Annotated in this window: 92 protein-coding genes, 4 tRNA genes, 2 rRNA genes, 1 other RNA gene, 1 pseudogene and 1 other annotated feature (1 of these 101 running past the window's edge); of the genes and pseudogenes, 35 read left to right on the top strand and 65 right to left on the bottom strand. The window is 45.6% G+C overall.

Features of this window, described 5'->3' with window-relative positions; all coding sequences use genetic code 11:
• Positions 1 to 1115: the 3' portion of an outer membrane channel protein TolC gene (tolC, locus tag ELS82_RS10590; protein ID WP_134835449.1), read on the top strand. Its footprint begins 190 nt before the window's first position; only the last 1115 of its 1305 coding nucleotides appear in the window; its start codon lies off the left edge, out of view; the stop codon is at positions 1113 to 1115.
• Between the two features lie 85 nt (positions 1116 to 1200).
• Here tolC and ELS82_RS10585 read toward each other — a convergent pair whose 3' ends face one another.
• The 4 genes from ELS82_RS10585 to mnmL form a co-directional block, all read right to left on the bottom strand.
• On the bottom strand, positions 1201 to 1647 hold the full coding sequence (locus ELS82_RS10585; RefSeq protein WP_134835448.1) for a hypothetical protein: 447 nt from the start codon (positions 1645 to 1647) through the stop codon (positions 1201 to 1203).
• 1 nt (position 1648) lies between these two features.
• Entirely contained in the window at positions 1649 to 4000 is a 2352-nt protein-coding gene (gene arcB, locus ELS82_RS10580; protein ID WP_134835447.1) for an aerobic respiration two-component sensor histidine kinase ArcB, read from the bottom strand.
• Between the two features lie 82 nt (positions 4001 to 4082).
• A complete protein-coding gene (locus tag ELS82_RS10575; RefSeq protein WP_134835446.1) occupies positions 4083 to 5831 on the bottom strand; it encodes a diguanylate cyclase domain-containing protein in 1749 nt (582 codons plus the stop codon).
• 64 nt (positions 5832 to 5895) lie between these two features.
• On the bottom strand, positions 5896 to 6840 hold the full coding sequence (mnmL, locus tag ELS82_RS10570; RefSeq protein WP_134835445.1) for a tRNA modification radical SAM protein MnmL/YtqA: 945 nt from the start codon (positions 6838 to 6840) through the stop codon (positions 5896 to 5898).
• A gap of 534 nt (positions 6841 to 7374) precedes the next feature.
• Between mnmL and gltB (ELS82_RS10565) the strand changes: the two genes are divergently transcribed.
• The 5 genes from gltB (ELS82_RS10565) (at position 7375) to ELS82_RS10545 (ending at position 20250) form a co-directional block, all read left to right on the top strand.
• Positions 7375 to 11922, top strand: coding sequence for a glutamate synthase large subunit (gene gltB / locus ELS82_RS10565; RefSeq protein ID WP_134835444.1), 4548 nt, complete (start codon positions 7375 to 7377; stop codon positions 11920 to 11922).
• Positions 11922 to 13391, top strand: a complete 1470-nt coding sequence (locus tag ELS82_RS10560) for a glutamate synthase subunit beta (RefSeq protein WP_134835443.1) — start codon at positions 11922 to 11924, stop codon at positions 13389 to 13391. Before gltB (ELS82_RS10565) ends, ELS82_RS10560 begins: the two co-directional genes overlap by 1 nt.
• A gap of 429 nt (positions 13392 to 13820) precedes the next feature.
• On the top strand, positions 13821 to 18284 hold the full coding sequence (gene gltB, locus ELS82_RS10555; RefSeq protein ID WP_134835442.1) for a glutamate synthase large subunit: 4464 nt from the start codon (positions 13821 to 13823) through the stop codon (positions 18282 to 18284).
• A 21-nt stretch (positions 18285 to 18305) separates the two neighbouring features.
• Positions 18306 to 19718, top strand: a complete 1413-nt coding sequence (locus ELS82_RS10550; RefSeq protein WP_134835441.1) for an FAD-dependent oxidoreductase — start codon at positions 18306 to 18308, stop codon at positions 19716 to 19718.
• A gap of 103 nt (positions 19719 to 19821) precedes the next feature.
• The gene (locus ELS82_RS10545; RefSeq protein ID WP_134835440.1) at positions 19822 to 20250 is read left to right on the top strand and encodes a DUF1499 domain-containing protein; all 429 of its coding nucleotides are present in this window, start codon (positions 19822 to 19824) and stop codon (positions 20248 to 20250) included.
• Between the two features lie 68 nt (positions 20251 to 20318).
• Here ELS82_RS10545 and truB read toward each other — a convergent pair whose 3' ends face one another.
• The 10 genes from truB to ubiT form a co-directional block, all read right to left on the bottom strand.
• Positions 20319 to 21269, bottom strand: coding sequence for a tRNA pseudouridine(55) synthase TruB (gene truB, locus ELS82_RS10540; protein WP_134835439.1), 951 nt, complete (start codon positions 21267 to 21269; stop codon positions 20319 to 20321).
• Positions 21269 to 21676 (bottom strand): 30S ribosome-binding factor RbfA, encoded by a 408-nt coding sequence (gene rbfA, locus ELS82_RS10535; protein WP_053440172.1) that lies wholly within the window; start codon positions 21674 to 21676, stop codon positions 21269 to 21271. The genes truB and rbfA overlap by 1 nt, the downstream gene beginning before the upstream one ends.
• A gap of 114 nt (positions 21677 to 21790) precedes the next feature.
• A complete protein-coding gene (gene infB, locus ELS82_RS10530) occupies positions 21791 to 24478 on the bottom strand; it encodes a translation initiation factor IF-2 (protein ID WP_134835438.1) in 2688 nt (895 codons plus the stop codon).
• Positions 24479 to 24500: 22 nt separating this feature from the next.
• The gene (gene nusA / locus ELS82_RS10525) at positions 24501 to 25988 is read right to left on the bottom strand and encodes a transcription termination factor NusA (RefSeq protein WP_134835437.1); all 1488 of its coding nucleotides are present in this window, start codon (positions 25986 to 25988) and stop codon (positions 24501 to 24503) included.
• Positions 25989 to 26012: 24 nt separating this feature from the next.
• Complete coding sequence (gene rimP / locus ELS82_RS10520) at positions 26013 to 26468, bottom strand: ribosome maturation factor RimP (RefSeq protein WP_134835436.1); 456 nt, start codon at positions 26466 to 26468, stop codon at positions 26013 to 26015.
• Positions 26469 to 26690: 222 nt separating this feature from the next.
• Positions 26691 to 26767: transfer RNA gene (locus ELS82_RS10515), tRNA-Met, on the bottom strand.
• A 56-nt stretch (positions 26768 to 26823) separates the two neighbouring features.
• A tRNA-Leu gene (locus ELS82_RS10510) sits at positions 26824 to 26907 on the bottom strand.
• A 29-nt stretch (positions 26908 to 26936) separates the two neighbouring features.
• Positions 26937 to 27269, bottom strand: coding sequence for a preprotein translocase subunit SecG (secG, locus tag ELS82_RS10505; protein WP_134835435.1), 333 nt, complete (start codon positions 27267 to 27269; stop codon positions 26937 to 26939).
• 223 nt (positions 27270 to 27492) lie between these two features.
• The gene (locus ELS82_RS10500; RefSeq protein ID WP_134835434.1) at positions 27493 to 27996 is read right to left on the bottom strand and encodes a GNAT family N-acetyltransferase; all 504 of its coding nucleotides are present in this window, start codon (positions 27994 to 27996) and stop codon (positions 27493 to 27495) included.
• Positions 27980 to 28507, bottom strand: coding sequence for a ubiquinone anaerobic biosynthesis accessory factor UbiT (ubiT, locus tag ELS82_RS10495; RefSeq protein ID WP_134835433.1), 528 nt, complete (start codon positions 28505 to 28507; stop codon positions 27980 to 27982). Before ubiT ends, ELS82_RS10500 begins: the two co-directional genes overlap by 17 nt.
• Before the next feature lie 196 nt (positions 28508 to 28703).
• Between ubiT and ELS82_RS10490 the strand changes: the two genes are divergently transcribed.
• The 3 genes from ELS82_RS10490 (at position 28704) to ELS82_RS10480 (ending at position 32772) form a co-directional block, all read left to right on the top strand.
• The gene (locus tag ELS82_RS10490; protein WP_134835432.1) at positions 28704 to 30743 is read left to right on the top strand and encodes a sensor domain-containing protein; all 2040 of its coding nucleotides are present in this window, start codon (positions 28704 to 28706) and stop codon (positions 30741 to 30743) included.
• Positions 30744 to 30860: 117 nt separating this feature from the next.
• Complete coding sequence (ubiU, locus tag ELS82_RS10485) at positions 30861 to 31874, top strand: ubiquinone anaerobic biosynthesis protein UbiU (protein ID WP_134835431.1); 1014 nt, start codon at positions 30861 to 30863, stop codon at positions 31872 to 31874.
• Between the two features lie 19 nt (positions 31875 to 31893).
• Complete coding sequence (locus ELS82_RS10480) at positions 31894 to 32772, top strand: U32 family peptidase (RefSeq protein ID WP_167489294.1); 879 nt, start codon at positions 31894 to 31896, stop codon at positions 32770 to 32772.
• Positions 32773 to 32827: 55 nt separating this feature from the next.
• Here the strand turns inward: ELS82_RS10480 and ELS82_RS10475 are convergent, their stop codons facing one another.
• The 5 genes from ELS82_RS10475 to rpsO all read right to left on the bottom strand — a co-directional run bounded on the left by ELS82_RS10475 (position 32828) and on the right by rpsO (position 38493).
• Entirely contained in the window at positions 32828 to 34165 is a 1338-nt protein-coding gene (locus ELS82_RS10475; RefSeq protein WP_134835429.1) for an MATE family efflux transporter, read from the bottom strand.
• A gap of 42 nt (positions 34166 to 34207) precedes the next feature.
• A complete protein-coding gene (locus tag ELS82_RS10470; protein WP_134835428.1) occupies positions 34208 to 34621 on the bottom strand; it encodes a MarR family winged helix-turn-helix transcriptional regulator in 414 nt (137 codons plus the stop codon).
• 104 nt (positions 34622 to 34725) lie between these two features.
• Positions 34726 to 35643, bottom strand: coding sequence for a lipoprotein NlpI (gene nlpI, locus ELS82_RS10465; protein ID WP_134835427.1), 918 nt, complete (start codon positions 35641 to 35643; stop codon positions 34726 to 34728).
• Positions 35644 to 35769: 126 nt separating this feature from the next.
• Positions 35770 to 37902, bottom strand: coding sequence for a polyribonucleotide nucleotidyltransferase (gene pnp / locus ELS82_RS10460; protein WP_134835426.1), 2133 nt, complete (start codon positions 37900 to 37902; stop codon positions 35770 to 35772).
• 321 nt (positions 37903 to 38223) lie between these two features.
• Positions 38224 to 38493, bottom strand: a complete 270-nt coding sequence (gene rpsO, locus ELS82_RS10455) for a 30S ribosomal protein S15 (protein WP_134835425.1) — start codon at positions 38491 to 38493, stop codon at positions 38224 to 38226.
• Positions 38494 to 38769: 276 nt separating this feature from the next.
• Here rpsO and mtnN point away from each other — a divergent pair, with 276 nt between their 5' ends.
• The 4 genes from mtnN to ELS82_RS10435 all read left to right on the top strand — a co-directional run bounded on the left by mtnN (position 38770) and on the right by ELS82_RS10435 (position 41961).
• Positions 38770 to 39465 (top strand): 5'-methylthioadenosine/S-adenosylhomocysteine nucleosidase, encoded by a 696-nt coding sequence (mtnN, locus tag ELS82_RS10450; RefSeq protein WP_134835424.1) that lies wholly within the window; start codon positions 38770 to 38772, stop codon positions 39463 to 39465.
• A gap of 27 nt (positions 39466 to 39492) precedes the next feature.
• The gene (locus ELS82_RS10445) at positions 39493 to 40446 is read left to right on the top strand and encodes a cobalamin biosynthesis family protein (RefSeq protein ID WP_134835423.1); all 954 of its coding nucleotides are present in this window, start codon (positions 39493 to 39495) and stop codon (positions 40444 to 40446) included.
• Positions 40447 to 41268 carry a vitamin B12 ABC transporter substrate-binding protein BtuF gene (btuF, locus tag ELS82_RS10440; RefSeq protein WP_134835422.1) on the top strand — a complete coding sequence of 274 codons (822 nt, stop codon included), beginning with the start codon at positions 40447 to 40449 and terminating at the stop codon, positions 41266 to 41268.
• 72 nt (positions 41269 to 41340) lie between these two features.
• Complete coding sequence (locus ELS82_RS10435) at positions 41341 to 41961, top strand: TRIC cation channel family protein (RefSeq protein ID WP_134835421.1); 621 nt, start codon at positions 41341 to 41343, stop codon at positions 41959 to 41961.
• A 224-nt stretch (positions 41962 to 42185) separates the two neighbouring features.
• On the opposite strand, the gene thrC is transcribed toward ELS82_RS10435, so the two are convergent.
• Genes thrC through thrA form a run of 3 tightly spaced genes read right to left on the bottom strand, consistent with a single transcriptional unit; the run spans position 42186 to position 46898 of the window.
• Positions 42186 to 43469 (bottom strand): threonine synthase, encoded by a 1284-nt coding sequence (thrC, locus tag ELS82_RS10430; RefSeq protein WP_134835420.1) that lies wholly within the window; start codon positions 43467 to 43469, stop codon positions 42186 to 42188.
• A complete protein-coding gene (thrB, locus tag ELS82_RS10425; RefSeq protein ID WP_134835458.1) occupies positions 43466 to 44422 on the bottom strand; it encodes a homoserine kinase in 957 nt (318 codons plus the stop codon). The genes thrC and thrB overlap by 4 nt, the downstream gene beginning before the upstream one ends.
• Positions 44423 to 44438: 16 nt before the next feature.
• Complete coding sequence (thrA, locus tag ELS82_RS10420) at positions 44439 to 46898, bottom strand: bifunctional aspartate kinase/homoserine dehydrogenase I (RefSeq protein WP_134835419.1); 2460 nt, start codon at positions 46896 to 46898, stop codon at positions 44439 to 44441.
• Between the two features lie 29 nt (positions 46899 to 46927).
• Positions 46928 to 47046: a sequence feature (Thr leader region), on the bottom strand.
• Between the two features lie 278 nt (positions 47047 to 47324).
• On the opposite strand from thrA, the gene ELS82_RS10415 reads away from it, so the two are divergent.
• Positions 47325 to 47786: a hypothetical protein gene (locus ELS82_RS10415; protein ID WP_134835418.1), complete on the top strand. Its 462-nt coding sequence runs from the start codon at positions 47325 to 47327 to the stop codon at positions 47784 to 47786.
• Here ELS82_RS10415 and ELS82_RS10410 read toward each other — a convergent pair.
• On the bottom strand, positions 47783 to 48268 hold the full coding sequence (locus ELS82_RS10410; RefSeq protein ID WP_134835417.1) for a putative 4-hydroxy-4-methyl-2-oxoglutarate aldolase: 486 nt from the start codon (positions 48266 to 48268) through the stop codon (positions 47783 to 47785). The two genes, ELS82_RS10415 and ELS82_RS10410, sit on opposite strands and share 4 nt — an antisense overlap.
• Before the next feature lie 27 nt (positions 48269 to 48295).
• Positions 48296 to 48682 carry a DUF3293 domain-containing protein gene (locus tag ELS82_RS10405; protein ID WP_134835416.1) on the bottom strand — a complete coding sequence of 129 codons (387 nt, stop codon included), beginning with the start codon at positions 48680 to 48682 and terminating at the stop codon, positions 48296 to 48298.
• A 327-nt stretch (positions 48683 to 49009) separates the two neighbouring features.
• On the opposite strand from ELS82_RS10405, the gene arcA reads away from it, so the two are divergent.
• The gene (gene arcA / locus ELS82_RS10400; RefSeq protein ID WP_004415571.1) at positions 49010 to 49726 is read left to right on the top strand and encodes a two-component system response regulator ArcA; all 717 of its coding nucleotides are present in this window, start codon (positions 49010 to 49012) and stop codon (positions 49724 to 49726) included.
• A gap of 123 nt (positions 49727 to 49849) precedes the next feature.
• Here the strand turns inward: arcA and hldE are convergent, their stop codons facing one another.
• The 3 genes from hldE to ELS82_RS10385 form a co-directional block, all read right to left on the bottom strand.
• A complete protein-coding gene (hldE, locus tag ELS82_RS10395) occupies positions 49850 to 51280 on the bottom strand; it encodes a bifunctional D-glycero-beta-D-manno-heptose-7-phosphate kinase/D-glycero-beta-D-manno-heptose 1-phosphate adenylyltransferase HldE (RefSeq protein WP_134835415.1) in 1431 nt (476 codons plus the stop codon).
• Between the two features lie 52 nt (positions 51281 to 51332).
• Positions 51333 to 54173: a bifunctional [glutamate--ammonia ligase]-adenylyl-L-tyrosine phosphorylase/[glutamate--ammonia-ligase] adenylyltransferase gene (glnE, locus tag ELS82_RS10390; protein WP_134835414.1), complete on the bottom strand. Its 2841-nt coding sequence runs from the start codon at positions 54171 to 54173 to the stop codon at positions 51333 to 51335.
• Positions 54174 to 54291: 118 nt separating this feature from the next.
• Positions 54292 to 55548, bottom strand: a complete 1257-nt coding sequence (locus ELS82_RS10385) for a methyl-accepting chemotaxis protein (RefSeq protein ID WP_134835413.1) — start codon at positions 55546 to 55548, stop codon at positions 54292 to 54294.
• 109 nt (positions 55549 to 55657) lie between these two features.
• Between ELS82_RS10385 and ELS82_RS10380 the strand changes: the two genes are divergently transcribed.
• Positions 55658 to 56428, top strand: coding sequence for a potassium channel family protein (locus ELS82_RS10380; protein WP_134835412.1), 771 nt, complete (start codon positions 55658 to 55660; stop codon positions 56426 to 56428).
• A gap of 25 nt (positions 56429 to 56453) precedes the next feature.
• Here the strand turns inward: ELS82_RS10380 and ELS82_RS10375 are convergent, their stop codons facing one another.
• The gene (locus ELS82_RS10375; RefSeq protein WP_134835411.1) at positions 56454 to 57971 is read right to left on the bottom strand and encodes a CYTH and CHAD domain-containing protein; all 1518 of its coding nucleotides are present in this window, start codon (positions 57969 to 57971) and stop codon (positions 56454 to 56456) included.
• Positions 57972 to 58177: 206 nt separating this feature from the next.
• On the opposite strand from ELS82_RS10375, the gene ELS82_RS10370 reads away from it, so the two are divergent.
• The 3 genes from ELS82_RS10370 to ELS82_RS10360 all read left to right on the top strand — a co-directional run bounded on the left by ELS82_RS10370 (position 58178) and on the right by ELS82_RS10360 (position 61042).
• Complete coding sequence (locus ELS82_RS10370; RefSeq protein ID WP_167489292.1) at positions 58178 to 58858, top strand: TIGR00153 family protein; 681 nt, start codon at positions 58178 to 58180, stop codon at positions 58856 to 58858.
• Between the two features lie 132 nt (positions 58859 to 58990).
• A complete protein-coding gene (locus ELS82_RS10365) occupies positions 58991 to 60250 on the top strand; it encodes an inorganic phosphate transporter (RefSeq protein WP_134835457.1) in 1260 nt (419 codons plus the stop codon).
• Between the two features lie 180 nt (positions 60251 to 60430).
• Positions 60431 to 61042: a TIGR04211 family SH3 domain-containing protein gene (locus tag ELS82_RS10360; RefSeq protein WP_134835409.1), complete on the top strand. Its 612-nt coding sequence runs from the start codon at positions 60431 to 60433 to the stop codon at positions 61040 to 61042.
• 79 nt (positions 61043 to 61121) lie between these two features.
• On the opposite strand, the gene ELS82_RS10355 is transcribed toward ELS82_RS10360, so the two are convergent.
• Entirely contained in the window at positions 61122 to 61880 is a 759-nt protein-coding gene (locus ELS82_RS10355; RefSeq protein WP_134835408.1) for a general secretion pathway protein GspB, read from the bottom strand.
• Entirely contained in the window at positions 61873 to 63495 is a 1623-nt protein-coding gene (locus ELS82_RS10350; RefSeq protein WP_134835407.1) for an ExeA family protein, read from the bottom strand. Before ELS82_RS10350 ends, ELS82_RS10355 begins: the two co-directional genes overlap by 8 nt.
• Positions 63496 to 63583: 88 nt before the next feature.
• Here ELS82_RS10350 and ELS82_RS10345 point away from each other — a divergent pair, with 88 nt between their 5' ends.
• The gene (locus ELS82_RS10345; RefSeq protein ID WP_134835406.1) at positions 63584 to 64795 is read left to right on the top strand and encodes a multifunctional CCA addition/repair protein; all 1212 of its coding nucleotides are present in this window, start codon (positions 63584 to 63586) and stop codon (positions 64793 to 64795) included.
• A 442-nt stretch (positions 64796 to 65237) separates the two neighbouring features.
• Here ELS82_RS10345 and eno read toward each other — a convergent pair whose 3' ends face one another.
• The 5 genes from eno to rlmD form a co-directional block, all read right to left on the bottom strand.
• Complete coding sequence (eno, locus tag ELS82_RS10340) at positions 65238 to 66536, bottom strand: phosphopyruvate hydratase (protein WP_004415590.1); 1299 nt, start codon at positions 66534 to 66536, stop codon at positions 65238 to 65240.
• A gap of 77 nt (positions 66537 to 66613) precedes the next feature.
• Positions 66614 to 68254: a CTP synthase gene (pyrG, locus tag ELS82_RS10335; RefSeq protein WP_134835405.1), complete on the bottom strand. Its 1641-nt coding sequence runs from the start codon at positions 68252 to 68254 to the stop codon at positions 66614 to 66616.
• Positions 68255 to 68400: 146 nt separating this feature from the next.
• Positions 68401 to 69213 (bottom strand): nucleoside triphosphate pyrophosphohydrolase, encoded by an 813-nt coding sequence (mazG, locus tag ELS82_RS10330; protein ID WP_134835404.1) that lies wholly within the window; start codon positions 69211 to 69213, stop codon positions 68401 to 68403.
• 220 nt (positions 69214 to 69433) lie between these two features.
• A complete protein-coding gene (gene relA / locus ELS82_RS10325) occupies positions 69434 to 71653 on the bottom strand; it encodes a GTP diphosphokinase (RefSeq protein ID WP_134835403.1) in 2220 nt (739 codons plus the stop codon).
• Between the two features lie 73 nt (positions 71654 to 71726).
• Entirely contained in the window at positions 71727 to 73046 is a 1320-nt protein-coding gene (gene rlmD, locus ELS82_RS10320) for a 23S rRNA (uracil(1939)-C(5))-methyltransferase RlmD (protein ID WP_134835402.1), read from the bottom strand.
• A gap of 161 nt (positions 73047 to 73207) precedes the next feature.
• Here rlmD and barA point away from each other — a divergent pair, with 161 nt between their 5' ends.
• On the top strand, positions 73208 to 75997 hold the full coding sequence (barA, locus tag ELS82_RS10315) for a two-component sensor histidine kinase BarA (protein ID WP_134835401.1): 2790 nt from the start codon (positions 73208 to 73210) through the stop codon (positions 75995 to 75997).
• A 3-nt stretch (positions 75998 to 76000) separates the two neighbouring features.
• Here the strand turns inward: barA and ELS82_RS10310 are convergent, their stop codons facing one another.
• From ELS82_RS10310 to rpoE, 15 genes are all read right to left on the bottom strand, one after another.
• Positions 76001 to 77203: a GGDEF domain-containing protein gene (locus tag ELS82_RS10310; RefSeq protein ID WP_244230776.1), complete on the bottom strand. Its 1203-nt coding sequence runs from the start codon at positions 77201 to 77203 to the stop codon at positions 76001 to 76003.
• 28 nt (positions 77204 to 77231) lie between these two features.
• Positions 77232 to 77408, bottom strand: coding sequence for a hypothetical protein (locus ELS82_RS27430; protein ID WP_341867181.1), 177 nt, complete (start codon positions 77406 to 77408; stop codon positions 77232 to 77234).
• Positions 77383 to 77643 (bottom strand): hypothetical protein, encoded by a 261-nt coding sequence (locus tag ELS82_RS27425; RefSeq protein ID WP_341867180.1) that lies wholly within the window; start codon positions 77641 to 77643, stop codon positions 77383 to 77385. Before ELS82_RS27425 ends, ELS82_RS27430 begins: the two co-directional genes overlap by 26 nt.
• 131 nt (positions 77644 to 77774) lie before the next feature.
• Positions 77775 to 78920, bottom strand: coding sequence for a hypothetical protein (locus tag ELS82_RS10300; protein ID WP_244230775.1), 1146 nt, complete (start codon positions 78918 to 78920; stop codon positions 77775 to 77777).
• 160 nt (positions 78921 to 79080) lie between these two features.
• Positions 79081 to 79461 (bottom strand): holo-ACP synthase, encoded by a 381-nt coding sequence (gene acpS / locus ELS82_RS10295; protein ID WP_134835399.1) that lies wholly within the window; start codon positions 79459 to 79461, stop codon positions 79081 to 79083.
• Positions 79462 to 79466: 5 nt separating this feature from the next.
• Positions 79467 to 80198: a pyridoxine 5'-phosphate synthase gene (pdxJ, locus tag ELS82_RS10290; protein WP_134835398.1), complete on the bottom strand. Its 732-nt coding sequence runs from the start codon at positions 80196 to 80198 to the stop codon at positions 79467 to 79469.
• Positions 80195 to 80920, bottom strand: coding sequence for a DNA repair protein RecO (gene recO / locus ELS82_RS10285; protein WP_038211178.1), 726 nt, complete (start codon positions 80918 to 80920; stop codon positions 80195 to 80197). Before recO ends, pdxJ begins: the two co-directional genes overlap by 4 nt.
• A 152-nt stretch (positions 80921 to 81072) precedes the next feature.
• Positions 81073 to 82050, bottom strand: a complete 978-nt coding sequence (gene era / locus ELS82_RS10280; protein ID WP_134835397.1) for a GTPase Era — start codon at positions 82048 to 82050, stop codon at positions 81073 to 81075.
• Positions 82043 to 82720, bottom strand: coding sequence for a ribonuclease III (gene rnc / locus ELS82_RS10275; protein ID WP_134835396.1), 678 nt, complete (start codon positions 82718 to 82720; stop codon positions 82043 to 82045). Before rnc ends, era begins: the two co-directional genes overlap by 8 nt.
• A gap of 148 nt (positions 82721 to 82868) precedes the next feature.
• Positions 82869 to 83765: a signal peptidase I gene (gene lepB, locus ELS82_RS10270; protein WP_134835395.1), complete on the bottom strand. Its 897-nt coding sequence runs from the start codon at positions 83763 to 83765 to the stop codon at positions 82869 to 82871.
• 217 nt (positions 83766 to 83982) lie between these two features.
• A complete protein-coding gene (gene lepA, locus ELS82_RS10265) occupies positions 83983 to 85776 on the bottom strand; it encodes a translation elongation factor 4 (RefSeq protein WP_134835394.1) in 1794 nt (597 codons plus the stop codon).
• A gap of 126 nt (positions 85777 to 85902) precedes the next feature.
• On the bottom strand, positions 85903 to 86373 hold the full coding sequence (locus tag ELS82_RS10260; protein WP_134835393.1) for a SoxR reducing system RseC family protein: 471 nt from the start codon (positions 86371 to 86373) through the stop codon (positions 85903 to 85905).
• A complete protein-coding gene (gene rseB, locus ELS82_RS10255) occupies positions 86370 to 87335 on the bottom strand; it encodes a sigma-E factor regulatory protein RseB (RefSeq protein ID WP_134835392.1) in 966 nt (321 codons plus the stop codon). Before rseB ends, ELS82_RS10260 begins: the two co-directional genes overlap by 4 nt.
• Positions 87332 to 87946 carry an RseA family anti-sigma factor gene (locus ELS82_RS10250; protein ID WP_167489290.1) on the bottom strand — a complete coding sequence of 205 codons (615 nt, stop codon included), beginning with the start codon at positions 87944 to 87946 and terminating at the stop codon, positions 87332 to 87334. Before ELS82_RS10250 ends, rseB begins: the two co-directional genes overlap by 4 nt.
• 25 nt (positions 87947 to 87971) lie before the next feature.
• Positions 87972 to 88550: an RNA polymerase sigma factor RpoE gene (rpoE, locus tag ELS82_RS10245; protein WP_004415624.1), complete on the bottom strand. Its 579-nt coding sequence runs from the start codon at positions 88548 to 88550 to the stop codon at positions 87972 to 87974.
• 406 nt (positions 88551 to 88956) lie between these two features.
• On the opposite strand from rpoE, the gene nadB reads away from it, so the two are divergent.
• Positions 88957 to 90570: an L-aspartate oxidase gene (gene nadB, locus ELS82_RS10240; RefSeq protein WP_134835390.1), complete on the top strand. Its 1614-nt coding sequence runs from the start codon at positions 88957 to 88959 to the stop codon at positions 90568 to 90570.
• A 28-nt stretch (positions 90571 to 90598) separates the two neighbouring features.
• Here the strand turns inward: nadB and ELS82_RS26905 are convergent, their stop codons facing one another.
• Both ELS82_RS26905 and ELS82_RS10230 read right to left on the bottom strand, forming a co-directional pair.
• Positions 90599 to 90997: a protein YgfX gene (locus ELS82_RS26905; protein ID WP_244230774.1), complete on the bottom strand. Its 399-nt coding sequence runs from the start codon at positions 90995 to 90997 to the stop codon at positions 90599 to 90601.
• Positions 90966 to 91226, bottom strand: a complete 261-nt coding sequence (locus tag ELS82_RS10230) for an FAD assembly factor SdhE (RefSeq protein ID WP_004415630.1) — start codon at positions 91224 to 91226, stop codon at positions 90966 to 90968. Before ELS82_RS10230 ends, ELS82_RS26905 begins: the two co-directional genes overlap by 32 nt.
• Positions 91227 to 91427: 201 nt before the next feature.
• On the opposite strand from ELS82_RS10230, the gene ygfZ reads away from it, so the two are divergent.
• The 3 genes from ygfZ to ELS82_RS10215 all read left to right on the top strand — a co-directional run bounded on the left by ygfZ (position 91428) and on the right by ELS82_RS10215 (position 93709).
• Positions 91428 to 92396, top strand: coding sequence for a tRNA-modifying protein YgfZ (ygfZ, locus tag ELS82_RS10225; protein WP_134835389.1), 969 nt, complete (start codon positions 91428 to 91430; stop codon positions 92394 to 92396).
• The gene (locus tag ELS82_RS10220; protein WP_134835388.1) at positions 92389 to 92865 is read left to right on the top strand and encodes an aminoacyl-tRNA deacylase; all 477 of its coding nucleotides are present in this window, start codon (positions 92389 to 92391) and stop codon (positions 92863 to 92865) included. Before ygfZ ends, ELS82_RS10220 begins: the two co-directional genes overlap by 8 nt.
• 637 nt (positions 92866 to 93502) lie before the next feature.
• Positions 93503 to 93709: a DUF1107 domain-containing protein gene (locus ELS82_RS10215; protein ID WP_004415633.1), complete on the top strand. Its 207-nt coding sequence runs from the start codon at positions 93503 to 93505 to the stop codon at positions 93707 to 93709.
• A gap of 55 nt (positions 93710 to 93764) precedes the next feature.
• Here ELS82_RS10215 and ELS82_RS10210 read toward each other — a convergent pair whose 3' ends face one another.
• From ELS82_RS10210 to ELS82_RS10200, 3 genes are read right to left on the bottom strand one after another with little or no spacing between them, the layout of a single operon-like run.
• Positions 93765 to 94988 (bottom strand): FAD-dependent 2-octaprenylphenol hydroxylase, encoded by a 1224-nt coding sequence (locus tag ELS82_RS10210; protein ID WP_134835387.1) that lies wholly within the window; start codon positions 94986 to 94988, stop codon positions 93765 to 93767.
• Between the two features lie 24 nt (positions 94989 to 95012).
• Positions 95013 to 96188, bottom strand: coding sequence for a 2-octaprenyl-6-methoxyphenyl hydroxylase (ubiH, locus tag ELS82_RS10205; RefSeq protein ID WP_134835386.1), 1176 nt, complete (start codon positions 96186 to 96188; stop codon positions 95013 to 95015).
• Positions 96189 to 96200: 12 nt separating this feature from the next.
• Positions 96201 to 96776 carry a YecA/YgfB family protein gene (locus ELS82_RS10200; protein WP_134835385.1) on the bottom strand — a complete coding sequence of 192 codons (576 nt, stop codon included), beginning with the start codon at positions 96774 to 96776 and terminating at the stop codon, positions 96201 to 96203.
• 237 nt (positions 96777 to 97013) lie between these two features.
• On the opposite strand from ELS82_RS10200, the gene ELS82_RS10195 reads away from it, so the two are divergent.
• The 5 genes from ELS82_RS10195 to serA all read left to right on the top strand — a co-directional run bounded on the left by ELS82_RS10195 (position 97014) and on the right by serA (position 100392).
• On the top strand, positions 97014 to 97322 hold the full coding sequence (locus ELS82_RS10195) for a cell division protein ZapA (protein ID WP_134835384.1): 309 nt from the start codon (positions 97014 to 97016) through the stop codon (positions 97320 to 97322).
• A 21-nt stretch (positions 97323 to 97343) separates the two neighbouring features.
• Positions 97344 to 97527: non-coding RNA, 6S RNA (gene ssrS / locus ELS82_RS10190), on the top strand.
• Positions 97528 to 97559: 32 nt separating this feature from the next.
• A complete protein-coding gene (locus ELS82_RS10185; RefSeq protein ID WP_134835383.1) occupies positions 97560 to 98144 on the top strand; it encodes a 5-formyltetrahydrofolate cyclo-ligase in 585 nt (194 codons plus the stop codon).
• Between the two features lie 91 nt (positions 98145 to 98235).
• Positions 98236 to 98892 carry a ribose-5-phosphate isomerase RpiA gene (gene rpiA / locus ELS82_RS10180; protein WP_004415642.1) on the top strand — a complete coding sequence of 219 codons (657 nt, stop codon included), beginning with the start codon at positions 98236 to 98238 and terminating at the stop codon, positions 98890 to 98892.
• 270 nt (positions 98893 to 99162) lie between these two features.
• The gene (gene serA / locus ELS82_RS10175) at positions 99163 to 100392 is read left to right on the top strand and encodes a phosphoglycerate dehydrogenase (RefSeq protein WP_134835382.1); all 1230 of its coding nucleotides are present in this window, start codon (positions 99163 to 99165) and stop codon (positions 100390 to 100392) included.
• Positions 100393 to 100456: 64 nt separating this feature from the next.
• On the opposite strand, the gene ilvN is transcribed toward serA, so the two are convergent.
• The 6 genes and pseudogenes from ilvN to ELS82_RS10145 all read right to left on the bottom strand — a co-directional run bounded on the left by ilvN (position 100457) and on the right by ELS82_RS10145 (position 107928).
• Positions 100457 to 100951: an acetolactate synthase small subunit gene (gene ilvN / locus ELS82_RS10170; protein WP_134835381.1), complete on the bottom strand. Its 495-nt coding sequence runs from the start codon at positions 100949 to 100951 to the stop codon at positions 100457 to 100459.
• A gap of 1 nt (position 100952) precedes the next feature.
• Complete coding sequence (locus ELS82_RS10165; RefSeq protein WP_134835380.1) at positions 100953 to 102677, bottom strand: acetolactate synthase 3 large subunit; 1725 nt, start codon at positions 102675 to 102677, stop codon at positions 100953 to 100955.
• A 437-nt stretch (positions 102678 to 103114) separates the two neighbouring features.
• Entirely contained in the window at positions 103115 to 104923 is a 1809-nt protein-coding gene (locus tag ELS82_RS10160; RefSeq protein ID WP_134835379.1) for an AMP-dependent synthetase/ligase, read from the bottom strand.
• A 166-nt stretch (positions 104924 to 105089) separates the two neighbouring features.
• The gene (gene leuO, locus ELS82_RS10155) at positions 105090 to 106049 is read right to left on the bottom strand and encodes a transcriptional regulator LeuO (protein WP_134835378.1); all 960 of its coding nucleotides are present in this window, start codon (positions 106047 to 106049) and stop codon (positions 105090 to 105092) included.
• Between the two features lie 387 nt (positions 106050 to 106436).
• Positions 106437 to 107397 (bottom strand): annotated as a pseudogene (locus tag ELS82_RS10150) (MJ1255/VC2487 family glycosyltransferase).
• Positions 107398 to 107928, bottom strand: a complete 531-nt coding sequence (locus ELS82_RS10145) for a phosphatase PAP2 family protein (RefSeq protein WP_134835377.1) — start codon at positions 107926 to 107928, stop codon at positions 107398 to 107400.
• Positions 107929 to 108466: 538 nt separating this feature from the next.
• On the opposite strand from ELS82_RS10145, the gene leuA reads away from it, so the two are divergent.
• The 5 genes from leuA (at position 108467) to ELS82_RS10120 (ending at position 114276) form a co-directional block, all read left to right on the top strand.
• Complete coding sequence (gene leuA / locus ELS82_RS10140; protein ID WP_053440236.1) at positions 108467 to 110014, top strand: 2-isopropylmalate synthase; 1548 nt, start codon at positions 108467 to 108469, stop codon at positions 110012 to 110014.
• Positions 110015 to 110070: 56 nt separating this feature from the next.
• Positions 110071 to 111162 (top strand): 3-isopropylmalate dehydrogenase, encoded by a 1092-nt coding sequence (leuB, locus tag ELS82_RS10135; protein WP_134835376.1) that lies wholly within the window; start codon positions 110071 to 110073, stop codon positions 111160 to 111162.
• Positions 111163 to 111359: 197 nt separating this feature from the next.
• A complete protein-coding gene (gene leuC, locus ELS82_RS10130; RefSeq protein ID WP_134835375.1) occupies positions 111360 to 112760 on the top strand; it encodes a 3-isopropylmalate dehydratase large subunit in 1401 nt (466 codons plus the stop codon).
• Positions 112761 to 112771: 11 nt separating this feature from the next.
• Positions 112772 to 113374, top strand: coding sequence for a 3-isopropylmalate dehydratase small subunit (leuD, locus tag ELS82_RS10125; protein ID WP_134835374.1), 603 nt, complete (start codon positions 112772 to 112774; stop codon positions 113372 to 113374).
• A 122-nt stretch (positions 113375 to 113496) separates the two neighbouring features.
• On the top strand, positions 113497 to 114276 hold the full coding sequence (locus ELS82_RS10120) for a DUF547 domain-containing protein (protein WP_134835373.1): 780 nt from the start codon (positions 113497 to 113499) through the stop codon (positions 114274 to 114276).
• Between the two features lie 465 nt (positions 114277 to 114741).
• Here the strand turns inward: ELS82_RS10120 and ELS82_RS10115 are convergent.
• The 4 genes from ELS82_RS10115 to rrf (ELS82_RS10100) form a co-directional block, all read right to left on the bottom strand.
• Positions 114742 to 114818 (bottom strand) — tRNA-Asp (locus ELS82_RS10115).
• Between the two features lie 31 nt (positions 114819 to 114849).
• Positions 114850 to 114965: ribosomal RNA gene (gene rrf / locus ELS82_RS10110) — 5S ribosomal RNA — on the bottom strand.
• 57 nt (positions 114966 to 115022) lie between these two features.
• Positions 115023 to 115098 (bottom strand) — tRNA-Thr (locus ELS82_RS10105).
• 99 nt (positions 115099 to 115197) lie between these two features.
• Positions 115198 to 115313 (bottom strand): 5S ribosomal RNA (rrf, locus tag ELS82_RS10100).
• Positions 115314 to 115343: the final 30 nt, after the last annotated feature.

The following is a 115343-nucleotide window of genomic DNA, read 5'->3' as shown; positions in this document are numbered from 1 at the left end:
TTAACTTAACTGCGGGTTACAACATCAACCGAAGTGATGTTGATCAAAGAGAAAGTGATAAGCTCACAGCAGGAATTAACTTCTCTCAAGAACTTTACCAACGTTCAAGCTGGCTGACTTTGGATATCTCTGAAAAGAGTGCTCGCCAAGCAGACGCTTCTTACGCTGCAAACCAACAAGCATTGATTCTACGAGTTTCAACGGCATACTTCGATGTACTGCGTGCTCAAGACAACCTTGAATTTGTTCAAGCAGAAAAAGCGGCAGTTGGCCGTCAGCTAGAACAAACTAAGCAACGTTTTGAAGTGGGTCTATCGGCAATCACCGACGTACATGATGCGCAAGCACAATACGATGCAGTACTCGCTGATGAAGTATTAGCGCAAAATGACCTAGTGAACAGCTATGAAGGTCTACGTGAGATTACTGGTCAAGAACACTCGAACTTAGATGTGCTTGATACTAAACGTTTCTCTGCAAGCAAAACTTCGACAGCAATCGACGCGCTAGTCGATGAAGCTCAGCAGAAAAACCTAAGCCTACTGTCTGCGCGTATCGCTCAAGACGTAGCGAAAGATAACATTTCACTGGCAAGTTCAGGCCACTTACCATCTCTAACCTTAGATGGTGGCTACAACTACGGCGATGAAAGCAATGATAACGCAGGCTTTGTAGGTGACTACAACGACTTCAACGTTGGCGTGAACCTAGTGGTTCCACTATACACTGGTGGTAACATTAGCTCACAAACCAAACAAGCTGAATTCAGCTATGTTGCAGCAAGCCAAGATCTAGAAGCAACATACCGCAGTGTAGTTAAAGATGTTCGTGCATTTAATAACAACATCAACGCTTCAATCGGTGCACTACGTGCGTATGAGCAAACGGTAGTTTCAGCTCAATCAGCACTAGAAGCGACAGAAGCAGGCTTCGATGTAGGTACACGTACTATCGTTGACGTACTTGATTCGACTCGTCGCCTTTACGATGCGAACAAGAGCCTATCAAACGCGCGTTACGACTACATCCTAAGTGTCCTACAGCTACGTCAAGCAGTAGGTACACTAAGCGAGCAAGATATCCTAGATATCAACGCTGGTCTTAAGAAAAGCTAATCAGTAATTCTATTGGCTTTACGTGAAAAAGGCTGACTCCGTATGGGGTCAGCCTTTTTTAACATCGAAGATGTTTTATCAACGATCAGTAAACAGTATCAATCTGAACGTTGTTCTCAACTAGCCACTCAACTTTGTCGTTGTTATTAAGCAGCAAAGCAACGTTAACAGGTTGGTTAGGGTCGACTGGGAATTGCCAAACAAACACCACTTCCCACTGATTCGGGCTATGGGTGCGCATCTCAAGCAAATCGCCATCAATTACCCAAGTCTCATCACCTTGCTGAATCGAAATATTCTCGACATCTAACTCAGCAGGTAACGTTGAGTCTGACTCTAAATAGAGTGCGCCATGCAAGGTATTATCTTGCACTTCGCCGATGGTCGGCATTTTGTTCAACCAAAGGTTACTCTTAAGCGTTACTGTTGACTCCGCAATCACTGCTTGATTATCTTGCTCCCAGCCCACTTGCTGAGTCGCACAACCGGCCAACAAAGCGACACCGAGCGAAACTAATGCTACTTTTTTCATTTTATTTACCTGTGTTGTTATTGAGCCATTCTTTGAGTATTTGAATATCATTTTCATACTCATTCTTCATTTCTTCAACCCAATCATCGATATTTTCCCACCAAGCAGGTAAATCCGGCGATTGCGCTTTCTGGGCCACTCTTTGAATATGTTTCAAACCAATTGAACCCGCAGCACCTTTAATTTTGTGCGCTTCAGAGACAATCCCTTCTTGGTGTCTTGCGACCATATTAGAATCAAGCACTTGTAGATAGTCAGGCATCATATCTTCAAACATTTGAATACTATCTAGCACTGGTTGCGAACCAACAATACTGACGTAAGATTCAAGCATTTCTAGATCAAGTAATCGGGCGTATATCGAGCCGCCTTCAGGGACAGTTTCAGCCACCTCAGCCTGCGCTATGACCGCTTCTGTTTCACCCTGAGTAAACTTGGCTAATACATCCTGCACTGCTGTCACTGAGAGCGGCTTACTGATGGCGTCATCCATACCTCTTTCAAGATATTCTTGCTTATTCTTCAATACATTTGCCGTCAGTGCCACCAGCGGCGGAAGATCTGAGTAAGTGCGGCGGAAGTACTCGGCAATATCAAAACCGGTCATATCAGGCAATTGGATATCAAGGAACACCAAATCGTAGATTTCAGGATCAAACATCTCCATTGCTTCAGCGCCATTCATCGCGACTGACACTTCATGACCCATGCTCTCCAGTAACGAACGAGCCACAGTGATGTTGAGTTCAATATCTTCAACCATAAAGATGTTCAGTTCTTGCGATTGCAGTGAAGCCACCGATTGAGGCAATTCAACTTCAGCCAATGGCACACGAATAGTCACGGTAAAGGTACTACCAAAACCTTCTTCGCTCGAAACGGTAATATCACCATCCATCATGTTGATCAGTTGCTTAGATACCGCTAAGCCAATGCCGGTGCCCACTGCATGCAAGTTGTCTTTGCCAGATTTCACTTGGTAGTACATGGCGAAGATCTTATCCAGCTCAGCTTCTGGAATACCAATACCGCTGTCTTCGATTTCCATAATGATATGAGCATGTTCATCAATCACTTCAGAGCTGACGGTCATGACCACCCCGCCCTCTTTAGTAAACTTCATCGCATTGCTGATAAGGTTCCAAAGCACCTGACGTAAGCGTGTTGCATCAACCTCAATTCCGCTTGGCAGTTCGCTCAATCTTTCGAGATCAAAACGCAACCCCTTCTGTGACGCCATCAGCGCGGAAATGCTCTCCATCTCTGCGACAAACTCTCCAAAATTGAGCGCTGACGGGAAAAGCTCCAGTTTACGGCGGTCAAATTTATCCATATCGATGATATCGTTAAAGATATTGCCAAGCGTAATCGCACTGACGTTGATGGTTTGCATGTGGCTACGCTGCTCTTGAGTCATTTGCGTATCCAGCAGCATACGGCTTAAACCGACGATACCGTTTAACGGCGTTCGCAGTTCATGGCTAATAGTCGAGATGAAAGTGGTTTTATCGCGGCTGGCTTTTTCTAGTGACTCTTCATGGCGCTTACGCTCGGTAATGTCACGGCCAAAGCCAACTAAGCCCAGGTGGCGGCCATCTTTGCTGTAGAAAGGCACCTTACGCAGTTCAAAGTAATTGCGGCGTCCATCAGGGTACTCCAACCATTGCTCATAAGTTAATGCTTGGTTGTCTGAGAATACTTTTTGGTCGGTATCAACAATTTGCTGGGCGACTTCTTTGCTATAGACATCCCAAGGCGTTAGACCAACCAATTGGCTTTCTTTCTTACCCGTCAGCTCTTCCATCGCTCTGTTACAGCCAGAGAAGACACCTTCGGCATTGCGGTAATAGATCAAATCCGGTGAAGCATCGATAAAAGAACGCAGCAAGGCGGTACGCTCCGCGAGTTCTACCTGGGTTTTTTCGCGCTGATAGACCTCATTTTCCAAATCTTTCATCGCTTCTTCGCGCGCTTCTTCAGCCTTGATACGCTCTTCAATCTCTTGATTGAGCTTGGCAATGTTCTGCTGCAATTGGTTATTCAGTTCTTGGTCGCGCGAACGCATATCCTTGAGTTTTGAAACCAATTTAGAAAGACGCTGACGGGACTCTTCCAACTGATCGACAACCACCGAAAGAAAATAGACTGCCCAAGGGGTGATAAGTAGGCCAAAGAAGACAGAGCGGACAATATCGATATCATCCACATGACCATTGAGAACAAGCGTGATACCCACTTGAACAACGACCGCAAGCGCAACCAAAGCCAAAGCAAGTAAGATGGAGAAACGCAGAATACCCAATTTAACCAAAAGGTCGACATAATACTGGGCGAGATTTTTTATCGGTTTCATTGAAAGCTCCGCGAAAAAACGATAGATAAATTCTACCTGTTTTACCTAGCGACAGCTAAAAGAATCCTTAACGAACAAAACGTTAATTCTCTGATGTGTGATGCATACAGGTTTGGTTGCGCCCATTCGCTTTGGCCTGATAGAGCGCACTGTCTGCCAAGGCAACGATGGACTCACTATTATCAAGAGGCTGAGGAACAATAGAAACAAGACCAATACTGGCCGTGACGATGTCGGAGACTTTAGAAGTATTATGCGCCAGCGCTAACTCAGCGACACCTTGGTGGATACGCTCAGCCACTTTCTTCGCCCCTTCCGAGGTAGTGTTAGGCAAAATAAAAGCAAACTCCTCACCACCATAACGAGCAACACTGTCGCTTGAGCGAGGCAGTACCTTTTTGAACACCTCTGCTACTTTGATCAACGCTTCATCACCGCGTTGGTGGCCATAAAAATCATTGAAACCTTTGAAGTAGTCGATGTCACAAAGCATCACCGTCATTGGTTTCTGCTCGCGAATATGGATATGCCACAATGTATCGAGCTGCTCATCAAAACGGCGGCGATTGGCAATTTGTGTCAGGCTATCGATGAAACTGAGTCTTTCTAGCTCTTGGTTGGCTTCTTCAAGTTTCTGCTCCGCTAGGTATCGCTCCGATACATCACGGGCCATCACCAGCACCCCATTTGTCCCCGATGCAGGGTCTCTAAATGGAGATTTAACCACATCGTACCAAATGAACTGGCCATTACTGTTTACCACGCGGTCGATATAACGCAGGGATTTGCCTTCATGTAGGACCTTGTTATCGGTTTCGGATAAGCGGCTGTATGACTCATTAGGGATCACGTCTTGCAAACGCTTACCAATAAGATCATCCACTTCAGCAATGCCAAGCGCTTTAACAAAAGGCTGATTACACGCTTGGTAAACCATATTCTCGTTAAAGATACCAATAGAGTCAGGGCTAGATTCTAAGATGTTTTGTAAAATCGTATCACGCTGAGCCAGTGCTACCTCAGTATCCTTACGCTTTTCCATCTCATCACGCAGACTCTTTTGCATATCATGCCAATCGGTCACATCATGACTAATACCCAGCGTACCGATTTTCTCGCCATTAGCCGAGATCAGTGCGCTTTGGTAACTCTCAAGCAGACAACTTCGGCCATCCGGCGTGACGGTCCAACGTCGTTTACTGGCACGCCCCTTAATCACCCCTTCAATATCGGCAACGCCCTCATCTTCGCGATTATGCCAAAAGCGCTGGAAAGCTCGGTTACTTGAAATAATCTGACCATCTTTATCTTTAATAAAAATCAGTTCAGATAAATTGTCGAAGGCACTCTTTACTATCGATAAAGAGTTCACTTGATTCTTTAATTCTGCATCCGTTTCCTGGTGGGTAGAAAAGTAGAGCAGCCAAGCACTTCGACGGCGGAAAATTGTCTTACGCCCAACCACATCCAACTCAATTCTACGGCTTTTTGATAGCGGCCAACTGATGGTGTGAGCTGAGAAAAAGCGTCCAGTGAATGGTGATACAGACGTCAGTAAAAACTGCGGGGTAACAAGGTCAGGTAACATGAAATTATTGCCAACCCGACGAACGCCAAGTACTTGGCTCGCGACCGAGTTGGCCAGCAGCAATTCACCGCTCTTGCTATCGATAAGAAGTAAAGCATTGGGGGTGGTGACCAAAAGCTCAACTAAATGAGCTTGGTTACGAGCGTAGATCGCTGCAGTAGTAATAATTGCGAGTAAGATGATAACAAGATCAAAACCATGCCCGTGGGTCGTATCCCACAACCAAACTAATACCTGCTCCATCCCAACACTCAAACTCTATGACATACCCATTGTAAGGGTACAAAAGATATCAGCTTATTGCTTACTATTCAGCCTTTAATATTGGTTTTGTATATATAAACGCTTGATTGATTAGTGTCCCCTGAGCCCCATCACGGTTCAAAGCGCGGCCAATCTCAGTCATAGCTAACCAGCGATTTTCACACCATAATGGCGCAAGTAACGTTGGCCTTCTCGCCGCTGAGGAGACACGGTGATAAACCACCTCTGGTGGCGTCATGCGGATCATTTCACTGGCAATTGAGACATACTCGTCAAGCTCAGGTGCTTCCAGTCGCCCTGCTTTCCAAGCCTTGGCCATGGTACTGCCTTCAACAATGTGTAAGCCATGCAACTTAATACCATCGGTCCCGACCGCCACTACTTGCTCCATCGTAGCGACGTTATCTTCTCGCGTCTCTTTGGGTAAACCGACAATTAAATGTGTACAAACCTTGATCCCTAACGCGCGAGCTCGCTGGGTAATCTCGGCATAGCATTTAAAGTCATGACCACGGTTAATACGTTTCAGCGTCTGATTATTTGCAGTCTGCAGCCCTAATTCCAACCAAATCTCGTATCCCTGCTCGACATAGCCAGATAATAGATCTAGCACCGCATCAGGCACGCAATCGGGACGAGTACCGACACATAAACCAACGATGTCCGCCGCTTTTAATGCTTCCTCATACATGTTCTTCAGAACTTGAACTTCTGCATATGTGCTGGTGTAGGCTTGAAAGTAAGCGAGATATTTCTTCGCTCGATCAATCTCACCTGCGCGATCAATCAACTGATCATGAATGCTTTTTACTTGAGCCTCTTCGTCTGCAAATGACGCTACATTGCAAAACGTACAACCGCCGCGACCTATGGTGCCATCGCGATTGGGACAGCTAAAACCGCCGTGCAAAGTCAGCTTGTGGACCTTTTCTCCGTAACGACGTTGTAAGTCTTGCCCAATAGTGTTGACCAGCTCATGAAGTTGCATATTAACTCTTACCCGTAGATCGAAATGAATATCATTAAGATTAATGTAATTTAATTACAGTTTTGAAAAATAATCGAGCGTGGAATGTAACGATTTCAAACAGGCGATAAGTTAAGCAAAGTCAATAAACATGCAGAAATAACGTGCCCCAGGCCAATTGTTACGCAAAAGTTAAACATATTATTCATTTAAACGACGAAAAAAGTGGGCAACAGAGTCGAGTTTTGATTGCATTTCCGCCTAACTAAATTGTAGGATACTTACAGATTTTGCTGTTTTATGTATTTTAAATTACATAGAAAGTCGGCGAAACATCGGTGTTTTCCAACTCCTACCTATATAAATCACTAGATTGTGATACAAAAAAATGGATTACACCAAGGATTGTTTTTCTCGCAATATTTTTCCTGCGAGATACGGAATGGAATCAAAGTCACCAACCTAGGCGACTTCGAATCATAAAAATAAAGGACAGGACGTAGAACTAGTTTCGACTAGCCCAATTGCGCCTATTTGAACTGGAAGGATGTATCCATGGTAGATAGAGAGCAAAGTTCACAAGGTCTATATACTCCAGAACTGGAGCATGACGCTTGTGGTATCGGTTTTGTTGCTCACCTTAAAAACCGCAAATCGCACGAAGTAGTGACGCAAGCATTGGATATGCTTGCACGTATGGAACACCGTGGCGGTCAAGGGTGTGACCCTTGCTCTGGTGACGGTGCCGGTATCTTGCTACAAAAACCTCACGAATTTCTTTTAGAAGAAGCCGTTAAGCTTGGTATTAAGCTGCCTTCATTTGAGAAATACGGTGTAGGTGTCGTACTTTTCCCTAAAGACGAACACAAACGCGCACAATGTCGCGACATTCTAGAACGTAATGCTAAACGCCTTGAACTAGACGTGATTGGTTACCGTGTTCTACCAACTGACAACTCAATGATTGGTGCTGACCCACTAAGCACTGAGCCTCAGTTTGAGCATGTGTTTATCTCTGGTGGTCCTAGTATCACTCCTGAAGAGTTAGAACGTAAACTATACGTACTACGTAACTACACTGTACGCGTATGTTTAGAAAGCGTGTCGAACATTGGTGACGACTTCTACATCAACTCAATGTCTTACAAGACCGTGGTGTACAAAGGTCAGCTAACCACAGAGCAAGTACCTCAGTACTTCTTAGATTTACAGAATCCAACGATGGTGAGTGCACTAGCACTGGTTCACTCTCGTTTTTCTACCAATACATTCCCACGCTGGCGTCTTGCTCAGCCTTTCCGTTACATTGCTCACAATGGTGAAATCAACACAGTTCGCGGTAACCTGAACTGGATGAAAGCCCGTGAAGCAATCATCGAATCTGACTTGTTTACTCAAGCAGAGATCGACATGCTACTGCCTATCTGTCAGGAAGGCAGCTCAGATTCATCAAACTTCGATATGGCGCTAGAGCTCCTAGTTCTATCTGGTCGTAGCCTGCCACATGCGCTAATGATGATGATCCCTGAAGCATGGCAAGAAAACAAAAACATGGATCCAACTCGCCGCGCGTTCTACCAATACCACGCGAATGTTATGGAACCATGGGATGGCCCAGCATCGGTGTGTTTCACTGACGGTGTTCAAGTAGGTGCAACCCTTGACCGTAACGGTCTACGCCCTTCTCGCTACACAGTGACTAAAGATGACTTCCTAGTGATGGCTTCTGAGTCTGGCGTTGTTGAGATTGAACCAGAGAACGTAGAGTTCCGCGGTCGTCTACAACCAGGTCGTATCTTCGTTGCTGACCTAGAGCAAGGTCGCATCATTTCTGACGAAGAAGTGAAAGATGACATTGCATCAGCGCAACCATACGAAAAGTGGGTTGAAGAGAACCTTCTGAGCCTGAAGAAACTGCCAGATGCGAGCAACGAATTCAGCCAGCCTTCACCTGAGAAGCTACTGCACAAGCAGCAAGCGTTCGGTGTTAGCTCTGAAGAAGTGAACGAAATCATCGTACCTATGGCGAAAGATGGCAAAGAGCCGCTTTCTGCAATGGGTGCCGACTGGCCACTAGCGATTCTTTCGCACCAGTCACAACATCTATCAAACTACTTTAAACAGCTATTTGCTCAGGTAACCAACCCGCCAATCGACCCGATTCGTGAGCGTATGGTTATGTCTCTGAACACTTACCTAGGTAAAGATCAGAACCTGCTTGCTGAGTCTCCAGAACACTGCCAGAAAGTAGAGCTTGAGTCGCCAGTTCTGTCTAACTCAGAGCTAGAGAAGCTACGTGCTATCGATAACGAGCACCTTCAAGCGAAGACACTAGACATCGTGTTCCAAGCAAGTGAAGACGAAGGCAAATTAGAGCGAGCGCTGAAGCGTATCTGTCAGTATGCCGAAGACGCAGTAATCGATGGTTACTCAATCATCCTACTGACTGACCGTGCTGTTAACTCTAACCATGCCGCGATTCCAGCAATGCTGGCGGTTGGCGCAGTTCACCACCACCTAATCCGTAAAGGTTTACGTGCGAAGTGTGACATTGTGGTAGAGACCGGTGATGCGCGTGAGACGCACCACTTCGCAACACTAATCGGTTACGGCGCAAACGCAGTCAACCCATACCTAGTTATCGAAACTATGGTTGAACTGCAACGCACCAAGAAGCTTGATCCTGAAACCAATATTCGTGAGCTATTTGAGAACTACCGTCAATCTATCAACGGCGGCCTACTGAAGATCTTCTCGAAGATGGGTATCTCTACGCTGCAGTCTTACCACGGTGCACAGATCTTTGAAGCGCTGGGTATCAGCAAGTCTGTTGTTGATAAATACTTCACGGGTACCGTTTCACGTATCCAAGGTCTCACGATTGATGACATCGCTAAGGAAGTCCTAGTACGTCACCGTATCGGTTACCCAACTCGTGAAATCCCAGTACAAGTTCTTGATGTGGGTGGTGTTTACCAGTGGAAACAGCGTGGTGAAAAGCACCTGTTTAACCCTGAAACTATCTCACTACTGCAAGAGTCAACTCGTAACAAAGACTACGCTCAGTTTAAGAAATACGCGAAAGCGGTGGATGACCAAGGCGATAACGCAGCAACGCTACGTAGCCAACTCGACTTTGTTAAGAACCCAGCAGGTTCGATCCCGCTAGAAGAAGTAGAGCCAATCGAAAACATCCTTAAGCGTTTCGCGACAGGTGCAATGTCATTCGGTTCTATCTCTTACGAAGCGCACTCAACACTGGCTGTTGCGATGAACCGTATTGGCGCGAAATCTAACTCTGGTGAAGGTGGTGAAGACCCAACGCGTTTCGAACGTAAAGAAAACGGTGATTGGGAACGCTCTGCAATCAAACAGGTTGCATCAGGTCGCTTTGGTGTAACGTCTTACTACCTAACTAACGCTGATGAACTACAGATCAAGATGGCTCAAGGTGCGAAACCAGGTGAAGGTGGTCAGCTACCAGGTGATAAGGTTGATGACTGGATCGGTGCAACGCGTCACTCGACTCCAGGCGTAGGTCTAATCTCGCCACCGCCACACCACGATATCTACTCGATCGAAGATTTGGCTCAGCTAATCTACGACTTGAAAAACGCTAACCGCGCTGGCCGTGTCAACGTGAAGCTAGTATCGGAAGCGGGCGTTGGTACGATCGCCTCTGGTGTAGCGAAAGCGAAAGCTGACGTTGTTCTTATTGCAGGTTTTGATGGTGGTACAGGTGCATCCCCGATGTCATCTATCCGTCACACAGGTCTACCTTGGGAACTGGGTCTAGCGGAAACGCACCAAACGCTTCTAAAGAACGGCCTACGTAACCGTATTGTGGTTCAGTCTGATGGTCAGATGAAAACCCCTCGCGACCTAGCAGTAGCAACCCTACTTGGCGCTGAAGAATGGGGCGTGGCAACGGCCGCATTGGTTGTTGAAGGCTGTATCATGATGCGTAAGTGTCATAAGAACACCTGTCCAGTTGGTATCGCAACGCAGAACAAGACACTACGTGAGCGCTTCGATGGCCGCGTAGAAGATGTCGTAACCTTCTTCCAGTACATGGCTGAAGGCCTACGTGAAGTGATGGCTGAGCTTGGCTACCGCACTATCGAAGAGATGGTTGGTCAATCACACAAACTGAAAGTTCGTGATGATATCGGCCACTGGAAGTACAAGAACTTAGATCTAACGCCTGTTCTACATATTGAGCAAGCGCGTGAAGACGATGGCGTTTATAACCAAACGCAGCAAAACCACAACCTAGAAGACGTTCTCGACCGTAAGTTGATTCAAGCGGCTATTCCTGCGCTTGAGAAAGGTGAAGCAGTCAACGCTGAATTCCCTATCATCAACACGGACCGCTCTGTGGGTACCATGCTGTCAAACGAAATCTCTAAGGTTTACAAAGACGCAGGCCTACCTCAGCCAATGAACGTTAAGTTCAACGGCAGTGCGGGTCAGTCATTCGGTGCTTTCCTTGCTAAGGGCGTGAAGTTCGAAGTGGAAGGTGATGCAAATGACTACTGGGGTAAAGGTCTATCTGGCGGTACGCTAGTGCTTTACCCAGACGCGAAATCAACCATTGTCGCTGAAGACAACATCGTCGTTGGTAACGTATGTTTCTACGGTGCAACTTCAGGTGAGTCTTACATTCGCGGTATGGCTGGTGAACGTTTCTGTGTTCGTAACTCAGGTGCGAAAGTCGTTGTTGAAGGCGTCGGTGACCATGGTTGTGAATACATGACTGGTGGTGTTGCAGTAATCCTTGGCTCAACAGGTCGCAACTTTGCGGCAGGTATGAGTGGCGGTGTAGCTTACGTTTGGGACAAGTCTGGTGACTTTGAAACTAAGCTCAACCCAGAGCTGGTTGACCTAGACCCAATCGAAGCAGAAGATCGCGAACTACTGAAAGAGATGCTAACCAAGCAAGTTCAATTCACAGGAAGTGAAGTTGCTCAGTCTTTCCTTGATAACTTTGAAGCAAGCCTAGCCTCTATGGTTAAGGTAATGCCGCGTGACTACAAAGCGGTACTTCTAAAGCGTAAGGCTGAAGCAGAGCAAGCACAAACGGAACAAGTGGAGGCAGTATAATGGGTAAGCCTACTGGATTTTTAGAACATGGTCGCGAGCTTCCTCAGAAGATCGATCCATCAGTTCGTATTGAAAACAACAAAGAATTCGTTCTTAACGAAGAGTTTGGTGACAAGATCAATACTCAGGCTTCTCGTTGTATGGACTGTGGTGTTCCTTTCTGTCACAACGGTTGTCCGATTGGTAACATCATCCCTGAGTTCAACGACGCGGTTTACCGTGATAGCTGGGAAGAAGCGTGGAACATCCTAAGTTCAACCAACAACTTCCCTGAGTTCACGGGTCGAGTATGTCCTGCTCCATGTGAAAGTGCTTGTGTATTAGGTATCAACCAAGACCCAATCACTATCTGTAATATCGAAAAAACCATTGTAGAAACTGCGTACCGTGAAGGGTACGCAAAACCTAAAACGCCTCGCTCACGCACAGGTAAAACCATCGCTATTATCGGTTCAGGCCCAGCGGGCCTTGCCGCAGCTGAACAGCTGAACAGTGCTGGTCATTCGGTGACAGTATTTGAGCGTGATGAAAAAGTCGGTGGTCTACTGCGTTTCGGCATTCCAGATTTCAAACTAGGCATGGATGTGATTGATCGCAAGGTCAATCTTATGGCTGAAGCTGGTGTTGAGTTCAAAGTGAACCAACACATTGGTGTTGATGTGAATGCGCAGCAACTACGTCAAGAATTTGATGTGGTACTACTGACTGGTGGCTCAACGGTTCCTCGTGACCTTCCAGTACCAGGACGTCAACTTAAAGGTGTTCACTTTGCGATGGAATTCCTAGGCCAAAACAACCGCCGTGCAAACGGCATGGACCTGAAAACTGAAGAAATTCACGCAAAAGGTAAGCATGTTGTGGTTATCGGCGGTGGTGATACCGGCTCTGACTGTGTTGGTACGTCTAATCGTCATAAAGCAGCAAGCGTCACTCAAGTTGAAATCATGCCGATTCCACCAGAAAAGCGCCCAGCGAATATGCCTTGGCCTCAGTACCCAATGATTCTTCGCACATCCACTTCACATGAAGAAGGTGTCGATCGTCATTGGAACATTCTGACTAAAGAGTTTGTCGGTAATGATAAAGGCGAAGTAACCGGTCTACGTCTTGCTGACATCGTATGGCAAGATGCAAAACCAGGTGAGCGTCCAAGCTTCAAAGAAGTAGAAGGTAGCGAACGTGTTATCCCGTGTGATATGGCATTCCTAGCGATGGGCTTTTTACACCCAGAACCAACGGGCGTACTTGCTCAGCTAGATATCAAGCTTGATGAGCGCGGTAACGTCGCTACTGAAGGTTTTGCGACTAACCAAAAAGGTGTCTTTGCCGCAGGTGATATGCGTACTGGCCAGTCTTTGGTTGTACGTTGTATCAACGAAGGCCGTGAATGTGCTATCGCCGTTGATGATTACCTAATGGGTAATTCAAACCTAGAAGCAAAAGCAGACTCATTGATGCTATCTGCATAATCTCTAGCCACCCGAGCTACTTCCTTAGTAGATTCTGGGTGGTAAAGATTAAATGAACAATCCTTCCAAACTTTATGATTTGACCAGTACATTGTGCTGGTCTTTTTTATTTCCCCGAAACAGATAATGTTGCAAAATTGTAACATTAGAAACCTTAAGCTTCTGAATTATATAGACTATTACAGCGTATTAAGTGGTAAATCGCACATTAGCATGATTTTCCACCAAGAACTTGACCTTTTTCATAATAACCTATACGTTGTGAAGTCGATGAAAATTATTTCCTCAATATTTGTTAATAGTTCTAACGGAATTTAGTGCATATTTATACAAATAATAACAATTAGAACGAATAGTTAGTCATATATACCAACCCTTTTAATGTTGGTAGTTCTGTCGGGAGACAGGTGAAGCAAAGGGAGAATTGCAATGGCTCTATATGATCCTAATCTTGAAAAAGATAACTGTGGATTTGGCTTGATTGCACACATGGAAGGTGAACCAAGCCACAAATTGGTACGTACCGCTATTTCAGCACTTGATCGCATGACTCACCGCGGCGGTATCGCAGCAGATGGAAAAACCGGTGATGGTTGTGGCCTATTGCTACAAAAACCGGACTCTTACCTACGTTTAATCGCTGAAGAAAATGGCTTTAACCTTGGCAAGCAATATGCTGTCGGTATGATTTTCTTCAACCAAGACCCAGCTAAAGCACAGTCAGCTAAAGACGTTATAAACCAAGAGCTTGCGCAAGAAACCTTGACCGTTTCAGGTTGGCGTGAAGTCCCGACTAACTCAGCTGTGCTTGGCCCAATTGCAGCAGATTCGCTGCCAAATATTCAGCAAGTTTTTATTTCTGCTCCAGCAGGTTGGCGCGAACGCGATATTGAACGTCGCCTCTATATTGCTCGCCGACGTATTGAGAAGCAGATCACTGATGATAGTGACTTCTATATCTGTAGTTTGTCGACTCAAGTTATGGTCTACAAAGGGCTATGTATGCCTGCGGATCTGCCACGCTTCTACTTGGATCTCGCTGATCTTCGTATGGAGTCAGCGATCTGTCTGTTCCACCAGCGCTTCTCAACCAACACTCAACCACGCTGGCCACTTGCTCAGCCATTCCGCTACTTAGCGCACAATGGCGAAATCAATACTATTGAAGGTAACCGCCAATGGGCGCGTGCGCGTGCCTACAAGTTTTCGTCGCCGCTGTTGCCGGATCTCAAGACCGCTGCGCCATTCGTGAATGAAACAGGGTCGGACTCTTCAAGTCTCGATAATATGTTAGATCTGTTCTTAGCCGGCGGTATGGATATCTTCCGTGCGATGCGCATGCTGGTTCCGCCAGCATGGCAAAACCACCCAGATATGGACCCTGAACTGCGCGCCTTCTACGACTTTAACTCCAAACATATGGAACCTTGGGATGGCCCTGCTGGTATTGTTCTATCTGACGGTCGCTACGCAGCATGTAACTTAGACCGTAACGGCCTGCGGCCTGCCCGCTATGTCATTACTAAAGACAAACTCATCACCCTCGCTTCTGAAGTCGGCATTTGGGATTACGCACCAGATGAAGTTGCCGAGAAGGGCCGCGTCGGTCCAGGTGAACTTCTGGTTGTGGATACTCGCCGCGGTAAACTATGGCAATCGAGCGAAATTGATAATGACCTTAAAGGCCGCCACCCTTATCGAGAATGGATGGACAACAACGTCCACAAGCTGACCCCATTCTCCGAATTACCGGATGATAAAGTGGGTGAACGCAGCTTCGCCGATGACCAGCTTAAGACTTACCAGAAACAGTTTGCGATGAGCAACGAGGAAGTCGATCAAGTGCTACGCGTACTTGGTGATATGGGCCAAGAAGCTGTCGGTTCAATGGGTGATGATACCCCTATGGCGGTGCTTTCTTCTAAAGAGCGTTTAGTCACTGACTATTTCCGCCAGAAGTTTGCTCAGGTGACTAACCCGCCAATCGACCCGCTACGTGAAAAGCATGTTATGTCTCTGGCAACCAGTATTGGCCAAGAGATGAATGTCTTCTGTGAAACGGATGGACACGCCCACCGCGTGACATTTGGCTCACCAGTTCTGCTCTACTCTGATATGCAGCAGTTGCTCGAACTGAATGACGAGCATTACCGCAGCACAATCTTAGATATTAATTACGATCCTGAAGAGAAAGGTCTAGAGAAGGCGATTCAGGACCTGTGTGACCAAGCGGTCGAAGTGGTCCAAGATGGCACTGTTCTAGTTGTTTTATCAGACCGTAACCTGAAAAAAGGCTTGCTACCTATTCCAGCAGCGATGGCGGTCGGCGCTGTGCAAAGCCGCCTTATTGACGCCAACCTCCGCTGCGATGCCAACATCATTGCTGAAACTGGTACGGTACGTGACCCTCACCAATTTGCCGTTTTACTTGGTTTTGGCGCGACTGCCGTCTACCCATACCTAGCCTACGAGGCGCTGGGTAAAGTGATCGACGACGGTGGTATTGATAAGAGCTACCGTGAAGTGATGCAGAACTACCAGTACGGCATCAACAAGGGTCTGTATAAGATCATGTCGAAGATGGGTATCTCGACGGTTGCTTCTTACCGCTGCTCACAACTGTTTGAAGCGGTTGGTCTAAGCCAAGATGTGGTTAACTTGTGCTTTAAGGGTGTTACGACTCGTATTCAAGGTGCCAACTTCGAGGATTTCGAGCAAGACATCTACAACTTATCTCGCAAAGCATGGGCTAAACGTAAACCGATTGAACATGGTGGGTTACTCAAATACGTTCACGGCGGCGAGTATCATGCTTACAACCCTGATGTGGTCGGCACTCTGCAACAAGCGGTCAAATCTGGCGAGTCATCAGACTATAAGAGCTTTGCTAAGCAGGTAAATGAACGCCCGACTGCGATGTTGCGTGACTTAATGCAATTGAAAAAGACTGATGCACCTCTTCCGCTTGAGAAGATAGAACCAAGTACCGAATTGTTTAAGCGTTTCGACTCGGCGGCAATGTCTATTGGTGCACTCAGCCCAGAAGCACACGAAGCACTTGCCACTGCAATGAACCGCTTAGGTGGCTACTCGAACTCAGGTGAAGGTGGTGAAGACCCACGTCGCTTTGGCACTGAACGTAACTCGCGCATTAAGCAGATTGCTTCTGGCCGCTTTGGCGTTACACCGCACTACCTAACCAACGCCGATGTGCTGCAAATTAAAGTGGCGCAAGGTGCAAAACCTGGTGAAGGTGGTCAGCTACCGGGTCATAAAGTAACCGCTGAAATCGCTAAACTTCGTTACTCAGTACAGGGCGTGACACTAATTTCACCGCCACCTCACCACGACATTTACTCAATTGAAGACTTGGCCCAGCTGATCTTCGATCTTAAGCAAGTAAACCCGAAAGCTCTGGTTTCGGTAAAACTGGTCTCTGAGCCAGGCGTTGGTACTATCGCCACTGGTGTAGCCAAAGCTTATGCCGACCTTATCACCATCTCCGGCTATGACGGTGGTACTGCGGCGAGCCCACTGACCTCAGTAAAATACGCAGGTAGCCCATGGGAACTAGGTCTAGCTGAAACTCAGCAAGCACTAGTCGTAAATGGCCTGCGCCATAAGATCCGCCTTCAAGTCGATGGTGGCTTAAAAACAGGTCTTGATGTAGTGAAGGCCGCTATCTTAGGTGCTGAGAGCTTTGGCTTTGGTACCGCGCCTATGGTGGCAATGGGCTGTAAGTTCTTACGTATCTGTCACCTAAATAACTGTGCGACCGGTGTTGCAACCCAAGATGACACCCTACGTAGAGAGTATTTCAAAGGCCTACCTGAAATGGTGATGAACTACTTTGTCGGCCTAGCTGATGAGGTGCGTGAGCTGCTGGCTGAGCTTGGTGTTGAGAAACTGACTGACTTAATTGGCCGTACCGACCTACTGGAAGCAGTAGAAGGGATGACAGCCAAGCAGAGCAAACTCGACCTTTCAAATATCTTGGAAGCGCCAGTGTCACCGCAAGGACACCCTGTTTACTGGACGGAGCCTAACGCGCCGTTTGATAAAGCAGAGCTCAACCAACAGATTATTGAAGACGCATTAGCCGCTGTGGAAGCGAAGCAATCCGCAGACTTCTTCTATAACGTCATCAATACCGACCGTTCAATTGGTGCGCGCCTATCTGGTGAAATCGCCAAGCGTTATGGCAACCAAGGCATGGCTGCCAAGCCAATCAAGCTCCACCTTGATGGTACAGCTGGACAGTCTTTCGGCGTATGGAATGCTGGCGGCGTTGAGCTTTATCTAACCGGTGATGCCAACGACTACGTTGGTAAAGGTATGGCAGGCGGCAAGATCGTCATCAAACCCCACCAAGGTACGGCGTTTAAGTGTAATGAAGCGACCATCATTGGTAATACCTGCCTATACGGTGCAACCGGAGGTAAGTTATTTGCCGCTGGTACCGCTGGTGAGCGTTTCGGCGTACGTAACTCAGGCACGATTGCTGTGATTGAAGGCGCTGGCGACAATGCGTGTGAATACATGACAGGTGGCATTGTCGCGATACTTGGCGCTACAGGTGTTAACTTCGGCGCAGGTATGACAGGTGGTTTTGCTTACGTCTTGGATAAGAATGAGGACTTCCAAGGCCGCGTAAATGAAGAGTCCGTTGAGGCAGTTGCCCTATCTGACTTACACATTCACCAAGAACATCTACGTGGTCTAATCGCGGAGCACCTAGAAGAAACCGGCTCCGTGCATGCTGAAGATATTTTGGCGAACTTTGATGAATGGATTCCAAAGTTCTACTTGGTGAAACCAAAAGCGGCAGATCTTAACACTCTGCTTGGTCACCAAAGTCGCAGCGCTGCAGAACTGCGCGTTCAAGCCCAGTAAGTCATGGAGGATGTATAGATCATGAGCCAGAACGTATACCAATTTATCGACGTACAACGTGTAGATCCTGCGAAAAAGCCAATTAAAATTCGTAAGATTGAATTCGTCGAAATCTACGAACCGTTTACTAAGCAGCAAGCGACAGCTCAAGCCGATCGCTGTTTAGATTGTGGTAACCCTTACTGTGAATGGAAGTGCCCAGTTCACAACTATATCCCTCAGTGGCTAAAGCTGGCCAATGAGGGACGCATTATCGAAGCGGTAGAATTGTCCCACCAAACCAATAGCCTACCTGAGGTGTGTGGCCGAGTATGTCCACAAGACCGACTGTGTGAAGGCTCTTGTACTCTTAATGATGATTTTGGTGCCGTAACGATCGGTAATATTGAAAAGTACATTACTGATAAAGCTTTTGAGATGGGCTGGAAACCAGACATGTCGAAAGTCGAATGGACTGATAAGAAAGTCGCAATTATTGGCGCTGGCCCTGCAGGTCTCGCGGCGGCTGACATTCTAGTTCGTAATGGTGTTAAGCCTGTCGTGTTTGACCGTTACCCAGAAGTTGGCGGGCTACTCACTTTCGGTATCCCGTCATTTAAGCTCGAAAAAGGGGTGATGGAAAACCGCCGCAAAGTCTTTAGCGAAATGGGCGTTGAGTTCCGCCTTAATACTGAAGTCGGTCAAGACATCCAAATGCAGCAGCTGATTGATGACTACGATGCAGTATTCCTTGGCGTGGGTACTTACAAGAATATGCGCGCAGGTCTTGAGAACGAAGATGCACCAGGTGTGTACGACGCGCTGCCGTTCCTGATTTCTAATACCTATAAGGTAATGGATTTAGAGGACGATAAACCATTCATTGATATGAAAGGTAAGAAAGTCGTGGTGCTTGGTGGTGGTGATACCGCTATGGACTGTGTTCGTACTTCTATTCGCCAAAATGCAGACCATGTCATCTGTGCTTACCGCCGAGATGAAGCCAATATGCCAGGCTCGCGCCGTGAGGTGAAAAACGCCAAAGAAGAAGGGGTTAACTTTATGTTCAACCTGCAACCTCTTGGCCTTGAGCTAGACAGCTCAGGAAAAGTCTCTGGTGTTAAGGTAGTTAAGACTGCACTTGGTGAGCCAGATGAAGCTGGACGTCGTCGTCCAGAGCCCGTTGAAGGCAGTGAACATATACTTGAAGCTGATGCAGTCATTATGGCATTCGGTTTCCAGCCGCATAAAATGGCTTGGCTTGAACCTTATGGCGTTGAACTCGATCAATGGGGACGCATCCAAGCTCCAGCGGAACAAGAGTTTATGTTCCAAACCAGCAACAAAAAGATCTTTGCCGGTGGCGATGCCGTTCGCGGCTCGGATCTGGTCGTAACCGCAATTGATGAAGGGCGAAAAGCAGCCGAAGGTATTCTCGACTACCTAGACGTCTAATTCGATTTTTAGCTCTATCAACATCACAAAAGGATCCTACAATTGGATCCTTTTTTCTTGCGCTACATATAATTAAGCCAAAAATAACCAACAGGAATTCAACATGAAGAAAGCAGCTCTCCTTTCCATCGCTATGTTGGGTTTAACCGCTTGCAGCCAAGGAGTTCAAACCATGACGGATCGTACTGCTTCACCATGTGGTGACAAACCTAACTGTGTCTCGACCCAAGACAATCGCGAGAAATATCAGCTTGCTCCCTTTACTCTGACAGCAAATGCGAGTCTCGACAACATCGAGGAAGTAGCCCTTAAACTACCCGGGGCGAAAACCGCGGTCAAAGAAGGGGGTTACTTACGTATCGAGTGCACCTCGAGAATCATGCGCTTTGTTGATGACCTAGAGTTGAAAATAGACGGTCGCACACTGGTGGTACGTTCGGAGTCACGTGTTGGCTATTCAGATTTTGGCGTCAACCGTAAACGCGCCGATCAGCTACGCGAACAACTAAAACAAAGCGGCCTTATCGAGTAGCTATTTAGTGGCTAGAGACAAAAAACCGAAGCACTAGACTTCGGTTTTTTAATTAGCGGGAAAGCAAATTACTGCTCAGCTTCATCACGGAAAACAACAAGACGCTTAGGCGCAACCTTACCGTCACCATTGACTTCTGCCACACCAATAAAGAGCTTCTCTTCACCAGAAGTCATACGCAGAGGCGTTCCTTCTGGCGCGCCTAATACTTGTACTGGCATACCGTGCTGCACTAAGTTGGTTAACTCAGCATTCAAATTCACCTCTGGTAAATCTTCAACTGCGGTATCCATTGGCAATAACAGCGGATCAAGCAGCTCTTTTGGTGCCACTTCATCACGGTGTGCTTGCTCAAGTAGTTCATTGAGCTGCTCAAGCGTCACCATCTTCTCGTAAGGGTATTTGGCAACACCAGTGCGACGAAGCATGGTCACATGAGCACCACAACCAAGCATTTCACCCAAGTCATCCACGATAGTGCGAATGTAAGTGCCCTTAGAGCAGTGAACTTCCATCTCGACTTCATCACCTTCAAAGCGATGCAGCGCAATTTCATATACCGTAATCTTGCGAGATTCACGTGGAACTTCAATGCCTTTACGAGCATATTCGTACAGTGGCTTACCTTGATACTTCAATGCCGAAAACATTGAAGGTACTTGGTCAGACTCACCGCGGAACTTATCGATAGATGCTTCTAGCTTCTCTAGCGACACATCGACTGGTCGAGTCTCAACAACCTCACCATCAGAATCTGATGTATCAGTGCGCTCACCTAGCTTAGCAATCACTCGGTAACGCTTATCTGAATCGAGCAAGAATTGAGAAAACTTGGTTGCTTCACCAAGACAAATGGGCAGCATACCTGTCGCTAGGGGATCCAGAGCACCGGTATGACCTGCTTTTTCTGCAAAATAAACACGCTTTACTTTTTGCAGTGCATCATTAGATGAAATGCCTGTTGGTTTATCCAGAAGGATAACGCCATTAATTGGACGACCTTTACGACGACGAGCCATTACTCTTCACCTGCCTGATCTTCTTCACGACCTGAATCTTGCTGCTTGCGCTTATCTTCGCTTACCACTTCAGACACAAGGTTCGACATACGCATACCCTCAACAAGAGTATTGTCGTAGTAGAAACGAACTTCAGGTGTTAGACGTAGACGAATGCGCTTACCTAGCATCATACGAATGTGCACTTCGTGCTCACGCAGTGCTTCTAGGCAAGATTCTGGCGTTTGCTCGCCAACGCATAGGAAAGTAACGAATACTTTTGCGTAAGCTAGGTCACGTGACACTTCTACATCAGAGATGGTCACCATACCTAGGCGAGAATCACGAACTTCGCGCTGAAGGATCATCGCAAGTTCTTTTTGCAGCTGCTGTGCAACACGCTGCGTGCGGCTAAATTCTTTTGACATATCTTTTCTCTTATTAGAAAGAATGGGGGGATGGATAAATTCCAGCCCCCCATGGCGTATTCAACAACCAATTACTGCTTATTCATCAAAGAGTAAGCCAGTAATCATAGTCAATTAGTCTAAAGTACGTTTAACTTCAACGATTTCGAATACTTCGATTTGGTCGCCAACGCGAACATCGTTGTAGTTCTTAACGCCGATACCACATTCGTAGCCGTTCTTAACTTCTTGAACGTCGTCTTTGAAACGGCGTAGTGACTCTAGTTCACCTTCGTAGATAACAACGTTTTCACGTAGTACACGGATTGGGTTGCTACGCTTGATGGTGCCTTCTGTAACCATACAACCAGCGATTGCGCCCAGCTTAGGTGACTTAAATACGTCACGAACTTCAGCAAGACCAATGATCTCTTGCTTGAATTCTGGAGCTAGCATACCGCCCATTGCTTGTTTAACTTCATCAATCAATTGATAAATGATTGAGTAGTAACGTAGGTCAACGTTAGCTGATTCGATTGCACGACGCGCTGAAGCATCTGCACGAACGTTAAAGCCAAGGATGATAGCGTTTGAAGCTTCAGCAAGAACTGCATCAGTTTCAGTAATACCACCAACACCAGAACCTACGATGTTCACTTTAACTTCATCAGTTGACAGTTTCAGTAGCGAGTCTGCGATTGCTTCAACAGAACCTTGAACGTCAGCTTTTAGCACAACGTTCAGTTCAGCAACTTCACCAGCGGTCATGTTAGAGAACATGTTCTCTAGTTTAGATTTCTGCTGACGAGCAAGTTTCACGTCACGGAATTTACCTTGACGGTAGTTTGCAACTTCACGAGCTTTACGCTCATCACGAACTACAGTTGCTTCGTCACCTGAAGATGGCACACCAGATAGACCGATGATTTCGACAGGGATAGAAGGACCAGCTGAAGTAATTTCTTTACCATTTTCATCGCGCATTGCACGAACACGGCCATATTCTTGACCACAAAGTAAGATATCACCTTTGTTTAGAGTACCAGACTGGACAAGTACTGTTGCAACTGGACCACGACCTTTATCTAGACGAGATTCAACAACAACACCAGACGCCATGCCTTCTTCAACCGCTGTCAGTTCAAGAACTTCAGATTGTAGAAGGATAGTTTCTAGAAGACCTTCGATGTTTGTACCCTGTTTCGCAGAGATGTGAACGAACATGTTCTCACCGCCCCACTCTTCAGGAATAACGTCGTATTGAGCTAGCTCGTTCTTAACGTTATCTGGATTCGCGTCTTCTTTATCGATCTTGTTCACAGCAACAATCAGAGGAACACCTGCCGCTTTCGCGTGCTGGATTGCTTCGATTGTTTGTGGCATTACGCCATCATCGGCTGCTACTACTAGAACAACGATATCTGTCGCTTGAGCACCACGAGCACGCATTGCTGTAAACGCAGCGTGTCCAGGAGTATCAAGGAAGGTAATCATGCCGTTATCAGTTTCAACGTGGTATGCACCGATGTGCTGTGTGATACCGCCCGCTTCACCTGAAGCAACGTGTGCTTTACGGATGTAGTCAAGTGTAGAAGTCTTACCATGGTCTACGTGACCCATGATAGTTACTACTGGAGCACGAGGCACTGCTTCTGCGCTGTTATCACGATCTGATAGTACCGCTTCTTCTAGCTCGTTCTCTTTACGTAGGATTACCTTGTGACCCATTTCCTCAGCAACAAGCGCTGCTGTTTCTTGGTCGATCACTTGGTTGATAGTCGCCATTGCGCCCATCTTCATCATTACTTTGATAACTTCTGTGCCTTTAACAGACATCTTGTTAGCAAGTTCTGAAACAACGATCGTTTCGCCGATAGCAACGTCAGCTTTCGCTACTGTTGCTGTCTTATCGAAGCCTTGTTGCATTGAAGTTGGTTTAGCTAGCTTACCTTTGTTGCGGTTTCTGCCGCCACGCTGGTTACGGCCACCACGACCTTGGTCATCGTTGTTAGAAGCTTTTTTCTTCTTCTTACGACGGCCGCCTTCTTCTTTACGGTCAGCTGCATCTTCAGCTTCACGAGCGTAAGTAGAAGTCGTTACGTGGTAGTCAGAGTTCTCTAACTCTTTCTTCTTCTTCTCTTCTTCAGTCCAGCGCGCTTCGTTTTCTTCAGCTAGCTTACGAGCTTCTTCAACAAGCTTCGCAGCTTCTTGCTCTGCTTTGCGCTGTGCTTCTTCTTCCTGACGACGCTTAAGTTCGTCAGCTTCTTTCTTCGCTTGAGTATTCACTTCTGCATTTTTTGCATTCATGTCTTTCTTAGCCTTATCAGCTTGTACGCGTTGTGCCTTCTCTTCAGCGTCACGTTTTGCATCCGCTTCTCGTTTCGCTTTCTCTTCGGCCTCGCGTTGTGCTTTGTCTGCAGCTTCACGTTTTGCAAGCTCTTCAGCTTCACGTTTCGCAAGCTCTTCGGCTTCACGCTTTGCTGCTTCCTCAGCTTCACGTTTTGCTTCGTCTTCGATAGTGCTGCGCTTCACGTAAGTGCGCTTCTTACGCACTTCTACTTGAACATCCTTACTCTTGCCGCCACCTGCATTTACGCTCAGTGTGCTGCGAGTTTTACGCTGTAGAGTTAAGCGAGTAGGCTCAGTTTCACCTGAAGTGTCACCGTGCTCTTTCTTAAGGTGAGTCAAAAGCTTCTGCTTCTCGTCGTCAGAAACTTGATCACTACTCGCTTTCTTCATACCAGCGTCAGCAAGTTGTTCTAATAAGCGGTCCACTGGAGTTCCAATTTCTTCACTCAGTGCTTTAACAGTAATTTGTGTCATGCCGCTTCCTCCTTGCTGAAAATTATGCGTCTTCGCCGAACCAACAAATGTTACGAGCTGCCATGATTAGCTCACCCGCACGTTCTTCGGTTAGACCTTCGATACCTTCAATATCGTCGATACCCTGATCAGCAAGGTCTTCTAGTGTTGCTACACCTTTTGCTGCCAGTTTAAATGCCATCTCACGCTCTAGACCTTCTAGGCCTAGTAGGTCTTCTGCCGGCTCAACACCTTCGAAAGACTCTTCTTGTGCAAGCGCAAGAGTGGTTAGTGCATTCTTAGCACGACTACGTAGTTCTTCTACTAGGTCTTCGTCTAGACCATCAACTTCAAGAAGCTCGTTTACAGGAACGTAAGCAACTTCTTCTAGCGTTGAGAAACCTTCTTCAACAAGTAGTTGAGCGAAGTCTTCTTCGATGTCGAGGTGCTTCATGAAGTTTTCGATTGCAGCTTGAGATTCTTCAGCGTGTTTCTTGTGAAGATCTTCAACTGTCATTACGTTTAGTTCCCAACCAGTCAGTTGAGACGCTAGGCGTACGTTTTGACCGTTACGGCCGATAGCTTGCGCTAGGTTGTCTGCTTCAACAGCGATGTCCATTGCGTTTGCATCTTCATCAACAATGATAGAAGCAACATCAGCAGGAGCCATTGCGTTGATAACAAATTGAGCTGGGTTATCGTCCCAAAGTACGATATCGATACGCTCACCACCAAGTTCGCCAGATACAGCTTGTACACGTGCACCACGCATACCAACACACGCACCTACAGGGTCGATACGCTTGTCGTTAGTTTTAACTGCGATTTTAGCGCGAGAACCTGGATCACGAGCCGCACCTTTAAGTTCGATGATTTCTTCAGCGATTTCTGGTACTTCAACACGGAATAGCTCAGCTAGCATTTCTGACTTAGAACGTGTGATGAACAGCTGGAAGCCACGAGCTTCTGGAGCAACTTTGTACAGAAGACCACGAACACGGTCACCTGGACGGAAGTTTTCACGAGGAAGTTGGTCGTCGCGTAGGATAACCGCTTCAGCGTTGTTACCTAGGTCAAGAACAACCGTTTCACGGTTTACTTTCTTAACAACACCAGTAACTAGCTCACCTTCGTTGTCGATGAACTGTTCTACGATTTGAGCACGCTCAGCTTCACGTACTTTCTGTACGATAACTTGCTTAGCCGTTTGAGTCGTAATACGGTCAAACGTTACTGACTCAATATCATCTTCAACAAAGTCACCAACATTTAGTTCTGGATCTTCGTATTGAGCTGCTTCTAAAGAGATCTCTTTAGTTGGGCTTTCTACAACTTCTACTACTTCCCAGCGACGGAAAGTTTCAAATTCACCAGTTTTACGGTCGATCTCAACACGAACGTCAATTTCCATTTCGTGTTTTTTCTTAGTTGATGTTGCTAGAGCAATTTCAAGGGCTTCAAAGATGCGTTCACGAGGTACCGCTTTTTCGTTCGATACCGCCTCTACTACCGCTAAAATTTCTTTACTCATTTTAAATAGCCTCTAAGACTTTAATTAAAATTTAGGGATCAGGTTAGCTTTTGAGATGTTGCTTAGAGCAAACTCTTCTTCGTTACCTTCAACAGTAACAGAGATTGTCTCACCATCGACGGCGTGGATTACACCTTTCCACTTACGACGGTTGCCAACAGCCATCTTCAAAACGATGCTTACCTCGTGACCAATAAATTGTTCATAGTGTGCAGCTTTGAAAAGAGGTCTTTCTAAACCTGGTGAAGACACTTCAAGGTTGTAAGCCACAGTGATTGGATCTTCAACGTCCATAACCGCACTTACTTGGCGGCTAACTTCAGCACAATCTTCGACATTAATGCCGTTCTCGTGATCGATGAAAATACGTAACGTTGAATGCTCGCCTGCGCGAATAAATTCTAATCCAACTAACTCATAACCTGATGCTGCTACAGGAGCTTCAAGCATTTCAGTAAGTTGTCTTTCTAAACCAGTCATTTTAACCACTCCAGAAACAAAAAAAGGGCTCAGAGCCCAATTTAAATTCCAAGCAAAGCTCCAAACATCCAATTAAGGAAATTTAGATAACAAAAAACCCCGAAAAGTCGGGGTTTTTGTTGCTGGACCCTGATATGTTAAACGATATCTATGCCGTTTAACTCGTAGTATTGCTACTACGCAAACTTGTCCTAATCCACTATCTATAAAAGAAAAGGGATTTGGTTGCGGGGGCCGGATTTGAACCGACGACCTTCGGGTTATGAGCCCGACGAGCTACCAAGCTGCTCCACCCCGCGTCCGACTTGTCGAGCATTATACGCTCTCCAAGGTGTTTTACAAGTTTGTAAATCAATGGTGCCGAGAGAGGGACTCGAACCCTCACACCTAAGGCACCAGCACCTCATGCTGGCGTGTCTACCAATTTCACCATCTCGGCAGCTAAATCTATCTAAAAGCTAGAATAGCTTATTGAGGAATTTCTTCGCCTTGAGGGGCTGGAATTTCACTCGCATCGTCAGCTTGCTGGATAACCTGACCTTGAGTCGGGTCTATCCACTGTGACTCAGTCTTATGTGTAGACATATTACCAAGTACTAAGCTAAGGATAAAAAATACTGTTGCAAAAATTGCAGTCATTCGGGTTAGGAAGTTACCTGAGCCGCTTGCGCCAAACACTGTGTTTGATGCGCCTGCACCGAATGAGGCTCCCATATCTGCGCCTTTACCTTGTTGAATCAACACTAGGCCGATTACACCAACCGCTGCCAACAGGTAAATCACAAGTAGAACTGTAAACATAATTTCCACCTATGTTCCAAATTGTTGAGCCAGCGCCGCTCGAAAACGCTTTTTATCGTGTTTTTGAACAAGGCTAGCGACCTCCTTTTCGAAGGCCGAGCAATACTAGCGAAACACGATTACGCTGACAAGTAGATTTTTTCAAAAAAGCACGCACTTAGACTTAAGCGGTCAAAAAAAGGACAAAAGTATAACTTTTCCTTCATCCCTCTATTATTGCGTTCTAAATTCCTGAAAATTCAGGGCTGTACTCGATTAGGCCAGAATGGCCATCCAGTTCACCTTCTGCCAATGCTACAACTTGGAAGGCACCTTCCGGCACATCCCATTGGCAATGCATATTGAACTTAGCACTATTTTCAAAACCAAAGCGAGCGTAATAAGCAGGATCGCCAAGTACCACACAAGCTGGGTAACCAAACTCAAGTAAAGAAGAGAAACCCTCTTTTACTAGTTCAGCAGCAATACCTTGGTTACGATAATCTTGATGTACCGCTAGAGGTGCCAACCCCTGCCAATTAAGATCACTACCATCAATGGTTACTGGACTAAACAGCACATAACCAACGACTTCGCCTTCATCGCTACAGGCAACAAGGGAAAGTGTACGACGACCATTTTCTCTCAGCTTCATCACCAAGTTGGCTTCGGCCTCGGTCTCAAACGTAGACTTTATCAATCTATCGATAGCCAGTATATCCGCTGGCGCTTCAGTTCGAATAAGCATTTACAACCTCTTTTTGTGTTGTTGGCGATTGTAAGCCTTTTTGCACAAAATCGGCTAGTTGATTTAGAAGAGTTTGTAATGCTTTTGGTAAAGATTCGAGGTCAACACTGTCCATGAGGTTTTTAACTTCAAGCCCTAGCTCAGTATCACCTTCAATTTTTAAGCGGCGTTGGAAGAACAAAGTATCTGGGTCTTCTTTACGTCCAGCAATCAAAACAAGGTCATTGAGGTTGCCGCTAAATAGCACATCTTCTTTGACTTCGTGATCTGCCACGATAATTTGTTCATTTTCATAGCTAATCAACCAACTTAGCTGCATATCTTTTACTTCTACTTTTAGCCACTTACCTTCAAGAAACTCAAAGTCACCATCTTCTAACGCTTCTTTAAACACGGTTTTCAGCCCTTCAAGCAAGGCTTTTTTTTGTACAGTTTGAGGCAATAAGTGGACTGGAGATCGCAAAATTGATGCGGCATTTTGAACTAGTTGGGTGCGAATCTTGTTAATCACGCGAATTATCCGTTACTTTGTTAGCTAAGTCCCCCATCATAGAGTATGTTTTACTGCCAATTCCTGTTATTTATCAAAAAATAGGTGCTCTGGTTTAACTCTTTAAACTAGGCGCTAGGACAGTTATAGTAATTACATCACTCAGATTCACTTATACTGTGAATATATAGCTCGTCGGAGAGTCGGAACAAACTTGATGCTATCGCAACAATTACAGCACTGGTTTACAAAAATAACGGCCAATAGTCCGTTTTTTTTCGCCATTCTGGATAACCAGCATAATTATGCCATGGTTAACGGGCGCTATTGTGATATTGCAGGTTTAACCTCAACCGAATTAGCCGGTATGAATGACAGCCAGATCATGGGTCAGCAGTTCTATGATCACCTCAAGCCTTACTATGCGAGAGCCTTCAAAGGCGAATCCATTGAAGCAGAAATGACCATTGGTGATCTCGGCCTTGAGACTAGCCTGCATTTCAATCTCTCTCCTATCGATAATGATGGCAAAATTGAGCATGTGATTTTTCACGCGCTCGATACTTCAGAAAAGCAAATCTTAGTTCGCTCGCTCGAAGAGTCGGAAGGTAAGTTTTCTACACTAACCTCCTTATTGCCTGAAGGTATTTTCCTTCTCGAAGATGATTGCATCATCTCTGCCAACCCAGCGGCTCTGCGCTTACTCGGCTTTGAATCAATGCAAGACATCCTTGGCGAAAATCTATCTCGCTTGTTTGTCGACGAGAAAACGAAAACGGTCTTTTCAGACACTTTCGTCGATCAGTTAAGTGAAACACCGCTAACGTGTTTAACAGGGCCTCGCTGCGGTTTTGAGCGTAAAGTACAATTGCTTGCTGACTCAACTATGGTCTTGGGTAGTGACTCGCAACTAGTGCTGATTCAAGATGCGGAGTCCGGCCAAGTTTCTTTCTCAAGCACACAACATGAAGATGCCCACTTAGACTCTCTAACCGGGCTATACAATCGTTTCGGCTTTACTAAACGACTTGAGCAGCTGATTCATAATGAAACGCCGCTGATCATGCTCTATCTCGATATCGATAACTTCAAAAACATTAATGATTCTTTGGGCCACCATATTGGTGACAAAGTGATTAAAGAAGTCTCTTCTCGTCTTAAGCGTCTTTTACCGCAACACGCGGTATTAGGGCATTTAGGAGGGGATGAGTTTGGCATTATTCTGCCTGAGCCTGACAATAACCGCATGGTTGAAATGTTGTCAGAACGCATTATCTCATTGATTAATCAGCCTTTCGATCTGCACCACTTCAGTAAGCGACTGGCTTGTTCAATTGGTAGTGTCGCCTACCCTGGCGATGGCAACGACGCGCGAATTCTGCTGCAAAATGCTGACACTGCGATGTATGAAGCAAAAGATCGCGGCCGTAACCGTCTAATTAAGTTCAATGATCAAATGAACAAAGAAGCGCGTATGCGTCTTTGGCTTGAGATTGAACTGCAAAAAGCGCTACAGCAAAACGGCTTAGAAGTTTGGTATCAACCTAAAGTAAACGCGCGTGACTTTAGTATTAACGGCGCCGAAGCGTTGATCCGCTGGAAACACCCTGTTGAAGGCTATATCAGTCCGGGCGCGTTCATTCCTGTCGCGGAGCGTGCAGGTCTTATCGAGCACCTAGGTCGCGTAGTGATGCGCGATGTATTTTCAACGGTTAAACGCTGGAAACTGCAAGGTATCTTACCTGGCCGCGTGGCGATCAACTTGTCACCAGAACAGTTTGGTAACCCTAAGCTGATTGATTATATGGAGAAACTGCTTCGCACGACGGAACTTGATCCTAGCTGCATCACCTTTGAGCTTACTGAAAGTGCCGTGATGAGCGACAGTGAACACACTCTGCAAATGCTCAATGCGATTAAGAGACTTGGGTTTGCGCTATCAATTGACGACTTTGGTACTGGTTACTCGTCGTTATCATACTTAGCACGCTTCCCGATTGATGAGCTTAAAATTGACCGCGCCTTTATCTCAGATATCGATACCCTACCGAAGCAAATCACCGTGATTGAAAACATCATCAACCTAGGTAAATCACTCAACTTAACGGTGGTAGCGGAAGGGGTTGAAACCCAGCAACAGGCAACCCTATTGTCTAACCTCAACTGTAACTCTATTCAGGGCTTCCACTTCTATCGCCCGCAGCCACGACAAGAGGTTGAAGAGCTGTTTGCGCAAAATCGTCGCCACAAAAACTAACTCCAAGTGAGTATTTAACTTAGAAACTCACTCAAACCTGCCTTACATCAAATTTGCCATTCACAATTCTTCATAAAATGCTCAGCAATTTCAGAAGAACACAGTCTTGGTAGAGCAATGGAACTCCTATGCCCAGCAGGTAACCTACCTGCATTAAAAACTGCAATTGATTGTGGCGCAGATGCGGTCTATATCGGTTTTAAAGATGACACCAATGCGCGACATTTTGCGGGTTTGAATTTCACTGGTAAAAAACTCGAAAAAGCGGTGCAGTATGTTCATGACAACAGCAAAAAGATTCATGTTGCGTTGAACACCTTTGCTCACCCGAATGGATTTGAGCGTTGGACAGAAGCGGTTGACCGCGCAGCCCATAGTGGGGTTGATGCGCTAATTGTCGCAGACATTGCCGTTCTGGAGTATGCCGCGCGTAAATACCCTGAACTTGAACTTCACCTCTCTGTTCAAGCATCAGCGACCAACGTTGCTGCTATCGATTTTTATAAGAACAACTTCAATGTTAAGCGTGTTGTCTTACCGCGCGTATTGTCTATCCATCAGGTGAAACAGCTGTCACGCAATATCACCAGTGATGTTGAGCTCGAAGTGTTTGCCTTTGGCAGCCTATGTATTATGTCAGAAGGTCGCTGCTACCTTTCTTCATACATGACTGGGGAATCACCAAATACGGTCGGCGCTTGCTCACCAGCAAAATATGTTCGTTGGCAAGAGACAGATAACGGTTTGGAGTCACGCCTCAATGATATCCTTATCGACCGTTACAGTGATGGCGAAAATGCTGGCTACCCAACGTTATGTAAGGGTCGCTTCACCGCGGATCTTGAAAATCAAACTAAGGCTTACCACGCATTGGAAGAGCCAACCAGTTTGAATACCTTATCTATGCTACCGGACTTGTTTGCTGCCAACGTTGCTTCCGTGAAGATTGAAGGTCGTCAGCGTAGTCCGGCTTATGTTGAGCAAGTGACTCGTACATGGCGTGCGGCTATCGACCGTTACCTAGCGAAGCCAGATAGCTACCATGTTGAACCAGCTTGGGATGCCGCACTGGCTAATGTATCGGAAGGTACCCAGACCACGCTTGGTGCTTATCATCGTAAATGGCAGTAAAGAAAGAATGGAAAACAACATGAAATATGCATTAGGCCCATTGCTTTACTTCTGGCCAAAGCAAGACGTCGAAGACTTTTACAACCAGGCGAAAAGTAGCTCTGCGGATATTATTTATCTGGGCGAAAGCGTTTGTTCTAAACGTCGAGAGATGAAGCCTGCCCATTGGTTCGATATTGCCAAAGAGCTCAGCAGCGCTGGTAAACAAGTTGTACTGTCTACTATGGCATTGCTTGAGGCACCAAGTGAAGTCAATGTGATGAAGAAATACATCAACAACGGTGACTTCGCAATTGAAGCAAACGATGTATCAGCAATTCAATTAGCCCATGAGCACAAGGTTCCTTTCGTCGTTGGCCCTGCGGTCAATACTTACAACGCACACACCTTGAACCTGTTTTTGAAACAAGGTATGACGCGCTGGTGTATGCCGGTTGAACTGTCACGTGAATGGCTAGGCAATGTGCTGACTCAATGTGATGAGTTGGGTATCAAAGGTAAGTTTGAAGTCGAAGTGTTTAGCCACGGTTACCTACCACTGGCGTACTCTGCTCGCTGCTTTACTGCTCGCGCTGAAAATAAAGCTAAAGATGACTGTGAGACGTGCTGCATTAAATACCCTACCGGTATCCAAGTAAGCAGTCAGGAAGGCCAAGAAGTGTTTAACCTGAACGGCATTCAGACTCAATCTGGTTATTGCTATAACCTTATCAATGATCTGCCAAGCATGAATGGTTTGGTTGATGTGGTTCGCCTTAGCCCGCTTGGTATCGATACTTTTTCACAAGTGGATAAGTTCCGCGCCAATGAAGATGGCAACAGTCCTTCGACCATCGAAAGTCGCCAGTGCAATGGCTATTGGCATCAACTTGCAGGCCTAGAAGTGAAAAATATCTAATCTCACTTCCTGCACATCAATACCAACAAAAAGGGGCTCTATGAGCCCCCTTTTTCTATGCGATAGCCTGCTCTGTTTGCGGCGCTTGGTAACGACGAATATCTTTGAGTAGCATAAAGATCACAACTGCACTCAAGGCAATGTTCGATAGCGGATACGCAATCCAGATCCCTGCGACACCAAATAGCTTGGGCATAATGTACAAGAAAGGTAACTGAACCAGCATATTACCCACAGTAACGAACATCGCTTTGCTGCCTTTATTGATCGCCTGGTAATACGCACCTGCGACCACTAAGAAGCCGTCTAAAAACAATGCAAACAAATGTAGGCGAATACCAAGCACAGTGTTTTCAATCAACTGGTTATCTGACGAGTTAAATACTGAGACAAATTCACGTGGGAACAAGTTGAGTAGTACAACGAAACCAACTCCAATCAAGATCGATGTCGTCATCGCCACTTTTAATAACTTACGGATATTATCTTGGTTACGCGCACCATGGTTGAAACTCACTAGTGGCTGCATACCATTAGCAACCCCTTCGACTGTCAGGTAGTAAACCGTGACGATATAGCCCAAAATCGCATACGCGCCAATAATCAACACATCGCCATATTGAGTAAACAGGCTGTTGTGCAGTGCAACCATCATTGAACCATAGGCATACATAAAGAAGCTTGAGGTACCAATGGCAAAAATCTGTGGTACAGCAGCAAGCTTCAGTTTGAACTCGCTGATCTTAAGTCGTAAGTTAGCTCTCGACGAGAAGAAATACGCTAAACCTAACGCAGTCACCACTGCCTGCGCTATCGCGGTTGCTACCGCCGCACCTGTAAGCTCCCAGCCCCATAGCGCAATCATGATGTAGTCCATCACAATATTCACCACAGCACCAACTACCATCAGCATAGTCGCTAAATTCGGACTATCATCATTACGCAGTAAGAACGGCATCGCGATGGAACCCAGAGTAAAGACACAAGCACCGATCAAGATATGCAGATACTGTAGCCCCAACTCGTAGACACGCCCTTCAGCGCCTTGCCAACGTAAAAAGTCGTCAGCAAATAGGAACAATCCACCAGCCACAATTGGCATCAACACTAACAGGAGTAACAGACCAGTAGTGAGGACTTGCTTAGCTCCGGCATTGTCCCCCTCCCCCTGACGGATAGAGACAAGCGCTCCGGTGCCGACACCGACCAACATACCTATGCCTAAGATCGAACCAATCACTGGCCAAGCGACATTAATTCCCGCTAGACCATCGGCGCCGACATAGCGGCCAATAAAGATTCCATCAACAACTTGGTATAAACCATTGACCAACATCGCTGCGACGGTGGGGATGGTGTATTTCCAGAACTGTTTATAGATTGAAGTTTGCATTCTCATCACCATTAGTTAGCAAGGCTAACTAAATAATTAAATTTAAGCTTTTAATGATTTCTCTAACAGCGATACCAATTGTTCGACTTCTTTAGCCGATAGTTTGGCATTCATCGCTTGGGCAATTTCCTTATAAACAACTTGCTCTAGGGATAAATCCTGAATCACTTTTTCCGTCAAAGTTACTCGCTTAGAACGTGCGTCTTCATTACAGGCGACTCTACGTACTAAGCCTTTCTTTTCTAGGCGCGCGACCATATTTGATGCCGATGGTTTGGTCACCTTCATCTCTTCCGCTAAGTCAGTAATCCTCATCCCTTCAGATGAAGTTTGGATCACTCTAAGGTAATCAAACTCATTAAAACTCAGCAGTGATAACGGATCTTCTTTGGCATAGACACGCCAAGCTTTAGAACAGAATCGTTCTAACTCAATCAAGTTCTTTTCTAAAGTCATGGATGTTACTTTTAGTTAGCAAGGCTAACTATTTTAGCCATAATCAAATTTTAGGCAATAAAAAAAACCGCTGAGAGCAGCGGTTTTCTTTTCGTTCATTTTAGTTACTGAGTGTTGTTAGCTTGCGCTTGTTTTGCTTTAGCTAAGTGCTCCGCTTTAACTTGATTGTAGATACGGCTCAATTCAAGGAAGGAATAACGGTGCTCAACATATTCGAATACGTTAAATGAGATCGCCAATTTATACAAAGAGATCGCGCTAGCGAAGTCTCCTTCGGCTTGGTAACGCTTACCTAAGTAGAAATACGCTTCTGTTAGGCGTTGAGCTAAAACCGTGTTGTCTCTTGTACCAGCAAGAATCGCTTTGAAGGCTTGCTCTTCAGTCACGTCACCTAAAGTGATCGCCACTAATACCCACCCCCATTGCTCATCGCGGTTCTGGTAGCTTTGCTCCAACTCTTGGCGTGCCAACTCAGGGGATTTTTCATGCTTAACGATATACAGCCACAGTGCTCTAAATGGATCGCTTGGATCTTGATCGTAATGTTTTTGGATATCTTCTAACGCAAGATCGATGCGATCGCCGTAATACAAAGCAATGGCTCGATTACGAGCAGCATAAGTATTACCTGGGGCTAATTCGAGAGTTGAATCAAATGCGTCATACGCAGCATCAAACTCACCCACTTGGGTAAAGTAGACACCAAGTAAATTGAACAGATCCGGCTGTGCAGGATTCAATGCCAGTGACTGGTTGTAGTCCAATCGAGCCAAATCACGCAAACCAACGCTGTCATAATAGTTACCGCGCTCATAAAGCATTTTTGCTCTAACATCATTCGATAAATCAGGGCGCGTTAGCAGCTGAGATAAACGAGCAATCTGAACTTCTTGCTGCACACTAGCCTGCAAAGGAACAGCCATTGGTGGGTATAGCCATTGAGCATTGTCATTGGAGGTTGAGGCACAACCGGCGGTGACTAATAGTGCAAGACTAATCGATGCTGTTCGAAACCATTTCACGTATAGGTACTCCTGTCACTGAGCAAAGTCTCAGTCTATCCACATTAAAAAAGGGAGCGTAATGCTCCCTTTATAACATGCTTTTAGCAAAATAGGCTAATTCACTCATAGCCTAAAATGGCTAAATTATGCGTCAGTTGCTGGCTTTTCTTCAGCAGCTGCTTCTTCTGTCTTTTCTACCGCTTCTTTCATGCTTAGACGAACACGGCCCTGACGGTCGATTTCAAGTACTTTAACTTGAACTTCTTGACCTTCAGCAAGGTAATCAGACACTTTCTCAACGCGCTTGTCAGCGATTTGAGAGATGTGTACTAGACCATCTTTACCAGGAAGAATAGTAACGAATGCACCGAAGTCAGCTAGACGAGCAACTTTACCTGTGTAGATACGGCCCACTTCAACTTCTGCAGTGATCTCTTCGATACGACGGATTGCTTCTTTCGCAGCTGTACCTTCAGTTGCAGCAATCTTGATTGTACCGTCGTCTTCGATTTCGATAGTTGTACCTGTCTCTTCAGTTAGAGCACGGATAACTGCACCACCTTTACCGATAACGTCTTTGATCTTCTCAGCGCTGATCTTCATTGTGTGAATACGCGGAGCGAACTCAGAGATATCATCACGAGCACCAGAAATCGCTTCATCCATTACAGATAGGATGTGCTTACGTGCACCTTGCGCTTGGTTAAGTGCAATTTGCATGATCTCTTTAGTGATACCTTCGATCTTGATATCCATCTGAAGTGCAGTGATACCGTCGTTAGTACCTGCTACTTTAAAGTCCATGTCACCTAGGTGGTCTTCGTCACCAAGGATGTCAGAAAGAACAACGAAGTCGTCGCCTTCTTTAACTAGACCCATTGCGATACCCGCAACAGAAGCTTTAATTGGAACACCAGCATCCATAAGTGCTAGAGAAGTACCACATACAGAAGCCATTGAAGAAGAACCGTTAGATTCTGTGATTTCTGATACTACACGTACTGTGTATGGGAACTCATCTACAGATGGCATTACTGCAGCAATACCACGCTTAGCTAGTTTACCGTGGCCGATTTCACGACGCTTAGGAGAACCTACAAAACCAGTTTCGCCTACACAGTATGGAGGGAAGTTGTAGTGTAGTAGGAAGTGATCTTTACGCTCACCTGTTAGCTCGTCGATGATTTGAGCATCGCGCTGCGTACCTAGAGTCGCAGTTACGATTGCCTGAGTTTCACCACGAGTGAATAGTGAAGAACCGTGCGTACGTGGAAGAACGCCAGTACGTACATCAAGCGCACGAACCATGTCTTTTTCACGACCATCGATACGTGGGTTACCCGCGATGATGCTACGACGAACAACTGTCTTCTCTAGATCGTGGAAGATAGTGTGAATTTCTTTTGTATTTGCTTCTAGATCTTCAGCAAGTAGTACTTCGTTTACTTCTGCAGCAATCGTGTGAATACGGTCGTAACGAGCCATCTTCTCAGTGATTTGGTAAGCTTCTACAAGCTTAGCTTCTGCTAGTTCAGCAATCTTAGTTATCAGTGCAGTGTTCTCTTCAGGAGCAACCCAACCCCAAGCTGGAGTCGCTACTTCAGCTGCGAATTCGTTGATTGCAGAGATAACAGCTTGCTGTTGATCGTGACCGAATACTACTGCAGAAAGCATCTCTTCTTCTGTTAGGTTGTCTGCTTCAGACTCAACCATAAGAACAGCGCCTTCAGTACCAGCAACAACTAGGTCAAGCTTAGACGTTGCTAGCTCAGTGTTGCTTGGGTTCAGTACTAGCTGACCATCAACGTGACCAACACGTGCTGCACCGATAGGACCGTTGAACGGGATACCAGAGATAGCAAGAGCAGCAGACGTACCGATCATTGTTACGATGTCTGGTTGAACGTCAGGGTTTACAGACATAACTGTCGCGATAACCTGAACTTCGTTTTTGAATGCATCCGGGAATAGAGGGCGAATTGGACGGTCGATTAGACGAGCAGTCAGTGTTTCACCTTCAGAAGGACGACCTTCACGCTTGAAGAAGCCACCAGGGATTTTACCTGCAGCGTAAGTACGCTCTTGGTAGTTAACTGTTAGAGGGAAGAAGTCTTGGCCTTCTACCGCTTCTTTTTTACCAACTACAGATACGAATACTGATGTATCGTCCATAGTAACCATAACTGCTGCAGTAGCTTGACGTGCAATAACGCCAGTTTCTAGAGTAACTGTGTGGTTACCGTACTGGAACGTTTTAACAACTGGTTTTTCGAACATGGAAATTCCTTGTTTCTCAGCCATCTATCATTCGATAGTGCTCAGATGATATTGATTGAAACTCAAGGCATTACAAATCGCGACTAGTGAAAATGAACTGTTATTTGGGGAGTTCACTTTGAATAGTCGCGACCTTTTGGTCGACGTGGTTGACTGCAATGCTATGAGTAATTACGTAGAAAATCCCAATTAGGGATTTTTACCGTGCGTAGTATAACGGTATAAAAGTGATTTGGCTAAGCTATAGCAATGAAAATAAGTAACGGGCAACAAAAAAGGGGCTTAAAGCCCCTTTCTAACAAACTGCTATGCAGTCGCTAATTAGCGACGTAGACCTAGACGTTTGATTAGCTCTTGGTAACGACCAAGATCTTTACCTTTAAGGTAGTCTAGAAGCTTACGACGGCTAGAAACCATACGTAGAAGACCACGACGGCTGTGGTGATCGCCTTTGTGTGCTTTGAAGTGACCTTGTAGGTGGTTGATAGAAGCTGTAAGTAGAGCTACTTGAACTTCTGGTGAACCAGTATCGCCTTCAGCACGTGCGTATTCTGCAACGATTGCTGCTTTAGTTTCTGCGTTCAGAGACATAATTCTCTCCTAAATAAGAGTAAGTTAAACATTGTGCCAGCCAATCTCTGATTCAGCCGACACGAGGAGCGCGAATTATATGGGATGTCTAGAAGTTAAGCAATAGCTATTTGCACGCTTCGCGTGGGAGGATATGGATGTGGGATGCGAGAACGGACTTCGTCAGTCTAGGGAATGACAAAGGTAGGTTCGAAGGGCGCTGCCCGTTCCTATCTTTGCCTTTTCTGTTACACTTAGGCCAACAAAACCTACCTATTTGAATAAACAGGATTCTCTATGAAAATCGGCATCATTGGTGCAATGGAGCAAGAAGTTTCCATTCTTAAACAAGCAATTGAAAACCGTACAGAAGTTAGCAAAGCAGGTTGTACTTACTTCTCAGGTCAGATCAACGGTGTTGAGGTGGTTTTGCTTCAATCAGGTATTGGTAAAGTAGCGGCAGCTGTGGGTACAACAATCCTACTTGATGAGTACCAGCCAGACGTAGTGATAAACACAGGTTCAGCAGGCGGCTTTGATTCAAGTCTAAACGTTGGTGATGTAGTTATTTCAACCGAAGTTCGTCACCACGATGCTGACGTAACCGCTTTTGGTTATGAGATCGGTCAAATGGCACAACAGCCAGCCGCGTTCATCGCAGACGAAAAGCTAATGGATGTCGCTGAAAAAGCCCTAGCGAAAATGAAAGATACTCATGCAGTGCGTGGCCTAATTTGTACAGGTGATGCCTTCATTGCGAGCGCAGAACGCCAAGCATTTATTCGCCAGAACTTCCCTTCTGTTGTTGCTGTCGAGATGGAGGCCTCAGCTATTGCTCAAACCTGTCATCAATTCAAAGTCCCATTTGTCGTTGTACGCGCTATCTCAGACGTTGCTGACAAAGAAGCAGGCATGACCTTCGATGAATTCCTACCGCTAGCGGCTAAGAGCTCATCAGAGATGGTGATTAAAATAGTTGATCTTCTGAAATAAGCCTTTGTAAGGAAAACAAGCGATATCATGGAAGATATATTCAATCACTTTTACGCAAATGGAGCGCTCCTAGTATTATGGGGCGCTCTGTTGTTTCACCTCATTCTTCCTTTCCCCCGCGAAGCGCATCCCGCAATACTTTGGCATAAATTTGCCGAGCAGTTGGCAGATAAAGTTAATAACAATAGCAATTACTCGCAAAGCATCATTTCAGGCACTTTAGCTTGGTTATTGATGCTACTGCCTATGCTAATAGTGTTGATCGCACTCAAGCCACTGGTATGGCAACCTCAACTGTTCGAGCTAGCTTTTTTATTACTCGCAATTGACTGGCGCAATACCGATAAATTCACTGCACAATTTGTCGCGGCGTTGGCTCGTGAAGATAAAGAGCACGCCAAAATGTTGATCAAGCCCATCGTCAATCGCTCAACCTCCTCTCTTTCATTATTAGGGCTGGGTAAAGCGGGCTCAGAAACGTTGATCATGTCTTACGGTCGTAATGTGGTTGGAGTGCTGTTTTGGTACGCCATTGGTGGCGGCATCGGCGCTTTTCTATATCGAATGAGTGTTGAACTTGCCCGGGCTTGGTCTCCATCAAGACAACAGTTTTCCCCATTTGGCATTCCGGCCGTACGCGCGGTAGCTGTATTAGATTTTATCCCGATGCGTCTGTTTGCCATCATGATTGCTATTGGCCATCGAGCAAAACAAACCGCGCAGCTTATCTCGCAGCAAGCCAAATCTTGGCCGCTACCTGGGCCAGCATGGCTATTGGTTTCCGTTGGCGCGAAGCTGGAACTATCTCTAGGTGGTCCCGCCATCTATGACAAGCACAAAGCGGTCAGAGCTAAACTAGGCGGACGCATTGCGCCATCGGCTATTCATGTTGCCCAAGTGCAGAAATTGCTCGCCTGGCGTATGTTCGCTTGGATTGTAATTCAAAGCCTTATTATGGGCCTCATCTACCAAGGATTTTAAATGCGACGCTACCTTTTCGCCCTAACAACCATCGCTATTTCAACCGCTCATGCAGCCACGGTTGAAAAGGTCGTAAGCCTTGCACCACACGCAACAGAAATCGCTTTTGCCGCAGGGCTTGGCGATAAACTGGTCGCGGTCAGTGAGCGCAGTGATTATCCTGAGCAAGCTAAAAACATCGAGAAGGTGTCCAACTACCAAGGAATCAAAATTGAGCGCATCATTGCTCTGCAACCTGATTTAATCATTGCTTGGCCAGCAGGTAACCCAATCGGCGAACTCAAAAAACTCGAGCAGTTTGGCTTTGAGATCTATTACTCTCAGACCAACTCACTGGCAGATATTGCGAACAATATTGAACAGCTCAGCCAATACTCTGACGACCCTAGTGTTGGTAAACAAGCAGCAAACGACTTCAGACAGAGCTTAAAAGACCTAAAAGCTAAGTATCAAACTGATATCCCAGTACGCTACTTCTATCAGCTTAGTGAGCAGCCGATTATCACCCTAGCCAAAGGAAAGTGGCCGAGCGAAGTGTTTAGCTTCTGTGGCGGTGAAAACATTTTTGAGCATAGCGCAGCGCCTTACCCGCAGGTCGGCATGGAACAAGTGATCATCCAAAACCCTGATGTTATCTTCACCTCTGAGCATACCATCGAAAATGGCAATATGTGGCAAAAATGGCGCGAGCAATTATCAGCGGTGCAAAGCAACCATATCTGGTCACTCAATTCCGATTGGATTAACCGCCCCACTCCGCGAACACTTAACGCGATTGAGCAAGTTTGTGAGCATTTCGAGACCACAAGGGAAAAACGCTAACGTTTAACTACAAGATCTCGTACAATTCCTCCTCACTTCTTGTTCCCATATTTAGTAAGAGATTTTAGTAACATGGATTCCATGCTGCTTTACGTTATCGACTTGTTCGGTACGGCAATTTTTGCCATTTCAGGTGTCCTGCTTGCAGGCCGATTAAAAATGGATCCTTTTGGAGTTGCCGTCTTGGGCAGTGTGACTGCCATTGGTGGTGGCACCATTCGCGATATGGCATTAGGGGCTACCCCCGTCTTTTGGATCACCGACACCAATTACCTGTGGACGATTCTCATCACTTGCTTGCTGACAATGATTATTGTTAGACGACCAAAGCGTCTCGCTTGGTGGATCCTGCCTGTTTGCGATGCGATTGGCTTAGCGGTATTTGTTGGTATCGGTGTAGAGAAAACCATGGCTTACCAAGACTCTGCTTTAGTCGCAATCATCATGGGTGTGATTACTGGCTGTGGCGGCGGCATCATTCGTGATGTTCTCGCTCGAGAAGTGCCGATGGTACTGAGAAGTGAAGTCTACGCGACCGCCTGTATCATTGGTGGTGTCTTTCATACTACGGCCCTGGCGATGGGCTGCGACAGCGATACCGCCTTCTTAGCTGGCGTATTTTCGACTCTGTTGATTCGCTTGGGTGCGATACGTTGGCACTTATCACTGCCTACTTTTGCACTGAACCGTTAAACAAGAGTTGTTGGAGGGTTGGCACAATGCCAACCCTTTAATTTTAGAGTCATCCTCAAGAGTGAGGCACGAACGAATTGGGGATCTCTTAAAGCAAGTCGAATACATTTGGAGATTCCCTACTCGCTCCTTCGTCACTCTATGGAATGACTATTAAGTAACTAGCCACAAAAACAAAAAAAAGGTCACCGAGGTGACCTTTTTAGTATTCAAATCTAGGCAAGTTATTTCTGCACTCGACGTAACACTTCTTTTAGTAAGTCAAAGTCATTGGCTAGATCTTCAGATAGCAACTCCATCGCTGCATGCTTAGCAAGCGGCGCTGGCAAGTCGATGTCTGAACCTAGAACCTCATCAACCACTTCTTTGAACTTCGCTGGGTGCGCAGTACATAGGAACAGACCTGTTTCGCCTTCTTGAAGCTGCTCATCAAGCAAGCGGTATGCAATCGCGCCATGCGGCTCACATAGGTAACCTTGTGCTTTAAGGTCACGTACCGACTCAGCACTTTGCTCGTCAGACACTTTACCTTTACCTAGCGTATCTAAGCCCCAACCTTTCAGCTGGCATAGTTCTTCGATACGAGGCCAGTTATTTGGCTGACTTACATCCATCGCGTTCGATGTTGTTGCAACGGTTGGTTTTGGATCCCACTTACCTGTTTCTAGGTAGCGAGGTACCGTGTCATTTTCATTGGTTGCCGCAATAAAGCGCTTAATTGGTAAACCTAGTGCTTTTGCTAGCAAGCCTGCCGTTAGGTTACCGAAGTTACCACTTGGTACCGATACAACTAGGTTTTCACGCTCTTCTTTGCTTAGCTGAGACGCAGCCTCAAAGTAGTAACAAATCTGCGCCATTAGACGTGAGATATTGATTGAGTTTGCTGAGTTCAGACCGATTTCTTCACGTAGCGCGGCATCATCAAATGCTTGCTTCACTAGCGCCTGACACGCATCAAAGTCGCCATCAATCGCAACTGTGTGGATGTTATTACCTAGTGTACAGAATAGCTTTTCTTGCAACGGGCTGATTTTGCCTTTCGGGTAAAGGATAACAACGTTGATGTCTTCCATGCCGTAGAAGGCATGCGCAACTGCAGCGCCAGTATCACCAGATGTTGCGGTCAAGATAGTGATTTTCCCACCATCAGAAACGGCTGCTAAAGACTGAGCCATAAAACGGCCACCAAAGTCTTTAAACGCCAGCGTTGGACCATGGAATAGTTCTAACGCGTAAACGCCATCTTTAACCTTGTTAATTGGTGCAGGGAATTGGAACGCTGCATCAACCATTGAATTTACTTTTTCTTCCGCCAGCTCATCGCCGATCAGTGCTGATAAGATTTTGGTACTACGTGAAACAAAATCTTCTGCAAGTAGCGCATCAATATCATCAAACTTAGGCAGTTCTTGCGGGAAAAATAGACCTTGATTGCGGCCTAGACCTTGGCGTACGGCTTGGCCAAAGGAAACTTGTTCGTCATTTTCTTTTATGTTGTACAGCTTCATAGCTCACTTCCTGTTACGTTCGAACCTTGTTTGTTCAGGCGACAAACATGGACGAATCCTTCTTCATTTTGTACGTAGTTTTGTTCGAGCCAACGAGCGACACGCTCAGCGACATCTTTATCTTTACAAATACTAAATAGTGTTGGGCCACTACCAGAAATGCCGGTAGCTAAAGCGCCTGCGGTTGCCGCATACTGACGAGCATCGGCAAACCCAGGTAGCAGTTTCGCACGATATGGTTCAGCGATCACGTCTTTGATCATTTTTGCCGCTAGCTCTGGCTGATTCGAATGACACGCATGAATAAAGCCCGCTAAATGACGACCATGAGCAATGATATCCTGACGACGGTACTGAGATGGTAGGATCTCTCTTGCTTCAGCTGTCGAGACTTTGATGCCTGGATAAGCCATTACCCAATACCAATCATCAAAACATGGTACTTCTTGGCTGATGATGCCTAGCTCTTCCAACATCAATTGCACACCGCCTAAGTAACACGGTGCAACGTTGTCGTAATGCACACCACCAGAAATCTGCCCTTCCATTTCACCCATCAGGGCCAGAAGCTCAGTCTCATCAAGTGGTTCACCATGGAAGCGGTTTAGCGCATCTAATGCCGCGACTATCGAACAGGCACTTGAACCTAGGCCCGAACCGATAGGCATGTTTTTCTCAAGAGTCATTTCAAGAGGAAGTAGAGCTTCCCCTTTCTTTTCTAATTCACGAGCGAAAACACGCCAACAGTCATAAACGATGTTCTCTTTCGGATTTTCAGGCAGCTTTGCAACAAAGCTACCAGCAGTCTTTAGCGAAAAAGGCTCACTGCCTGCTTTCACTTGAACTCGGTCACCGAGTAAGGTGCCATCAACTGGGGACACAGCCGCCCCCAGCACATCAAAACCCACACTGACATTTCCGATTGATGCTGGAGCGTAAACCACTACATCCATACCACGACTCATATGTTTATACTCCTAGCTTCCAACCTAATGTACGCATCACGTCTGAGAAGACACCTGCTGCCGTTACTTCTGTACCCGCACCGTAACCACGCAAAACGAGCGGAATTGGTTGGTAGTAGCGGCTAAAGAATGCCAGCGCGTTCTCGCCATCTTTAATCTTGAACATAGGGTCATTTTCATCAACCGCAGCAACACTCACTCGGCACTGACCATCAGCGATTTCACCGACATAACGCAGTACTTTACCTTCTTCTGCCGCTTTAGCAGATTGCTCTTTAAAGTAAGCATCAGCTTCAGGTAGGCGAGCCATAAACTCTTCGATAGAACCTGAGTCATCAAAGCCCGGTGGCAGAGCTTGGTCAACGATCACATCTTCAAGCTCTAAGTTCATTCCTGCTTCACGCGCAAGGATCAGCAGCTTACGCGCCACGTCCATACCTGATAGATCATCACGAGGATCTGGCTCGGTAAAGCCGTTATCTTTAGCGATATTTGTCGCTTGGCTAAGCGTCATACCTTCATCAAGCTTACCGAAAATGTAAGATAGCGAGCCCGATAAAATACCGGTAAAGCGCTCTAGTTCATCACCTGCTGCAATAAGATTCTGTAGGTTCTCAATAACAGGCAGACCTGCACCTACTGTCGTTTCATACATAAGTTTACGGCGAGAGCTACGCGCAACATCACGCAGTTGGTGGTAGTAGGCCATGCTAGCAGTATTGGCTTTCTTGTTTGGTGTAACAACGTGGAAGCCAGCCGCTAAGAAGTCTGCATATTGGTTAGCGATAACTTCGCTTGATGTACAGTCAACCAATACTGGGTTAATGATATGGTTGCGTTGAACCAAAGAGATAAGACGCGCTAGGCTGAACTCTTCTGAAGCATCGTTCATACGGTCACGCCAATGGTCTAAAGGCAGACCTTCGCTATCCAGCAACAGACCTTTGCTATTCGCTAGACCACAAACACGTAGCACAATGCCTTTCTCTGCCAGTTTCGCTTGCTGACGTTGAATCTGATCGACCAACTCACCGCCAACGCCGCCAACACCAACAACGAACACATCAAGGAAATGTTTCGAGTTGAATAGGTTCTCGTGACACGCTTTGATCGCTTCAGAAATCTTATCTTCTGGGATAACCGCTGAGATAGCACGCTCTGATGAGCCTTGAGCAATTGCGACAATGTTAACGTTCACTTCTGCAAGAGATGAGAAGAACTGCGAAGCAACGCCGCGAGACGTACGCATGCCGTCACCAACAAGAGTGACAATAGCCACATCGCTAATAAACTCTACTGGCTCTAGTAGACCGTCTTTCAGTTCCAGTTCGAATGTATCTGTTAGCGCTTGCTCTGCTAGAGCCTTATCTTGCGCTTCAATACAGAAGCTGATGCTGTATTCAGAGGATGACTGAGTGATCAGTACAATTGATACGCCTGCTGATGACATCGCGCCGAATACACGGCTCGCCATGCCTACCATGCCTTTCATACCCGGACCAGAGACATTAACCATTGTCAGATCACTTAGGGTCGTAATCCCTTTAATAGCCAGCTTATCTTCGCCAGTATCTTGGCCAATCAGCGTGCCAGCACCTTGAGGGTTGAAACTGTTCTTGATCAGACAAGGAATGTGGAACTGGGCAATAGGTGCGATGGTTTTAGGGTGAAGAACTGACGCACCAAAGTAAGAGAGCTCCATCGCTTCTTGGTAACTCAGTGATTTTAATAGACGTGCGTCATCGACTAGGCGTGGGTCACAGTTATAGACACCATCAACGTCCGTCCAAATTTCACAGCAATCAGCGCGTAGACAAGCTGCGAGTACGGCTGCAGAGTAATCTGAACCATTACGACCAAGCGTAACTAACTCGCCAGCTTCATTACCCGCGGTAAAGCCCGGCATGATATTAACATGACCTTGAGGAAGAGGATTTTGACGGAAGTTCTGAGTCGATACTTCAACATCGACCATCGCCTCTAAATGCTCTCCACGAGCAAACAGGTATTGGATAGGGTCGATTAAGCTTGCCGCTTGACCTTTTGCTTCTAAAACCGCTTTCATTAGCTGGATAGAAACACGTTCACCCTTACTAATGATACGCGCGTTGACGTTGTCTGGACACATACCAAGCAGGTTGATGCCATGAACAAACTGACGCAGTTGAGTTAGAGAGGTTTTAACTTGGTTGTCATAACCACTGCCATCTACATTAGGCAGTACTTGCTTAATATCTTGGAATAGATCGCGGAAAGAATCTTCTAGCTCAGCAATTTGCAGCTCAGCTTCACCATTTTTCAGCGCACCTTCGATCACTGAAACTAACTTGTTTGTGGTTTTTCCAGGTGCTGAAAGCACGACTGCCACTTCTTCTTGCTGTGCATTATTAGCAATGATATCTGCTGCTCGTAAAAAACGGTCAGCATCAGCTAATGATGAACCTCCAAACTTTAAAACTCGCATCCCTTCCTCCAAAATGTTTTAAATCGGCATAAAAAAAGGCCTGTATCTTGTTGGATACAGGCCTTTTTTTGAATTTCTTTCGCTTAGCAGCCTGCCCCAACAATTGCGATGTCGGTAATAATAATGGTTGTGGTCATTACTAGGCTTTGGTGCTGCATACTTTATTTATCTTCACGATGTGTTTGCTTACCCATACGTTTAACCTATTTTTCATCCTTGCGTCAATGAAAAGTTACTATTTTTTGTTCACACTCCGTTTTACTCGCATTCACAAATAAAACTTAAGTAACAAATCTATTTAACCGACCAATGAAACCATAAGCACATATCATAATAACTTTTTGCTATATAAAAGTTACTACTAGTTCATTCGTTTTATGCTTTAATTACAAACGCAGTGGACAAAAAACAAGCAAGGAGCGGCAAATGAAAATAATATTAAGCCTGTCAGCGCTTGCTTTCGCCTGTCCACTACTTGCCACGGAGCTTCCTCCATTACCATCTCAGCAACATACCTCACCGCATAAGATCTTTATTTCCAGTGAAAGTGATCAACGCGATTTTGATTCTTGGAAGGTTGATGGTGGTTACTCATACAATGTATTCGATAGCATTGATCTTTATGTTGGTGCGCGTCTAAACAATAGCGATAAGATCAATGAAACGGGCTTCTTGAGTGGCGTAAGCTACCAAGTGACACCAAGAGTATCGGTTCAAAGTATGTTGCACTCTTCGAGCGAAGAAAGTGTTGAAGACGGCAAAGAGAAAAGCCTTTCTGCAGAAGTTTCAAGCCGCTTAAAGCTAACGGAAAACTTGGACATTCATGCCACTCTCGATTATCAAGAGTGGCAAAAAGGGGTTGAGGTAGGTTTAGGCTTTCGCTTTTAGCTCCAGTCCAATAACTCGGTTGACATTAATACACCATTCCAATCAGCGTAAATGTAATCTCCAGGTTGAATCATTTGATTGTGGATTGTGAGAGTCACATTCACTTCGCCGACCCCACGCTTCTCAGTCTTAAATGGGTTAGTTCCAAGTGCTTTGATACCGAGTTCCATTTCCGACATGGCTGCCACGTCTCTCACCGCACCATTTACAATGACACCTTCCCAATTATTATCGATAGCCAGAATGGCAAGTTGGTCACCCAATAACGCCTTTTGACACGAACCATGGCCATCAACAACCAACACTTTCCCAGTACCGTCTTGGCTAAGCATCTCACGTACTTTGGAATTATCGTGATAGCAACGTACCGTAACAATTTCGCCGTAAAAGGCGAGCTTGCGTCCAAAACTATGCAGAGGCAGCGCTAGCAGCGTCACTTTGTCTTCATGCTTGTCACAAATATCAGGTGTAATATCTTTCATTTTTCCTCCATGAGCTTCTTAAATCCATTATCTACATCGATCTTGCCATCTCCCTAGCAAAACCTTGCTTTGTTCTTCTAAGCAGGAGACTAAATACAACCACTCTCCTTCTACGTAATAAATCGCATTTTGGTGGTACTTTTGGCCTAAAATTAGCGCATGCTCTAGGCTGATATCGACGGCAAAACTGGCCTCACTCCAAGTAAAGTTCTGGTTGCCAACTCGCACACTAGTATAACAAGTATGGTCTATTTCTTGTGCTAAGTGTTGATTATTTAGGTCATTATCACTTTCAGACAAGCAAACACTTCTCGGGTTCCAAGCGGTAATAATGGCAAAAGTGGCACTTTTAGGCGGCGCAGAAAAACTGAAGTAAGGGTCGCAATAGGCTTGCCATAGCTCAGCATCTATCATGGTGCCTCCAAACAATTTACATTTAGTAGATACTATTAATATTTGTTACATTCCAACTCTTGATATAAATCAACAAAGTGATTGGAATTAAGACTTCTACGTTGTTAGCATGCTGTTAACATTATAAAATCCGCCTCAAAGACTAATGGGATACTGAGGAATTTGGACCTCAAGTGTAGAAAGTAAGCACCATGGATGGCGGGCGATCAAAGAGAGTGTAATTTTACAGGCTTTGGTTTATTATCAACATCACATTACCTGTATGTTATGTTTTTGCCTAGAATTTATTCTATTAGCACAAATTTTTCACAAGTTTAGGTACCGCCAATGCAAACCCCGCACATTCTTATTGTTGAAGATGAGCAAGTAACTCGTAACACTCTAAAGAGTATTTTTGAAGCAGAGGGATACGCTGTTTTCGAAGCCAGTGACGGTGAAGAGATGCACCAGGTGCTGTCTGACAACCAAGTTAACTTGGTTATTATGGACATCAACCTACCGGGCAAGAATGGTCTACTGCTAGCTCGCGAACTGCGTGAGCAAGCAAATGTTGCGCTAATGTTCTTAACAGGCCGTGATAACGAAGTTGATAAGATTCTTGGTCTAGAAATCGGTGCAGATGATTACATCACTAAGCCATTCAACCCACGTGAATTAACTATCCGTGCTCGTAACCTACTTAACCGCTCTATGAATTCAAGCGTAGTAAGTGAAGAGAAACGCAGCGTTGAGAAGTACGTATTTAACGGTTGGGTACTAGATATCAACAGCCGATCGCTAGTAAGCCCAAGCGGTGATGGTTACAAACTGCCACGTTCTGAGTTCCGTGCCCTACTTCACTTCTGTGAAAACCCAGGCAAGATCCAGACTCGTGCAGATCTACTGAAGAAAATGACTGGTCGTGAGCTTAAGCCACACGATCGTACAGTAGACGTAACAATCCGTCGTATTCGTAAGCACTTTGAATCAGTTTCTGGTACACCAGAAATCATTGCAACGATTCACGGTGAAGGTTACCGCTTCTGTGGTGATCTAGAAGAATAAGTGACCTAGAAGAGCAGTCTTCTACTCATAAAAAAATGGAGCCACTGGCTCCATTTTTTATATCTAGATTATAGATACAAAAATGGCCGCTAATCAGCGACCATTAATATCGATTAACTCGGGTTAGCCTCGGCCACCTTTAATCGCATCGATGATTTCAGTGGTTGAACAACCATCTTCGAAGTTAAGTACTTCAACTTTACCGCCATTGGCAATCACTTCTTTACCACCAGCAATCTCTTCCGGTTTGTAATCACCACCTTTAACGAGTAAGTCTGGCAATACTTCAGAAATTAGGCGTTGCGGCGTATCTTCACCAAATGGTACAACCCAATCAACCGCACCTAATCCAGCAAGAACTGCCATACGGCGATCTGTTGGGTTAACTGGACGACCAGGCCCTTTAAGACGCTTCACAGACTCATCAGTGTTAACCGCTACAATTAGGCGATCACCAAGCTGAGCAGCATGGTTAAGGTAAGAAACATGACCTGCATGCAGGATATCGAAACAGCCATTAGTCATGACCACTTTCTCACCTTTTGCTTGAGCCTTTTTCACAGCTTCAATCAGAGCTTGCTCACCAATCACGCCAAAATCCGTATCTTGGCTACCATGAACCGCTTCTGCCAATTCAATAGTAGATAGCGTTGAAGTACCAAGCTTACCAACAACAATGCCTGCTGCCGCGTTTGCCAATGCACAAGCTTCATCAAGCGGCTTGCCTGCTGCCACTGACGCTGCAAGCACAGAGATAACCGTATCACCAGCACCTGTTACGTCATAGACTTCTTTAGCTTGAGTCGGTAGATGGAACGGCTCTTGACCACGGCGTAGTAGCGTCATGCCATGCTCACTACGAGTCACTAGCAGCGCTTCAAAGTCGAACTCTTCAATCAGCGCTAGGCCTTTCTCAGCCAACTCTTGATCTGATTTAACTTTACCAACCACCAGCTCAAATTCAGCCATATTTGGCGTCAGCAATGTAGCACCACGGTAACGCTCGAAGTCCGCACCTTTAGGGTCAATAAACACAGGAACATTGGCTGCACGTGCTTTTTGAATAAACTGTTGTACGTGCTCTAGTGCACCCTTCGCGTAATCAGATAGCACCACTGATTTCACTTTTGGTAGCGCTTGCTCCATACGGTCAAGGATCAGTTCTGCATCCACATTTTCAAACTTATCTTCAAAGTCTAAGCGGATCAGCTGTTGGCCGCGGCTCATTACACGCAATTTAGTAATGGTTGGATAATTTGGTAATCCAACAAAGTCACATTTTACTTTCAATGCAGAAAGCGTTTCATTGAGTGCTTTGGCCGGTTCATCAATCCCTGTTAAACCAACAATATGAGCGTGACCACCAAGCGAAGCAATATTCATTGCCACGTTAGCAGCACCACCAGGACGCTCTTCATTATTCTCTACTTTGACTACAGGCACAGGCGCTTCAGGTGAAATACGGCCAGTTGGGCCATACCAGTAACGATCAAGCATCACGTCACCGATGATAAGCACACCAGAATCACTGTAGTTAGGTAGGATTGGCTTCATTGTGGATCTCCAAATTCTAATTCGGGCAAGAGTTTAGCATAAAGGTTCAGCGTTATTCTAACCACTCGTGCCATAGTTTCATCACAAGCTCGCGCTCGCTGACAAATTTTTCTTCCGCCACATCCGCATCTAGGTTGAGTAAGTTGCGGTGGTGGATTTGATCGCGCATGCTGGTATAGGCATGAGTCAGTGCCATCGCGGCACCCTCTTCCATAATCCCTTGCGCCATCATGGATTCAAAAATACGTACATTATCACTCCAGCGCGTCAGTTTAGGCTTTTCATGACTATGACGTAGTACCAAGTATTGGGCTAAAAACTCAACATCGGTAATGCCACCTGGGTCTTGCTTAAGCATAAAGCGCCCCGCTTTCTTACCACCTAAATGGTCACGCATTTTTACGCGCATTTCTGAGACGTCTTTAACCAGCTTTTCCTCATCACGCACCAAAGTAAGTATTTCATGGCGAGTTTTAGCAAATGCTTGCTGCAGAGGAGCATCACCGTAAATCATCCGTGCACGAACCAGAGCTTGATGCTCCCAAGTCCAAGCATCTTGGCGTTGGTACTCATCAAAGGCATCCGTTGGGCTAACCAATAACCCTGACGCTCCCGATGGACGTAGGCGAGTATCCACTTCATACAGTGTACCGGATGCGGTACGAGTAGAGAAAATATGGATAATGCGCTGCGCAAGTCTTAAGTAGAACTGACGCGCGTCGATCTCTTTCTTGCCATCAGTATAAGAGTGAACCGGGCTATCGTGCATAAATACAATGTCGAGATCTGAGTTGTAACCCAGCTCCCAACCGCCGACTTTGCCATATCCGATAACCGCAAAACCTTTTCCTTCACGGTCTTTCAAATGAGAAGGAACGCCATATTTCTCGGTCATTTGCAGCCAAGCTTGGCCAACTACTGACTCGACGATAGCTTCAGCGAGATAGGTTAAGTGATCACTTACTTTCATCACTGGCAGCACACCTGCGATATCCGCGGCAGCGATACGTAAGATACATATCTGCTTAAACTGACGCAGTGCTTCCATTTGCTGCTCCATATCATCTTCCGGGATACGGGCAAGAAAGTCTCTCAGCTCACTTTGGTAACTTTCGAGTGGAATTGGATTATAAAGCTGCTGCGGGTCAATCAACTCATCCAGTAAGATCGGATAACGACCAAGTTGCTCTGAAATCATTGGGCTCGCGGTACATAGGCGAACCAATTGAATCAATGCCGCCTGATGCTCATCAAGCAACTCTAGATACGTAGTCCGCGTGACGATGCGATGCAATAAATGCAGTACTCGCGGCAGGCCAAATTGGGCATCTTTGTGGCTATAAATTGCAGAAAAGATTTTCGGCATCAAGCGATTCAACACCTCTCGACCACGCGGTCCAAGGGTCTTCTTCGCCAAATCTTTCTTAAACTGAATGATGGTTTCAGCCATTTGCTGCGATTGCTCAGCTTGAATATCTGTCTCTAGGATTTGCTCAAGCACATCTTGCTTCGCCGCCATGTCCCACAGTTCAACAAAGTGTTTAGCGATATCTTGCTGCTCTTCTTCATCGTCGCCAATCAGCTCACCAAACACCGCATGTACATTGGCCATATGAGTTTGAACATCAGCAATCAATTGTTCCCATTGCTGATAACCCATCGCTACGGCAAGTTGCAGTTGCTCGGTGTCACACTCGGGCAAGGTTTGCGTTTGCTTGTCAGCCATGGCTTGGAGTAAGTTTTCCAGTCGACGCAAGAATTTATAAGCTTGGCGTAAGTGCTGTGTCTCTTGCGCAGTCAACTGCTCTAACTCTTCAATCGCATCAATGGTTTCAAGCAGCCCTCTTTGACGCAAGCTTGGCTCACGACCACCACGGATTAGCTGAAACACCTGGGCGATAAATTCAATTTCACGAATACCACCTGCGCCGAGTTTGATGTTGTTACTTAACCCTCGGCGACGAACCTCACTACTGATCATCGATTTCATCCGACGCAGAGATTGGATAGCGCTAAAGTCGATATAACGGCGGAAAACAAATGGGCGCAGCATTTGACGCAACTCTTGGTATTCCGGGTACATTTCACGCCCCATTACACGCGCTTTGATCATCGCGTAGCGTTCCCAATCGCGCCCTTGCTCTTGGTAGTAATCTTCTAGTGCTGCGTAGCTCATCACCAGTGGACCGCTATCACCAAATGGACGCAGTCGCATGTCGACTCGATAACAGAAACCGTCAAAGGTCTGCTGATCAAGCGCTTTAATAATTCGTTGACCAAGGCGGGTAAAGAACTGAGCATTGGCAATACTACGACGCGCCCCTTCAGTTTCACCATTTTCTGGGTAGGTAAAAATCAAATCAATGTCCGACGAGAAGTTAAGCTCCCCACCACCTAATTTACCCATACCAATAATCAACATTGGCTGCGCTTCACCAGCGGCATTGGTCGGTGTTCCCCACTGCTCACAACAAATCTTGTATTGCCATTGATAGGTTTCAAAGATCATCGCTTCAGCGAGCTGAGAAAGGTGCGTTAAGCTCTCTTCTAAAGTCCAAGTCGCGGTAAAATCACGCCACGCAATATAGACCACCTCACGGTTACGAAACTGACGTAACACTCGATGACCTTGCATTTCATCACTGCAGCCAGCCAACTGCTCTGCCAAACGCTCACGGTAACTGTCACAACGCGTTTCAGCCTGTAGCATCTCAGGTAGTTGTTGTTGCAGCTGCCCATCACTGGATAATGTGTCGGCAACAAACTTACTTAAACCCGCCACATAGCGAAGCTGTTCCAAGGTCGATTCAGACCAATGAGAAAGTGCATCCGATTCAAAAAGAGATTCTAGTGCGGCATGAGAGATGGGCGTGAGCTGCTGGGGCAATTGCATGATTCTTCCTTGTTTCGATAAGCCTTTGAAAGGTTATGGACTATTTATACCAGACTTAAACCAATAAAAAACGCCCACTAGCAATTAGTGGGCGCATTATTAAAGAGTTAGCCAATTATCAGACTCGGAACGAGGTAATCTTCTTATCTAGCTCTTCGGCATTTTGCTGCATTAGTTCAGACGTTTCTAACAGCTCTGATACTACCGTTACAGAGGCTTCAACCAACTCGCGAACATTGGTTAGATTCAGGTTCATCTCTTCTGCGACGCTGCTTTGCTGACCTGCCGCAGTAGCAATTTGGAAGTTCATGTCATTGATCTGATTAACCTGACCAACAATGCCATCTAACTCGCTGCCTGCATTGGTCACAAGATCAACGCCCTCTGCGGCCTCAACCACACTCTTTTCCATCAGCTCTACCGCTGAATTCGCGCTAGTTTGCAGCTTAGTGATCATATCTTGAATCTCAACCGTTGCCTGCTGGGTACGCTGAGCTAGGTTACGTACTTCATCAGCAACCACGGCAAAGCCGCGACCCGCCTCACCAGCACGTGCTGCTTCAATCGCTGCGTTTAATGCCAGTAAGTTAGTTTGCTCAGAAATACCTTGGATGGTGCCCACCACACTACCAATTGAACCAACACTGTCTTCGACTTCATTAACCGCTTGGGCTGATGCAGAAATATCTTTCGATAACTCACTGATTTTTTGCACGGTATCTTGGACAAAACGTTGACCTGTCGCTGCTTGCGTTGAGGCCTGCTCTGTTAACGTTGAGGCATTTTGCGCATGGTCAGCGACCGTTTGTACCGTAGAGGTCATTTCACTCATTGCAGTCGCAAGCTGATCAATCTCATTAAACTCTTCTTGAGCTGACTCTTTAGTCTCTGACATGCTTAAAGTCATTACCTCTGTCAGACCAGCAAGCTCTTGAGAAGCATCAACTTGTAGCTTGATCATCTCTTGCAGTTGTACACGCGTCTTTTCCAGCTCACGCGCAACATCACCGTACTCATCTTTACAGACCATTTCGATTGGTACAGAGAGATCTTTTTCTGCCATTGTTCTGATTGAATCACTCAGGTATTGAGTTTGGCGAAGCATGACTCGCGCAGCAAACATTAGCAGTGCGACAAACACCACTATCAGTAATCCTGTTTGCCAAGCCACTTGGACCAAATAGGCCTCATAATGCTCTTGAGCAACTTCTACACTTTGTGTCGCTGCCAATAAGGCATCGTAAAAAGTGCTCGCATCCCACAACTGCTTTGAGATGATCAGCAGGGTACTGAACACCATTAGCATCACCATTTTTGGGACTAAGCGAATATCCGTGATCACTCGCTCCCATGGTTTAAATGCCAGTTTGGTCATTGTTACTTCTCCACTAAGTCTTATATATTGTGTGCCTAGAACCGCATCTGGCACCTAAGCCCGACTACCGTTGATATCTAAGGTATTTGTTATTTATTTCGAGCCTCGTATGAAAAAGAATAATATCAAAGACGACACTAAGCCGATGAGCTTGCTGTCACTAATCTTGTCTTTTATGGCGCTAATTGTGATCTCAGGCTTGTTGTTTTTTCCGTTGCGCCCAGAAACTCGACAAGTCCTTATCGGCTTAGACTTTATTATCTGTAGCATATTTATCCTCCAGTTGAGCATAGATTTGATCCGCGCTGCAGATCGTGTGCAATTTATGAAACGTCACTGGATCGACTTTGTTGCGAGCCTGCCGATGATCGAACCTTTGCGCTATGCGCGGCTATTTTCAATTTTGCGAGTGATCTTGGTTATTCGCTCAAGCCGTAGCGTTATTAGGCAATTACTAAAGAATAAACACGAAACCACATTGGCTTCGATCTTACTGCTGATGGTGATCCTATTAACCGCAGGTTCAAGCATGATGCTATTTCTCGAAGGTCAATCACCGGATGCCAACATTCATAGTGGCGGTGATGCAATGTGGTGGGCGTTAGTAACGATTTCTACCGTTGGCTATGGTGATCACTACCCAGTAACGGACGCAGGACGAATTATTGCTGCGGGGTTAATCATCTGTGGTGTTGGCTTATTTGGTATGATCTCGGGACTGGTCACGTCGATGATTACCTCGCCATCGAAAGTACAAACCACCCGTTCAGAAAACAAAGAACGCCTACTGCAAGAGCTGGTTGAAAAACAAGACGAAATATTAACGCGCTTAGATAGACTAGAAAGACAAAAAGAGAGCAATACAAAACGGGAGCCCTAAGGCTCCCATTTTAATTCACTGGCTGTTAGTCCTGCCAATAAGGTTCAGCTTCGATACAGATCACTCGTGTTTGCTCCATGGCATGGAGAATCGAGCTTTCTTGGCGAGCTAACCAACGTTCAAGCTGCTCTCGCTCCTCACCTTCTAGCTTATCGACTAACTTAGCTAACGTTCTAAGCTTCAATAGATCGTCGGTACCGTGAAGTAAGTCACTCCAAGGTAAACGGAAGCTATCACGCTCATCAAAATCGTACAGGCTGGCAAAACTGACACCTGTATAGAGATTGCGCATCAAACGGTATTGCTGCTCGATGTAATCTTGGCTGGTTAAATTGCGCTCTGGCGGGAACGCTTCCATCAATTCTGCCCAAGTTCTATCAAGTTGCTGAACAGAAAAGTGTTCAACGTTGAGCGCCATTTTTTCACGTGACTTATCGTCTAAAAATGGTTGCCAGCCACGAGTTAAAATCCAGCGGCTCAAGTCTAGCAATAAACCGGTGTAACGAGATGAATTGAGCAGTTCAAGAATTTGCTCTCGACTCGGTAGCTGCTCTTCAATCTGTTTAAGTTCACTGACAAGGAACTTGCGCGCATCTAACTTACGCAGCGCATGGCCTTTATCATCAAGCAGATCTTCTAAATACTCATAGTCATTGAGCCATTCAAGATCTTGCTCTAACCACTTCAGCTCCTGACGCAAAATAGCACTTGCACGACGCGGAACCACGCCACCATATACGGTTAAGATTTGGCGAATAAAACTAATTGAGTGTTTGATCTCATGCACGGCTTCTATTGAGTCACGCTCTGAGTAGATTTGCTCATGATAATGCCAATGGGAAAGGGCATGCTCTAATGAATTAATAAAGCAAGATTCAACGCTGTCTCTTCTATGGGTATCAACTAAGGCGAGCGGTTTCACTTTATCACCGGTATAGCCCATCGCCAGTCGGTACCCTTTTGCCGCTTTACTTAAATTGCCAAGGCGCATACCGCCCTGTTCACAGAAAAGGCGCGCTAAAGTAAATAGAGCATCGGTTTGACCAGATTTCAGCTCCAGTTCCACCTCACAAATCGGATCTTCCTGACCATTTGCTTCGACTTTACCTTGATCAAACGCGACTTCAACCTGGCTGCCATCAGGCATACCAATCAGCCATTGTTCACGAGTAAAGTTAGTAGAAAATAGTGGTTGTAATTCCGACTGGAGCGTCGCTATCTCTTTACCTTTCGGCCAGATATCTTCTGGGTGCAAAGTAAGGTCAGGTTCATTGCCGTCATGCTCTGCGTTGTATTCCGGTCTTTGATGCAAACCTGCTACAACGCGGCCTGCCGTCTTGACGGTCTGTACATAAACATCATCACAACGGCGAATACGCATGCCAATATCATGTTGGCGCAGCCAGTTATCTGGCGTATCAAAGTAGGTGTTACCAAGCTCTCGACAGCTATGCTGAAGTACTTTGGTTTCAGAAATTTTTTGACGTAAAGTCTCTGAAAAATCGGGAGAAACAAAAAACTTCAGTTCTATCTCGGTTTCCATAGTTATACCTTTCAAAGCAGATAGAGACAGGATATTGCCTATTTTCTTACTCGGCAAGAAAGAAATATCGCCCCAATGATGATCTAAAACAGTTTTAATGAGTGATTTAATGGGTTAACATGCGCGCCTTTATAGCCATCGTTCAACATTTCGCCATGAAATGGTGTATGTTAGTTTTTAGGTTATATTAATTGGGTTGAATGACCATGCCAGTAAATACAATTATGGGGTTATTTGCAAAGTCCCCTATTAAACCTTTGCAGCGCCACGTTGTGTGTGTAAACGAATGTTGCTCGCACCTAGTTAACTTCTTTGAAGTCAGTTCAAAGGGTGACTGGGAGAAAGCATCTGAAATCCGTTCACAAATTTCTCATCTAGAGAAAGAAGCCGACGTTCTTAAGCGCGAAATTCGTCTTAAACTTCCTCGTGGTTTGTTTATGCCTGTGGACCGTAGTGACATGTTGGAACTACTAACACAGCAAGACAAACTAGCAAACCTTGCAAAAGATATTGCTGGTCGTGTTTATGGCCGTCAATTGACTATCCCTGCACCTCTTCAAGAAAACTTCATTGCGTATGTTAAACGTTGTTTAGACGCAGCTGAGCAAGCGCAAAAAGTTATCAATGAGCTTGATGAGTTATTGGAAACTGGATTTAAAGGCCGTGAAGTAACACTTGTGGCTGAAATGATCCATCAACTGGATGTGATTGAGGACGACACAGACGCGATGCAGATTCAACTTCGCCAGCAATTAATGGCTATCGAAGCGGATCTAAATCCTATTGATGTGATGTTCCTTTACAAAATTCTAGAGTGGGTAGGTGGTATTGCTGATCAGGCGCAACGTGTTGGTGCGCGTCTGGAAGTAATGTTGTCTCGCTCATAAAATAAGTTAACCAAATAACGAAGAGCATCTAACTTAGTTCACACCCCTTATAGGCGATAAATACTGACTCGCTGAAGGGGTTTTGTCGTGCTTAAATTTTGCTCCGCTTGTTATCAACAACTAGGTATTACGATGGATATCCTTGCGAACTACGGCACTGTCCTGATTATTATTGCAGCAGCTTTCGGTTTTCTGATGGCGATCGGTATTGGCGCAAATGATGTAGCCAATGCGATGGGTACATCTGTAGGTTCAAAAGCTTTAACAGTAAAACAAGCGATCATCATCGCGATGATCTTTGAATTTGCTGGTGCATATTTAGCAGGTGGTGAAGTAACCGACACTATCCGTAAAGGCGTAATTGAAACGTCCCTATTCGCTCATCAACCAGACGTTCTTGTCTTCGGTATGATGTCAGCTCTACTTGCAGCGGGTACATGGCTACTGCTTGCGTCTTACATGGGCTGGCCAGTATCAACCACTCACTCAATCATCGGTGCAATCATCGGTTTTGCGTGTGTATCTGTTGGTACAGAAGCAGTGGACTGGGGCTCAGTTCAAGGTATCGTTGGTAGCTGGATTATTACCCCAGTTATCTCAGGTTTCTTTGCATATGTTATCTTTGTCAGCGCCCAGCGCCTTATCTTCGACACAGAAAAACCGCTATTTAACGCAAAGCGCTTTGTACCTGTATACATGTTCATCACCACTATGGTTATCGCACTGGTAACCATCAAGAAAGGCCTTAAGCACGTTGGTCTTCACCTATCTAATGGTGAAGCGTGGATGTGGGCAGCGGCTGTTTCTGCTCTAGTGATGGTTGGTGGTTACCTATACATTCAGAAGAAATTCTCTAACCGCGAAGACGACCACGGTTTCGCTGGTGTTGAAGGCATCTTCAGTGTGCTAATGGTTATCACAGCGTGTGCGATGGCATTTGCACACGGCTCTAACGATGTAGCTAACGCGATCGGTCCTCTATCTGCAGTGGTATCGACTGTGGAGCACATGGGTGAAATCACCGGTAAGAGCACTATCGCTTGGTGGATTCTACCACTAGGTGGTTTTGGTATCGTTGTTGGTCTAGCAACTCTAGGTCATAAAGTAATGGCGACCGTTGGTACTGGTATCACTGAACTGACTCCTAGCCGTGGCTTTGCCGCTCAGCTTGCAACAGCATGTACGGTTGTATTAGCGTCAGGTACTGGTCTACCTATCTCTACGACACAGACACTAGTTGGTGCGGTTCTAGGTGTTGGTTTTGCTCGCGGTATCGCAGCTCTAAACCTAGGCGTTGTACGTAACATCGTCGCTTCTTGGATTGTGACTCTACCTGCTGGTGCACTACTGGCAGTGGTATTCTTCTACGGAATCCAAGCAATGTTTTCTTAATCAATTTTGACAGTGATATGTAAACTCACTGTCATTATTGGCTCAAAACCGCAGAAAGGGAGGCTTAGCCTCCCTTCTTTGTTGCAGTCAGATTAGAAACTACTTACTATTTGACCTTAGAAAAATTCAAGATTTGGGGTTGTGGCTTTCCCACCCTTTTAGACTGTTAAAGGATTTACCGTGAAAAAACTGGTTTGCTTAGTTTTAGCATCAATGCTAGCTGTACCTGCGGCATTCGCCCAAGACCGTTATATCTCAGATAAGCTGTTCACTTACATGCACGCTGGCCCAAGTAATCAGTTCCGTATTATCGGTAGCGTTGATGCTGGCGATAAAGTGAGACTGCTGACAAGCAATAAAGATACTGGATATACTCAGGTTCAAGACAATAAAGGCCGTAAAGGTTGGGTAGAAAGCCGCTTTGTTACTAATCAAGAAAGCATGGCACTGCGCCTACCTAAGCTTGAGAAAGAGCTATCTGAAGTAAAAGCGAAGCTAAACAATGCTCGCTCAAGTGCAGACCAAGAAAAAGCGGGCCTTGTTGACTCTCTAGAAACGCGTAACCGCCAGATCGGTGAGCTAGAGCAAGGCTACAGTGAAATGAGCCAACAGCTATCAGCATCACAAGAAGAAGTTCGTAAACTGCGTGCTAAGCTAGATACACAGAAAGACGACCTTCTACTCAAGTACTTCATGTACGGTGGCGGTGTAGCAGGTATCGGCCTTCTACTTGGCCTGATTCTTCCACATATCATGCCACGCAGAAAACGCTCGCCATCAGGTTGGGCATAAGCAAGACACAAAGTTTAGAATCTAAAAAGGTCACCACGTCGGTGACCTTTTTTATCTCTTCGCTATTCCCTACTCGCCCTTAGCCCTGCCAATCATACAAAGCCGGTATCTCGACTTCTTCGCCTTTAAAACGCACTAAGCAAGACTGCTGTTCAATGGCGACTAACTGCAGATCGTCATTAATCCAATCCCCCTGTCCATACTCGGTACCATTGATTTTCACCCAACGTTTACTCTCCTTGCTTGAGTAAACATGAGTTTGAAAGTTCAATGCTGGCAACTTGCCATACCACTGCTGGGCATCCTGGGCTAAATTGCTCACGTCACTTGTTGGCTCATTATTCTTGCTCGGCTGACTCGATAAAGCCGACTCAAAACGCTGCGCCAACTCCGGTGATAGCGCTGACAAATCGAGCCCTTTTAGCAAGTCATCGCTCGGCATCTCATCACTGTTTGTACTTGCGACATCAGCGACTTCTGAGCTAGTCGATTGTTCACTATATTGGTACTCCGAGTCACTCACTATCACAGGTGCCTTATAAGTGCTCTTCAGCTCACCAAGCGCTGGCGCTGCTGCAACGGTAAACTCAGACGGTACATTCACCACCGTCGTTTGAGCAACATTATTCGACAACCATTGGGATTTGTAATTGTCGTAGGTTTGATATGCCACTCCCCCAGCTACAAACAGTGGCGGTAGCGTTATCGCCAGTATACATGCCAGCTTGTTTGTCGCACGTAGCGGCTGAGACGATACTTGCTGACCATACTGCTGTGTAGAATCAAAGGCTTTATGGCGACGTTCTGAGTGCTCTAGAGCTTGCATCACTTTAGACATTTGATTTCTCCTCTAGGCGTTCTAAGGTTGGCGCATCTTGCTGAGATAACTCCTCAAGTAGACGTAGAGTCTTCTTCCCTGCAATCCCATCAACCGATAACCCTTGCCAACGTTGGAATAGCTCTACCTTGCGTTTGACCTCTGAATCAAAACGTTCGCTTGCCGACTCTGGCTCACCTAGTACTTGCGACAGCGCTTTATCCAACTGCGCTATCTCACCACCACTCATACCTTGCTTTAATGTCTCACTCCAATAACTTTGCCAGATGTGGCGATATTGCCCCTGCCAAATAGAGCCGAGCCATTGGCGGTCAAAAGTAACCAGTTGGTCTTTAACCAGTAGTTCGACTTGATTACCGGATACTGAATAGAGAATCGCAAAGCGTGGTTGGCCATCAATCAGCAAGCTCAATACCACCGGGCGATTGGCTTGAACTAATTCATCTAAGCTCGCTTGATCAAGCTGACAACGAAACAGCACATCATCGTTATTGAGGCATAGCTGATCGAGAACCGATGCTCGATAGCCCCACAACTTGTATAAATCCGCCACTGCCGCTTCTTGACCTATCCCTCGGTTAAGAATCGCCTTTAACTCACTACTGAACGTTAAGTTGCGCTGTTCGATATTTTCAACCTGAGGGTATTGCTGCTTGATTGATTGCTCTACCCATGGAGCTGCCAATGTGGGCGTATACCAATAAGCGCCGCCAGCAAGTAGAGCACCAATAAGTAGTGAAGCAACCAGTGAGGTGTGGCTAGAAGTCTTTGTCGACGCTCTACCTGTCGTAAGTGGTACCGAGCCAGTTTGAAAGCTCATCACATTATCGCAGGCGGTTTGTACCGTCGAAGTAGAAGGCTGAGCCTCACCCAAACTGTAGGCTTGCTTTAGGCTCGCATCACAAACCAAGTTAATCAGACGAGGAATGCCATGGGTTTGGCGGGCAATATACTTGATAGATTGAGCATTAAATAATTCCGGAGAACCACCTGCTAACGTCAGTCGAAACTTAATATAGTCTCGCGTTTCATCCTGATTGAGCGGCAATAAATGGTATCGCCCAGTCATGCGCTGAGCTAACTGCCTCAACTGGGGCATTTTGAGCTTTTGTTGCAGCTCTGGCTGGCCAATCAAGAGGACTTTGAGAAGTTTATGATTATCTGTTTCTAAGTTGGTCAGTAAGCGAAGCTGCTCTAATACATCCGCTGAGAGATGCTGAGCTTCATCAATCACCAATAAGGTTTGAATGCCATTGGCATGATTGTCCAAAAGAAACTGATGTATATATTGATTAAGCTGCTTTAACGATGAATTCGTCTCATAGGATAAATCAAACTCATCACAAATCGCTTCAAGCAACTCAATGTTGGAGAAGGTTGGATTAAGAATAAGCCCAGCGCGCGTCGTCTCTGCTAAAGTTTTCAATATGGATTTAGCAATAGTGGTTTTTCCGGTGCCGACCTCGCCGGTCAACATGGCGAAACCACCGCCTTCGCCTAAACCGGCCTGGATTTGAAAGATGGCTTCTTTATGGCGGCGGCTTTGATAAAGGAAACGAGAGTTAGGCACAATCGAAAATGGCAACTCTGTTAGTGCAAAATGTTGTTGATACATACTTCTCGTCTCTGGGAATTTGCTGCTAAGAAAAGTACCATTGCTGGCACTATTAGCCAATGGCATTATCAAGAAAAGGGATCACTCGGTGCGAAGATACCTTGTCGGTGGCGCAGTCCGCGATCAACTGCTAAATATTAACGTCTACGACAGAGACTGGGTAGTGGTCGGTTCCACACCTGAAGAACTTTTAGAAAAAGACTACACCGCTGTAGGAAAAAATTTTCCGGTATTCCTTCATCCCAAGACAAAAGAAGAACATGCACTTGCTCGAACAGAGCGAAAAGTCGGCCAAGGTTATACAGGCTTTGAATGTTACTTCGCCGCTGACGTCACTCTAGAAGAAGACCTACTGCGCCGCGATCTGACTATCAATGCCATGGCGCAAGATCCGCAAGGCAACATCATCGACCCCTTTAATGGCCAGCAAGATCTGCGCGATCGAATATTGCGCCACGTATCTGATGCGTTTACTGAAGATCCTCTGCGCGTTCTGCGTGTTGCTCGCTTTGCCGCTAAGCTCGATCATTTAGGTTTTACCGTTGCAGCTGAAACGTTGGATTTGATGCGTGAAATCGCCGATTCTAGCGAGTTAACTCACCTCACTCCCGAGCGTGTTTGGCAGGAGTGGCATAAGTCTCTATCTACCCAAAGCCCGCAGGTGTTTTTAAAAGTGCTGCGAGATTGTGGGGCCTTGAAGGTTGTACTCCCAGAGCTTGATGCGCTGTTTGGAGTACCTCAACCGGAAAAGTGGCACCCTGAAATTGATACGGGGATTCATACCCTACTGGTAGCTGAGCAAGCGGCTAAGTTAAGTGACTCTCTAGCCGTGCGTTTTGCTGCTCAAGTGCATGATTTAGGTAAGGGCATTACCCCAGAGTCCGAATGGCCAAGCCATAAGATGCACTGCCATACTGGGGTTAAGCTGATCAAAGTGCTGTGTGAACGTGTGCGTATTCCCAACGAGTTTCGCGATTTAGCTTTGATGGTGTGTGAGCAGCACTCCAATATCCATCGAGCCGCTGAGCTTCGTCCTGAAACCAAACTCAAAGTGCTCAATAAGTTCGATGTATGGCGCAAGCCGGAACGCTTAGAAGACATTCTGCTGTGCTGTATGGCTGACAGCCGAGGTCGAACAGGTCATGAAGAGATTGATTACCCGCAGAGAGAGCTCTTTACTAACGCTTATCAGGCAGCTTTAGCGGTGAATGTGCAAGACATTATCCAAGATGGCTTTAAAGGTGCGGATATTCGTACCGAGATGGAAAAGCGTAGAGTTGAGGCAATTCGAGGAACTTAATCGACGACTGTAATCCTCAAGAATGAGGGACGAATGAATTGGGAATCTCTTGAAGCGAACCGAACGCTTGAGGAGATTCCCTACTCCTTCCTTCGTCAGTCTATGGAATGACGAAATCAATACAGTCATCCTCAAGAGTGAGGAACGAACGAGTTGGGGATCTCTTGAAGCGAACCGAACGCTTGAGGAGATTCCCTACTCCTTCCTTCGTCAGTCTATGGAATGACGAAATCAATACTGTCATCACTCAAGAGTGAGGGACGAATGAGTTGGGGATCTCATAAAGCGAACCGAATGATTGAGGAGATTCCCTACTCTCCCCTTCGTCGCTCTATGGAATGACACAGCAGGCTGCTACTTCGCTCTAAGGAATGACAGAAACAAAAACGCCCCCGAAATCGGAGGCGTTTTTTAAAGCTTTAAGCTAATAATTCACTAGGAATTATTGACCTTTAACTTCTTTAAGACCGTTGAAAGGAGCTTTAGCACCTAGAGCTTCTTCGATACGGATAAGTTGGTTGTACTTAGCAACACGGTCAGAACGGCTCATAGAACCAGTCTTGATTTGACCTGCAGCTGTACCTACCGCTAGGTCAGCGATAGTTGCATCTTCAGTTTCGCCAGAACGGTGAGAGATTACTGCTGTGTAACCTGCGTCTTTAGCCATCTTGATTGCAGCTAGAGTCTCAGTTAGAGAACCGATTTGGTTGAACTTGATAAGGATAGAGTTAGCTACGCCTTTCTCGATACCTTCAGCAAGGATCTTAGTGTTAGTAACGAATAGGTCGTCACCTACTAGTTGAAGCTTGTCACCTAGTAGTTCAGTTTGGTGCTTGAAGCCAGCCCAATCAGACTCGTCTAGACCGTCTTCGATAGAAACGATTGGGAATTGGTTAGCTAGCTCAGCTAGGTAGTGGTTGAACTCTTCAGAAGTGAAAGTTTTACCTTCGCCCTTCATGTTGTAGATGCCAGCTTCTTTGTCGAAGAACTCAGATGCAGCACAGTCCATAGCTAGAGTAACGTCTTTACCTAGTTCGTAACCAGCAGCAGCAACAGCTTCTGCGATAACTTCTAGAGCTTCAGCGTTAGACTTAAGGTTAGGAGCGAAACCACCTTCGTCACCAACTGCAGTGCTGTAGCCTTTAGACTTAAGAACTTTAGCTAGGTTGTGGAATACTTCAGCACCGATACGTAGACCTTCTTTAAGAGTCTTAGCACCAACTGGTTGGATCATGAACTCTTGGATATCAACGTTGTTGTCTGCGTGCTCACCACCGTTGATGATGTTCATCATTGGTAGAGGCATAGAGAACTGACCAGCAGTACCGTTTAGTTCAGCAATGTGCTCGTATAGAGGCATGCCTTTAGCCGCAGCAGCAGCTTTAGCGTTTGCTAGAGATACAGCTAGGATTGCGTTAGCACCGAACTTAGACTTGTTTTCAGTAGCGTCTAGGTCGATCATTACTGCGTCGATTGCAGCTTGGTCTTTAGCGTCTTTACCAACTAGAGCTTCAGCGATTTCGCCGTTTACAGCTTCAACAGCTTTAAGAACACCTTTACCTAGGAAACGAGCTTTGTCGCCGTCACGTAGCTCAAGAGCTTCACGTGAACCAGTTGATGCGCCAGATGGAGCAGCAGCCATACCTACGAAACCGCCTTCTAGGTGTACTTCAGCTTCTACAGTTGGGTTACCACGTGAATCGATGATTTCACGACCTAGAACTTTAACGATCTTAGACATTGAATGTTTCCTTCTCGTTGAATATATAATGTCAAAATTAAGGGCAGCAGCACTACTAACGCTACTGCCCGTATCCTTTACTTCTCGAATTCGCCGCGTTGGTATTCACCAGCCGCTTTCACGAAACCTGCAAATAGTGGGTGACCATCGCGAGGTGTTGAAGTGAACTCTGGGTGGAATTGAGCCGCTACAAACCATGGGTGAGCTGGGTTCTCAATCACTTCTACCAGTTTCTTGTCTGCAGATAGACCTGATACTTTTAGGCCTGCTTTTTCGATCTGCGGACGAAGAACGTTGTTCACTTCGTAACGGTGACGGTGACGTTCGTGGATTGTCGCGCTACCGTATAGTTCACGAGCCTTAGTACCTTTTTCTAGGTGACATAGCTGTGAACCAAGACGCATAGTACCACCTAGATCAGAGGTTTCAGTACGTTCTTCAACTTTACCTTCACCATCAACCCACTCAGTGATTAGACCAACAACTGGGTACTTCGTCTCTTTGTTAAATTCTGTTGAGTGTGCACCTTCCATACCCGCTACGTTACGCGCGTATTCAATCAGTGCTACTTGCATACCTAGACAGATACCTAAGTAAGGTACTTTGTTTTCACGAGCGTATTTTGCAGCAAGGATCTTACCTTCTACACCACGGTCGCCAAAACCACCAGGAACAAGGATTGCGTCAAGGCCAGCCAGTGCTTCATCACCTTTTGACTCAACGTCTTGTGAATCTACGTATTTGATTTTCACGCTTAGACGGTTCTTAAGACCTGCGTGCTTCAGTGCTTCGTTGACTGATTTGTAAGCGTCTGGTAGTTCAATGTACTTACCAACCATACCGATAGTTACTTCACCAGTTGGGTTCGCTTCTTCGTAGATTACTTGTTCCCACTCAGACAAGTTAGCTTCAGGAGCGTCAATGCCGAAACGAGCACATACAAGATCATCAAGACCTTGAGCTTTGATAAGTTGAGGGATCTTGTAGATGGAATCTACGTCCTTCATTGAGATAACTGCTTTTTCCTGAACATTACAGAATAGAGCAATCTTCTTACGTTCGTTCGCTGGGATCATGCGATCGCTACGACAAACTAGGATGTCTGGCTGGATACCGATAGATAGCAGTTCTTTAACAGAGTGCTGAGTCGGCTTAGTTTTCACTTCGCCTGCTGCTGCTAGGTAAGGAACTAGAGTAAGGTGCATGAACATTGCGCGTTCACGGCCTAGTTCTACAGCAAGCTGACGAATCGCTTCCATAAATGGTAGAGATTCGATATCACCAACCGTACCACCAACTTCAACGATCGCAACATCATGGCCTTCAGCGCCAGAAATTACACGATCTTTGATTGCGTTAGTGATGTGAGGGATAACCTGAATTGTTGCACCTAGGTAATCACCACGGCGCTCTTTAGCTAGAACGTCTGAGTAAACACGACCTGCAGTGAAGTTGTTGCGCTTAGACATCTTGGTGCGAATGAAACGCTCATAGTGACCAAGGTCTAGGTCAGTTTCAGCGCCATCTTCCGTGACAAACACCTCACCGTGTTGAGTTGGGCTCATAGTGCCTGGGTCAACGTTAATGTAAGGGTCAAGCTTCATCATAGTCACTTTTAGACCACGAGCTTCTAGAATAGCCGCAAGAGATGCTGCTGCAATACCTTTACCTAGAGAGGATACAACCCCGCCAGTAACAAAAATGTAATTTGTCGTCATGTTTAACCTGAAATTGGTTGAATGAGGGAAAATGGATTTCTTCTGGACGGGATATAAATATACCAGAAGCCCTTTTCCGCTACAACGTGAAATCTATCACACTGCAATTTTTTATTTTTTGCTTCAAATCAAATTCGAGTAGCGAGTTATTCGACTCTCTTCTCTAACGCTTCTTTCGCTTTCACTTGATCCCAGAAGCTATCTAACTGTTCTAGATTAAAATCAGTCAGTTGTTTGCCTTGCTCTGCCACTATTGCCTCTACCCCCTTAAAACGTCTGGAAAACTTTAAGTTGGCTTTGGCCAGTGCCACTTCTGGATCTTTACCCAAATGCCTCGCTAAATTTACGGTAGCAAAGAGTAAATCGCCAAGTTCCAATTCGACTTTATTCTCATCGACTGAGACTTGCAGTGCCTCTTCCATCACTTCTTCGATTTCTTCTTGAACCTTGCCAACCACTGGCCCTAACGAATCCCAATCAAAGCCAAATTTGGCACACTTTTTCTGGATCTTTGTAGCACGAGAAAGTGCCGGTAACGAAGCTGGTACTGAGTCTAGAATACTTTGTTCTTGTTTGCCTACTTTGGCCTTCTCTTTGGCTTTTTCCGCTTCCCAATTGGCATTTATTTGCTCGTCATTCTCAAACTTGGTATCAGAAAACACATGCGGATGGCGACGAGTTAATTTTTCATTGACGGTCTCAACCACTTCGGAAAACTCAAACAGTCCTTGCTCTTTGGCCATCTGGCTATAAAAGATCACTTGGAATAGTAGATCGCCCAGCTCCTCTTTAAGATTCGACCAGTCACGATTTTGAATCGCATCCACCACCTCGTAGGTTTCTTCGATGGTATACGGCACAATAGTGTCAAAGTTCTGTTTGATATCCCACGGACAACCACTTTCTGGGTCACGTAGTTTCGTCATAATCTGTTCTAACTGTTCGATTGGGTGACTCATTTTCCTTCTTCCTTTAAATCTTCTATCTAAAGAACTTTCATTCAAATAAAAAGGTGAGCGGCCAAAACCACTCACCTTTGTTATATGTTGATCAATTCTCTAAATAATTGAAGCTGTAGCTAGGCGGCAAGCGAGCGAGACTCCTGAGCATAGCTTGCCTATGTGATGGAGCGAGTGAGCGCAGGCAACAACGCTATCAGCTTCAAGTATGACGAGAATTTTAGCCAAGGCGTTTAACGCTCATTACATCCTTGATTTGTTCTACACGCTTAGACACTCGAGTTAAGATCTCAACGTTAGTCACTTCCAAATCAAAGTCCATGATCGACATTTGTGTACGGTAGTCGACACGATTCTTCATACTGGTGACTTTGATTTTTTCATTGGCAAACAAGGTAGTAATGTCTTTTAGCAAGCCACTACGCTCCATTGCTTCTACGCGCACCGTCAAAATGTATGAACCTACAAAGCCGCTGCCCCATACCGTATCGATGATACGTTCTGCGGCGTGATGTCTTAGCTCTTCAAGCTGTTCACAATCAGCACGGTGAACAGATATGCCTCGACCTTGGGTAATGTAGCCAGCAATTTCATCACCAGGGATTGGCTGACAACAACGCGCTAGGTGGGTCATTAGGTTATCGACACCTTCTACCACCACCGCGTCTTTCTTCGGTCGGCTTTGAGCTGGCGCTTTATTGACAGCCTCTTTGAGCTTCTCTAACGCTTGTTGGTCTTCTTCTTCCGCCGTAGGCTTGTTCACCAGCGCGTTGATGTGGTTAATGATCTGGTTAATACGCAAATCACCGCTGCCGACCCCTACATAGAGTTCGTCAGGGGTATTCATATTGAAGCGCTTAAGACCATATTGCTCGGCATCTTTTAAGGTAGCACCAATCTTGGTTAGCTCTTGCTCTAGTATTTCTCGACCAGCTTCTAGGTTTTTCTCGCGGCTTTGGGCACGGAACCACGCGTTAATCTTGGCACGAGCGCGACTTGACGTAACAAAACCAGTCGATGGGTTTAACCAGTCACGTGATGGGTTTGGCTCTTTGGCAGTGATAATCTCGACCTGATCACCCATTGCGAGTTTATGAGTAAACGGAACAATACGGCCTGCGACTTTGGCACCGATACAACGGTGACCAACCATAGAGTGGATATGGTAGGCAAAATCGAGTGGCGTCGCGCCCATTGGTAGGTCGACTACATCGCCACGCGGGGTAAAGGCGTAGACACGATCATCAAACACCTGACTGCGCAGCTCATCAAGCATTTCGCCTGAATCGGACATCTCTTCTTGCCAATCAAGTAGCTTACGTAGCCAAGTGATTTTCTCATCATAACCACTACGGCCGCCGCCACCTTCTTTGTATTTCCAGTGTGCGGCTACCCCGAGCTCCGAATCTTCGTGCATATCTTTAGTACGAATTTGGATCTCGATGGTTTTGCCTTCAGGGCCTAAAATGACAGTGTGGATTGACTGGTAGCCATTAGGTTTTGGATTAGCCACATAGTCATCAAACTCACTTGGTAGGTGCTTGTATTTAGTATGCACAGTACCTAGTGCGGCGTAACAATCTTGCAATTTGTCAGCGATGATACGCACCGCACGCACATCAAATAGCTCATCAAAGGCTAGGCCTTTTTTCTGCATTTTGCGCCAGATGCTGTAGATGTGCTTTGGACGACCACTCACTTCAGCATTGATAGAGGAGGCCTTCATTTCCGAAGTTAAGTCATCAACAAAATCTTGGATGTACTGCTCACGTACAATACGGCGCTCAGAAAGCTGCTTAGCAATTTGCTTGTAGGTATCTGGCTGTTGGTAACGGAAAGCGTAATCTTCCATTTCCCATTTTAACTGACCAATGCCGAGGCGGTTCGCTAGCGGCGCGTAAATATTGGCACACTCTTTTGCTGCCGCTTCACGCACTTCTTCTGGCGCTTTTTTCACTTCAACTAGGTTAGCAATACGTTCCGCTAGTTTGATTACCACGCAGCGGAAATCGTCTACCATCGCCAGTAGCATACGACGGACATTATCCACTTGAGCAGACGCTGAACCGCCTTCCATAGTGACGTTCAATTGGCCAAGAGCAGCCATCTCTTCAACGCCATCAATCAGCTTGATGGTCTCTTTGCCAAAGTCTTCCTCAAACTGTTCTCTGTCGTAAGCACCGCTCGTCACCAATGGGAACAACAGCGCCGCCACCAGCGTCGCTTTGTCCATTGAAAGCGTGATGAGGATTTCGATCATTTCACGGCCACGCCATAGCAGCAGTGGTCCTTGATCGTTGCCTTCTAAAATAGCCTCGCCACGTAAGTAGACTTCTTTGAGACGTTTAGCCACTTTAGGTTCTTGTTCTAGACTAGCAATCCACTTATCTAGCTCAAACTGTTCGTCTTGATTTAAATGTGCGCTTCTTACCGCAACCATTATTTTCGTCCTGTTATTCTTTTTATATTCGACCTGCTCCGCACTCAGTTTTCCATGTCCGAAGCAAGTTCGTTTAATCCTTTACAAATAGCGCCATCGATTCTAAATGACTGGTATGCGGAAACATATCGAGCATACCTAATTTTTGTAACTTGTAGCCTTGATTGAGCAAGCTTTGTGAATCCCTTGCTAGGGTAGCAGGATTACATGACACATACACAACTCTGGATGCTCCCAGCTGAGAAATGTGCTCAATGATGCCACTTGCTCCAGCTCGTGCTGGGTCGAGAAGAATTTTATCAAATTTTTCTTGAGCCCAAAGCTGACCAGAGAAATCTTGCTCTAGGTTGGCCTGATGGAAAGCAGCGTTACTAATACCATTCACTTTGGCATTGTCTTTAGCTTTATCGACCATCGCATCGACACCCTCAACGCCAATCACCTGCTTCACTTTCTGCGCCATCGGCAAACTGAAGTTACCTAGGCCACAAAACAGGTCAAGCACACAATCCTGCTCATCAAGCTCTAACCAATCTAGCGCTTGTGCCACCATTGATTGGTTTACCTTCTGATTGACCTGAATAAAGTTATTTGGTTCAAACGGAATCGTTACGCCAGCTTCAGTATAATTGGCAGACTCACCCACCACACGGTTAAGTTGGTCACTTTCCGGCATTAAGTAAAGCGTTGCGACATGTTCTTTAGCTAACGCCTCTAAGCTCTGCTGATCGCTCTCTTTTAACGCTTTCAAGTGACGTAGAACAATCACGTTGGTGTTGTCCCCTTTCACCAACTCCACATGACCTAGGCTTTCTTGATTAGAAAAGCCGCTCAACAGTTGATGCAGTGGTACAAGCAAAGCATCAAGGTCGCTATCTAGCACTGGACAATGCTTCACTGTAACAATGTCTTTGCTCTGTTTTTTACGAAAGCCAAACTCTAACTGGCGAGTTTTCTTATTCAGTTTCAAGCTCACTCGCGCACGGCGACGATAGCCTTTAGCATCACCAATGACTGGCGCTTCTAATTCTATACGTTGGCCAGCAAATTTACTCATTAGCTGACCAAGCGTTTGTTGTTTGTATTCTTGTTGAGGCTCAATGGCCAAATGCTGCATATTACAGCCACCACACTCGTGGTAATGTGGACAAAATGGTTCTATACGTTGCTCACTTGGCTTTTGAATCTTGATTAGATTTGCTCGGCCAAATTTACTTTTGCTTTCCGTTAACTGAGCCAGTACTTGCTCACCTGGCAGCGCACCTTCAATGAAGATCGGCTTGTTATTTTGGTAAGCGATACCTGCACCATGGTGATCCAACTTCTCAATCGTCAAAGATTGATGTTTAGTATTGAGTTGAGTTTTCTTCTTTGGTTGGAAAAAACGCGCCATGCTATGTGCCTATTTTAATTGCTCTAATTACTGTTCAGGTTCCACCTTTTGTACCTGAATCATTGTCTGAGCCGACTGAGTTGATTATGCTTAGTATTTCGACGGCTTCTTTTAGTTTGGAAGTTATTTTCCCATATCCACACCACGATGTTTAGACAATAATGACAAGATATGGCTTACGTGCCCGCGTTATTACACTTACCTTAGCGCCAACACTAATTATCGGACTGCTCCTGAGTGCTTTTTTCTCTTTCAATCGCTATCACGATCTTGAAAAGCAGGTAATCAACTCAGGACTCAGTATCATTGAGCCGTTGGCCATCGCCAGCGAAGAAGGGCTTAAAAATAATAGCCGAGAATCGGTTCGCCGTATCATCAGTTATGCACATCGTAAGAACTCCAAGTTTGTTCGAAGTATTGCCGTCTTCGACTATAACCACGAGTTGTTCGTCACCTCGAACTTCCATCCGAATTTTGAGCTATTAACTTTTCCAAGAGATGAGCCTATTCCGCTGTTGGTAAGCTCAGTGCTGAAAGAAAATACACTGATCCTGCGCGCACCTGTCATCGCCGAGTCAGGACTGGTGGCCACCATCAAAGGTCAAAGTAACAATCCAGCCTTAGGTTATGTCGCCGTAGAGCTCGACCTGTCATCATTGCGACTGCAGCAATACCAAGAGATATTTTCCGCATTCCTCGTACTGCTGATCGGCCTAGGACTGTCTGCGGTATTTGCTCATCGCTTAATGCATGATGTGACGCGGCCGATTTCTCACATGAAGAACATGGTGGACCGAATTCGTCGCGGTCATTTGGATGTGCGAATTGAAGGTAAGATGCATGGTGAGCTCGATTCACTGAAAAATGGTATCAACTCTATGGCGGTCTCTTTGTCGGAGTACCACGTTGAGATGCAACACAGTATCGACCAAGCGACTTCAGACTTACGTGAGACTCTTGAACAGCTAGAGATTCAAAACGTTGAGTTAGACATTGCTAAAAAACGCGCTCAAGAAGCAGCGCGTGTTAAGTCTGAATTCTTAGCTAACATGTCTCATGAATTGCGTACACCACTCAATGGCGTGATTGGTTTTACCCGTCAGATGCTCAAAACCACACTGACCAATAACCAAACTGATTACCTGCAAACCATCGAGAATTCAGCGAATAACTTACTGAATATCATCAATGACATTCTCGACTTCTCGAAACTAGAGGCAGGTAAGCTAGCGCTAGAGAACATTCCGTTTGATTTCCAAGCCTCTCTCGAAGAAGTTGTCAGCCTACAAGCCACCAGCGCCCATGAAAAAGGCCTTGAACTAACACTGAAGATAGATCCTAAGATCCCAGCGGGATTAGTGGGTGACCCACTACGTATTCAGCAAGTTCTCACCAACCTGGTCGGTAACTCAATTAAATTTACCGTACGCGGCAATATCGATATTAGTGTTGAACTGCGTTCGCAGAAAGAAGATTCGGTCGAGCTACAGTTCATGGTTAGAGATACGGGTATCGGCATTTCCGAGCGTCAGCAATCTCAGCTATTCCAAGCCTTCAGTCAGGCGGATGCGAGTATCTCTCGCCGCTATGGCGGTACTGGCCTTGGTCTAGTTATCACCCAGAAACTCGTTAGCCAAATGGGCGGCGAAATCAGCCTAACCAGTCGCCTCCACCAAGGTTCAACCTTCTGGTTTACCCTGCGCTTATCTTCAACCGATATGCCAGTTAGCGACTTAATCGAGACCCAAGTATTGCAGCAACGTTCTCTGCTTCTGGTAGAGCCAAACATGCAAGCGGCATCGGTCATTCAACAAACCTTGGTACAGGAAGGCTTGATCGTTACCTATCGCTCATCTCTGCCTGATGAGTCTGAAAGTTACGACTATGTGCTTCTCAATCTATCACCAAATAGAGAGAACGACGTTGAAACGGTTCAGGGATGGGTTGAGCATGCAATGAGATGCGCTTCTCACGTGGTGGTCGGCACACCAAGTACAGCGTTAGCTCTCTCAGATCACTTGATTCAGAAATACCATATTCACTGTATTACTAAGCCACTGTCGCGTAGAAAACTCCTGCAGACCCTTGCAGCAAATCAAGAGAGTGTGCCGCTATTAGAGAGTCCTTCACAGAACAACGAGACTTTGCCGTTGACGGTTATGGCCGTAGACGATAACCCAGCGAACTTAAAACTGATTAGCGCCCTGCTGCACGAAAGGGTAGATAGCGTTGTTACGTGTACCAATGGCCTTGATGCAGTAAAACAAGCTGAAGTTCAGCATTTCGATATTATCTTGATGGATATTCAGATGCCGCATATGGATGGTGTCACCGCTTGTAGTCAGATTAAACAAACAGAGCTAAACAGCAATACCCCTGTCATTGCGGTGACTGCCCATGCGATGAGTGGCGAACGTGACCGCCTATTGTCTGCAGGGATGGACGATTACCTCACCAAGCCAATTGAAGAACATGTGCTGCAACAAGTATTGATGCACTGGAATCCGCATACAACTAAGCAAGATTTAGAGAAGCTGGATTTATCCGTTAGCTCCGCCGTGATTGAACACCATGAGGAAACTGCCGCTCAAGAGAGTCACAGCAATATGATCATTGACTGGCAAGCGGCACTGAAACAATCGGCCAATAAAGAAGATCTCGCTCAAGATATGCTACAGATGTTGGTTGACTACATCCCAGACGTCAGCGCCATTGTGGAAGGGGCACTAGAAGATGATCATTTTGATACCGAGCAATTGATTCACCATGTACATAAATTGCATGGCAGTAGCTCTTACTGTGGTGTTCCTCGCTTGAAAAACGTCTGTGCCACGATTGAAAAAGAGCTGCGCTCTGGAGCAAGCATCGAAGATATCGAACCTGAGCTGTTCGAGTTACAAGATGAAATGGAAAAAGTGGTGGCGAGTGCAAGGCCATACTTAGAAAATTAGACGCTACCGGAGCGTATCAGGCTGGTAAAAACGAAAGCTGTTTTTACGAGATTGCTTAACCGCATACATCGCCTGATCCGCTCTGTGCACTAACTTTTCAATATCAAGCTGTGATGAATCTTCAATAGCGATCCCAATACTGCAACCGACAGAGACCAACTCCTGATTGTACATCGATGGCTGATTAGCTAATTGAATCGCTTGAGCGGCGATGTCTGCGAGCAACGTCTTATCTTGATGCTCTAACACGAAGTAGATGACAAACTCGTCGCCACCAATTCGCCCTACAACACCTGGCACGCTGCTATTTGAGAGCAAGTCAGAAAATCGATGCGCGATTTGCATCAAAATCATGTCTCCCGCCGCATGGCCATAAGTGTCATTGACCTGCTTAAAACCATCTAAGTCCACCAACAGTAACGCAATATATTTACTGGGGCCGATGGCTGCTTGAATGTATTTTTCACAGCCCAGACGGTTCTTTAATCCGGTCAAAACATCCTGCTGAGCGAGATTACGGTAATACTGCTCCCAATGCTCAATCTGCGCTCTTAGCTCCCGCTCTCGGATAATTGCTTGTCGTGAGCTCTCGATAAATGAATTAACACTATGCACGACCACACCTAACTCATTTTCACGATTCTCTTTATCAATGGTGATCGTTTCAATCTTACCTGGTGTGATTGAATACAGTGAACGAGACAGCACAGTTAAAGGGCGACCGACAATTCGCTCAAAGACAATGATCAATGCAATGACTGTGACCAAAAACTGGATCACAACAAACAGCACCTGATTGAGAACCTGTGCTAATGCTGATTGTTGCAGTGCTTGCTCATTATTGTGAATGTACAAGGTACCTATGGGGTCACCATTGGTTGGTGAATGAAGAGAGTATTGGTTGGCACTTTCCCACAGGTTTTCTTCATCAACGAGTGTAAGGTTCGAAGAAAATGATACGCCATCACTGCCTTGGATAAGCACAGCATCGATTTCTTCATGCAGTAACAGTGCGCTAATGACTTCTTCCGCAATTTCAGCATTGTTGACATAGAGCGCAATAGCGGCCGAACTGGAGAGGGAAAGCACCAATTTGTGTTCAAGATCTTTATGTCTTTGGCCTTCTTTATTGAGACCAACAGGGATCATCACGATCAACACTATGCTCAAATAACACAGTGCCAAAATGGATACGATCTTTAGCATCCTAGTCGATAATGATCTTAGTCTCGGCTTACTCATTAATTTCTAAAACCACCTTAATTCCTGAATTAACAGCAGGGCGCTCTGAGGTATAACCAATCGCCTGAGGGTTCGCTAGCAGTTTCTCAAAGACACTAGAGTCAGACTCAACTTGCTCAGGTGCTTGCATACTGCCGGAAAATTTAAGCTTGGCCCAATAAGCATTCACTTGGCTCTCTCATCTGTGCCACACTCTCGAAAAAGCGCCGCCTAACCTCCCCTTTTCGGTCTATGACTTGGTTTATGTACAAGCTATCCAGTACTTTAGTGCGTCCCAAATAAATGTCCGCGATATCGGCAGCTTCAAACACACTGATTTGGCTTTGTTCACTGACGACAATAAACAACCCAGCAGCCGAATATGGAGTAAACAAGAGTAGTAGAAGGCTTAAATACTTTTTCATATCGCCTCCTAGAATATAAAGTTCAGATTGATGGTATAAACTTGTGCATCCCTTCCCTCACCAAAGACAGAAGGGTTCGATGCCCACAAGCCATATCCAAACTCATTAATCTTGACGTAATCCACCTGAGCTTATAGTGCTAACTGAGGTAACAGGTCCCAACGAACGCCGAGTGAATAGGTACTTTGATCAATGCGTACCGAATTAATCCCTACCTCGGCCCCTGTCTGAAGTAAGGAAAAGGATGGATTAACTGCCCCCCAATCTAAACTGCTGGAATAAGGGGAATGGCTAGGATTGAATAGCCCATACATGAAATAGGGCGTGATGTTATCAAGGCTATAACCGACTAACGCATAGCCCCCACTACCTTGAGGGATGGAAGATTTGTCAGCGTAGATGTGAAACAGCTCTGTTTGTAGCGTCCAAAGACCATCAAAATAGAGCATCGCCAGCTGGTAATAATCAACGGTTTCATCATCTAGCGTCATAGCGTCATACGCTTGTGCAGCTTCCTCACTCACCCCAGGAATGCCTAGCATTGAAACCTGCTGTAACTGACTTTGGAGAGCTTGAATTGATGCCCCTTGCTTAATCGATAAAGAATCGACGTTAGCGTAGGAGGCTTGCCACTTCCAATTGCCCTGCATCACTTCAAAAGAGGCGCTCAATACCCCTTTAAGCTCAGCAGTATAATCATCGTTTGTTTGGGCGATTTCGCCACTTTGATTGTTATTACCGTACTCAAGTTTCAATGACCAATTAAATGCTGGGTTATTGGATAGATAACTGACCCCAAAACCGTCGAGTGAATTAAATACAATGCCACCATACAGCTCTTGAGATGGCCGTACCCATAAGTAGCCATAATCTATATATCGACTGTCCGCTGCCGCGTAAGCGCTTACCCCAACCCTACCGACTCGGAAGTTCCAATATTGGTTTGGCACATAGCGAATAAATGCTAATTCAGTCAGCTCATCAAAGTCGTGTTTAGTACTGTTATCGAGTAACCATTGAGTGGTGAATGACCATTGGTGATTAAAGCTAGCGTCCAACTGAAGACCAAAGTTAGAGTCGGTTAACCATGAACCATTGTCATTAATCTCTGCTGTCTGAGTAATGTCACGTCGATAGGCGAGTTGGTCCTCATCTTCATACGCATAACCTAATGTACCAAAGCCCGATACTGACCAATCCATAGCTACTGTATGAAAACTAAACAATAGCACGCTAACAGCTAGAGCAACTCTTGCCGCTATCGGTTTTCTATCCATATTGAGCAATCCTTAGCAACAGAGCTGCAAGCACTAAACATGAGGCGTAGTGATAATAATGCTTTATCTAATCACTATAAATTATTGACCAAAAATCAGACTAAGGAGGGAAGATGCCAAAAATAAAAAAAGCGACCTAAGGTCGCTTTAATCAAATGGGTTAGTTTTCGAGTATGACTGTCGCCATTGCATAATGCCGTTCATCGGAAATGGAAAGGTGGATGTGATTCACTCCTTTCAGCTCAGCAAGCTCAAGTGCTTTGTTAGACAGGCTCAACTTAGGCGCACCAAGCTCATCATTGGCAATGGTAAAATCGTGGAAGGTAACACCAAGCGCAATACCAGTACCTAACGCCTTTGATGCCGCTTCTTTCGCGGCGAAGCGTTTCGCTAAAAAGCGCCCTTGCTGCTTTAAGCCAGCAAAAATCTCAAGTTCGACCTCGGTCAAAATACGCTTTGCAAATGCTTCACCGGAGCGAGCGAGCGCCTTTTCGACTCGCTCGATCTCAGCTATGTCTGTTCCTAAACCAACAATCGCCATAGTGCTTATTTGCGCGCTTCAACCATGATGGCTTTCATATCAGCCACTGCTTTATGCAAGCCGTCAAACACTGCGCGACCCATGATCGAGTGACCAATGTTTAACTCAAAAATTTCTGGAATTGCCGCAATGGGTGCAACGTTGTGGTAAGTCAGACCATGACCCGCGTTAACCGTAATACCCAGGTCCGCAGCGTAACTTGCGCCGGCAGCGATCTTTTTCAGCTCGTCTTGCTGATCTTCTTCAGTTTCAGCGTCTGCATAGTGACCGGTGTGAAGCTCAATAAATGGCGCACCACACGCTTTCGCTGCATCAATTTGCTCACGATCAGCATCGATGAACAGTGATACTTTAATGCCCGCTGCCGTTAGAGTTTGAGTCGCCGCTTTGACCTTTTCTAGGTGACCTGCAACATCAAGACCACCTTCAGTGGTGAGTTCTTCACGTTTTTCAGGCACCAGGCATACGTACTCAGGTTTAGTCTTCAGTGCAATCTCAACCATTTCTTCGGTAACAGCCATTTCTAGGTTCATACGCGTTTGTAGCGTCTCACGTAGAATGCGAACATCACGGTCAACAATATGACGGCGGTCTTCACGCAGGTGAATTGTAATACCATCAGCACCCGCTCGCTCAGCAATTTCTGCTGCATGTACAGGATCAGGATACTTAGTACCACGCGCGTTACGTAGCGTTGCAATGTGGTCGATATTTACACCTAGGTAGATTGAGCTCATTTTCCAATACTCCGTGCTCGGGGAATCATCGACATAAACAATTCCCTGCTTTTTAATGGTTTGCCGCCAAGATACGGCTTTAATGCTATACGTGTAAAGCGTTTTGCCGCTTTGAGTTGTTCTTTTGTGGTAAATCGACGTTCACTGATAGCGATCAGCTCGTCACCTCTAAAGGTCAGGTTGTCATGACGTACTGAAGCGATAAATCCTTTCTGCTCTCGGTAGCGGTAAGTCATTCCGGGATCAATAGGTTCGCCACTACCGGCGCAGTGAAGAAAATCGACCCCATAGCCCATTGCCGATAGCAGTGCTAGCTCAAAACGCCTTAACGCAGGCTCAGGATTATCGGCCTGAGCAAGCTCTGTTAGTGCGTGCAAATAGTCATGAAACAGAGCAGGCATCGCCACCTCCGCCATCAACACTCGGCCAATTAACTCATTAACGTACATGCCTGAGTAGAGGTTAATGCCCGTTAACGGTAAACCTAAGCTAATGGGTTCAGCTTGGCGCAAGGTCTTCATCGAACCATTTCCCGACCACTTAAGTAGCAATGGGGTAAAAGGCTGAAGTGCACCTTTAAGATTCGAACGTTTACTGCGAGCACCTTTCGACATTAAGGTGACACGGCCATACTCCTCACTAAACACATCGAGAATTAAGCTCGATTCGCTATAAGGGCGGCGGTGTAACACAAAGCAGCGCTGTAAACCTTCAGAGGACATAGAATTTGCCAGACAAATATGAAACCAATATTAACGAGAGATGACTCTCTCGTATCTTAAATAATTACTAAATAATCAGCATGATACAAATAAGAAGCCGACCGGCTCCTTATTTCGTATAACTTGGAGCGAAGCATTTAGCCTCGCAAACCTTATAGATCGTCGATATAGCCAAGAGAGCGTAGTGCACGCTCGTCGTCTGCCCAGCCCGACTTCACTTTAACCCAAGTTTCTAAGTAAACCTTACGGCCAAACAGCTCTTCCATATCTAGGCGCGCTTCACGACCAATCGTCTTGATCTTTTCGCCACCCTTGCCAATTACCATTTTCTTCTGACCATTACGTTCAACAAGAATCAAGGCATTGATGTGGAAGCCGTCGGTGTCCGGGTTGTAGTCGAAACGCTCGATCTCAACCGTTACCGAGTATGGAAGCTCTTCGCCGGTGAAACGCATTAGCTTTTCACGCACGATCTCTGACGCCATAAAGCGTTGAGAACGGTCTGTCACATACTCTTCTGGGAAGTGGTGCGTCGCTTTAGGTAAGTGCTCGCGTACATGTTTACGCAGTACATCAATATTCTTACCATGTTTCGCTGAGATTGGCACAACATCAACGAATTCCATCTTCTTCGACATGTCCATCATGTGAAGCATGACTTCATTGCGATCTTGTACGTTATCAACTTTGTTGACACACAATACCACTGGGAAGTTCGATTTCTGCAGTTTAGTAAGAACCATCTCATCATCGGCAGTCCAATGCGTACCATCCACTAGGAAGAACACAAGGTTCACATCACTCAGTGATGAGTTTGCTGCACGGTTCATTAAACGGTTAATCGCACGCTTCTCTTCGATGTGAAGACCAGGAGTATCGACATAAATCGCTTGGTAATCGCCTTCAGTATCCACACCCATAATGCGGTGACGAGTTGTCTGAGGCTTACGTGAAGTAATCGAAATCTTCTGACCCAAAATACGGTTTAGAAGGGTCGATTTACCTACGTTAGGGCGACCAACGATCGCGACAAAACCACAATGCTGATTTTCTGGTGAGGTAGCTTGCTCGCCACCTGATGAGAAAAACGCATCAATATCAAATTCGTTGTTATCCGTTGAATCAGTCATTGGTTAATTGCTCTAGTGCTAATTCAGCAGCCGCTTGTTCTGCCTTGCGGCGGCTGGTGCCTTTACCAATAACAGGCTGTCCAATACCTGCCACTTCGCACGAAACCGTAAATTCTTGGTTGTGTGCTTCACCTTTAATATTAGTCACTGTGTAAGCAGGTAGCGGCTTTCTTCGACCTTGAAGGAACTCTTGTAGGCGAGTCTTCGGATCTTTTTGTGATACACCCGGCTTGATTGCATCAAGGCGCGTCTTGTACCAGCTAAGAATAATGCCACGAACCACTTCAATGTCGCTGTCTAAATAGATAGCGCCAATGATGGCTTCCACAGCGTCGGCAAGAATTGAATCACGACGGAAACCGCCACTTTTTAATTCACCTGGACCTAATTTTAAGTGATCTCCTAGTTCGAATTCACGACCTAGTTCAGCAAGCGTATGACCGCGAACAAGTGTCGCGCGCATACGGCTCATGTCCCCTTCGTTTACCTTAGGGAAACGGTGATAAAGATCATCAGCAATGACAAAACTTAAAATTGAATCGCCCAGAAACTCAAGACGCTCGTTATGTTTTCCATTAGCGCTGCGGTGTGTCAGCGCTAAACTGATTAGCTCAGCATCATTAAACTGATAGCCGAGCCTCTTCTCTAGTTTTGGTGTAGGAGAATTCATGCTCTCTCAATAATTTGTGTTCATTCTCAAAATAGTTGAAGTTGTAGTTAGGCGACAAGTAAATTCAGCCCTATGAGCATAGGTATTCTATGTGATTAGGGTGAATTTACGCAGTCAACAACGCTACAGCTTCAAATATGAAGAGAATTTAGTTAATGCCACCGATGCGGTTAAAACGCACACCAGTTGGAATCCATGAAGGTAATACGCTATCTTCGCTACGCTCAAATTCGAAGCTGATCCAGATAGCCACAGCCTTACCTACAAGGTTTGCTTCCGGAACAAAGCCCCAGTAGCGACTGTCAGCGCTGTTGTCACGGTTATCACCCATCACAAAGTACTGACCTTCTGGTACAACCCACTCATTAACGCCATTGCGTGGTTGATACAACTCAACGCGATCACGACGTAGCGGATTAACCAAGATTTGGTGCCCAGTTTCACTTAATTGCTCATCTAACTGAATCAGAGGGATACCATTTTGGATAAACTGGCTTTCTTCTACATTCGATAGTTTCACTGGCTTACATACGTTTTCGCCAGGAGACTGAATACAGATTTCTTTTTTGCTGTTGTAGCGAACCGTATCACCCGGTAGACCAACTACACGCTTGATGTAATCGATACTTGGCTGAGGTGGGTATTTAAATACCACGGTATCACCACGCTCAGGTTTACCGGTTTCAACCAGCTGTGTACGCCACACAGGGTCTTTCAGACCGTAAGCGTACTTCTCTACCAAGATGAAGTCACCCACCAGCAATGTTGGCATCATAGAACCAGATGGAATTTGAAACGGTTCATAGATAAAAGAGCGCAATACGAGTACAGCCGCGATCACTGGGAAAATAGACACGCTATTTTCAATCCACCACGGTTGAGTCTTCACCTTTTCAAGAACAGCGGCATCTAAACCATTGGTTTGCGCTTCGACTTCCGCCACTTTGGCTTGGCGTTTCTTTGCAAAGACCAGCTTTTCTAGCACCCAGACAATACCCGTTACCAAAGTAACAATCACAAGGATGAGTGAAAATGTGTTCGCCATTGACTTCCCTTATCTCAAAAATACGAAAGTGAAAGAGCCGAAACCCTTCCACTTACTCATTGAATTTAATTCTAATAATCCCATAAATAGTTGGCGTTACAGCTAGGCGACTAGCAAACTCAGCCCTATGAGCATAGGTGTACTATGTGATTAGGGCGGCCGGCGAACCGGTGAGTTTGCGCTGGCAACAACGCTGTAGCGTCAAATATGACTGGGATTAGTCTTTGCCTATGTGAAGAATTGCTAAGAACGCTTCTTGAGGCAGCTCTACGTTACCGATCTGCTTCATACGTTTCTTACCTTCTTTCTGCTTCTTCAGTAGCTTCTTCTTACGACTCACGTCACCACCGTAACACTTCGCGATTACGTTCTTACGCAGCTGTTTCACTGTTGAACGCGCGATGATGTGGTTACCGATCGCTGCCTGAATAGCAATATCAAACATCTGGCGAGGGATGAACTCTTTCATCTTCTCTACTAGCTGACGGCCACGAGTTTGCGACTGATCTTTGTGAGTGATCATCGCTAGGGCATCAACCGTGTCACCGTTAAGAAGTACATCAACACGAACCATGCTCGACGCTTCAAAACGTTGGAAGTTGTAGTCCAGAGATGCGTAACCACGTGACGTTGATTTCAAACGGTCAAAGAAGTCGAGTACCACTTCTGCCATAGGAATATCGTAAGTCACTGCAACTTGGTTACCGTGGTAAACCATATCAACCTGAGTACCACGTTTCTCAACACATAGTGTGATTACGTTACCTAGGTAGTCAGATGGTACTAGGATGTTACAGCGAGCAATTGGCTCACGGATTTCTTCAATATCATTAACTGCTGGCAGTTTAGCCGGGCTATCAACGTAAAGAGTATTACCGTTAGTTTCTTCAACTTCGTACACTACCGTTGGCGCTGTCGTGATCAGGTCTAGATCGTACTCACGCTCTAGACGTTCTTGGATGATCTCCATGTGTAGCATGCCAAGGAAGCCACAACGGAAACCAAAACCAAGCGCTGCTGAGTTTTCTGGCTCATAAAATAGCGATGCGTCATTCAGGCTTAGTTTACCTAGTGCATCACGGAAGCTTTCGTAATCATCAGAAGAAACCGGGAATAGACCCGCATATACCTGAGGTTTTACTTTTTTAAAGCCTGGTAGCGCTTTATCACTGCCGTTTTTAGCCAGTGTTAGCGTATCACCCACCGGTGCGCCTAGAATGTCTTTAATACCACAAACAACCCAACCTACTTCACCAGTACGTAGCACATCAGTATCTACTTGCTTAGGCGTGAAAATACCAAGACGGTCTACACCCCAAACCTGACCTGTGCTCATTACTTTGATCTTGTCATTCTTCTTAAGAACACCGTTCTTAATTCGAACCAGAGAAACAACACCTAAGTAGTTGTCGAACCATGAGTCAATGATCAATGCTTGTAGCGGCGCTTCAGGATCACCTTCTGGTGCCGGAATCGCAGAAACAATGTTTTCTAGAACGTCATCAACACCGATACCGGTCTTCGCACTACAACGAGTGGCTTCCATTGCATCGATACCAACGATTTCTTCAATTTCTTCTGATACACGCTCAGGATCTGCAGCAGGAAGGTCAATCTTGTTTAGGATTGGCACAACCTCTAGGTCCATTTCAATCGCTGTGTAACAGTTAGCAAGAGTTTGAGCCTCTACACCTTGACCAGCATCAACTACTAGCAGAGCACCTTCACACGCCGCTAGAGAACGAGAAACTTCATAGGCGAAGTCAACGTGCCCCGGGGTATCGATGAAGTTAAGTTGGTATGTTTCACCATCTTTTGCTGTGTAGTTAAGCGTCACACTCTGTGATTTGATTGTGATACCACGTTCACGCTCTAGATCCATGGAGTCTAAAACCTGTGCGGCCATTTCACGGTCGCTCAATCCACCACATACTTGGATTAAACGGTCTGATAGGGTCGACTTACCATGGTCGATGTGGGCGATAATCGAAAAGTTACGAATGTGCTTCATGATTTGGTGTGACTAAACTCTTATAAATAGGGACAAGAAAGCCGTTAGTTCGCTCTGATTTATTACATTGAGCGACGGCATTTCAATCAAGTTGGCAGATTCTACCCAATTTCTAGCCGCTTCGCACTAGCTAATTGGTTCGCCCAATATCCTTAATAATATGACTTGCTGAGAAGATTGCTGCTCTAATCGCGCAGATAATCTCTTGGCGAGATAAATACCCGCAACCGTAGCAAGGGCAGAAGATAGAATCACGATGCCTTCTCCTGCGGCCAAAAGTGGAGCGATCCACCATTGTGCAATGAAAGCGCCAAGGATCATGGCAAAGAGTGGGACAAGATAAACAACCGCCGCGGATTGCAATATGCTCTTTTCTGGCAGGCCGATTTCAACCACCTGACCCGGCTTAACTGACTTGTCAGTGGTTAAATGCCAACTGAGAGATTTATTCCCTACCGCTTTGGAGACGATGCCGGTTCCGCAACTTTTTTGCGAAGAACAACTGCTACAACTGGTTTGCTGTTCGCACGCTAACTCTACGTCAAACCCCTTTGAAAGAGGTTTAACGTGAGCAACCGTTGCCAGTGCGGTCATCATTGTGAATCACTCACAGGATTGGCAAATTTGACTGATTGAGCAATACGTTTTGCTGTCGCAGGAGGAACATCACCAATCACTGAGATTTCATGCTCACCACGGACAAAGCTGTGCAACGTACGACGACCTTGGCGAACCAGTTGGCCTTTCAGCGATAGGTTATCACTCTGAGAAATGTAAACCGAGAAGCTAAATAAACCGTCACTGTACATCTGGCTTTCAACCATACGATCAGTGTCATTCATGCGGTAGCGGTTCAGCTCTTTCGGTTCAAAGCCATTTGGCACCCAAGCAACTGTCCAGTGTGCATTTTCAACTTGCCCTTTTGGCAGTGACAACACTTCTGGCAACTTCACTTGGTTTAAACCACTGAGCGCTTGCTCAATTTTCTCATTCACATTGTAAGAAATAGTTCGATATTGCTCTAACACCTCACCATCGCGATCAACCAGATCGGCACGCAAAGGTAATTTGCTGCCTTCATCGACCCATAAAACGTACGAATAACGTTGGCCATCTTTTGGCACCACTCTTAGCACCTGACATGCCACGCCAGCTTCACGCGCACGTCCAACTTGAACGAAGTCGTAAAAGTTTTTTAACTGGCTAACGTCTGAATTTAACAATGGAATCGTTGGCGCAACCATGTTGCCCGACTCAATAGTGAAAGGTTCAACGCCAGGTTCAAGATAGCTAATCTCATCACCACGACGAATCACCTCACGAACAGGACCGCTCAAATAGATAAGGTGTGCAAGCTGCTTATCTTCAGATACTGCATGTCGATACAGCAATGGCTCAATGCTGTTTTTCTTTATCAGTATGTAAGACAGTTCATAGTTAAGGTGCTGACTTGCCTCGTTCATTTGATACAACAAAGCCTCTGCAGCGTTATCTTCTGCAAAGGCTAATGGTGTGTTCAAACTGAACAGTGTCAGCGCACTGATCAGAAATTTCTTCATTCAACTACCGTTTCAGGATTATCACTACTTTCAATAGTATTTTCACTATTTAAGCGTAGTTGTAATTCGTAGTCTCGTAGCATCGCATTTATGCGACGACGTTGTTCTTGTACATTCACTTCGCTAGAACTTTGCTGTTCAACCGAAGAACGCGTTAGGCTAACAGGCTCTGCGCTACCAGCAAATGGGATCGTTTGAAGAACAGGCAATGTTTCTGCCGCAGGTGAACTTGGATCGCTGCCACCATATTGCTGCACACCTAAGATCACCGCCAATGACACACACGCCGCCATCGCGACTTGGCCAAATTGGTTCAACCAAGCAGGTAATTGCTTACGCGCTTGTGCAGGTGTCGGCTGTGATTCAACACGACGATGCTGTTCTAACTGAGTTATTGTGGAGTGCGCAGGCTCATCATCGAGCGCTAACGCGACGCTTTCAGCAATATTCCACTCCGGTATCTCCGGAGCCTCACCACGCATTACATCACCAATTAAATGGTAGTTTTGCCATGATTGTAGGCTTTCTTGGTCTTGCTCTAATTCAGTAATCAGAGCCTTATCAACCAACTCTCCATCCATGAGTGCTGAAAGTTTCTCTTTGTCAGCCATTATTTTCACCATTAATGTTACTGGTCTAGCGTTGCAAAAGGGGTTGAATCTTTTTCTCAACCGCTTCACGAGCACGGAAGATACGCGAGCGCACCGTTCCTACAGGGCAATCCATAACCGCTGCTATTTCCTCGTAGCTTAAGCCATCAAGCTCTCGCAACGTCATTGCGGTTTTTAAATCATCAGGCAGTGCTTCAATCGCACTGAAAACGACACGTTTCAATTCATTGGACAACGTTAAGTTCTCAGGGTTCGATATTTCTTTTAATGCACTACCCGTTTCGTAATATTCAGCATCTTCAGTATCCACATCTTGAGCGGGAGGCCTACGCCCTTGAGCTACAAGGTGGTTTTTTGCAGTATTAACGGCAATCCGATATAACCAAGTATAGAAGGCACTTTCACCACGAAAGCTTGGTATCGCTCGGTACGCCTTAATAAATGCTTCTTGCGCTACATCGGGAACATCACCAGGATTATTCACATAGCGAGAAATAAGGTTGCAGACTTTGTTTTGGTACTTTGTCACCAACAAGTTGAATGCTTGCTTATCCCCATTCTGAACTCGCTCAATTAATACTTGATCGGTCAGCTGCTCGTTCATTCGAGCGGGTACTCCTATTGTTATTAGCCCCGGTCTTATCAGACATGAGCATTAATTATGCAAAATGTAGTATTGACACCACTGCTTACTTGAGCACTATTGTGACCTAGCAAATAAATATAAGTTCAAAAATTCTTCAAACAAATTTTACACAGTGATGCATTGTGCTACCTCTGATCCCGATTGTGGGGATCACAGCCAAGAAAAGCAATGCTCTTTACGAAGAATTGCACTCAATGCAAAGCCATTCGCGCAGTGTTACTATAGCGAATTGACTCTCACATTTTCAGAGTCGCATTGGCAAATCTATGACAGGTTTATGAGCGGGATCGCTCAGTGACCACGACGCGAGTTTTTAAGTAAAGGGCGTCAGTGGTACAAATTAACTCGGGAATTTAAAAGTTTTATGAACGCAAACCGTGAACATCAGTGTGATGTGTTAGTGGTAGGTAGTGGCGCAGCAGGTCTATCGTTAGCGTTACGTGTCGCAGAACATGGCAAAGTCATCGTACTCAGCAAAGGACCACGTAGTGAAGGAGCAACCTACTACGCGCAAGGTGGTATTGCAGCGGTATTTGATGAATCAGACAGTATCGAGTCTCACGTTGAAGATACGCTGATTGCCGGTGCGGGTCTGTGTGAACAAGATACGGTCGAATTTATCGCTAAGAATGCCAAAGAGTGTGTTCAGTGGTTAATCGATGGCGGTGTCCCTTTTGATCGCGAAGAGAACGATAGCGACGAAGCACCTCGCTACCACCTTACGCGTGAAGGTGGTCATAGCCACCGCCGTATTCTGCATGCCGCAGATGCCACTGGTATGGCGATGCAAACCTCTTTGCAAGACAATGTGCACAACCACCCTAATATCACCGTACTTGAACGTCACAATGCGTTGGATTTAATTACCGAAGATAAAGTCGGCGGTGACAGCAACAAAATTATCGGCGCTTATATTTGGAACCGTAACCAAGAGCACGTTGAAACGGTACGCAGCAAATTTGTCGTGTTAGCCACTGGCGGCGCGTCTAAAGTTTATCAATACACCTCTAACCCAGATGTTTCTTCTGGTGATGGTATTGCAATGGCATGGCGTGCAGGCTGCCGTGTTGCGAACCTCGAATTCAACCAATTCCACCCGACTTGTCTCTACCACCCTGAAGCGCGAAACTTCCTGCTAACGGAAGCACTGCGTGGTGAGGGCGCCTACTTGCGTCGCCCTGATGGCTCGCGATTTATGCCCGACTTTGATGAGCGTGAAGAGCTCGCGCCTCGTGATGTCGTGGCCCGCGCGATCGACTTTGAGATGAAGCGTCTCGGTGCAGATTGCATGTACCTAGATATCAGCCATAAGCCAGCTGATTTTATCGAAAAGCATTTCCCAACTATCAATACTCGCCTGCTCGATCTTGGTATTGATATGACTAAAGAACCGATTCCTGTCGTCCCTGCGGCGCACTACACCTGTGGTGGTGTGATGGTTGATAAAACAGGTCAAACCGATTTATCTCAACTGTATGCAATTGGTGAAGTGAGTTATACCGGCTTACACGGCGCTAACCGCATGGCGTCAAACTCGCTACTTGAATGTGTGGTTTACGCGTGGGCAGCGGCCAATGACATCATTGCCAACCTTGAAAACGCCTCGTTCCCACCAACCCTTCCAGCTTGGGATGAGAGCCAAGTAAGTTGCTCAGATGAGGAAGTCGTTATTCAGCACAACTGGCATGAGCTGCGTCTGTTTATGTGGGATTACATGGGAATCGTACGTACCGATAAGCGATTAGAACGCGCGCTGCGTCGTATTCAGTTATTACAACAAGAAACCCACGAGTACTACAGTAACTTCAAGGTATCAAACAACCTATTAGAGCTGCGCAACCTACTTCAAGTTGCTGAGCTGATGGTTCGCTGTGCAATGGAAAGAAAAGAGAGTCGTGGCCTGCACTATACGCTCGACTATCCAGAGCTAGCAAAAGAGAGCCGCCCGACGATTCTTGTTCCTGACAACAGAGGTTAACCCTCAAGTAATATGACCAAAAGGGAGCCTAGTGCTCCCTTTTTAGCATGACGATCAAGTCGCGATACTGTTTTTCGCTCATACTATCTCGCCACAGCAAGACGCGGCTGTTGTCATCATGAACAATCAATAATGCTGCGGGAGAGAGTGCGAACACAACACGCTTAATGGGGATTAACGAACGATCTAGTTGGTACTCTTGCGCCGACAAAAAGGTCACATCACCAAGCAAGGCTGAAGCAAAGAAACCAGATTTGATCGTCACGGTCATGAGCAGATAAATGCTTGGGAACACTGCAACAAGCGGTAAGTCAGATAGGATGACGAATGAACTGGCCAATACCAGAATAAGGTAATTGGCCAGTAGAGAAAGGTAAGAATGAGTTAGGCGAAACCTAGCGCACTTTACTGAGGTTATGAGCGACAATCTTATCGACCATAGAAGCATGACCTAAGTTTTCACTGCGGCCATGACCCATTATCCAAGTAAACAAATCTGGATCATCGCACTCTAGCAGTGAGACAAAATCTTGTTGCTCATTTTCTTTAAGGCTTTCAAAACACTCTTCAAAAAACGGCATGATAACCACGTCGAGTTCTAGCATTCCACGACGACACGCCCATTTGATACGCGCTTTTTGTTCTGCGGTATACATTGTAATTCCTCACCTAATCGGTTGATTTGCGCCGAGTGTAACAAGCAAATTGCTTTGCAACTAGTACGCCAGTCACACTCCCGAGCAAGGTCAGCATTTTCGCTAACTTTATCGGATTTAATCACGCACTACGCTAAAGGTTGTTTATCAATGGGATTAGGCGATAACATACGTCTATTCAGATTCTATTAGGTAACGATCATGGATTGGCAAAAAGACTTTGCTCCTATACAGCTAGCATCAACGGACTCACTGCCAGAGCTGGCAATTGCACCTCTAACGACTTGGGGAGCAATCACACTCATTGGCGACGACAAGAAATCATATCTCCAAGGGCAAGTGACTTGTGATGTTGTGACTCTTGATGAGCAATCATCAACGTTTGGCGCTCATTGTGATGCAAAGGGTAAGGTTTGGAGTGTATTCCGCTTATTCCACCATAATGGTGGCTACGCAATGTTCCAGCCAAAGTCATTGATCGACAAAGAGCTTGCGGAACTTAAGAAATACGCCATTTTCTCTAAAGTTGAGTTTGCCCATAGTGATGAAATCGCACTTGGCGTGATGGGCAGTAACGCCACCGCTCTAGTTGACTCCCTTTCAGAAGAGACTGGTGATGTGCGTCGTGTAGAGGGTGGTAGCGCAGTTAAGATCGATGATCAGCGCTGGTTACTATTAGTCACAGAAGCCTCTGCACAGCAGATTGTCGCGCAAAGTAACGCGAGCAAAGTATCGGAAGATTTATGGACGCTACACGATATTCAATCGGGTACTCCATTACTTAACGCAGAGCAGCAAATTGAGCACATTCCTCAAGCGATTAATGTTCAAGCTGTGGACGGCATTAGCTTCAAAAAGGGCTGTTACACCGGCCAGGAAACCGTCGCTCGCGCCAAGTATCGCGGTATGAATAAACGTGCCCTATTTATTGTCCAAGGTAACGCTGACAAGAATATTGATGACAATGCAGAGCTAGAACGTGCCGTGGGTGAAAACTGGCGTAGTGCGGGTAAGTTACTTGCGAGTTACCGCTTTACAGATAACGCCGCGCTGGCATTAGTGGTATTGCCGAATAACCTCGACGATGACGTTCAATTACGCTTAAAAGATCAACCAGAAAGCTCATGGACCATCGCTGCGCTACCATACTCGTTACAAGACGATGAATAATTCATTTTCCACCCATATCACTCAATACTTAGAGGCGCAGCAGGTGGCTTTTCGCCTGCTTCCGCATCAGACGCCAGCGACAACGATTGAAGATGCCGCAGCTCAGCGCGGCATCCGCCCAGAGCAAATGGTCAAGTGTATTGTGCTTAGAGATATGAGTAATCGCTACGCCATCGCTTGCGCGCCCGGTAATCAATCGGTTGATCCGAAAAAAGTCCGAGCATTGCTGAACTGGCGACGGATGACCTGCGTATCCATGGAGCAAGTCGCAAGTTTGACTGGCTACCAAATAGGCACCGTGGTTCCTTTGCTGCTCCGCACACCAATGGAGATCATTTTTGATCAACAAATCTTAAATGAACCAGAAGTCACCATCAGCAGTGGCTCTAACATGGCAGGGGTTGCCTTGAACTGTGCTGACTTGATCGAGTTATGCCAACCTAAGATCGCAGCAATCTGCCGCGATTAAACTATCAGGCTAACCAATTTACGTTAGCCTCATCTGTAAAAATTACATAATGTTGCATAAAAAATTGATCATTTTCGCATCATATAAGATATTCAATCAAATTATTATTCAATTTAAAAGCATATATAGTCACAGGGATTTTTTTGCAGTATTCTAATCTCGTTGGTTAAAGTTCAAGCAAAATATGTTCATTCTGTTTGGCACTCGTTTGACAGTCGGTATGTAACTCTTAAGCGACGTGTAACCTTCTCCAACAAAAAAGTGAATCCACTGATTGTTTCAGGACATCCACTTTTTGTGTAATGCATCTGTGACTATTCGCCCGCGTAGCTATGCGGGCTTTTTTTTGAATAAATTTACCGAAAAATCACATCTAATAAAAAAGTTAAACTATTCTTTAAAGTAACCGTCACAAAGATAAGGCTTAATAGTGCTCGTTCTCCCCAACGAGTTCAATAACTAGAATATAAATGGGGTAACTATCACAATAAAATGGATATTTATCCGTAGATTTGTCTACGACAACACAAATATCCAAAAACTCAGTTTCTACTGCATATTCCACCACCATAATCACATAAATTCAGGTGGATAATTCGTATAATTTGCAGTGCTTGCTAAACATAAGGACAAATGTATGAGACTGTTTAAGCGCTATACACCAGGTATGATTGCTAAACACATTAGTCGGCTATTCAAGGGAAGAATTTACATCTATGGCGTAGGTAAATTTGAGTTCGATAATGGCAAATTGATTTTGCCAGAAAGAGCAGAAACGCGTCATTTTAAAGCGGTTAAGGAAATCAACAAAGAAGTCATGAAACTCCGCTGCGCTTACGCATAAAGAATTAGAAAGGGTTGGCAATTGCCAACCCTTTTAGTATCTATCAATCAAACTGCTACGATTTAATCACGCTTCGCTGAGCAAGCTTGGGCAAGTTACCTGTAAGACCAAGCGCACGCTTCATTATTTCATCTTTTGCGCCTGGTAATTGACCGACCAACTTCATACCAATACCACGAATCAGCTTCTTGGCAGGATTACTGCCTTCAAACAGGTCCTTAAAGCCTTGCATTGCTGCGATCATTTTCGCCGCTTCAGCTTTACGCCAACGCTCGTAACCTCTGAGGTTACGCTTAGTGCCGAAGTCTTCACCCTGTTGCCAAAGCTCGATCACTTCTTGCGCTAAACTGGCTGCGTCCAACAAGCCTAAGTTAACACCCTGCCCTGCAAGTGGGTGGATGGTATGAGCAGCATCACCAACCAAAGCAACACGTTCAGTCACAAAGTCACGGGCGTAACGCATTTTAAGTGGGAAGGCAAAGCGATCGCCTTCAACTTCACATAGGCCTAAGCGATTATCAAACTCTGTCGTGAGCGCTTTATTAAACTCGCGGTTTGACATCTCGACTAAGCGTTCCGCTCGGTTGGGTTCTGTTGACCAAACAATAGAGCTTAAGTTGTCTTCACCTAAAGGTAAAAAAGCCAATGGACCTTGTGGTGTAAAGGTCTGGCGAGCAATACGTTCATGCGCTTCTTTGGTACGAACATTGGCAACAATCGCACTGTGGCCATAGTCCCAATGAGTCAATGGAATATCTTGCTGTTTTCTCACCCAAGAGTTAGCGCCATCCGCACCCACAACTAATTTCGCAGTTAATGATTGGCCATTATCAAGCGTCAACCAAGCTTCACTTTCGCCCATTGCCATAGACGCACATCGCGCGGGCATAAATAGCGACACATTGGCTTGCTGTTTCACTTGGTCAAGCAGTGCCAATTGAATCACGCGATTTTCAACAATATGGCCGAGATCAGGCTGAGCAAGCTTCTGAGCTTCAAACTCTATGCGTGCGAAGCTATCTTGCTCCCACACTTCCATAGCACGATAAGGGGCCGCTCTGCGCTGCATTATCCCCTGCCATGCACCTAAGTTACGTAACACGGATTCACTTGAACGACTCAATGCAGAAACACGAACGTCTGGCAATGCACTCAGCTCGCTTTCAGGTTCGTGACTTTCAATCACGGCAATACGTAAATCAGTATCTTTAAATGCGGCCGCTAGCGCTAAACCGACCATTCCACCGCCAACAATCGCGATATCTACACTTTGCATCATATGTTTGTTGTCCTTGTTGCTGGCTTATCGAGCCACCAAGCCTAAAGTTCTTTTTAGTAGTGGGGCTTTTAGCGGGGCAAAGTTATCCATAGCGAACAGCCCCAAGTTACGACCTAAACGCATCGTCAAATAGTCATTAGAAAAGATATGCACTAGAGATGATGTCATTGAAATAGTCGCGTTGCGATCTTGTGCTCGCGCCTGCTTAAATTGTTTTAGAACGTTATATTCGCCTGGGTCTTGTGGCTGCTGGGCGATGCATTCCGCTAACGTCGCTACATCACGAATGCCCAAGTTAAACCCTTGACCTGCTATTGGGTGAAGTGTTTGCGCCGCATTGCCGACAATGGCAAAACGGTGTGAGACATTTTGCTCACGGTAACGCAGTAATAATGGGTAACTGGCTCGCTGTCCGGTCTTGTCTAATCGCCCGAGACGCCAACCAAAGCTCTCTTGTAACTTAGCCAAGAAAGCTTCGTCACTATAATTCATCACCTTGGCTGCTTCATCTGGTCTCAGACACCATACCAACGACATACGGCCCTCAGACATCGGCAGCAGTGCCACAGGACCAGATTCAGTAAAGCGCTCAAAAGCACGGCCCTGATGCGCTTGTTGAGTGGTGATATTAGCAATCACAGCCACTTGGTCAAAGTCATGCTCAGAAAGCGTCAGTCCAACCTGCTGGCAACAAGTAGACACCGAACCATCTGCCGAGACCAAAAGCTTACCTTCAACCTGTTGGTTACCGCTTAACGTCAGCTGCACTTTTTCTTGCTGTCGAACAACTTGCTCTACCGAGGCATGAATCAACTCAATGTGTTCATCTTGCTCAATTTGATGATGATAAATACGTCCTACATCGGCAAGCTCAACCACATAACCGAGCGCATCAACAGCCAGCTCTTCACTGGTTATATCTGTCATGCCTGCATGAGTGCGGTCAGAGACATGGATATGGGTAATCGGTGTTGCGACGCTCTGAATCTGCTGCCATAAGCCAAACTGATTAAGAATATTGACCGTGCCATAAGAGAGCGCAATTGAGCGAGAATCAAACCCAGGGTGCGCTTGATGATCAACCGGAAACGGCTCAATCACCGCAATAGAAAGCGGCTGTGATGAGAGCTTATTTATCGCCAGTGCTAACGTCATTCCAGCCATTGCGCCACCAGCAATGACCACATCAAACTGCTTCATTAACCTACCTACTTAGTGAATAGTTGGAGCGGCTTGCTGAGTTGGTCGTTGACCAAATTCCGAGTGAATCGTCAGTACGCACGCTTTAACATGCTCAATGACCTGCTCAAGCAGTTGCGCCTGCTCTTCTAGGTCGTCATCTTCATCAATGCCTAACTTAGAAATTTCTTCAAGATCAGCCAGTGCTTCCTTAACATCCTTAGAGGATTTTTTAAGTTCAGCATTCACCAAACCTAAACCAGAAATAAAGTGATTTACCCACTCAGCCAAGCCATCAGCAATATCAAACAGCGACGCGCTCGCTTCCTCATCCGGAAGCAGGATCTCAAGATCCATACCTGAGCCAGTAAGTTCACTGATGGTTGCATCTAACGCCGCTTGCGCTAACTGCAAGGATTTTGTTGGCCATCCCATACCTTCGCTGACATAGTCATAAACCATTGGCTGCCAGCTTTTATCCGTCAAACTAAGACCGCCACTGAGCATTCCAGTCAATAGACCGTGTAATTCAGCTGGATTGACCGCTAAACCGGCTGACTGTAAATCGCTGGCAAATGTCAGATAATCTGGTAGTTGTTTGTCGCTCATTAGAATGACCCAATTGAAATAAATAAGCTCAATCGTATCACTTACCAAAGCAGCCGAAAACGAACGATTACTCAATTGTGGGCACCTTTTACTCAATTTGCCCAATTACTGTGTTATTGTGCGCTGATTTACACTACGGGCTCTGGAAAAGCTTGAATCTTAATGGGCGTTTTTCTATAGTTTCTTCCTCGGTGATTGTTTGCTTTATCACCTTAGGCAACAGATATTAGAGTCGATATGAGTAATCAAGCGGTAGAAGTTGAAATCTTAGGTAAGTTAATGCGGGTAAACTGCCCTGCTGGACAAGAAGAGTCCCTAATTAACGCAGCCCAACGTCTAGAAAGCCGCCTGACTGAAATGGCAGAAAAGACTAAAATTACTAATGAAGTCCAATTGCTGACCTTTGTTGCCTTAAACTTTTGTCATGAGCTTGAAACTCGTGATAGCGATTCAAAGCAAGAACAAAATGCATTGTTTGAGCGCATGGAACAGCTCTCAGCCTCTTTAGATAGTGCAATGAGTAAAGTGAAGCCAGGACAGCAATAGCCTTTACAGTACCAACAAGAATTTACCCTGGAGTGTGCGTTAGGGGATTACGTCCCTGAGCCGATAAGCAATACTAAAGGGTTAGTACTTGGTTGCTATTGAGCAAGCTCGGCATGCACCGAGAAGCCTACGGTAACCATTGCTGATCCGCCCTGAACCAGCTGGTTCATGGGTCAAACATCTCCGACGACACTCTGGGGTATCCTCCTTTGAATACCCACAACCATGGGTAGTATCATGACACTCTCTCGACAAGACTTTCGTCAATCCATTCGTCATCGACGTAATCAGTTAAGCGATAGCTTCCAGCAGCAAGCGGGCCTCGACCTTTGCCAGCAATTTTTTTCTCTTCCTGAGATAAAATCTGCGCAACATATTGCTTTGTACTTGTCGGCAGACGGTGAAGTCGACACCATGCCACTGATTAAAAAACTGTGGCAAAGTGGCAAGCAGGTTTATCTACCGGTAATCCATCCTTTCTCGAAGGGGCACTTACTGTTTCTTCACTATACCCCTGAGACTCCAATGGTGCTCAACAAGTACCAAATCGCAGAGCCAAAACTCGACCAAACCCAGATCATTCCAGCCCAATCACTCGATATAATCTGCACGCCTCTGGTTGGGTTTGATTCAACGGGTCATCGCTTAGGCATGGGCGGCGGCTATTACGATCGCACCTTAGCGCCTTGGTTTAATACTGGCCATGGTCCTAAACCAATCGGTCTTGCTCACAATTGTCAGCATGTTGATGCACTACCGATTGAATCGTGGGATGTGCCACTGCCCAAAATTGTGACTCCAACCAAGGTTTGGCAATGGTAACTTTCTTCGCTCACTCATCACTTCAAGTATGATACGGATAAGGCTATAATCGCCGCGCAAACGTTAATACAACCTCTTTTAGGAGATGAGCATGACTCAAGATGAAATGAAGAAAGAAGCTGGCTGGGCTGCACTTAAGTATGTCGAAAAAGGCAGTATTGTTGGTGTAGGCACAGGTTCTACAGTGAATCACTTCATCGATGCATTAGGCACAATGAAAGAGGAAATCAAAGGTGCGGTATCAAGTTCAGTGGCTTCAACAGAGCGACTAAAAGAGCTAGAAATCGAAGTATTTGATTGTAACGAAGTTGCAGGTCTAGATATCTACGTTGATGGCGCTGATGAAATCAACGCTGACCGTGAGATGATTAAAGGTGGTGGCGCAGCGCTAACACGTGAAAAGATTGTTGCAGCAATCTCTGACAAGTTTATCTGTATCGTTGATAACACTAAGGCCGTTGACGTACTTGGTGAGTTCCCACTACCTGTTGAAGTCATTCCAATGGCGCGCTCTTATGTTGCACGTGAGCTGGTAAAACTGGGTGGTGACCCTGCATACCGTGAAGGCGTAACAACGGATAACGGTAACGTGATTTTAGATGTTTACGGCCTAAAAATTACTAACCCTAAAGATCTAGAAAACAAGATTAACGCACTACCAGGTGTCGTAACGGTTGGTCTATTTGCCCACCGCGGTGCAGACGTCGTAATCACTGGTACGCCAGAAGGCGCAAAAATCGAAGAGTAATAACAATTAACGCGATAGAGTCGCGAATCTTGTTATTTCATTACAGACGGCACCTATTGGTGCCGTTTTGCTGTTTATTCCTTTATTAATTATTGCTTATTCCGTAATTTTCTTACCCAAGCTGTATTTTTTTTGTTAACTTAGTGAACAGAAGACGCACAAGGAAAACGTTTGCGTCACCTTGTGAGGTAACGAAACGTTTGCTTTTATTACATTACATACTTTGTGCGCCAGTTAAGCCCCAATTTCCCCACTTTAAGGACGAAGATAATGGCCAAAGTTTCACTGGAAAAAGACAAAATTAAGATCCTCCTGCTAGAAGGTCTTCACCCATCTTCTGTAGAAGTACTTCAAGCGGCTGGTTACACCAACATTGAATATCACAAAGGCTCTCTACCAGAAGAAGAGCTACTAGAAGCAGTGAAGGATGTTCACTTCATTGGTATTCGATCACGCACCAATCTTTCCAAGGAAGTGATCAGCGCAGCTGAAAAACTGGTTGCGATTGGCTGTTTCTGTATTGGTACTAACCAAGTTGATCTTAATGCTGCAGCTTCACGCGGTATTCCAGTGTTTAACGCACCATTCTCAAATACTCGTAGTGTTGCGGAATTAGTCCTTGGTCAACTTCTTCTACTTCTACGTGGTATTCCAGAAAAGAATGCACTAGCACATCGTGGTATTTGGAAAAAGAGCGCCGATAACTCTTACGAAGCTCGTGGTAAACGCTTAGGTATTATCGGTTACGGCCATATCGGTACCCAACTAGGTATTATTGCTGAGAACCTTGGTATGCGTGTTTACTTCTATGATATTGAGAACAAGCTATCACTGGGTAATGCGACGCAAATCCATACCATGAGCGAGCTGCTTAATAAGTGTGATGTGATTACACTGCACGTACCAGAAACGCCAGAAACGAAAAACATGATGGGCGCTGAAGAGTTCGCTCGCATGAAGCCTGGCTCAATCTTTATCAACGCCGCTCGTGGTACTGTAGTTGACATTGAAGCGCTGTGTCACAGCCTTGAAGCGGGCCACATTGCTGGCGCTGCTATCGACGTGTTCCCTACAGAGCCAAAGACCAACGCTGACCCATTTGAGTCTCCACTACAAAAGTTTGATAACGTTATCTTGACGCCACACGTAGGTGGTTCAACTCAAGAAGCACAAGAAAACATTGGTGTTGAAGTGGCTGGTAAACTGGCTAAATACTCAGACAATGGTTCTACGCTATCAAGCGTTAACTTCCCAGAGGTATCACTGCCTGAGCACCGTGATTGCTCACGTCTACTGCACATTCACCAAAACCGCCCTGGTATCCTGACGCAAATCAACACCATCTTCGCTGAAGAAGGGATCAACATCGCAGGTCAGTATCTTCAGACGGCAGCCGATTTTGGTTATGTTGTGATTGATGTTGAGACTGGACGTTCGGAAGAAGCACTAGCAAAACTGAAGAGCATCGAAGGCACAATTCGCGCGCGTATCCTGCACTAATCACCAGTTGCCAGACACAAAAAAAACCACCGACTTATCGGTGGTTTTTTATATTTGCGACTCTTTAAGGTTTAAGAGAGCGCTCACCACGAGCAATGCCAACAACACCACTTCGTGCAACTTCTAAAACTTCAGTGACTTCTGAAAGCGCTTGAATAAAGGCATCAAGCTTCTCGCTTGTTCCGGCTAATTGAACCGTGTATTGCGAAGCAGTCACATCAACAATCTGGCCGCGGAAAATATCTGCAGTACGCTTCACTTCAGCGCGAGAGAAACCACTCGCTTTGACCTTAACCATCATCAACTCACGCTCAATATGATCGAGCTCTGACACTTCTTGAACCTTCAATACATCAATCAACTTATTCAGCTGTTTTTGAATTTGTTCCAGTTCCATATCATCAGAAATGGTGGTGATATTCAGGCGCGACAAAGTTTCATCGTCTGTCGGAGATACCGTCAATGACTCAATGTTATAAGCACGCTGAGAAAACAGACCAACAACTCGAGACAACGCACCCGGTTGGTTTTCCATTAGTAGTGAAATAATGTGTCTCATATTAAGTTCTCTCCGTCTTGCTTAGCCACATATTGTCCATACCTTCGCCTTTAATTTGCATTGGGTATACGTGTTCAGTTTCGTCTACATTGATGTCGACAAACACCAGACGATCTTTCATGTCCAGCGCTTGCTTCAAACCAGCCTCAAGCTGATCTGGTGACTCAATACGAATACCGACATGCCCATACGCTTCAGCGATAGCAGCAAAATCCGGAACAGAGCTCATGTATGAGTTAGAGTGACGGCCTTGGTAAATAATGTCTTGCCACTGTTTTACCATGCCTAAGAAACGGTTATTCAAGTTGATGATTTTAACAGGGATGTCGTATTGCATCGCCGTTGATAGCTCCTGAATATTCATCTGGATACTACCATCCCCTGTCACCACCACCACTTCTTCGTCTGGCTTAGCAAACTTAACGCCCATACCAGCTGGAAGACCAAAGCCCATCGTGCCTAGACCGCCAGAGTTAATCCAGCGACGCGGCTTGTTGAATGGATAATATAAAGCGGCAAACATCTGGTGCTGACCTACATCGGAGGCAACGTAAGCATCGCCCCCCGTCAATTTATGCAGTGTCTCGATAACTTGCTGTGGCTTAATACGTTCTGGAGAAGTTTCGTAAGATAAGCACTTACGATCACGCCATACTTGGATCTCATCCCACCAGCGATTTAACGCTTCTTGGTCATTGGTGCTGCCCTGCTCTTCAAGTAAGCTCACCATCGCCTGAAGCACTTTTTCTGCAGAGCCTACAATCGGTACATCCGCTTTAACATTCTTCGAGATCGACGACGGATCGATATCAATATGCATCACTTTCGCGTTTGGACAGTACTTCTCTAGGTTGTTTGTGGTTCGATCATCAAAACGAACCCCAACACCAAAGATAAGATCAGCATTATGCATCGCCATATTGGCTTCATACACGCCGTGCATGCCCAACATACCTAGCGCATTTTTGTGTGTGCCAGGGAAAGCACCAAGGCCCATTAAGGTACTAACAACCGGTAGGTTTAGCGCTTCAGCCAACTCTGTTAAATGCTGTTCAGCTTCAGAAATAACAGCACCACCACCGACATAAAGAACCGGCTTCTTGGCTTCTAAAAGTGTTTTCAAACCTTTTTTGATTTGCCCTTTATGGCCAGTGGTCGTCGGCTTGTAAGAGCGCATCGAGATCGATTCCGGGTACTCATACGGCAGTTTGATTTGCGGGTTCATGACATCTTTTGGCAAATCGATAAGCACAGGGCCAGGACGGCCTGTTGTTGCTATATAGAAGGCTTTCTTAACCGTTTCGGCAATATCTTCCGCTTTCTTCACTAGGAAGCTGTGTTTCACTACTGGGCGCGATACACCCACAATGTCACACTCTTGGAAGGCATCGTTACCAATCATATTGTTTGGTACGTTACCTGAAATAACGATCATTGGAATTGAGTCCATATACGCTGTCGCAATACCGGTAATGGTATTGGTCGCGCCAGGACCAGAACAGACGAGTACGACACCCGGATTACCGGTCGCACGCGCATAGCCATCAGCCATATGCGTTGCTGCTTGTTCATGACGAACAAGGACGTGTTTTATTTGGTCTGTCTTTGCATGAAGTGCATCATAGATATCGAGAACAGAGCCACCTGGGTAACCAAAGATCTGTTCAACGCCTTCTTCGATCAGAGATTGAACGACCATCTCTGCACCGGACAACATTGCTGCCATACTTTTCTCCTTAACCAGTTCTCCAAAGTGTAAGGTCAACACTCCGGGCTGGTTTTACATAGTCTAGGTCTTATTCGTAGCCTAAATCGAAATACTTCCACTTTTTCGGCTATGTCTTGTCTGCAGTTAAAATCAAACAAGTTCACGCAACAAATGTAACGTTTTATTAGCAACGGGTCTAATGCGACTCCTCTCTCAATTTAAACGATATGCTATTTTTCAACACTAAATCACAAAAACAGTCTGGCCAAATCGAGCAGATTAGAACTTTACACTAATAAAACCTATAAATACGTTGATTAATATCCAAGAAAAGTCACGCTTCGCGATACTAGGCAATCATTTTATTAAACCTAAAGTTGCAAAAAAAATCCCCCAAAGCAGGTTGAGTGCCTTGGGGGATTATTGAACAAGTAAGAAATTAACTTAGCGAAAAACTACTTTTTGTCTGGCTTATCACTATACATTTCTTCGATTTCGTCCTGATATTTGTCGTTAATGACTTTACGACGAAGTTTCTGTGTTGGTGTTAACTCACCATCATCCATTGAGAATGCTTTCGGCAGTAGCTTGAACTTTTTCACCTGTTCAAACTTCGCTAGCTCTTTCTGCAGGTCATTAACGCGCTTCTCTAGCATCTCAACAATTTGATGATGTTTAATCAGTTCGACACGATCGTGATACTTGATATTGAGCTCTTTCGCATACTCTTCAAGTGAATCGTAACAAGGAACAATCAGCGCGGAAACGAACTTACGCGTATCAGCAATCACCGCAATTTGTTCGATAAAGTGGTCTTTACCAATCGCACCTTCGATCATCTGTGGAGCAATGTATTTACCACCAGAGGTTTTCATCAGCTCTTTGATACGATCGGTAATGAATAAATTGCCGTTCTCATCAATATGTCCAGCGTCACCCGTTTTTAAGAAACCGTGCTCATCGAAAGTTTTCGCTGTCTCTTCTGGCATCTTGTAGTAGCCACGCATGACCATCGGGCCGCGCACTAAAATCTCATTGTTCTCGCCAATCTTAACTTGCGCACCTGGCATCGACATACCAATCGAATCAGGGTTAAAACATTTGTCATCCCAACAAGAAACGGTAGCGGTCGTCTCTGTCATACCATAGCCAAGCTTCACATTGATACCAATCGCATGGAAGAAGCGGCCAATCGTCTCATCCAGCTTAGCACCACCACATGGCATGAAGTTGATTTGACCACCTAGCAGCGCGCGCAGCTTAGATAGCACCAATTTATCAGCAAGGGCATGTGACTTTTTCAGCATTGCCGATGGCTTGCGCCCCTCTTGGTGACAAACCGCCATTTTGGCGCCCATGTTCACTGCCCAAGTAAATAGGACTTTGCGAATAAATGGCGCTTTTGCGACCTTTTCATGGATTGCTGAGAATATTTTTTCGTAGAAGCGCGGAACCGCACACATCACCGTAGGGCGAACTTCACTTAACGCATCACGCACTTGCATGGTGTCTTGCAGATAGCAGTTAGTCGCGCCTTTATAGAGCACATAAAATGTCCAAGCGCGTTCAAACACGTGTGATAGCGGCAAGAAACACAATGACACATCAGACTCAGATAGACTTAAGCGCTGATCATGGCCTTCAAGTTGCGCTGCGATATTGGCGTAATCAAGCATTACCCCTTTCGGTTGACCTGTAGTGCCTGAGGTATAGATAAGTGTCAGTAGATCATCGAAGTTAGCTTGAGCCAAACGCTCATCTAGTTCGGCTTGCTGCTCTGCTTGGGTGTTGGCAATAAACTGCTGCCAACCAATCGCATGTTCAAAACCACCAAGCTCAATGTCATCCGACATTGCGACAATCAGCTCTAACTGTTCACATTGGTCAAAGATAGAGACAGCAGCATCAAATTGTGGCTGCTCGCCAACAAACAAAATACGTACATCTGCGTCTTGTAAGATGTAGGCGGACTGCGCCGCTGTGTTCGTTGGGTAAATAGGCACTGTAACAGCGCGCAGTTGAAGCGCGGCAAAATCAGCCACTGTCCATTGTGGCATGTTGTTGGAGAAGATTCCGATCTTATCCTGAACTCTGATTCCATGAGCCAATAGAGCAAGTGATAGCGAGTCAACTTGCTGACCAAACTGCTTCCAGCTAATGCCGTTCCACATATTGCCGACTTTGTGCTTAAGTGCAATACGGTCGCTGCCATTGGCAATTTGGTCTCTAATTCGTTTTACGATATGAAAATCTAAGTTGGCCATTCTTCGTCTACCTTTAGCTTACACATGTAAGCTTTAATCAGCGCACAAGTGTACATTTCGGACTAGAAAAGGCAACTGATGAGCGTCAAAGTTATCAATATAAATAATAAAAAACCTCGGACAGTATTCACCATCCGAGGTTTTATAATTTCGATGATTGAGTCGATTAATCTAATGCAACGACTTCACCACAAATCATCATAAGCTGATCACGTAACCAGATATGACCTTTGTCTTTTTCGCTCGACTCGTGCCAGCTAAGGAAACCGCTGATCTTACCGTTTTCAAATGGGAAATCGATGACTTGTAGCTGATCTTTGTTCGCTGCGTTTTCTACCATCCAACGTGGAGCAATCGTCACTAGTTCAGATTGACCTACAACGTACAATACGTTGCTCAAGCTTGTACCTTCATAGTATGCCTGCACATCTAGATCGCGATACGCTTGCTCTGAGAAGCTACGCTGACCATGTACTTTCGATAGTTTAGCGTGACGTTCACGAAGCAGTGAGTCTGCCGTAACCGCACCTTGAACGCGAGGGTGGCCTTTCGACGCCACAACAACTAGCTCATCTTGGAAGATCTCAGTACTAGAGAAACCTTGCTCATCAAAACGCGCGTAATCAATCACAAAGTCGATCTCTTGGTAACGCATACGCTCTGCAAGCTGACGATCAAACTCCGCATCAAGATGAAGCTGCACATTTGGTGCTAAGTCATGAATCGTTGACATGATTTTCGGTGCGAAACGCATATCACATGGGCTGCAAATCGCGAGTTTAAACAGACGAGTTGATGTTTCAGGTGAGAATACTGAGCTTGGCAATTCGTTACGGATTAGCTGTAGAGCCTGACGTACAGGACCAAATAATTGGCGAGCTCGTTGAGTTGGCTGAATACCACGACCTTGGCGCATAAACAGCTCATCATTAAACATCACTTTTAAACGAGCAACGGCATTACTTACCGCCGGTTGAGACATACCTAGATTGTGCGCTGCACGAGTAATGTTTTGCTCTTGCATAACAGCGTCAAATACAGTTAATAGGTTTAGATCTACTCCACGTAAAGTACTTTCCATGCGGTAACTAGCAATAGCACTCATAGACTCTTTCTTGTCAATCATTAGGTAAGCCTCTTAATTCTTCAGCGTAAATGGTTCTTAATTCAATTTGAGTTGGAATAGAAAACCCAAGTCTCGTCTCATCCGTCATATTTATTTGTTAGATGTTTACTGACGAATTTCTACTATCGGCGAATCATTCAGCGTTTAGCAATAAGATTGACAATTAATCATCATTTTTTACTTATCAACTAAAAAAGTGCTTCAATTACAGACAATTACCCCATTTATAAAAAAAGGTAAATAGTTAGAGGTACCCTTGATATATAAATATTTGATATTAATTCCAAGTGTTACAGCAGAGTATCAGGTATCCACATGAGTTATTAATGACAACTCGGATACAAAAACAGCATCAATAGATGACACTATTAGGCATGAGTATTTATTCTAAACTCGCGTCACATAGCTGGGAAAATCAACTTTTTCCCACAAGGATTGTCTAAGCGCGGTCGTATCTTCCCACTCCCCTTGCTTAATCCAACATGCTAATGCAGTGGCTACATCTGGATAAGTGACACTTTCTGCACTCGATTCATCGAGCCAATGGCGTACTACCGAAGCATCCAAGATATCCATCCGCGTAGCGAGGCCTAACTCTTCCAAAGTTGCCACATTGCTCACTTGTTCAAACTGCCCTTTTAGCGGCTTAAGCTGGACTGGAATGCATCAAAGCTCAATGGAAAGAATTCAATATTTTCGATCTGCTTATGTTCGATAATTTCAGGATGAAAACAGACGAAGGATTGGCAGGTAAAGCGCAGCAGTAGCTCAGTGATATCATTGATACTTTCAAAGGGTAAATAGACCAATACAAATGCTTCTTCTGGGCACACTGAATTTATTGTATGGATAATAGGAGGCAAGATCGGCTGTTCAAAATGATGCCAGTGCAGACCGATATAGTGCTCCGCAGGCGCAAAGTACTCTATCACTTGTCTATCGAGCCAATTCGCTCCTTGTAAAGGGACCGCATAACGAAACGCATTTTGATGACTGACGCTGATGGACGGGACGCCTCGTTTTTTGGCAGCCCATGCTGATACCGGCTCAAAGTCATTCAGCACCAAATCATAGTGAGACAAATTCAAACTATTCACATCGTTCCATAGCTGCCACAAGTTATTAGACATGAATGTTTTCGCGTAGTTAATACAGCCTCGCTCAGTGGTAAAAGAAAGACCGCGACGAGTTTGATAATCGCCAAATTCTTCCATAGAGAAGTACTTGGCTTTTTCTCGCCCTGTAAATAATCGACCTCAATCCCCTGCTCGACCAAACAGCGCGACATGGCCCGAGCACGAGCAATATGACCATTTCCAGTACCTTGTATGCCGTAAAGAATTTTCATTTATATTCCTCCCGCCAACAACATTGCTAACTTAGCGCAGCCGACTCCCAATGCAGCCCCAAGAATCACATCGGTAAGGAAATGAACACCAAGTAAAATACGCGCGCTGGCAATCAAGCTAGCCCAAGCGAACGCAAATATTGTCAGGTCGACATACCAATATGACATGAGCGTCGCCATCAAAAATGCCGCAGCCGTATGTCCTGACGGTAAGCTGTAGCGGTCACTTGGGGTAATAAATGAGGTAACAAGTTCTGAACAGTCATGGGGACGTCGACGCTTAAAAAGATTTTTTACTCCCCAGTAAATTGGCAACTCGATAGCAAAGGCCATAAGACCGACTAAAAGGAACTGCTGGCCGTTACCCCCTCCAAAACCACTCGCGGCTAACCCAAAGAACGCATAAAGGTGACCATCTCCTGTATGCGAAATAGCCCTACTCACTCTAGACAGAGGATACGAGAATTTGTGCTGCAAACAGAAAAGCGAAAACGCCAGATCTAATTTGGCAATTGGCTCGATAGAACGCATTACCGACTCCTTTTGTACGGTGTTACGCTCAAGCTAAATAGAGTTAATGACAAGTGGGTGACGCTTTCACTGAGTTTCAATGACAGTGTAGCTCCAAAGTGAACATCAATTGTAAACGACCAAATAACAGCGAAGTGAGTGAAAGCAATCGTTCACATTCATAAATTTAATGAAAACAGCCGTTAAGATTGTCAATTTTGTCGGATTCTTGATTGAACTGATCTGACTTGCACAAAAAAGTGACTTTAGGGTTGACGTTACCTCTCGAGTGCGGTACTAATTTGTTAACTTAAATATGTGGATTATTTAACGCCCTTGAAGGAACCGTTAACAATGATGAACCGTTTTTCTATCCTGCTGAGCCTCCTCCTTATCGTGAAAACATCGCGCGGGTAGGCTGTGGAAGAAAAATAACCACAAAGATTTTCAAAAAGCCCGCACTCAGATGCGGGTTTTTTTATACCTAGCTTTTTATCGCTAAGTAATGGAAGTAAACGATTAACAGGTGCAAAAGCATCGAATCACTAAGGAAGCACTCATGAACGATCAAGTCATTATCTTCGACACCACTCTACGTGATGGCGAACAAGCGTTGTCAGCAAGCTTGACGGTTAAAGAAAAACTGCAAATTGCCTACGCACTTGAAAGGCTGGGTGTGGATGTGATTGAAGCGGGTTTCCCAGTTTCATCACCAGGTGATTTCGAGTCTGTTCAGACCATCGCTCGCAATATTAAAAACAGCCGTATCTGTGGCCTTTCGCGTGCCGTAGCAAAAGACATAGATGCAGCAGCTGAAGCGTTAAAAGTTGCTGACCAGTTCCGTATTCATACCTTTATTTCTACTTCTACTGTCCACGTTCAAGACAAATTGCGCCGTAGCTATGATGACGTAGTTGAAATGGGCGTTAAAGCCGTCAAACACGCTCGCAAATACACGGATGACGTAGAGTTTTCTTGTGAAGATGCGGGTCGTACTCCAATTGATAACCTATGCCGCATGGTCGAAGCTGCCATTGATGCTGGCGCGAACACTATCAACATCCCAGATACCGTCGGCTACACAGTACCAAATGAATTTGGCGGTATTATTCAAACGTTATTTAACCGCGTACCTAATATCGATAAAGCAATTATCTCTGTGCACTGTCACGATGACCTAGGTATGTCTGTTGCGAACTCAATTGCAGCTGTGCAAGCAGGTGCTCGTCAGATTGAAGGTACTATCAATGGTATCGGTGAGCGTGCAGGTAACTGTTCGCTAGAAGAAATTGCAATGATCATCAAGACTCGCCAAGAGCTGCTAGGAGTTCACACTGGCCTAAAACATGATGAGATTCACCGTACAAGTAAGCTAGTTAGCCAGCTTTGTAATATGCCGATTCAAGACAACAAAGCTATCGTAGGCGCTAATGCGTTCAGCCACTCTTCAGGTATTCACCAAGATGGCATGCTTAAGAACAAGAATACCTACGAGATCATGACGCCGGAATCCATTGGCCTTAAGAACCAAGCGCTAAACCTAACTAGCCGCAGTGGTCGCGCCGCAGTGAAGAGTCACATGGACACCATGGGCTACAAAGAAGACGAGTACAACCTAGATGCTCTATACGAAGACTTCTTGAAACTAGCGGACCGTAAAGGCCAAGTATTTGATTACGACCTAGAAGCTCTAATGCACTTCTCTAACTTGCGTGAAGAAGATGACTTCTACAAGTTGAACTACCTCAGCGTGCAATCAGGTAGCGTAATGGCAACCACCAGTATCAAACTGCAATGTGGCGATGAAGAGCAATCTGAAGCTGCGGTAGGTAATGGTCCTGTTGATGCGTTATACCAGTGTATCTATCGTGTAACGGGTTATGATATTGTTCTAGACAAGTTCGATTTAACCGCAAAAGGCGAAGGTGAAGACGGGCTAGGTCAAGCGGATATTATTGCTAACTACAAAGGCCGCAAATATCACGGTACCGGTGTTTCAACCGATATCGTAGAGGCTTCTGGCCAAGCGCTACTACACGTTATCAACAGCATTCATCGTGCTGACAAAATCGCTGAGATCAAACAGAAAAAAATCGAAACAGTATAAGTAAGACTCCAGGGATGCGAGTCGTCCCTGGAAGACATAAAAATTAAAGGAATAACATGACAGACAAATCATACAACATTGCCGTTTTACCAGGCGACGGCATTGGCCCAGAAGTGATGGCTCAAGCGCACAAAGTTCTAGACGCGATTGAGAAGAAACACAGCATCAAATTTACTCGTGAAGAGCATGATGTTGGCGGTATTGCCATCGATAACCACGGTTGTCCACTACCTGAAAGCACAGTAAAAGCCTGTGAAGATTCAGATGCAGTGCTGTTTGGCTCAGTTGGCGGCCCTAAGTGGGAACACCTACCACCAAACGATCAGCCAGAGCGTGGCGCACTACTTCCACTGCGCAAGCACTTCCAATTGTTCTGTAACTTACGCCCTGCACAAATTCATAAAGGCCTAGAAGGCTTCTCACCGCTGCGTGCTGATATTTCCGGTAACGGCTTTGATATTGTTGTGGTACGTGAACTGACTGGTGGTATCTACTTCGGTCAACCTAAAGGTCGTGAAGGCGAAGGTCCAAACGAGAAAGCATTCGACACTGAGGTTTACCACCGTTTCGAGATTGAGCGTATCGCTAAGATTGCTTTTGAATCTGCTCGTCTACGTGACAAGAAGGTATGTTCTATCGATAAAGCTAACGTACTTCAGAGCTCTATTCTATGGCGTGAAGTGGTTGAAGAAATCGCAAAAGACTACCCAGATGTTGAGCTTTCACACATGTACATCGATAACGCGACAATGCAGCTAATCAAAGATCCTGCCCAGTTCGACGTCATGCTTTGTTCAAACATCTTCGGCGACATCATCTCTGATGAGTGCGCAATGATCACCGGCTCTATGGGCATGCTTCCTTCAGCATCACTAAACGAAAGTAAGTTTGGCCTATACGAACCTGCAGGCGGCAGTGCTCCTGACATCGCAGGTAAGAATATCGCAAACCCTGTGGCACAAATTCTATCAGCAGCATTAATGCTACGTTACAGCCTAGGTGAAGAAGCTGCAGCGCAAGATATTGAAGCCGCCGTGTCTAAAGCTCTATCAGCAGGCGAGTTAACAGGTGACCTTTCTGGTGATAAGCCTGCATTATCGACCTCTGAGATGGGCGATAAGATCGCAGAGTACATCTTGAACTCGTAATTACCGAATACACAAACACAACAGATTAAAGTCGTCATTAATAATACCAACCCAATGACAGAGGTATTTCCTCTAAGTCATTGGTGCTACAGCAAGGCAGTGAGAGCAATCAGGCCTAGGAGTTTAGTCCGCTAAATGACTAGGCTGATTGTTCGAAACTAACGCCGCTGTGGTGACAAAGACGACGAGGAAGAGCAATGGGCAAAACATTATACGAAAAAGTCTACGACGCACATGTTGCCGTAGCCGCTGAGGGTGAAAACCCAATTCTTTACATCGACCGCCACTTGGTTCACGAAGTAACGTCACCACAGGCGTTCGATGGTCTACGTGAGAAAGGTCGTAAGGTACGTCAGGTCAGCAAAACATTTGCAACTATGGACCACAACGTTTCTACACAAACCAAAGACATCAATGCGTCAGGTGAGATGGCACGTATCCAGATGGAAACGCTATCGAAAAACTGTGAAGAGTTTGGCGTCAGCCTTTACGACATCAACCACAAGTACCAAGGTATTGTGCACGTAATGGGCCCAGAGCTAGGTATTACCCTACCGGGTATGACTATTGTTTGTGGTGACTCACACACGGCAACACACGGCGCATTTGGCTCGCTAGCGTTTGGTATTGGTACTTCAGAAGTTGAGCACGTACTAGCGACTCAAACGCTAAAACAAGCGCGCGCGAAAACGATGAAAATTGAAGTGAAAGGTAAGGTAGCTCCCGGCATCACAGCAAAAGACATCGTGCTAGCCATCATTGGTAAAACTACTGCTGCAGGTGGTACTGGTTACGTAGTCGAGTTCTGTGGTGAAGCAATTACTGATCTTACGATGGAAGGTCGTATGACGGTATGTAACATGGCAATCGAGCTAGGCGCGAAAGCAGGCCTTATCGCACCAGATGAAACTACATTCGAATACATTAAAGGCCGCAAGTTCTCACCACAAGGTGAAGACCTAGACGCTGCTATCGAGTATTGGAAATCGCTAAAAACTGACGATGATGCAAAGTTTGACGCAGTAGTAACGCTAAATGCAGCAGACATCAAACCACAAGTAACTTGGGGAACTAACCCTGGCCAGGTTATCGCCGTTGATCAACCTATTCCTGCTCCTGAAAGTTTTGCTGACCCAGTAGAAAAAGCTTCTGCTGAAAAAGCATTGGCTTACATGGGTCTAGAAGCGGGCAAAGCACTATCAGACTACAAAGTCGATAAAGTATTCGTTGGCTCTTGTACTAACTCACGTATTGAAGACATGCGAGCTGCAGCTGAAATTGCTAAAGGTCGTAAGGTTGCCGCGAATGTCCAAGCGCTTATCGTACCTGGCTCTGAGCAAGTTAAGGCTCAAGCGGAAGCTGAAGGCTTAGACGTAATATTTAAAGATGCAGGCTTTGAATGGCGCCTACCTGGCTGTTCTATGTGTCTAGCGATGAATAACGACCGCTTAGGTCCAGGAGAGCGCTGTGCATCAACTTCAAACCGTAACTTTGAAGGTCGCCAAGGACGTGATGGTCGTACACACCTAGTTAGCCCGGCAATGGCAGCGGCAGCAGCGATCGCTGGTCACTTTGTTGATATTCGTGAATTAGACTAAGGAGCAAACAGATGTCAGGTTTTAAACAACACACAGGCTTGGTCGTTCCTCTAGATGCCGCGAACGTCGATACCGATGCAATTATCCCAAAGCAGTTCCTACAAAAAGTATCTCGCCTAGGTTTCGGTAAGCACTTATTCCATGATTGGCGCTTCCTAGATGATGCTGGTGAGCAAGCCAACCCAGAGTTTGTGATGAATGCTCCTCGTTATCAAGGTGCTTCAATCCTGCTTGCTCGTGAAAACTTCGGCTGTGGATCTTCTCGTGAGCATGCACCATGGGCACTGGCAGATTACGGTATCAAAGCAATGATCGCTCCAAGCTTCGCCGATATTTTCTACGGTAACTCAATCAACAACCAAATGGTGCCTGTTCGTCTAACTGAGCAGGAGGTTGATGAGATCTTCCAGTTCGTGGAAGCAAATGAAGGTGCTGAGGTTGAAGTCGACCTAGAGGCGAACTTGGTTCGTGCAAATGGTAAAGAGTACTCATTTGAGATTGATGAGTTCCGCCGTCACTGTCTCCTTAACGGTTTAGACAATATCGGTCTGACTCTTCAACATGAAGATAAAATTGCTGAATTCGAAGCAAGTATTCCAAATTTCTTGAAATAATCTTTATTCAGAGATGAACTAAAAAGGTTGGCGCTGGCCAGCCTTTTTTATTATGTCGCGAAACAAACTAACGATAAGTTAGGTCTAGTAGTTAAAGCATAAAGATTAAGAGACTTAACCCAATGATACGTATTGTTACTCTACTATTAACCCTATTTTCATTACACGCCTTTGCGGCACCAAAGTCAGATCTTTGGCCTTATTGGCAGCAATCTAATCAAAGCAATACCGCTACTATTTCCCATCAAGAATGGCAGTCTTTTCTTGATAGCTATTTAGTAGCAGAGGGTGACAACACGCTGGTAAAATATGGTTCGGTATCAGTTCAAGACACGCAGAAACTCAATCATTACATCGATTCACTCTCTGCCGTTGATCCTAGAGAATACTCGCTGAATGAACAGTACGCGTATTGGGTTAACCTCTATAACGCGATTACTGTCGATTTGATCCTCGATGACTACCCAGTGAAATCTATTACTAAGCTTGGCGGCTTGTTCAGTTTTGGTCCCTGGGGAGATAAAGCGGTAAATGTCGCAGGTAAAGATCTCACCCTCAATGATATTGAGCATCGAATCCTTCGCCCTATTTGGAATGACCCACGAACTCACTACGCGGTTAACTGTGCAAGTTTAGGCTGCCCAAACCTGCAGGTTGAAGCATTTACTTCAGAAAACACGGAACAACTGTTAGAAAAAGCAGCAAACGAGTTCATTAACAGTGATAAAGGCGTTTTACTCTCTGGTGATAATGTTCAACTTTCATCTATTTATGACTGGTTCGCTGAAGACTTTGGTAACAAACAAGAATTGGTTCAACACCTAGCCAAGTATCGCCCTGAATTGAGTACTCTCAGTGGCAAGTTTAGCTATGAGTATGACTGGGATTTGAACGATAAATAGTAGTGAAAAGGAAAAGTTTTAACAGGGTTGGCACTTAGTGCCAGCCCTTTTTTATTATTGCAATTCTCGACATTAAGGAACGAAAGCGTTAAATGGACCTTATGACGAGTCGAAAACCCGAGGATATTCCCTACTCACTCCTTCGTCGTTTTATGGAATGGCAGTTACTTTCGGCGTTTCACGCTTACTAAAACGACAAAAACCAGTCAGAAGACTGGGTTTCTAAATAAATGGCGGGCGGCCTAGTTTACGTTCAATTGGACTCGCACACGAGCGGGGCTCGTTGGTCGCAGAAAAAATAATAACCTTATAGATGCGAATAAGCCCTAGCATTTCTGCTAGGGCTTTGTCTGAATAAGTTTCGGACGGCCGGGGTTGCGGGCAACCGGGGCTCGTTCCCTGAAAGGGAATTTATTATGCTCTAAAACGACAAAACCCAGTCCGAAGACTGGGTTTCTAAATAAGTGGCGGAGCGGACGGGACTCGAACCCGCGACCCCCGGCGTGACAGGCCGGTATTCTAACCAACTGAACTACCGCTCCGCACTGGTTAGACTCTAGAGTCTAAATAAGAACCTGGCGATGTCCTACTCTCACATGGGGAAACCCCACACTACCATCGGCGCTAATTCGTTTCACTTCTGAGTTCGGCATGGAATCAGGTGGGTCCAAATCGCTATGGTCGCCAAGTAAAATTCTTTACGTTTTGCTTTAGGCTCTTAGTAAAAGCATAAAACAAACAGTAACTGGTGCTGATACCCAGACTCGAACTGGGGACCTCATCCTTACCAAGGATGCGCTCTACCACCTGAGCTATATCAGCATCAAGATGTCCTTTAGGACTAAAAAAGCCCGTTCTTTCAAACGGGCTCTTCTATACCTTTTTGTCTTCACTTTTTTAAAAAGTGAAAATAAATTGGAAGCCTGGCGATGTCCTACTCTCACATGGGGAAACCCCACACTACCATCGGCGCTAATTCGTTTCACTTCTGAGTTCGGCATGGAATCAGGTGGGTCCAAATCGCTATGGTCGCCAAGCAAATTCTTTAATTCGGAAAGCTGTTTTCG

This window comes from Vibrio ouci (assembly GCF_004551525.1).
Classification (GTDB): Bacteria; Pseudomonadota; Gammaproteobacteria; order Enterobacterales; family Vibrionaceae; genus Vibrio; species Vibrio ouci.
Note: the sequence above shows the minus strand (reverse complement) of the source record. Positions and strands in the feature narration are given on the sequence as shown.

Bases quoted from the DNA above. Each gene is read 5' to 3' on its own strand.
- ELS82_RS10585 (WP_134835448.1), bottom strand. From the start codon at position 1,647: ATGAAAAAAGTAGCATTAGTTTCGCTCGGTGTCGCTTTGTTGGCCGGT.
- arcB (WP_134835447.1), bottom strand. From the start codon at position 4,000: ATGAAACCGATAAAAAATCTCGCCCAGTATTATGTCGACCTTTTGGTT.
- ELS82_RS10575 (WP_134835446.1), bottom strand. From the start codon at position 5,831: ATGGAGCAGGTATTAGTTTGGTTGTGGGATACGACCCACGGGCATGGT.
- mnmL (WP_134835445.1), bottom strand. From the start codon at position 6,840: ATGCAACTTCATGAGCTGGTCAACACTATTGGGCAAGACTTACAACGT.
- gltB (WP_134835444.1), top strand. From the start codon at position 7,375: ATGGTAGATAGAGAGCAAAGTTCACAAGGTCTATATACTCCAGAACTG.
- ELS82_RS10560 (WP_134835443.1), top strand. From the start codon at position 11,922: ATGGGTAAGCCTACTGGATTTTTAGAACATGGTCGCGAGCTTCCTCAG.
- gltB (WP_134835442.1), top strand. From the start codon at position 13,821: ATGGCTCTATATGATCCTAATCTTGAAAAAGATAACTGTGGATTTGGC.
- ELS82_RS10550 (WP_134835441.1), top strand. From the start codon at position 18,306: ATGAGCCAGAACGTATACCAATTTATCGACGTACAACGTGTAGATCCT.
- ELS82_RS10545 (WP_134835440.1), top strand. From the start codon at position 19,822: ATGAAGAAAGCAGCTCTCCTTTCCATCGCTATGTTGGGTTTAACCGCT.
- truB (WP_134835439.1), bottom strand. From the start codon at position 21,269: ATGGCTCGTCGTCGTAAAGGTCGTCCAATTAATGGCGTTATCCTTCTG.
- rbfA (WP_053440172.1), bottom strand. From the start codon at position 21,676: ATGTCAAAAGAATTTAGCCGCACGCAGCGTGTTGCACAGCAGCTGCAA.
- infB (WP_134835438.1), bottom strand. From the start codon at position 24,478: ATGACACAAATTACTGTTAAAGCACTGAGTGAAGAAATTGGAACTCCA.
- nusA (WP_134835437.1), bottom strand. From the start codon at position 25,988: ATGAGTAAAGAAATTTTAGCGGTAGTAGAGGCGGTATCGAACGAAAAA.
- rimP (WP_134835436.1), bottom strand. From the start codon at position 26,468: ATGACTGGTTTAGAAAGACAACTTACTGAAATGCTTGAAGCTCCTGTA.
- secG (WP_134835435.1), bottom strand. From the start codon at position 27,269: ATGTTTACAGTTCTACTTGTGATTTACCTGTTGGCAGCGGTTGGTGTA.
- ELS82_RS10500 (WP_134835434.1), bottom strand. From the start codon at position 27,996: ATGCTTATTCGAACTGAAGCGCCAGCGGATATACTGGCTATCGATAGA.
- ELS82_RS10490 (WP_134835432.1), top strand. From the start codon at position 28,704: ATGCTATCGCAACAATTACAGCACTGGTTTACAAAAATAACGGCCAAT.
- ubiU (WP_134835431.1), top strand. From the start codon at position 30,861: ATGGAACTCCTATGCCCAGCAGGTAACCTACCTGCATTAAAAACTGCA.
- ELS82_RS10480 (WP_167489294.1), top strand. From the start codon at position 31,894: ATGAAATATGCATTAGGCCCATTGCTTTACTTCTGGCCAAAGCAAGAC.
- ELS82_RS10475 (WP_134835429.1), bottom strand. From the start codon at position 34,165: ATGCAAACTTCAATCTATAAACAGTTCTGGAAATACACCATCCCCACC.
- ELS82_RS10470 (WP_134835428.1), bottom strand. From the start codon at position 34,621: ATGACTTTAGAAAAGAACTTGATTGAGTTAGAACGATTCTGTTCTAAA.
- pnp (WP_134835426.1), bottom strand. From the start codon at position 37,902: ATGTTCGAAAAACCAGTTGTTAAAACGTTCCAGTACGGTAACCACACA.
- rpsO (WP_134835425.1), bottom strand. From the start codon at position 38,493: ATGTCTCTGAACGCAGAAACTAAAGCAGCAATCGTTGCAGAATACGCA.
- mtnN (WP_134835424.1), top strand. From the start codon at position 38,770: ATGAAAATCGGCATCATTGGTGCAATGGAGCAAGAAGTTTCCATTCTT.
- ELS82_RS10445 (WP_134835423.1), top strand. From the start codon at position 39,493: ATGGAAGATATATTCAATCACTTTTACGCAAATGGAGCGCTCCTAGTA.
- btuF (WP_134835422.1), top strand. From the start codon at position 40,447: ATGCGACGCTACCTTTTCGCCCTAACAACCATCGCTATTTCAACCGCT.
- ELS82_RS10435 (WP_134835421.1), top strand. From the start codon at position 41,341: ATGGATTCCATGCTGCTTTACGTTATCGACTTGTTCGGTACGGCAATT.
- thrC (WP_134835420.1), bottom strand. From the start codon at position 43,469: ATGAAGCTGTACAACATAAAAGAAAATGACGAACAAGTTTCCTTTGGC.
- thrB (WP_134835458.1), bottom strand. From the start codon at position 44,422: ATGGATGTAGTGGTTTACGCTCCAGCATCAATCGGAAATGTCAGTGTG.
- thrA (WP_134835419.1), bottom strand. From the start codon at position 46,898: ATGCGAGTTTTAAAGTTTGGAGGTTCATCATTAGCTGATGCTGACCGT.
- ELS82_RS10415 (WP_134835418.1), top strand. From the start codon at position 47,325: ATGAAAATAATATTAAGCCTGTCAGCGCTTGCTTTCGCCTGTCCACTA.
- ELS82_RS10410 (WP_134835417.1), bottom strand. From the start codon at position 48,268: ATGAAAGATATTACACCTGATATTTGTGACAAGCATGAAGACAAAGTG.
- ELS82_RS10405 (WP_134835416.1), bottom strand. From the start codon at position 48,682: ATGATAGATGCTGAGCTATGGCAAGCCTATTGCGACCCTTACTTCAGT.
- arcA (WP_004415571.1), top strand. From the start codon at position 49,010: ATGCAAACCCCGCACATTCTTATTGTTGAAGATGAGCAAGTAACTCGT.
- hldE (WP_134835415.1), bottom strand. From the start codon at position 51,280: ATGAAGCCAATCCTACCTAACTACAGTGATTCTGGTGTGCTTATCATC.
- glnE (WP_134835414.1), bottom strand. From the start codon at position 54,173: ATGCAATTGCCCCAGCAGCTCACGCCCATCTCTCATGCCGCACTAGAA.
- ELS82_RS10385 (WP_134835413.1), bottom strand. From the start codon at position 55,548: ATGACCAAACTGGCATTTAAACCATGGGAGCGAGTGATCACGGATATT.
- ELS82_RS10380 (WP_134835412.1), top strand. From the start codon at position 55,658: ATGAAAAAGAATAATATCAAAGACGACACTAAGCCGATGAGCTTGCTG.
- ELS82_RS10375 (WP_134835411.1), bottom strand. From the start codon at position 57,971: ATGGAAACCGAGATAGAACTGAAGTTTTTTGTTTCTCCCGATTTTTCA.
- ELS82_RS10370 (WP_167489292.1), top strand. From the start codon at position 58,178: ATGCCAGTAAATACAATTATGGGGTTATTTGCAAAGTCCCCTATTAAA.
- ELS82_RS10365 (WP_134835457.1), top strand. From the start codon at position 58,991: ATGGATATCCTTGCGAACTACGGCACTGTCCTGATTATTATTGCAGCA.
- ELS82_RS10355 (WP_134835408.1), bottom strand. From the start codon at position 61,880: ATGTCTAAAGTGATGCAAGCTCTAGAGCACTCAGAACGTCGCCATAAA.
- ELS82_RS10350 (WP_134835407.1), bottom strand. From the start codon at position 63,495: ATGTATCAACAACATTTTGCACTAACAGAGTTGCCATTTTCGATTGTG.
- eno (WP_004415590.1), bottom strand. From the start codon at position 66,536: ATGTCTAAGATCGTTAAAGTTCTAGGTCGTGAAATCATCGATTCACGT.
- pyrG (WP_134835405.1), bottom strand. From the start codon at position 68,254: ATGACGACAAATTACATTTTTGTTACTGGCGGGGTTGTATCCTCTCTA.
- mazG (WP_134835404.1), bottom strand. From the start codon at position 69,213: ATGAGTCACCCAATCGAACAGTTAGAACAGATTATGACGAAACTACGT.
- relA (WP_134835403.1), bottom strand. From the start codon at position 71,653: ATGGTTGCGGTAAGAAGCGCACATTTAAATCAAGACGAACAGTTTGAG.
- rlmD (WP_134835402.1), bottom strand. From the start codon at position 73,046: ATGGCGCGTTTTTTCCAACCAAAGAAGAAAACTCAACTCAATACTAAA.
- barA (WP_134835401.1), top strand. From the start codon at position 73,208: ATGACAAGATATGGCTTACGTGCCCGCGTTATTACACTTACCTTAGCG.
- ELS82_RS10310 (WP_244230776.1), bottom strand. From the start codon at position 77,203: ATGCTAAAGATCGTATCCATTTTGGCACTGTGTTATTTGAGCATAGTG.
- ELS82_RS27425 (WP_341867180.1), bottom strand. From the start codon at position 77,643: ATGAAAAAGTATTTAAGCCTTCTACTACTCTTGTTTACTCCATATTCG.
- ELS82_RS10300 (WP_244230775.1), bottom strand. From the start codon at position 78,920: ATGGATAGAAAACCGATAGCGGCAAGAGTTGCTCTAGCTGTTAGCGTG.
- acpS (WP_134835399.1), bottom strand. From the start codon at position 79,461: ATGGCGATTGTTGGTTTAGGAACAGACATAGCTGAGATCGAGCGAGTC.
- pdxJ (WP_134835398.1), bottom strand. From the start codon at position 80,198: ATGAGCTCAATCTACCTAGGTGTAAATATCGACCACATTGCAACGCTA.
- recO (WP_038211178.1), bottom strand. From the start codon at position 80,920: ATGTCCTCTGAAGGTTTACAGCGCTGCTTTGTGTTACACCGCCGCCCT.
- era (WP_134835397.1), bottom strand. From the start codon at position 82,050: ATGACTGATTCAACGGATAACAACGAATTTGATATTGATGCGTTTTTC.
- rnc (WP_134835396.1), bottom strand. From the start codon at position 82,720: ATGAATTCTCCTACACCAAAACTAGAGAAGAGGCTCGGCTATCAGTTT.
- lepB (WP_134835395.1), bottom strand. From the start codon at position 83,765: ATGGCGAACACATTTTCACTCATCCTTGTGATTGTTACTTTGGTAACG.
- lepA (WP_134835394.1), bottom strand. From the start codon at position 85,776: ATGAAGCACATTCGTAACTTTTCGATTATCGCCCACATCGACCATGGT.
- ELS82_RS10260 (WP_134835393.1), bottom strand. From the start codon at position 86,373: ATGATGACCGCACTGGCAACGGTTGCTCACGTTAAACCTCTTTCAAAG.
- rseB (WP_134835392.1), bottom strand. From the start codon at position 87,335: ATGAAGAAATTTCTGATCAGTGCGCTGACACTGTTCAGTTTGAACACA.
- ELS82_RS10250 (WP_167489290.1), bottom strand. From the start codon at position 87,946: ATGGCTGACAAAGAGAAACTTTCAGCACTCATGGATGGAGAGTTGGTT.
- rpoE (WP_004415624.1), bottom strand. From the start codon at position 88,550: ATGAACGAGCAGCTGACCGATCAAGTATTAATTGAGCGAGTTCAGAAT.
- nadB (WP_134835390.1), top strand. From the start codon at position 88,957: ATGAACGCAAACCGTGAACATCAGTGTGATGTGTTAGTGGTAGGTAGT.
- ELS82_RS10230 (WP_004415630.1), bottom strand. From the start codon at position 91,226: ATGTATACCGCAGAACAAAAAGCGCGTATCAAATGGGCGTGTCGTCGT.
- ygfZ (WP_134835389.1), top strand. From the start codon at position 91,428: ATGGATTGGCAAAAAGACTTTGCTCCTATACAGCTAGCATCAACGGAC.
- ELS82_RS10220 (WP_134835388.1), top strand. From the start codon at position 92,389: ATGAATAATTCATTTTCCACCCATATCACTCAATACTTAGAGGCGCAG.
- ELS82_RS10215 (WP_004415633.1), top strand. From the start codon at position 93,503: ATGAGACTGTTTAAGCGCTATACACCAGGTATGATTGCTAAACACATT.
- ELS82_RS10210 (WP_134835387.1), bottom strand. From the start codon at position 94,988: ATGATGCAAAGTGTAGATATCGCGATTGTTGGCGGTGGAATGGTCGGT.
- ubiH (WP_134835386.1), bottom strand. From the start codon at position 96,188: ATGAAGCAGTTTGATGTGGTCATTGCTGGTGGCGCAATGGCTGGAATG.
- ELS82_RS10200 (WP_134835385.1), bottom strand. From the start codon at position 96,776: ATGAGCGACAAACAACTACCAGATTATCTGACATTTGCCAGCGATTTA.
- ELS82_RS10195 (WP_134835384.1), top strand. From the start codon at position 97,014: ATGAGTAATCAAGCGGTAGAAGTTGAAATCTTAGGTAAGTTAATGCGG.
- ELS82_RS10185 (WP_134835383.1), top strand. From the start codon at position 97,560: ATGACACTCTCTCGACAAGACTTTCGTCAATCCATTCGTCATCGACGT.
- rpiA (WP_004415642.1), top strand. From the start codon at position 98,236: ATGACTCAAGATGAAATGAAGAAAGAAGCTGGCTGGGCTGCACTTAAG.
- serA (WP_134835382.1), top strand. From the start codon at position 99,163: ATGGCCAAAGTTTCACTGGAAAAAGACAAAATTAAGATCCTCCTGCTA.
- ilvN (WP_134835381.1), bottom strand. From the start codon at position 100,951: ATGAGACACATTATTTCACTACTAATGGAAAACCAACCGGGTGCGTTG.
- ELS82_RS10165 (WP_134835380.1), bottom strand. From the start codon at position 102,677: ATGGCAGCAATGTTGTCCGGTGCAGAGATGGTCGTTCAATCTCTGATC.
- ELS82_RS10160 (WP_134835379.1), bottom strand. From the start codon at position 104,923: ATGGCCAACTTAGATTTTCATATCGTAAAACGAATTAGAGACCAAATT.
- leuO (WP_134835378.1), bottom strand. From the start codon at position 106,049: ATGATTGACAAGAAAGAGTCTATGAGTGCTATTGCTAGTTACCGCATG.
- ELS82_RS10145 (WP_134835377.1), bottom strand. From the start codon at position 107,928: ATGCGTTCTATCGAGCCAATTGCCAAATTAGATCTGGCGTTTTCGCTT.
- leuA (WP_053440236.1), top strand. From the start codon at position 108,467: ATGAACGATCAAGTCATTATCTTCGACACCACTCTACGTGATGGCGAA.
- leuB (WP_134835376.1), top strand. From the start codon at position 110,071: ATGACAGACAAATCATACAACATTGCCGTTTTACCAGGCGACGGCATT.
- leuC (WP_134835375.1), top strand. From the start codon at position 111,360: ATGGGCAAAACATTATACGAAAAAGTCTACGACGCACATGTTGCCGTA.
- leuD (WP_134835374.1), top strand. From the start codon at position 112,772: ATGTCAGGTTTTAAACAACACACAGGCTTGGTCGTTCCTCTAGATGCC.
- ELS82_RS10120 (WP_134835373.1), top strand. From the start codon at position 113,497: ATGATACGTATTGTTACTCTACTATTAACCCTATTTTCATTACACGCC.